This window comes from Pseudomonas alkylphenolica, from assembly GCF_016009175.1.
Classification (GTDB): domain Bacteria; phylum Pseudomonadota; class Gammaproteobacteria; order Pseudomonadales; family Pseudomonadaceae; genus Aquipseudomonas; species Aquipseudomonas alkylphenolica_B.
This window is the reverse complement of the sequence record NZ_JADUCM010000014.1, coordinates 1-115343: the sequence shown is the minus strand read 5'-3', so window position 1 is coordinate 115343 and position 115343 is coordinate 1. Positions and strand designations below refer to the sequence as shown.

Here is a 115343-nt window from a genome sequence, read left to right as displayed (position 1 = left end):
CTCGGGAGGGATGGGGATGGCCAGCGCCGCAGCGGGCGCTGACGCTGATTTTTCGGGTACCGTGCCCTGTACTCCGACCGCTGTGACGGGAGCGTTAGTTCTTTCAGGGGCCTCATTTTGCGCTGAGACCTCTGGATACCGGTTGCCGATAACAGGTTTGCCGGCAGCATCTTCGTGGCGAATCGCGCTTTTGCTTACGAATACGTGTGCTGACTGAATGTCAGAGGTGTCATACATTTGGATATCTGAGTGTGGAAAAACGTTTGAGATTATTTTTTTTAACTTGGCTCTCGTATTGAGGTCATTGTCTTTAACATGTCTCTTGTATTCAGAAAAGGGCGCGCTAATGATAACATCGCCTGGTATGTCTTTTATCAGCTCTTTTATTTCTTCAAGGGAGTCTTTCAACTGCTGCTTGTCTGACGCAACTGTTAGATGAATACCAGCAAGGCTGTTTTTATTTCTGATGGTGACGGTCAAACAACTACTTATATCCGGGTAACAAATATTGTCACTGCAGATACCAAGCTTATCTTCTCTCAGTACCAGATTTTCAGGAAGAGGTTCACGTTTACGTTCCTGGCAGATGTATTTGTTATTTGCATCAATGGGCTTACTAAATTTTTTATCACTGCCAAATGATTCTACTTTGTAAGGCGGTACCTCACCATAATGATATCCGTGAGGTTTTCCAATATAAAAAAATTCATGCTCTTTGTTGTTGAGCTGATCGATTGCGGAAATTAGTGTCAGTCTGTCTATTTTTCCTGTTTCCAGAAGTCGTCCGCCGTGCTGAAGAATAAGTTGGGGTGTTGAGATGAATTCATTTCTGTCAGCCTCGCTATCGGCATTAATTTTGAGTAAAACTTTTTCCTCTGACATGAATTTTTTGGCCTTGTCCTTCCGAGAACTAAAAGACAATACGGCACTCTGACTGCCATGACTGGCAGTATGCTTGAATAGTTTTGTCAGGTAATCGTCAAAACTTTCACTGGTGTTTTGCTCCGTGTTACGGGTTATGCCCATCATCATTACCGTCTGCGAATCCGATCGATGGGCTCTATACAGAAAACCGTCATTTATGGAGTAATCAATGGTTTTAATTTTTTCTTCTGAATCTAAAAGGTTGTCTTTTTTATTAAAAAGCTTTTTTATAATGCTCCCCTGGTGATGGTCGCTAATCTCCTTTGCCAGCGCCATATGATCTATTACATAGGGGTCGTTAAAGAAAGACGTTAGTGGAATGTATCCAGTTGACTCACTTTTAACTGATGGGCCACTGTTCACAGGGGGAGGCAGGCCTGACGTAGTATTGATTTTTGGCATAATTAATGCTGTTCAGTGAAGTGATTTTAAGGGGAAGTGATGAGCAATACTAAAGAGTAGTCACTGGCGGGTGCCGGCGATATGTGCGGTTTGACTTGTGTCGGAGCACTTTATTTTTCACGATTGGTGAATTGCTGCAACCATAAAACGCTCATTTTTGCTCATTCCCTTTATGATAAAGAGATTGTATGCGGCAGGCCTGTGAACAACTGCAAACAGTGGCATCCGCTGTCTCGCGAATGCTCACTTCCCTGATGCTGAAAAAGCTTGCCAGTTACCCCAAGCAAAACGGACTTGCCAACGCACTGTGGGAAATTGGCTGTATTGAGCGAACGCTGTTTCTGCTTGAGGGGTTCCGCGATCCGGCACTTCGTCGGCGAGTACAGGCGGGACTGAATAGAAAGGGAGGTCCGTAACGCGCTGGCGCGCGCGGTCTCGTCGGCTGAGATCAGCTCAAGCAGAAAGGCCAAAAAATAACCTTAACGTACAATATGACCCCCTACACGGGGGTCTGTTCAAAGCACGGCAGTGTGCGGTCGATCACTACCCAGGGCTGCGCCGCAGAGCACCACAGGTGCAGGTTCGGCGTGACGCTGGCAGGATTGGCCAGCGTACCGGCCTTGACTGCCAGAACGCCAGGCATCGTCGCGACTTCACTGTACAGCGCCGAGCCGCAGCCGGCGCAGAAGTAGCGCTTGACCGGCAGGCCACTGCCGCCAGCCTTGGTGTAGCAGCCGAGGCTTGTGCCCTCGACCACAAAGCCTTCGGCCGGTACCAGCAGGTTGACTGAAAAAGCGCTGCCGGACTGTTTCTGGCAGTCGCTGCAATGGCAGACCGCAACCGACAACGGGGCCAGTTGACTGGAATAGTGGATGGCGCCGCACAAGCAATTGCCGTTGATCGTGTTCATAAGGGTTCTCGTCAGATGGAGGGACTGATTGCAGTCGCATTGGCGGGTTGCCATTCGCAGGCCCGCTGGGCGGTGTGCTTGAAGCTGTGGCGCGCGCGCAGCAGCAGCGGGCCTGCCAGCAGGCAGGCGATCAGGGTGACGATCAGGATCGAATAGCCAATGGCGGCCGGGTCGACCAGCAGATAGTCGGTGATCATGCCCACCGCAAGTGGGCCGACACCCACACCGAGCAGGTTGAGCACACCGGTGAACAGGGCAATGAACTGCCCGCGCATCGGGGCTGGCGCAATCTCCACAACCAATGCCGGGCCGATGCCGAACAGGCAGACCCACAGTGCCGCAGTCAGGGCCAGGAAGGGCAGCGCCAGGGTGGCATTGGGTGCCAGCAGCAGTGGCGTGGCGCACAGCGGCAGGATCAGGCTGGCGACGATCGCTACGCGCAGGTTGCCATTGCTCACCCCGCGGCGACGCCAGTGTTCGCCCAGCCAGCTGGCACCAAGCACACCGAGCGGCGAGCTGACACACATGATCAAGCCCATGACCGTACCGGCCTTGGCGTAACTCCAGCCAAATTCGCGGACCAGGTAGCTGGGTACCCAGGCACCTCCGGCATACACGGCGGCGTTATAGCAACCCATGCCGACGATGATGGCGATGAAGGTACGGCGGTTTGCGCGCAGGAAGTGCAGCACTTCGCCCAGCGGTACCGCGGGTGGCGTTGAAACCTCGGTAGCTCGCCGTGCGCCACTGCGTCGCGGTTCCGGCACGCCGAGCATCAGTAACAGGATGAACAGCCCCGGCAGGCCGATCGACATCAGCGTGGTCTGCCACGGCGCCAGGGTACCGAGCAGCGGCAGCGTCAGCGGATGGGCACTGAAGTAGCCCAGCACCAGGCCGGTGGCAAGCAGGCCGGCGCCTACGCCAACCGGGCCGCCGGCGCCAAATACGCCCAGCGCGCGCCCGCGTTTTTGCGCCACGAACAGGTCGCTGATCAGCGATACCGCACCCGGAAGCAGAACAGCCTCGCCAACCGCTACTCCGACCCGTGCCAGCAGCAGGTGCCAGAACTCCGTGGCCAGGCCGCTGGCAGCCGTGGCCAGGCACCACAGGCCGATGCCGGTGGCGATGATCCGCCGGCGGTTGCCCCGGTCGATCAGGCGGGCGATCGGCAGGCCGGCCAGTGAATAGAAGGCCGCAAAGGTGAAGCCATGAAGCATGCCCATCCAGGTATCGTTGACGTGTAGCGATTGCTGGATCGGGCCAACCAGCAGGCTCAGCACCTGGCGGTCCATGATCGAGAAGACGTAGGCAAGCATCAGCACGCCAAGGGCATAGCGGGCGCGGCCACGGCCGGGCAGCACGCGTGCCGCCTCGGCCATGGCGGTGGCGTTCAGGGTTGTGGAACGGGTCATCGACAGTGTCCTCTTTTGGGCCTGTTCGTGTAATCGAGGCCGCGCGACGTGCAGCGCGCCGCGCAGTACTGCGTCAGCGTGCCGAGGCGATGGCGTCGGGTTGCTGCCAGAGGTTGTTGTCCTGCCAGATGTTCTCCTTGCGCCAATGCGCCGGCAAGTCGCAGCCGGTGTGCTGGATGACGCGGCCGATCAACAGCTTGAGTTGCTGTGCTTCGTCGAAATCCAGCGCTTCAAGGGCATTCATTTCGGCGGCTTTGGCGAAGGCCAGCCACTGGATCGCGAGTTGCCGGCCCTTGTCGGTGAACAGCACCCGGCCGTTGTCCAGTGTCAGCAAGCCTTTCTGCAACCACAACGCCAGTTGCTCTTCGGCGAGCGCCTTGCCGGTAAACTCGAACAACTTGAACAGTTCGTCGAGGGTACGGCCTTCGCTGAAACTCAAGATGGCCAGCAGCTCGAAATCCTGGTCTTGCATGCCCATGGCCTGCAGCTGCTGGCGAATCGGCAATTGCAGCTGGTAATAGGCGCGACCGAGCAGGAAACCCAGCCAGTTCTCACCATAAATGGCAGATGCCGGGCGCTGCGCAGCGGCAGGCAGCAGGCGTCGGTAGCCGCCGCTGTGAAATACCAGCGGCGCTTTGTCGAAGCGGTCGAACGCCAGCACTTCACCGACCAGGATGATGTGATCGCCGCCTTCGTACTGGTAGGTGGTCTTGCACTGGAAGCGCGCCGAACAGCCTTCCAGCAGCGGAACGTCGCTGGGGCCGCGCTGCAGCTCGAGGCCGGCGAATTTGTCAGCGCCGCTTTTGGCGAAGCGGTTGGACAGGGATTCCTGGTCGGTTGCCAGAATGTGCACGGCGAAGTGCTCACCTTCTGTAAAGGCATGGGCCGAGGAAGAGTCCTTGTTGATGCTCCACAGCACCATCGGCGGGTCAATGGAGACCGAGTTGAAGCTGTTGGCGGTCATGCCGTAGTCCTGGCCGTCCGCGCCGCGGGTGGTGACAATGGTCACGCCGGTGGTGAAGGCGCCCAGCGCCTGGCGAAACTGCTTGGGATCGAAAGGGGTGGTGTTCATCTAAAGGGACTCCAGTTACCGCCGGGCGTACCGGCGGCTGATTGTTATTGGGCAGGAGTGCAAGGGCTCAGCGCTTGAGCAGCGGCATGACCAGGCGACCGAAGCGCTCGGCTTCTTGGTGGTGCGGGTAGCCGGACAGGCAGAAACCGCTGCAGCCGGCGTCGACGAACGCCAGCAACTGGTCGGCGACCTGCTGCGGGTTGCCCACTACCGCAATGCCGGCACCAGGACGCACTTCGGTGATACCGGTCCACAGGTGCGGCGTCATCTTGCGGCCGACCGTGTTGGAGAGCTCCTTCATGCGTTGGTTGGCAACGGACTCGGCCATCATGGTTTTGACCTGTTCGGTCCAGGCCGGGTCGGCGCCGTTCACCAGCGTGTCTGCCGCTGCCCAGGCCTCTTCTTCGGTTTCCCGGCAGATGATCTGCAGGCGCATGGCGAATTCGATTTCCTCACCGCGGCCGTATTGCGCGGCGCGCTCACGCATGGCCTTGATCTGCTCGGCGATGCGTTCCGGGTAGTCGCCCCAGAACAGGTGCACAGAGGAGTGCTTGGCGGAAATCTCCGCGGCATGCTCCGAACCACCACCAAGGAAGAACGGCGGGTGGGGTTGCTGGTACGGCGCGGGGATGACTTTCGGGCCATGGGCCTGGTGGTACTTGCCTGCGTATTCCACGTCCTGCTCGGTCCACAGACGCTTCATCAGCTCGACTTCTTCTTCCAGCTGTTCGTAGCGAGCGTCTTTGGAAACGATCTGGCCTTCGGCGTAGGCGTCTTTTTCGCTGAGGCCGGCGATCAGATTGATGTAGATACGGCCTTTGGACAGCTGGTCAAAGGTGGCGAACATCTTGGCCTGGGCGACCGGATGGATAAACCCCGGCTTGACGGCAATCAGCGCCTTGAGCTTTTCGGTGCGGGCAATGAGGAACGAGGCGGTCACCCAGGCATCCCAGCAGAACGGGGTTACCGGCACCAGGACATAGTCGAAGCCGGCCTGTTCGGCAGCGACGGCGACCTGCTCGAAATGCTCCAGGGATTGCGGGATGCTTTTGCTCGGGTCGCTGAACGCCGTGGTGTCGCCAATCGTTGGAATGAACCAACCCATCTGCAGGGATTTTTTATTGTTCATGCTGGGGCTCTTTCACTGAGGGAAGGATGGAGCCACTACAACAAACCCTGTACTGTGAGAAAAATGAATAGTTGGAATTTCAGGTATGCACAATATGAATACAAGAACCCTCGACCTGAATTTGCTGGTGGTCTTTGCAACCCTGTGGGACACGCAGAACGTGACGCGTGCCGGCGAACGCCTGGCCCTGAGCCAGCCGGCGGTCAGCCATGCGCTGCGCCGGTTGCGCGAGCGCCTGGGCGACGAACTGTTCGTCAACGGACGCCATAGCCTGGTCCCCACCGCACGTGCGTCCGAACTGATCGGCCCGGTGCGTGAAGCGCTGGCCCGCCTGGATGAGGCGCTGCAGGGTACTACACCCTTTGTGCCGGCAACTGCGCAGCGCAAGTTCCGCATTGCCTCAGGCGACTTTGTCGAGTTCCTGATCCTGCCGGGGCTGATCCGGCACATCGCCCGCGAAGCCCCCGGGGTGATGATCGAAGTGGTGCCGCTGCCCGCGAACAACGCCTTGCCGGCGCTACTGGAGAGCGGCGAAATCAACCTGGTCATCAGCACGCCCACCGTGTTTGGCGCCGGCCTGAGCCAAGCGTCGATTACCACGGTTTCGCTGCTGACGCTGATCTGGCAACGCGAAGGCTTGCCCCCCGGTCGCTTTCCGCTCGACCTCTACCTGCAGCGGCCGCAGGTGATGATCGAAATGCATCAGCGTGAAGGCAACATCATCGATGAGACCTTGCAGGCTCAGGGGTTGGCACGGCGTATAGGCGTGCTGGTGCAAAACTTCATGGCGATGCCGGTGATCGCCGCGCAAACCGGCTACATCTGCAACCTCCCGGGCCCGATTGCCAAGGCATTCGCCGCCACTTTCGGCCTGAGCTGCCACGAGCCGCCGGTCGATTTCCCGGCCCCCGAACTGGTTGCCCACTGGCATTCGCGTTTCGACACCGATCCTGGCCTGAAATGGTTGCGCGAGCAGATCAAGGCGTGTGCTCAGGCCGAATAAACTTTCACGGTGCAGCGCAGTCACTTCAGATAGGCATCCGGTATTTACGGGCTCAGGAGGTGATGGATGGCCAGGGCAATCTGGAAAGGCGCGATCAGTTTTGGGCTGGTGCATATTCCCGTCTCCCTCAACACCGCCGTGCGCAGCGAACGGATCGACTTCGACTGGCTCGACAAGCGCAGCATGGAGCCGGTGGGCTACAAGCGCATCAACAAGGTCACCGGCAAGGACATTGGCCCGGACAATGTCGTCAAAGGCGTGGAGTACGAGAAAGGGCGCTATGTGGTGATCAGCGAGGAGGAGATCCGCAAGGCCCGGCCCGAGGCGACCCAGACCATCGACATATTCTCGTTCGTGGCGGCCAGCGAGATCCCCCTGCAGCAATTTGATATGCCGTACTACCTGAGCCCCGACCGACGTGGCGGCAAGGTCTATGCGCTGCTGCGCGAAACCCTGGAAAGCACCGGCAAGGTGGCGTTGGCCACGGTGGTGCTGCACACCCGCCAGCACCTCGCGTTGCTACGCCCGCTGGAGCAGGCGCTGGTGATGATCACCTTGCGCTGGCCGGATGAAGTGCGAGGCATTGAGTCGGTGGAGCTGGACAGCAGTGTGACCGACAGCAAGGTCGACAAGCGTGAACTGGACATGGCCAAGCGGCTGGTCGATGACATGAGCGGGCCGTGGGCGCCGGGTGAGTACCATGACGCGTTTCGCGACACCATTATGGATCTGGTCGAGGAGAAGGCCAGCAAAGGCAAGATCAGCGTGGTGGACAAAGCCGAACCGGCGGCAGAGAAGGGCGCCGACATTATCGACCTGACCGAACTGCTCAAGCGCAGCCTGAGGGGCGAAGGAAACAAGAAGGCCACTGCCGGGAAAAAGCCGGCCAAGGCGCCGCGCAAGGCATCTTGAGCGTTGCTGCAAAGCCCGGGCTCATTGCAGTTCCACCTGCTTGCGCATGCGGGCGGTGATCGACTGGCGTGTTTTTCCCATTGATGCCCACGGGTCGTCGACTTCGGCCAGGCGGGCTTGCAGATTGCCGATGTGCCACTGGTTAGCGCTCTTGAGCTCGGCAAGCTCCTCACGCCAGATCGGCACTGACACCGGTAGCCCTTCGCGGGCACGCAGGGAGTAAGCACAGGCGGTGGTGGCTCCCTGACTGTTGCGCAGGTAGTCGATAAAGATCCGCCCCACGCGATTCTTCGGCCCGGACACGGCACTCAGTCGATCGGGAAACAGTCGGGCGAGGTAGCCAACGATGGCGTGACTGAACGCCTTGACTTCGTCCCAGCCGGCGCGGCGGGTCAGCGGCACGACAAGGTGCATGCCTTTGCCACCGCTGGTCTTGAGAAACACCTTGAGGCCCAGCTCGTCGAGCAATGTCAGGGTTAGCTGAGTGGCCTCGAACATGGCCTTCCACGGCAACGCCGGGTCCGGGTCGAGGTCGAGCACGAAGCGGTCGGGCCTGTCGAAGGCCTTGCTGGTGGCGTTCCAGGTGTGCAGTTCGAGCATGTTCATCTGCACGGCGCCCAGCAATGTGTCCGGGTAGTTGATGACCATGGCCGCCTGTCCGGCCTGGGCTTTGTCGCAGGTAAGCACCTTGGGCAGGTGCAACTGGCCGGCATGCTTCTGGAAGAACAATTCACCTGCCAGGCCTTCCGGCGCGCGCACCAGCGCGACCGGGCGATCCTTGAGCTGTGGCAGGATCCACGGGGCCACTGCAGCGTAGTACTCGGCCACTTCGCGCTTGGTAACGCCGCTGGTGGCATCGATCACCCGCTGCGGATGGGTCAGGCTCATGTGCGGGGTGATTATAGTGGCGGGCATCGGACGCTCCAGGTCGATGGCGCGGACTGGCTTGTCGTCGCGCAGGCCATGAAATACCGCGTGGCGTACCACGCCGTCGCGGGTCATCTGGGCGTAGGCGACCTCCGCCAGCAGTTGCGGTTTGAGCCAGTGCACACCGCGGGCTTCGGCGCCGGTGGGTGGCTTGTGCAAGGCAGGCTTGGCGACCTCCAGCGGCTTGAGGCGGGCCAGGAGGCTATCCAGGGTTGCGACGCTGAACCCGGTGCCGACCTTGCCGGCATAACGCAGTTCGCCGCTGTCGCGGTCATGCAAGGCCAGGAGCAGTGCGCCAAAGCCGTTGCGGCTGCCTTTGGGGTCGGTGTAGCCGACGATCACGAACTCTTGGCGCTGCGTGCACTTGAGCTTGATCCAGTCAGTGCTGCGCCGGCCTTGATAGGTGCTGTCGGCGCGTTTGCCAATCAGGCCTTCCAGCCCCAGGCGGCAGGCACTGTCGAGCAGGGCGGCGACCGGCTGGTCAAAGTCTGCGGAAAACCTGAGCAGCTCCGAGCTGTTGCTGTCCAGCCGCTGGCGCAAGAGGTCGCGCCGCGCTTGCAGGGGCGTCTCACGCAGGTCCCGGCCATCCAGATAAGGTAGATCGAACAGGTAGTAGATGATGGGTTCATCGTCCTCGGTATCGAACGCGTTTTGCAAGGCCTGAAAGTCAGCCACACCATTGGCGTCGTTCACTACCACTTCGCCATCGAGCCACGCCGAAGCAAGGCCCCACTCGCGAAGCGCTGCTATCACGCGGGGCATTTTCGCACTCCAGTCGTGGCCGTTGCGGGTGAACAGGCGCACATCATTGCCGTCAATACGGGCCAGAATCCGGTAACCGTCGAATTTCACCTCGTAGCGCCAGTCACCGGCCGGGGGCGAATCGACCAGCGTCGCCAGCTGCGGTTGCAGCTTCGCTGGTATCTGTACCTTGCGTCCGGAGGTTGGACGTTTAGCTTCAGGGTGAGCCAGCGTCGCCTTGGCCTGGCGCGGCACCAGCGTGCGTTCGCTGAGCACGCTGTCGGGCAGGGCATCGACAATGCTGTAGTTGGCCTCGCTGCGCGCCGCGCCATCGTCGGACTTGACCAGCATCCATTGCTCTTTTTTGCCCGCCAACCGGGTGCGGAACAGGTGCCATTCACCGGTGAGCTTCTCGCCCTGCAGGCGGAAGCGCAGCTTGCCCTTGGCGTAACCTTCGCGTGGGTTGTCCTCGGGTATCCAGACGCCCCGGTCCCAGACGATGACATCGCCCGCGCCGTAGTGACCTTCGGGGATGTGCCCCTCGAAGTTGGCGTAGTCGAGCGGGTGGTCCTCCACGTGCACGGCCAGGCGCTTGACTGTCGGGTCCAGCGACGGGCCTTTGGGGATGGCCCAACTCTTCAGGGTGCCGTCCAGCTCCAGGCGAAAATCGTAGTGCAGGTGGCTGGCGTCGTGCTTCTGGATGCAGAACTGCAGGGCATGCGCCTTGCCGCGTCCGTGGCGGCCGCTGGGCTCGGGTGTGGCGTTGAAGTCGCGTTTGCGCTGGTATTCCTGCAGCGGTTTGGCCATGGCCGGCTCCGGGACGTTACACAGGTCTATAGCCTTGGGAGGGATGCGCAGGGAAATGAGTTCAAACTTTTGTTGGTAGGCGATGGTCGACCGGATGTGAGCCACATGAATAGGTGAGGAAACGACCATGAACGAACAACGCTGTGCCTGCCCCGAATGTTCATGCGTGGTGGATCAGAATGCCTTGATGCAGGGCGGCCAGGCCTATTGCTGCGAAGCCTGCGCGTCCGGGCACAAGAGCGGTGAACCGTGCCGGATGAGCGATTGCAACTGTGGCACGGCGATGCGGCCAAGCGAACATCACGTCGACAACGCACTGGAAGAGACCTTTCCGGCCAGTGACCCGATTTCGCCTTGAAACTGTAGGAGCGAGGCTTGCCCGCGAAGAACGAAGACGCGGTCGCTATAGGTACATCGCGGCGGCTGTTTCGCCGGCAAGCCTGGCTCCTACAGGTTCGGGCTAGGCGGTGTTGCTTCTCGGCCGATGAACCGATTTCGCCATGAGGTTGTAGGAGCGAGGCTTGCCCGCGAAGAACGAAGGCGCGGTCGCTATAGGTACATCGCGGCGCCTGTTTCGCCGGCAAGCCTGGCTCCTACAGATTTGGGCTAGGCGGTGTTGCTTCTCGGCCGATGAACCGATTTCGCCATGAGATTGTAGGAGCGAGGCTTGCCCGCGAAGAACGAAGACGCGGTCGCTATAGGTACATCGCGGCGGCTAGGCGGTGTTGCGCATCGCACGGGCGCGTTTTTCCAGCACCAGGTAAGTGACCAACGCGAGCACCAAGGGCATCAGGTAGTAAAGCGTGCGATACCCCAGCAGCGCCGCGATCAGGCTGCCCTGGCCGAGCTGGCCGTGGAGCAGGGCAAGGAACACTGCTTCAAGCACCCCCAGCCCGGCAGGAATGTGCGCGACTACACCCGCCACACAACTGATCAGCAACACACCGAGTATCGACGGGTAGAACAGGTCGCCCGGCAGCAGCCAGTAAATCAGCGCCGCCATCAAGGCCCAGTTGCTGGCGCCCAGCGCCACCTGGCAGAGTGCCAGGCGTAGCGAGGGCAGGGTGATTTCATGGTCGCGCACGTGCCAGGTGCGGCGTTTGGCAAAACCACAGGCCAATAGATACGCCAGGGCGATGACGAGCATCAGCACGCCGATCATCTGCAACCCGGTCGCGCCCACGGCCCAGCGCTCCGGCACCTTGACCAGGCGCAGGGCGAATACCGTACCGGCCAGCAGCAGGTAGCCCATCCAGTTGGTCAGCAAGCCCAGGGTCAGGATCCGGGTGATGGTTGCGGTATCCAGGCCCAGCCGGCCGTACAGCCGGTAGCGCAAGGCCACACCGCCGACCCAGGTGGTGAAATTCAGGTTGAAGGCATAACAGACGAACGCCACCGGCAGCACCTGGCGCGCCGGCAGGTGGTGGCCGGTGTAGGCCCGGGCCAGCAGGTCGTAGCTGGCAAACGTCAGGTAGCTGCACAGCGCCAGGCCCAGGCCGATGGCCAGGGTGCCTGGTGTGTAGGCGACCAGCGACTGGCGCACTTCGTTCCAGTCAAGGTTGCGCACCAGCATGTACAGCAGTGCCGGGATCAGTACGACGAACAGCAAGGTCAGCAAGCGCTTGGCCCAGGTGTGCCAGGGTTTGTGCGCCATCAGGGTTTGCCCTCGTGCAGATCGCCCTGCGTTTCGATGTCGGGCTGCAACGAGCACAGCCGCTGGCGGTGAGCCGGGAGCCAGCCGGCAATACGCGGAAAATGCCGTATGAGGTGGAAACACAAGAAGATCAGCGGTGCCCTCCACCAGTAGCCGCGAATCATGCGCTCCAGGGTCACGGCCTTGCATTGCTCGTTCGCGAGCGAATCAAGGTGCTCATAGAGTTGCTGATTGAAGGGGCGATCACGAATCAGCAGGTTGGCTTCCAGGTTGAACGACAGGCTCAACGGGTCGAGGTTGCTTGAACCCACCGTCGACCATTCATCGTCGACCAGGGCCACTTTGCCGTGCAGCGGCCGTTGGCAGTATTCGTGAATGCGCACGCCGTCGCGCAGCAGGTAGTTGTACAGCAAGCGGGACAACGCGCGCACCCAGCGCAAATCCGGCTGTCCCTGCAGAATCAGCGTGACGTCCACACCACGCCGCGCGGCATTGCGCAGCTCGCGCAACAGCCGGTAACCGGGAAAGAAATAGGCGTTGGCCACGACGATGCGCTGGCGCGCGGCACGAAACGCCTGCAGATAACGTACTTCGATGTCGGCATGGCGGCGGCCGTTGTCGCGCTCGACCAGTACCGCACTGGCCGCCCCGGCCGGTTCAGTGGCCGGGCGCACCTGGCTGGGCGGGTCGAGCACCGGCGCCATCAGCCGGCGGCTCACCGCATGCACCTGCGCGACTACCGGGCCTTCTACTTCCACCGCATAGTCCTGCTTGGCCATGGGACCGTAATCCCCCAGATGATCGGCGCTGTAGTTGATCCCGCCAATAAAGGCCAGTTGACCGTCGATCACCACGATCTTGCGGTGAAGGCGGCGGAACAGGTTGGTGCGCATGCCGGCCAGACGCGGTTGCGGGTCGAACGCGTGAAAGCGGATGCCGGCTTCGGTCATTGCCGCGATGTACGCGTCCGGCAAATCGGCCGTGCCATAGCCATCGGCGACCATTTCCACCCGCACGCCCCGGCGCGCGGCGTCGACAAGTACCTGCTGCAGCTGTCGACCGACCTTGTCGTCGTAGATGATGAAGGTCTCCAGGAGGATTTCCTCGCGCGCCTGGGCCATGGCCTCGAACACCCGGGGGTAGTATTGCTCGCCGTTGATCAGCAGCGCGACGCGGTTGCCGTCTACCCAAGGCCTGTTCACAGGTTGATCTCCGCAGCCAGTGGGACATGGTCGGACAGGTGCGACCAGGGATAACTGGACAGCACCTGGGCGTTAAGCGGCATCGCATTGCGCAGGTAGATGCGGTCCAGGCGCAGCAGTGGCAGGCGCGCCGGAAAGCTGCGCGCCGGCGTGCCGATGTGCTCACCGAAGGCTTCCACCAGGCGTTGACTGAGCACGGTGTCGGCCTTCAGGCGCCAATCGTTGAAATCGCCTGCGACGATAACGGGGACCTTGGCAGGCAGGCTGTCCAGCAGGTCGAGCAGCAAACGCACCTGGCGTTGCCGGTGCGCCTCGCGTAACCCCAGGTGCACGCAGACCGCATGCACCTGTTCATGCCCCGGGACGTCCAGGCGGCAATGCAGCAAACCACGTTGCTCGTTGCCATGGATCGAGACATCGAGGTTGCGGTGTTCAACGATGGGGAATTTGGACAACAGCGCGTTGCCGTGGTCGCCATGGGGATACACCGCATTACGCCCATAAGCGAATTGCGGCCACATGCTGTCGGCGAGGAATTCGTACTGCGGCGCCTGCGGCCAGGCTGCGTGGCGCCGGGCATGGCCCTGGTGGCTGCCATGCACCTCCTGCAGGAACACCAGGTCGGCCCCGGTGGCGCGCACCGCTTCACGCAGCTCCGGCAGGATGAAACGCCGGTTGAACAGGGTGAAGCCCTTGTGCACGTTGATTGTCAGCACGTTCAAACGCTGAACCGTGGTGGCCGGGCCGACACCGGGTTCGGTGACGCGTTCGCCGGTGCGGATCTCGCTCACGCTGCCTTCCTCATCACGGTTTCCTTGATCGCAGGGCAGGGCACCCTTATCGTGCGACCCTCGGGAAACCCCGTGCGTTCAGTGCGATTGACGAGCGGCCGGGTTATGAAATCACCCGGTTGCGTCCTTCACTTTTGGCTCGATAGAGGCATGCGTCTGCCTGCCTGAGTACAAATTCCGGGGTTGAAGCCTCCGTGCCCCTGCAGGCAACCCCGGCGGAAAGGGTCAGTTCCCCCACGATGGGCACCTCACTGGCCGCGACGGTTTCGCGAATACGCTCAGCGATGGCAATGGCCACCTCCTTGGATGTGCTGGGCAAGACCAGAACGAATTCTTCGCCACCGTAGCGACATGCCAGATCACCGGCTCTGGAGTTTCGCTTGAGAATTTCGCTGATGAACTGCAGGGCGCTGTCGCCAGCATCGTGCCCAAAGGAGTCGTTGACGCGCTTGAAGTGGTCTATATCCAGAAGCAGCAGCGAATAGGGTTGCTCGGCGTGTTCGAGCAACTCCAGCACGTCGGTCATTGCCCGACGATTGGCCAGGCCTGTCAGCGGATCACTTTGCGCTTCCTGGGCGAGCTGCCCAAGCTTTTGCTGCAACAGCTGCACGCCGGTGAGCATGGCCTGGCGAATCGATGACGCTTCGTGGTACCAGGCGTGAACCCGTTGCAGTTGGGTGATGGTGTCCGTCGTCGACAACTGCCGGGCAATGGCCGACAGTTGACGCAAAGGCCTCGCAATCAGCGCTGCAGCCGCGAATACCAGGCCAAAGCCGATGATGCCGGCGGGGATCATGCCCTGGAACACTTCTTTGAGCAGTTGCCCTAGCGTGGCCAGCGCGCGGTCGGCCGGTAGCTGTACCACTACCGCCCAGTTTGCCAGGGGAACCGGCGCGTAGCCCGTCAGCATTGAGTCGCCGGTATCAGTGTTTAGCTGCATTGAACCGCTGCTGCCTTGCAGGGCCACCGCCACCGCGGCATTCCCGTTTGCCTCCTGACCAATGCGCTTCTGGTCCGGGTGGTACAGCAGGCGCCGATCACCATCGGTCACCCAGGCCGATGTGCCCTCTTGATGGAAGTGGTTGCTGATAACGCTGTAGAGCGTGCTTTGCTTGAGCAAATAGACGGAGCCGGCAATTGCCCCCAGAAACTGCCCGGACGCGTTGAATATGGGCTGCGAAATGGCCACTACCTGATTACCGCCTACAGACACGTAGGCGCCGCTGATCAAGGGCCGCTGCTTGGCAAGAACGAACTGGAGCCCATCGGGGCGCACCGTGGAACCCACAATCTGCAGGGTATCGGGGTAGGCCTGAATGACCTTGCCTTTGTCATCGACAATCACGATCGAATTGAAATCCGCATCCTGGGCCTGCAAACGCATGGCCTCGGCGCGAATGACGGCAGGGTCGTCCCAATGGGCCGACAAGACCTCGGCGCTGAATTTCAGCCGACTTTGCGCAGCCAGCAGAAAGTCACCAATGCTGGACGCCACTTTCGCCGCATAAGCGCTGTTGGCGTCCAGCGTCGAGTGGATCAATGCGTCGCGCTGAATGCGATAGGCGACGATCAGGCCATTGGCGAGGGTGGCCAGTACAGACAGTATGACGACGAAGAAAATCAGCCCGCGCAAATTTATGGGCAACAGCCTGTGTCGCATCCTGGGCCCTCTTTTTCCGGGAACGCCAAAAGCGGCTTTCACCGCGTGCTGTGTGAGCATAGCTGGAGGGAGGGCGGCCGACGTGGTCGGTCGGCGCTATTCTGAATAAACAGTCCCCAGGGGCATTTATCATGCGCAGGATGATGTTATTGCTTGCAGCCAGTGTTGTTGCAGGTTGCCAGGCGCCTATGCCCGTCGCTAATCCACAGATGGCCTGGGTCGATTTGTCGATGCCGTTCCCCAATGACAGGCTGCTGTTGGCCGAGCGTCTGGACAAACAGCGCCTGCGCGACGGGCGGTTTTTCCAGGTCTCCCCGGGCAGCCATGAGCTGATGGTGCGGTTCGATTACGAAACAGGTGGCGGCGGTGGTGGCGGCAATGGCGAGATGGGCGGCCCGACGGAACGGGTCTGCTACCTGACCCTGCGCTATGACCATTTCCAGGCGGGCCAGCACTATGTGCTGGAGGCCCGGTCGATGGCCTTGACCCCCGAGGCCAGGCTGTACGACGCCAAGCGTGAGATCGTCGCAGAGCTCAGTGACTTCTATTGCCTGATGTGAGGCTATTGCCGCTCAAGAATGGACGATTGGCGGCCAGGTCACTCCCCAGTATCGGGACACTGCACCATTCAACCCCTGAACCGGATCTCGTTCTGGAAACGGCAAAGAGAGAATGCTCGACAATTGCTCTTGGCTGGGTGCCTGACAGCAGGTATCGGCATGCTGGCCGGGCGGATAGGCGCCGACAACGAGAAAGTCATCGCTGCACTGTGCATTGCAGTGCCCAGTACCGACGGGCAACAGCAACACGTCGCCCGCGCTGACCTCCAGCATCCGGCCCTTCGGGCCGCCCAGTATAAGGTGAGCAAAGCCGCTGACGACACCCAGCACTTCATGGCCTTGGGTGTGATAGTGGTGATAGTCGTACACGCCAGAGCGCCATTGCGGCGGCCAGCCATTGTTGCTGAAGGTTTCTTCGAAATTGACCGCCGGATCGCAACCGTTGGCAGTAATGGCTTTGATGTAAATGAGTACCGGCAGGCGAGGATTATTGGGCACCCACTCATTGTGTTCGAGCAGCAGGGTTTGCAAGGGAGCATCCACAGGCTGCGACCTGACCATGAAAAATCCTCCGCTTCAGGGCATTGTCATCTGATCGGAGCCGTAAGCTCGTTCAACGAAATCTAGCGAAGCCGGATAAAAACAACACCTTGTCAAACGATTGCGGCGCATGACGCGCCGACAAGCGGCTCATGCCATTTTTTCGTCCAGAGCAGCGCTGGTGTGCAGCAACTCGTTTACGACATGGCTCAGCGCATGCTCCTGAGTGAAACCTTGCGTCAGGGCGCGTTCGTAAACCGCCAACTGGAGATCAGCACTGGTGCCTCTGGTGAGGATGCGCAAGGCGTACTCCATCGCCTGCGCCGCGATCGCGAACCGGGCCTGCAGTTGCAGCAGCCACGCCTGAGCCGAGATCGGCGCCTGCGCCACCGGGTCGATGAAACAGCCGTCACGGCCGTCACGCATGGCACGCCAGAGATTTTCCTGGGTAATCCAGAGCGTCTCACAGGTTGGCCGGGCGCTTGATGCCGGTCTCTCCAGGCAGTGGTCAACCATTTGCCGGAATACGTCGGCGATACATAGGCTGTCTTCGAGGTGCGGGCAACCATCGGCAATACGCAATTCCACAGTGGGGTAGCGCCGCGAAGGGCGAATGAGCCACCAACAATCGGACTCCGGCCTGAGCGCCCCGGTGCGGTGCAGCAGATCCAGATAGCGCTGGTAGTCATTCCAGTCGAGCAAGGGCTCCGGAAGCCCCATACGCGGCCATTCGTTGCACAGCACACGACGATAGCTGCGATAACCGCTGGGTTGCCCTTCCCAGAAGGGCGACGAGGTACTGAGTACCAGCAACAGCGGTAACCAGGGCAGCAACTGGTTGATCAACGGGATCCGGTCATGGTCGGGGTCTATGCCCACATGGATGTGCAGGCCGCACACCAGGCTGCGCCGGGCTACGTGGCGGTGATCTTCGAAAAGCTGATGGTAGTGTTCGCCAGGGGCTGGCTGCTGTGCTCGCCAACCGCCAAAGGGATGGCTGCCGGCCGCGCAGATGCCCAGGCCATGTGGCGCCAGCCTGGATGCCAGCCGTTGACGGTGGCTGCGCAAGAAATCGCGCGCCTGGGGAATGGTGAAGAAGACCGGTGAAACCAGTTCGATCTGACTCTTGAACATTTCCTGGGAAAAATGCCGGCCGAACGTTTCGCGACACACGTTCAGGGCTGCAGCAGACGGCTCGGCGACTACCTGGAGGCTGTCCAGGTCCACCAACAGGAACTCTTCCTCGATACCGAATCCCGGCTTCATTCGCGGCAGGTCACGGTAAGTGCCACGGCGGCGATACGCTCGACGTCCCCATAGCCGGGTTCAAGTAACTGCTCGCCAAACACGTCAGGGTCAACTTCCTGATAGCACCATGCCCATTTGGGCAGTTCGAGCATGTCTTGGAGCGCGTTGTAGAAGCGGTCCTGGCCTTCGACTATGGCCACACCAGTGTAGAGCAACAGGGTGCCTCCTGGCGTCAGCCGGGGCAGGGATTCCCTTACGATCCGCAGCGACAACCCTTCACCCAGTTTGCCACCGCCGTGACGGTACGTGCGCTCGCTCGCATCGAGCATGTAGGGCGGATTGGCGACAATCAGGTCGAAAGTGCCGGTGACACCTCGCAGTACATCACTGTGTTCTAGCGAGACATTGGCCAGTTCCGCCAGGGAGAGGTTGATGGCGGTATACCGCAGGGCCAGATCGTTGATGTCAACGGCTGTCACTTGAGCGTTGCGGCGAGCGGCGGCAATGACAATGGCGCCGATACCGGTGCCGGCGCCTATCTCGATTGCGTGGTCGACCGGGGTGAGGTTGCGCTGCAAATGTGCCTGGATTACCTGCGCAAAGCGATAGCTGTCAGGCCCGAAGAACACGGCATCGGCCGCAGTAGTGGGATAGCCTGAATGGACAAACAGCCATTCGCCCAGCGTCGAAAAACGCACGGTGCTACGCAGGTCAGTGCCCTGGTGTTCAAGGATATCGGCCAGGCGCATCTGTGCCAGTTCATCGGGGGATAGCCTGTCGGGGGAAAAGGGCCGGTTCCAGCCGAACACATCGCGCAAGCTATGCGCCGAGGCCCGGGTACGCTCGAGGTTGCGCTGCTGGGTAGCGGGGGTTACGCAGGTAAAGGCATAGCCATCGGCCTTGAGGCGCCGCCCCAGTTGAAGCAGGGCCCTGTCGGCCTGAAGTTGCTGGTCGGTCAGTTGCATCAGAAGAGACCTCCACTCAAACCGGTTATCTGGCGATAGCGCCGGGTAGCCGCCAGACCGTGAGGCAATGCGTGTTGGGCGCCTTCCATGCAAGTAATGAGCTGCTCCAGCGGCACCGCCTGCCCAAGTGATTCATCAGCGTCTACGCCAGCAACGGCGTGTGCTGCTCTACGCGGTCGGTGCGCGGGTTGCCAGTCAGCCGCAATCCAGTCGTGCAGCAGCTGCTTTTCATACGGGCTGAACACACCGAACATCACGGCGGTCGGCCCGTCGACGAGTTGCCAGAAGCGACTGTCGGCGGGGGGCTGCCCGCGTCTGATCCAGCCCTTGCGCTGAAGCGCTGCGAAGAACGCTGCGATGCTGCCCGGCTCTGCCAGCCACTGGTTCACCGTGCGTCCCTCAAGACGGCAATAGTCCGAGTGCATCAGCCTGCCGAAGCTGCGCTTGCGCTCAAAGGCTTGCAGTAGCTGTTGTTCCAGGTCGAAACCGGCGGCGATGTCAGCCGCGCCCAGGCCCAGATCGTTGAGCCGATAGCCTCTGGCGATGCGTCGATAGAAGTCCCCTTGATCGGCGCGGGGCCACAGCTGGTGGAGTGCCTGGACGGCCTTGTGGGCATGCCCGGTGCTGGCGTTGTCGATGGTGATGTGAAGCCTGAAGTAATGCGGGTCGATGCCCAGTTCGTCCAGTTCGAACGCGGTCACCAGCAAATGCAGCGGCAGTTGCTCGTAGCCAAGGTTGTAGCCAATGACTTCGGGCAAGAAGGCGTCCATGTTGAAGCCCAGCGCCAGTTGCAACGAGCCCTGCAGGTAGCGCTCGTCGGCCAAGGGAAGGCTTTCGTGGCAGCCCAGGCTGGCGAGCAAGCGCTGGTAGATCAGCACATGGTTGCACGCCGCATTACCGTCGCCGAGTTCCTCCAGGTAGGTGCGGATAAGGCCATGGTAGCGGGGATCGCTCCAGTGGCGCAGTGCACCATAAAGCCACGCGCCATCAACCGCTTTGGTCGGGGCGACCTGCTGGAGGAAATAGAGGGCATGGGCGTGGTTGCTGAAATACTGCCGGGGTGCGCCTTCGCGGCGTTCTTCAAGGTAGCTGGCGTACTGCTGGGCAACGTTGGCGGCGCGTTGCGCGGTCCAGTGGGCGAGGGTGTGAGGATCGGCGGGAAGCTCATTCTCAAGCCTGTCGGCCTGACGCAATTGAACGTCGAGCCACGACGCACTGCCCGATGTATTGCCTTCAAACAGCGCCTCATAGCGCGTTTTCAGATTCCCCTCATGCACGCAAAGGGCTACGGCGGGTGGGCTCATCGGCTGTTCCTCCTGGTAATGAGGCAGCGAAGTGCCTGATATAAGCAGAGGAAACTGTGTGCACACTGAAGTTCAGTCCGATTGGCTCAATGGCAGCTCCGGGTGACTACTGCCTAGTTGTGGTATTCCCGTGGGGTTAGTGACTGCTCACCCGTGCTTAGTGCCGTGTAGAGCGCTTCCAGTGCCTTGGCGTCATGTTCCAGGTGGGCAACGATGTCGTTGACGCGTCGGGCCAGTCTGGGTGTCAACGCCAGGCGCCCCAGTTCCCGCAACAGCTCGGCGGCGGCTTCGTCGTTGAACGAGGCGCTACGGATGGTACACAGGATTTCAAAGTGGCTTGTCATGTGAAGTCCTCCAGGCGAATGCCCGAATCGGGCATTCGCCTCACCGGCATCAAAAGAGTTTGAGGAAGTTGATGTAGAGGCGCGGGGCCTTGCCGTTATCGTCATCCAGCTCTTCGGCCGACACCGGGCGGGTCAGCGGAAAGGCGATTTCCGGTGTCACGTAGGTGTCTTTGAACACCTGCAGGTGGGCGCCAAAACCGGCTGAGGACAGGCTTTGGGCAGTCTCCCAGCTGGGGTCTTCACTCCACACCTTGCCGACGTCCCAGAAGGCGTAGTACTGGGTCGGAACCGCGTGGATGCGGTTGTATTGCAGCTCGGTTTTCAGCGCAAAGCCGCGGTCACCGGTGATTTCCGAAGGGTCGTAGCCACGCCCGAACTCACTGCCGCCCACGCCGAACTGTTCTGGCGACAGCAGCGCCTGGCCAAAGGACGTTTGCGCAGTGGCGGCCAGGTACAGGTTCAATCCGTCCATCAGGCGGCTCAGGTCCTGCAAGCGCTGGGCATCGAGCTGCAGTTTGGTGAAGTCGGTTTCGCCGCCTGCGCGTGACGGGTTCTGCCGGCTTTCGTTGCTCGCACCCAGGATCGACAAGCCCTGGCTCAACTCGGCCTTGGCCAGGTTCCTGCCGCCATAGCTGTCAATGAAGTCGTAGCTTGCGCCCAGGCGCACGGCACGTATGCGGTCGTCGCTCGACGGTGAGTGGTGCGGGTCGTCGAAATACTCGGACTTGCCGTTGTAATAGGTAAAGGCTGCCGAAGTCTTGAAGGTTTCGTCGCGCTGACGTATCCACGGCCGGGTGATACGCACCGCCAGGGTGTCACCAGAGCTGTTGGCGTTGAGGAACGAGTAGGTATCGGCGTTGCCGTCGTTGTGCTGGGCAAGCAGGCTGAGGACATCGCCCTGGCTGCCCACGGGCAATTCATACTGGCCTTCGAAAAAGGTCATCTTGTTGCCTTCAACGGATCTGCCGGCACGAATGCCCAGGTGATCGCCGCGACCGCTGAGGTCGTTGATGCCGATACCGCCGTAGACCTGCCAGGGCCCGAAGTAGCGGCTGTCGCGGTTATCGAAGCCGATAAAGCCTTCGTATTTGCGCTGGGTGTTTGCGACGGCGAGGTCAGTCCCGGCTTCCAGTGGCGAGGCCTTGAGGGTGCCGCGACTGTCGTTACCCGAAACATCGTTCATCAGCAGCAGGTTGCGCTCCAGCGTGGCACTGGTCGGCGGGACTTCCTGACGGATGTTGTCGGCGTAGCGTTCCAGTGCCTGGTTGCCTGGGCCGCTGAAGGCAACCTGGTTGATCTTGCCTTCGAACACCTGAATGGTCAGGTTGCCGCCTTCGAGGCGCTGCTGCGGCACGAACGCCTTGGCCAGCAGGAAGCCCGCCTTGCGGTAGCGTTGGGTGATGGTGTCGATCACCGCATTGATCTCGGCAAGGTTGACACGGTTGCCTTCAAGGCGCGCCACCACCGGGTTGAAGGTACCGGCGGGGTAGCTGGTGACGCCGATCAAGGTCACCTTGTTGACCTTGAAGCGCGGCATGTCGGCTGGCAGCGCGGTCATTTCCCCGGGCATTTCCTCCTGTTGCGGGGTCACCGAGGTTGCTGGCAACTGCAGGGTTTCGGGCATTTGCGTTGCAGACGTGCGTGCGCCGCTACGGTCGGGCACTTCGACCCGGCCGGGGTTCAGTTGTCCCAGCGGCGCGGCCTGTACCTGTGCTGCCAGCAGCAGGCCGGAAAGCACGGCTACCGCCAGGCGGGTCAAGCGTGAGGGATGGGTGTTCATGATTATTTACCTCCCTGTTGGGGCGCCTGCAGGTCATGGGGAATGACGCTGCGATTCCAGTCCGGGACGATGAACTTGCCGTCTTTGAAGTGGCTGTTGGCGTAATCCAGCACGTCCTGGAGATCCGGGACGGTGCTGCTGGTGTCGCCATAGGCGCGTGGTTTGCAGATCAGTTGCACGGCATAGGTGCGGGCCACTGCCGGGGTAACCGAGTAGTTGGCGGATACCGCCGAAGGCGACTCCAGGGCGGTGCAACGGGTGTTGCCCGGCGATTGCGCGGTGACTGGCACGACCTGGCGTACCGCGTTGGGTACAGGCTCGACGGGGAGCGGGCCGACCGGCGCGGGCTCAACGGATACCGGAACAATCGGCGCCAGCGGGCCGGTGATGGTCAGGGTGCCGTCGTGGAAGGTCACGGTGTAGTTGGTCCCGGCCTGATAGGCCTGGCCCTGACCGATGCCATAGGCGCCTGCGTCTTCGCCGGGGGCGCGTAGCAGCGAGCCCTGGGCGACAGCCGCGGTGTCGCCGTTTTTCAGGCCGCTGACCTGGTAGGTCAGCTGCGGGTCGGCAGCACCGAGGACCTTGGTTTTACTGTCAGCGTGTACGTCAAGTGGCGCCGGGGTAACCTGCAGGTTGCCTTCCTTGAACACCATCGAGTAGTTGCCACTGCTCAATACGACATTGCCCTGGGTGATGGCGTAGCCGCCATCCCTGACGTTTTCTCCTGATTGTCGATCCAGCGCGCCCGCGACAACGGCCGATGCGCTGTCGCCGCGCTTGAGCCCTTGCACCGAATAGGTCAGCAGGGGGTCTAGGTCACCGTAGACCTTGGTCTGGTGATCGGCGGTTACCGTCAGCTCGGCGGGCGTGATCGCCAACTGACCGTCGTTGAAGGTCAGAATGTAGTTGCCACCTTTGCCGCCATTGAGGCCCAGATCGCCCTGCTTCACGCTGTAGCGGCCGACATTTTCACCACTGTCACGCTGCACGGCGCCGCCATTGAGGACGTCTGCGGCGCTGTCGCCATTGACCAGGCCGCTAACCCGGTAGGTGAGGCCCGGGTCGACTTCGCCATATACCTTGGAGTGGTCGCCGGCATCGATTTGCAGCGCGGCGGGGGTGATGGTGAACACACCGTCCTGAAAGTTGAGGATGTAGTTCTGGCTGGTGCTGGCCAGGTCGACGTTGCCGATGGCATAGCCACCCGCTTTTACCGTTTCACCGGCTTCGCGTTGCAGGCTGCCGTCATTGAGTACCGCCGCTTGCTGGTCGCCCCGTTTGAGCCCGGACACCTGATAGCTCAGTGCGGGATCGACTTGCCCATAGACCTTGGTTTTGTCGTCGGCACGCACCAGAAGGGTAGCGGGGGTGATGGTGAAGGTGCCCGCCTGATAGCTGAGGATGTAGTTCTGGCCCTTGCCCTGGTTGAGCCCGATCGAGCCTTGACCGATGTTGTAGCCACCGGCCACGACATCTTCACCCGCCTGACGCTGCAAGGCACCGCTGTTGAGTACCTCGCCGGCCTGGTCCTGGCCTTTGAGGCCACTGAGTTGATAGCCGAGCGAAGGGTCGAGGTCACCATAGACCTTGCCGGTGTTCTCGGCGGTCAGGGTGAGGGCAGCCGGGGTAATGGTCAGTGTGCCTTCGATGAACTGCAGGACGTAGTTGCTGCCCTGGTCGTTGTTCAGGCCGACGCTGCCTTGATTGATGCTGTAACCAGGCGTGCGGACATCTTCGCCCGCTTGGCGGGCAAGCGTGCCCTGCAGCAGGTTGGCGGCGTTGTGGCCGAGTTTTGCCCCCGACACGCCGTAGTCCAGCGCCGGATCGCTGTCACCATAGGTCTTGCTTTTGTCGTTGGCAGTGACAGTCAGTTGCGCCGGCGTGACCGTCAGGGTGGCAGGGTTGTTCTGCAGGGTGTAGCGCTGCTGGGCGAATGCGTCGCCACTCAAGCCACCCTTGATGGCGTATTCGCCAACATTGGATTGCGCGTCGGCTGCTGTGGAAGGCGAAGACTGGATAACGCCAGGCCTGCCGAGCCGGGCATCCACGTATTGGTCGATGCCGCGTACCTGGTCGGTGGTGGCACCGCTGTACTGGATGTTCTGGGTGAGGGCCGGGTTTTGCTCGCCATACTCACGGCTGACGTTTTCGGGCGTGGCAATGATGTGCGCCTGGTTGCCGGAGATCGTGACGTTGGTGTCAGTCTTGTCCTGGGTAGACAGAAACTGCATCCGCGCCGTTTCAAACAGGTTTTGCTGAGTGACCGGTTTGCCATCGGTGGTTTGCACCCAGGGTTTGTCGTCGGCCAGCCAGCCTATCCGGGCCAGCACCGCGTCGGTTTCACTCTGCAGCTTGAAGATCAGCTGCTGGGACGTGTCGGTAGAGGGTTTGTACTGGATCTCCTGCTGGTTGGCCGCACCCGGGATGTACTCGCTGTCAACGCCCCAGTAGTTTTCGAAGTACTGGTTCTTGACGCCGACAGCCAGTGTTCCGCCAACAGGGCTGAGGGAAAAGCCTACCGGTACATCGACGGTAATGCCGTTTCTGGTGACGATGGGCGCATTGACGTCAGCGGGGTTCGGTTTGAACTGCCAGAGTGCATTGTCAGTGTCGCGAAAACTGATGCCGTAAATCAGGTAGTCGGAGCTGTCCAGGTAGCGCAGGACATCGGCCTGGGGAATCTCGTTGCCGTTCTCGTCATGAAAGTTCAGCGCCTCGAATACCACGTAGTCGAAGGTCTGGCCGTTGCCAGGGCTCAGGGTTACCGTCCGGTCTGTTTCATTGTTGCCAATGACCACCTGCGTACCGACCTGGGTCAGGGCATAGGCTTTGACGCCGCTGAGGGTTTCGCCGGTCAGTGGCGCGCTAATGGTTTTGCTGGTGTCTGGCCCGTTGCCGCTGGCGTTGGTCTGGCTGAAGGTGAAGATGCCGTTGCTGGCCTTGCCCGCCAGCTCGCCGGCGAAGTTCAGCCCGCTGTCCATTCTCACGCTGGCGCCTTCAAGCGCCACCTTGCTGCCGATCAGCGCGGTGTTGGCCTGCTGGAAAATGGACGCGGTGTTGGCCGTCTTCAGCCAGGCGATGCCTGAGCCGACGTCGATGATCGCGCGCTGGCCGTAAGCGGCGTCACCCCTGCTGCCGGCGGGGGCGTTATCGATCAGGCGGATGTCACCGGTGGCGCTGATATAGAGGTTGCCGTCCTTGAGCAGGATCGGCGCCTTGATGTTGACCGCTCCATTGGCATGGCTCTTGTCGTTGCCATCGAAGGTGCTGACCAGGCCGGCATTGCCTGCGCCGATCAGGGCCAGGGTAGAGGAGCTGACACGACCGTCGTTGTTGACCGTCGCAAGGTTGGTGGCAATGATCGGCGCATTGACGTTGAGGGTTTCGGTGGCCTGGATCACCACGTTGCCTTGCGCCAGGCCGTTGACCACGGCACTGGCCGCCACCGAGCCGCTGCCCAGGTTATCGTCGCCGGTTGCATTGATGTTCACGGTTTGGGGGGCGAGTAGCCAGGTGCCGCTGGCCTTTTCGCCCCGGGTGTTGACGTTGGCGTCCGCGGTCACCGTCAGTTGCTTGCCCGACGTTTCCACCACGCCGCCGTGGGCCTTGCCGGTGGCGGAGGCGGAACCGGCGAAATGCGTCGAGCCATCGCTCCACACTACGACCTGTCCGCCGTCGGTTGTGCCGTCAGCCTTGAGCGCTGCTCCCTTGGCGACATGGGTGGATTTGGCTGCAGGCTCGGCACTCTTACCCTGAAAGCTGCCGCCAACCAGCACCTTGCCACCGGCACCCTGGGTGCCGGTGGCATCGATTCTGGCGTTGCCAGCCACATTGACGGCATCGCCCAGCACCTTGATCGAGCCACCGTTGCTGCCTTTGGCGCTGAGGTTGCCGGTGACGTTGGTGTGCGCGGCGCTGCCCAGCACAATGGTGCCGCCGTCATTGCTGACCGAGTCGGCACTGACGTTGCCGCCCAGGTTGATGACCGAATCCAGGTGTTTGGCGGCGCGCTGAGCGCTCATGCTCACCACACCACCCGCGGCGTCGATTTCGCCGCTGTTATGAACGCCGCCGCTGACATCGGCATTGACGCTGCCAGGCTCCCCCGGGTTGCCACTGACGGCGATGTTGAGCAGCCCGTCACCGTGGAAATCGAGGGTCGCCTGGGGACCGGTGGCCAGCTGTACAGTGCCTTTTCTGGCCTGGATGACACCGGCGTTGGACACCTGGGCGCCGAGCAGCGCAACCATGCCGTTGTCGTGAACGGTGATGCGGCCCTGGTTGGTGACCGAACCGGTCAATTGAATATCCAGCTTGCCGGTGGCTGCGAATTGCCTGGCCTGTTCTTCAGTCAGAAAACCGGCACTGGCGATCAGCGCACTGGAGGCGATGTGCGCATTGGGGCCGACCCACACGCCATTGGGGTTGACCAGGATCAGCTGGCCATTGGACGTCACCGCGCCATAGATTTTCGACGGGTCGCTGCCCATCACGCGGTTAAGGGTGACCGACTTGCCGTCCGGCTGGTTGAAGGTGATTTTGTGGTCGGGGCCTACGTTGAAACTCTGCCAGTTGATGGCAGTACGTGCGCCGGAGGTGTTGACCTCCATCTGCTTGCCTTGCTGCTTGATCGTGGCCTGGCCGCCGATTACCTGTCCGGCCTGGGGCAGGTCGGCCGCTGCGGCGCAGGACACCGGTGCAGTGATCCCGGCGGTGGCCAGCGCGACGGCCACACACAGTGCGGTAAGGCTACCGCAAGGGTGTCCCAGCCCCGGCTTCGGATGTGTCTTCATGGTGTTTCTCCTAGAGGTATCAACTAGGAGAAATGATTGATCCGCACCGTAAACCGGGTAAGCGTGGGTTCACGCAATGACGTGTAGTGCGTCCCTGATGCTAATGGGGGTGATGGGAGGTGGCGATGGGGACTTTCAACGTTAACCGCGCCTCGAAGCGTTGATCGTCATCAGTGGTAATGTCGACGTCACCTTGCAGCAGACCGCTGATCGTCGTTACCAGGGCGAGATAAATCACCGGATTGCTGCGGGGCACGCTCGCAGCAATCGAGGCACTTACCTGCAACGTCCAGTCGAGGTGCCCGGCGTCGAGCTCAATTGCGCTGGCGTGAATCGAAACCTGGTCTGCGCCTTGATGCTTTAGATGCAGCATCAACGCCTTGAGCAGGCTGGCATAAGGGGTGGCGTCGATCCAGCCCCAGGGGGCCGGGGAGGCCTTGAAGAATTCCCTGGGGGGCATTTCATAGTCAGTCAGGGCGTTGAGGGTTTTCTCGGTGAGCGCGTTCAGTTCTTGATTGAACGGGGTGTAGCGAACATTGCCTTGCTCCAGGTCGACCATCTCGCCGATCATCCGCACGCTTTCGCCGATGTGTTCCAGCAGTCCGAGCAAGGCGTGCTTGTCGTCACTGTCTGCATGACTGGCAACGATGCTTCTGGCTTTGTTGATATAACCCGTGACTTCCTGCCCGTGCTGAATCAGGTACGCACCACGGCGGCTGTAGATGGACGAGCGATAGGTCATCTGATCGCGAAGCACCTGAATCTGGCTATCTTCTTCGCCGATATCAATGGAGGAGCAGAGCATGCCGACAAGTTCGCCATCCGGGCCAAATACCGGACAGCCACCATGCTTGAGGACCCGGCGCTCTCCACGCAGGCTGACGACCACCACCATCATGTAGGGAATGCGGTTTTCCACCGCTGCATTGAACGTCTTGCGCGCGTACTCCAGATGTTCGGAGTCGATTACCCCGATGTCGCATTGCCGTGCATTGATCACCGACTCCAGGGTTAAACCGAGGTAGTCGAGAAACGCCTGATTGGCGGCCAATATCCGGCCGTCTGTTGCCCTGAGGCAAACGGGAAAGGGAATTTTGTCGAGCAGGGCGTTGAAGTCCAGCTCGGTTGCCGACGGCGAGGCATCGGTGGCGTCCGCTGCGCCAAGCTTCTTCTCCAGCAACCCCCGGTTGGCGGCAACCTGGAGCAGGTCGACCAGCGAATGTGTTCCGGTTTTCTCCAGCAGTCTGGACTTGTAGGTACTGACAGTGCGATCGCTGAGCGCCAGCTCCCCGGCGATCTGTTTTACCCGGTAGCCCTCTGCCAGGTAATGCAGCACGGTGATTTCCCGGGCTGTCAGCTGCTGCGCCGTGTCGGCCGACGCGCTGGTGCGTAAGGCCGTGGCTTGAAAATAGGTCTTGCCGCGCAGCACTTTGCTGACCGCATCGCTGAACGCGGTCGACGTGTCCGATTTATCAACGAACCCCGCGGCGCCAGCGGCAATGCAAAGGGGCTCGTAGACGTCGGCGGGCAGGGCGGTGAACACCAGCAGGCGGGTGGTGCCTTTGCGTGCGACGATGCGCTTGATCAGGTCCAGGCCACCGAGCCTGGGGACCTCCAGGTCCAGGACAATCAGGTCTGGCGCTGCACTGCGAATCAGATCCAGCCCCACCAGCCCGTTGTGTGCCACGCCCACAACCCGGTGCCCGGCCAGGGTCAGGGTCGACTCGATGCTCAGGGCATTGAGCGGGTGTGGATCGATGATGAGCACTGTTGCCATGTCCCTGGCTACCTCGGTCGTAGGGTGATGGCATTGATGATAGTCGTTCAGCCAGTGCTCATCTCACGGGCACAGAGGGCAGCGGCAACCAGGGGCAAGGCGAAACCCTACCGGTTGCGCTTGTGGTCCTGAGCGGCGGGGCGGTCATGCACGTGCATGGCCCAGCTGAGGTTTTCCCGCTCAAGCTCTACCAGTGCCTCAGCCAGGCGGGCGTCTGCCTCACGCCAGCCATACCCGGCGATGCCGACCCCGCGAACGGCGTTGCGGGCCATGCGCCAACCCTGCCGGACCTTTTTGCCGATTTCATCAAAGTACCTGTTCATCAACGTTCTCCTCGGCGTGACGATGTCGCCTTTGCGAGGAGCATCATCGCGCCAGGAAAGGCCGCGGCAGAATAGGGGAATCACGAAACCCTTGTAGTGGGTGCACTACAGGCTACATTTCCTTCGAGAGGGGGTTCACACAGGCTGCTCGACTTTCCGATGCACCCACTGAACCTCGCTGTGCAGCTCCAGAACCTGCCAATGGAAGCGCTCCAGCGTTGCGTTGTGGCCGATGCTGATCAGAATCGTCCGCGGCAGGGCTTGTTTGAGCAACTGATAGCAACGCGCTTCATTCGCCGTATCCAGCGCTGAACTGCTCTCGTCAAGGAACAGCACCGCCGGGCGAACCATCAGCGCGCGCACGAAGGCACACCGTTGCAGCTCACCGACGCTCAGGGTTTGCGTCCAGTCCCGCTCCTGATCCAGGTGTTCATGCAGGTGTTGCAGTCCCACTTGCTGCATGGCCAGGCGCAACGCAGCATCGTCTTCGCGACGGGCCGGCATGGGGTACCAGAGCGCTTCACGCAGGTTGCCCAGCGGCAGGTAAGGTTTTTGCGAGAGCACCAGTGCCCGCTCCCGGTCGTAAAACGCGGCGCCACACGCGTGAGGCCACAGCCCGGCGACGGCACGGATCAGTGTCGACTTGCCAACGCCCGACGGCGCACTGATCAACAGGCTGTCGCCGGGTTCAAGGGACAGGTTGAGGTCGTTGAGCAAGCGCCGGCCGTTGGGTAGCCAGATATCCAGGTGCTTGATATACAGGCCGTCGGGCTGCTGCCCCAATGTGACCCCGGAGGTGACTTCGACATTGTCCAGGCGCTCCTGAAAGCCAACCAGCCGGTCGATCACCGATTTCCATGCGGACAGCTCCGGGAACACCTCCACCAGGTAGGCGATCGCCGCATGCACTTCGCCGAACGCAGAACTGATCTGGGTCAGGCGGCCGAGGGGCAGGGTACCGGCGAAGAACTGAGGTGCCATGATGAACATCGGGATGACGGTGGCACTGCGCAGGTAGAAGGTCGAGTAGCCCATGATCAGCTTCTGCTTCTTCACCAGGGCCCAGAAGTTCTCCAGCGCCGCCTCCAGGCGTTGATTGAAACGGGCGTTCTCCCTGCTTTCGCCACGGTACTGGGCCACCGAGTCGGCATTCTCGCGCAAGCGCATCAGCGCAAAACGAAAATCGGCTTCGCGCCGTTGCTGCATGAAATTGAGCCCCGGCAAGGCGCGCCCCAGCCAGAAGGCGATACCCGTGCCCAACACTGCGTAGACGAGGGCAATCCACACCAGTAGCCCCGGCACGACCCAGGACTGGCCGGCAAAGGGCACGCTGACCAGGCTGGAGGCCTGCCAGAGGATATGCAGGAAGGAAAACAGCGACACCACCGAGGTCAACAGCCCGAGGCTCAGCTTCAATGACTTGACGATGAACAGGTCGATGTCTTCGGCGATCCGCTGGTCGGGGTTGTCGACGTCGGTTTCGGTTAGCTTGAGTTTCTGGTAGCGCTGGCTGTCCAGCCATTGGCCGAGCATGTTGTGGGTGGCCCAACGTCGCCAGCGCAGCGTCAGCTTTTGCTGGAAGTGAAACGCGCCGACGGTAAACACGGTAGTGGCGACCTGCAAGAGGATGAACTGCAGGCCGCCCAGCAGGAACCCCGGGTAGTCCTTGGTCTGCAGGGCGTTATAGAAATGCAGGTTCCAGAAGTTGGTGAGAATGTTCACCGCCACCAGGCACAGGGTCATCAGCACGGTGGCCAATAGAAGCAGCAGTGCGGGGTACTTTTGCTCGGAGACCCAGAAAGGCCGGGCGAGACGCCAGAAATTGCGGAGTGTTTGCATAGGGTCTGGGGCGCCCGGTCGCTGACGACATTGAGTTTGCGAAGGAGGGAGGCTAGGATCTGCCAATGCTAATCGTTTGCATTAATTTGGGAAAGTCGCGGGAGACCCGTCATCGAATTTCCACAATGGCTCAACCAGGCCTGGCCGCCGATACAGCGGGTGATCCGGCGTACGCCTGACGGGTCGCCTTCAATCGCCCTGGCGCACATTGCCGACCCCGAGGCGCTGCAACCGATACTGAAGCAGTTTGCCCTGCTGTACCCGGGCGTGAACCGTGCCGCGGTGGTGTCGCAGTGGTCGATGAATTACCTGAGCATCGCCTTGCCTGCCGCCATTGCGTGTGCCCTCACGCAGCATCGCGCCATTGATTTTCGCAGCGACGACGCCGTGCTGCTGCACGATGCCGGGCAACCCCTGGCACTGCAACTGCCCGCCCAACTGCCTGCCCTGGCGCCCGAAGCGCGTGCCGCCTACTGGTCGCGGTTGATCCACGAGCACCTGGCCCCGCTGTTCGCCACCCTGGCCAACGCCGGCGGCCTGGCCCCGAAAGTACTCTGGGGCAATCTGGTGGCCATTTGGGATGGCGCTTTCGTCAGAATGGATCCCGATTTGTCCCGGGAGGGCTTTGCCGAGGCGCACCAGTGGCTGGGGCAGGTCACGGTCAATGGCGGCCGCCTGAGGCTGCGTAGCCTGCAATGGGACGTCGAGTCACCAGCGCCAGAGATCTGCCCGCGTTTGGCACTGCGCCGGCATTGTTGCCTGCACTACCAGTTGCACACCCCCGTCAAAGATGAGCCGCCCGTGCTCTGTGAGACCTGCCCGAAACTGCATCGCCTGCCTGTAGCAGAGCAGGTGAGCTACCTGCGTTACATCTATCAGGACAGCTGAGTGTCGGCCTGGCTACAACCTCGATTCCCCTCTGCATCAAATACAAATGAGACGGCTTATCAATAGTGTTTGATTAAGCGTTACTTTGCATTAGACTCGCGCAGGCTGTAGGGAAGCAGCGTTCCGGACGTAAGAAAAATCACAACATTTCGGTCACAGGGGAGCGGGGCGTGAACTTCAAAAAGAATACTGTTGCATTGGCTGTGGGGTCGGCGATCTGCCTGACTCACACGGCGTGGGCCGCTGAGCAGGCGAATACTGTCGAGATTGCCCCGATCACTGTGACCGGTGAAAAAATCAACCGCCCCCTGGAGCAAACCCAGTCCAGTGTTGCGGTGGTAACCGAGCAGCAACTGCGTGAGAAGGCCGACCATGACCTGGTCGATGTGTTCGCCCGTACACCGGGTGTCTACAACCAGGCCGGCAACGAAAACTGGGGCATTCGCGGTGTACCGGTCTCCGGTTTCGATGACCAGGGCCCGGCCACGCTCAACGGTGCGGTCTCGGTGTTTGTCGACGGTGCCCAGCAGCCCAACCGGGCGCTGACGCTTAGCCCGATGCCCTTGTGGGATGCGGAGCAGGTCGAGGTGTTCCTTGGCCCGCAATCCACCACCCAGGGCCGCAACTCGCTGGCCGGTGCGGTGGTCATCCAGACCCGGAACCCGACCTTCGAACCGACCTTCTCGGCGCAAACCAACGTCGGCAACTACGGGGAGTACGGCGCGGCGGTGGCCGGGGGCGGCGCGATCGTCGACGACAAGATCGCCGGGCGCCTCGCCGTCGACTATCAGGAAGGTGACGGCTATATCGACAACATCGCCACCCACGATGACGCCAACCCGCGCCGCACCAGCAACGCCCGCGGCAAGCTGCTGGTGCTGCCCAACGACGACACCGAAGTGCTGTTGAGCTATGCCCACGGCGAACACCGTCAGGGCGACCGCTCGGTGATGCGTGAGAACGACAAGGTCCGTTACTACAAGATCTCGTCCAACACCAAGGCGTTCGACAACCTCAAGCAGGACACCGTCAGCGCCAAGATCGACTACCGCCTGGACGATAACTGGTCGCTGACCAGCCTGACCGCCAACACCAGCTCCGACTACAGCGCACGCCTGGACTTCGACCAGACGGCCGATGACAACCAGGTGATCCTGCGCAAGCAGGACGGCGACCTGTTCAGCCAGGAGTTGCGCCTGAACTACGCCTCGGACACGGTCAAGAGCTTCGTCGGTGCCTACTATGGCCACAACACCAACAACTTCCACGACCGGTTGTTGTTCGATGACGAGCTGTTCGGCACCGCCAAGGGCGATACGACCATTGAAAACCAGGCGGTGTTTGGCGAAATCAACTGGACCTTCGCGCCACGCTGGACACTGATTACCGGGCTGCGCTACGACCACGAAACAAACGATACCGATATCGACCAGGACGATTTCTCCAGCCCTGGTGACGTCAGCAAGTCGTTTGACGCGGTGTTGCCAAAGCTCGGAATCGACTACGAGCTGGCTGCAGGCCAGTACCTGGGGTTCATGGTGCAGAAAGGTTATCGCGGCGGTGGCGTCAACGTCCGGGCTGGCGGCGGTCACGAGTCGTACGATCCGGAATACACCACCAACTACGAGCTGTCGTACCGCGGGTCGTTCTTCGACAACACGCTGCGTACCCGTGCCAACCTGTACTACACCGACTGGAAGGACCAGCAGGTCAGCGTGCTCGACCCCAACACCGAGTTCGTCCACGTGTTCAACGCTGGTAGCAGCGACATCAAGGGCCTGGAAGTGGTCGTCGAAAAAGACCTCGGTGAACAGCTGACGCTGAACGCCGGTGCTGCCGTCACCGATGGCAAGTACAAGGACTTCGTTACCGGCGACGGCAGGGACATGAGCGGCGAGTCGTTCCTCTATGCGCCCAAGTACAAGATGTCGGTGGGCGCTACCTACCGCTGGAATGACCGTCTGACCGTCAACAGCGATGTCACCTACCAAGGCACCACCCCGTCGGAATACGAGTTCGACGCGGACGGGCAGGTTACCGATGAGCGCAAAAGCGACAATTACTGGCTGGTCAACTTCAACACGGAATACAAGGTCACCAAGAACGTCGCGGTGTCCGGTTTCGTGAAGAATGCCTTCGACAAGGAATACATCACTAACAATCGCGGCGGCGACGTCATTGATGTCGGTGCGCCGCGTACAGTCGGGCTGGTGTTGCGTTACGACATGTAAAGCGCTGGATGCGGGGAAGCCATTCCCCGCAACCGCTGGCGGGGTATCAACCCTGAACGGGTATCAGTCCTCATCATCCGGCACGACATCCGTCACCATGACGCGTGCATGCGCGCTGAGTTCGTCTTCCATGCGCAAGCCGAAGTAACGAGAGTCGTTGGCATCCCAAAAGGCCTCTACCTGCGCCATGGATGCATTGTTAAGCAGCACCTCGGCACTGTGTTCCAAGATGATTGAGTAACGTCTTTCGGTATTCATTGAAAAAGGGGCTCGCAACGGCTGAGTGAGGAGGCTGATGGGGAACCAGCAATGGCACCATTATGCCGCCTCTCCGGTTTTCGACCGCAACCACTCATCGAATCAGTGAAATTTGGCATGTCACTGGTCTGTCAGGCTTTTTTTCCATCCTTCAGCCGCTGCTCTGCAACGCTACAGACGCTTGAACACGCCCTAGAACAGCTTGGTCAGCAACCAGTACAGGCTGCCGGACAAGAGGATCGCGGCGGGGAGGGTCAACACCCAGGCCATCAGCAGGTTACACACCGTGCGCCACTGCAGGCCTGAGCCGTTCGCCGCCATGGTGCCGGCCACGCCCGAGGAGAGTACCTGGGTTGTGGAGACGGGCAGGCCATACAGGTCGGCGGCGCCGATGGTCAGCATGGCGACGGTTTCCGCCGAGGCCCCCTGGGCATAGGTCAGGTGGGTTTTGCCGATTTTTTCCCCTACGGTGACCACGATGCGCTTCCAGCCGACCATGGTACCCAGCCCCAATGCGATGGCCACGGCAACCTTGACCCACAAGGGAATGAAGTGCGTGGCATCGTCGATCTGCTTCTTGAACGCCTGCAGTTTGCTCGAGGTGTCGGCATCGAAGTTGACCACCTTGTCCTTGTCCATCAGGCGAATGGCTTCGGAGGTCAGGTACATGTCGTTGCGCACGTTGGCCATGGCCTCTGCCGGTACGCGCGCCAGTGAACCGTAGCCTTTGACCTGGGCACCGATCTGGCCGGTGAGGGCGGCAAGTGCAGGCACCAGCTCGGCGCTGGGCTGCTTGCTGCGCACGTATTCCGACAGAATCGCCCGAGGATCGGCCGGTGCCGGCTGGTTCGCGCCGCGCAGCAGTGCCTGCTGGGTAACCTCGGCAACGGCGGCGAACTGCGTGGCCTGGCCTTCGGGCATGGTGCGGTTGAGCGCATAGGCCATCGGCAGGGTACCGATCAGGATCAGCATGATCAGGCCCATGCCTTTTTGCCCATCGTTGGAGCCATGGGCAAACGACACACCGGTGCAGGTGATGATCAGCATCATGCGAATCCACCACGGTGGTGGCGTATCGCCTTTGGGTGCTTTGTACAGCGCGCGGTTTTTCACCAGCAGGCGCAACGCCAACAGCAGCAAGCCGGCGCACACGAAACCGACCAATGGCGACAGCAGCAACGAATAGCCGACCTTGGTCGCCTGGGCCCAATCAACGCCGCTGGTGCCATCGCGACCGTGCATCAGGGCATTGGCGACGCCCACACCGATGATCGAGCCAATCAAGGTATGCGAGGAGGAGGCCGGCAGGCCCAGCCACCAGGTCCCGAGGTTCCAGATGATGGCCGCGATCAGCAGGGCGAAGACCATGGCGAACCCTGCGGTGGAGCCCACCTGCAGGATCAGCTCCACCGGCAGCAAGGCGATGATGCCGAAGGCCACCGCGCCGCTGGAGAGCAGCACGCCGAGAAAGTTGAAGCACCCCGACCAGACCACGGCAAAGTGTGCCGGCAGGGAGTTGGTGTAGATCACCGTGGCGACGGCGTTGGCGGTGTCGTGAAAGCCGTTGACGAACTCGAAGCCGAGGGCAATCACCAGGGCCAGGCCCAGCAATAAGAACGGCGTCCAGGTCGTTACCACGGTGTTGGCGTCATCGACATCCTGCAGCAGGCTGTAGGCGCAGAACAGCAAGCCCAGCGCGAGGATGGCGAAAAACACGGTGGAGGCGAACTTGCCAGGCTTGTGGGTGAGGGCGGGGCGCTGCACGCCAGTGTCAACGGCAGGCTCTGCGGCCAGGGTGTTGGTGTCCATAGCGAGATTCCGATGTGGGGATATAACCGCCAACGGTCGACGGCATTGGGGGCGTCCAGTCCGGCTCAGTACACTTCAGGGACGATCAGCTCCGGCGGCGTGGGCGTGCGGGCGTAGTCCTTGTGACGCATGCGCGAAGGCAGCTCCACCCGCGGTTGCTCGACTTCCTCGTACGGCATCTGTTCAAGCAGGTGGTGGATACAGTTGAGGCGCGCCGCTTTTTTGTCGTCGGCCTGCACCACCCACCAGGGGGCTTCCTGGATGTGGGTGCGTTCGAGCATGACTTCCTTGGCTTTGGTGTAGGCCTCCCAACGGCGCCGCGACTCCAGGTCCATGGGGCTGAGCTTCCATTGTTTGAGCGGGTCGTGAATGCGGCTGAGAAACCGCAGGTGCTGCTCCTGGTCGGAGATCGAAAACCAGTACTTGATCAGCTGAATGCCGGAGCGCACCAGCATCCGTTCGAACTCCGGGACGGTACGAAAGAACTCTTCGTACTGATCATCGTTGCAAAAGCCCATCACCCGCTCGACACCGGCGCGGTTGTACCAGCTGCGGTCGAACAGGACGATCTCGCCCGCAGCCGGCAGATAAGGCACGTAGCGCTGGAAATACCACTGGGTACGTTCCCGGTCGTTCGGTGCAGGCAGCGCGGCGACCCGGCAAACGCGCGGATTGAGGCGCTGGGTGATGCGTTTGATTACACCGCCTTTGCCTGCGGCATCGCGGCCCTCGAACAGGATCACGACTTTGTGGCCGGTCTTGACCACCCAGCTCTGCAGCTTTACCAGTTCACCCTGCAAGCGGAACAGCTCGCGAAAGTAGCGGCGCCGGGCTTCTTTCTCCGGGGAGTCCGGGAGGTCATGATCGAACAGCTCATCCCAATGGCTGGCATCTTCGCTGAGTTCCAGCTCGAGCTCCTCGTCGCCGTGATCGATCAGCTCACGATGAATCCGCTGGACCAGCACGTCGTTGGTGAAGATCATTGGCGCGCCTCTGCAGGTGGTGTAAGGAAATGTTACGACTGTACTGTGGCAGCCCGGTGACAGCGGCTGAGCCCTGTTTGCGGGCGCCTGAGGGCGGGAGGGAGTGAGGGCTGCGGGCTAATGCCAGTCAGTTAAGCCTCAACGCTTGTAATTAGGGCTGCTCTGCAGCCCATCGCAGGCAACGTCTGCCCCACCCGTAGGAGCGAGGCTTGCCCGCGAAGAACGATGACGCGGTGTAGCAGCTCAATCGCAGCGCCTGGTTCGCCGGCAAGCCTGGCTCCTACAGGTGGCGCGCGCGCCCCCTTGGGCCTAACTGATCGGCATTGGGGCTGCGGGCTGTCATTGAAGTTTCATTTGCCGCGCGCAACATCGACTTACCCGTTGAATGCGAGCCCGTATGAGCCTTACCGGTTACCCCGCTCACCAGGAGCATGACCTCTACGGTCTGTTGTATGGTTTTGTCTTCCGCGCGGGTGAGCCCGGCCGGGAAATCGACTCGGCGCAAGCCCTGCGATGGATGGCAGCGCCTCGCGATCCGGATGAATTCCTCTGGCTGCACCTCAACCTTGCCCACGCCGCGTGCGAGCGCTGGATGAAATCCCATTTGGGATTGCCGCAATCATTTTTCGAAACCCTTCGCGAAGGCTCGCGTTCGACACGCATCGAGTACGTGGACAGCGCCCTGTTGGCGGTGGTCAACGATGTGGTGTTCAACTTCGGCATGATCTCGTCGGATGTCTCGACCCTGTGGGCGTGCGCCAGTAACCACCTGTTGGTCAGCGCCCGGCTGCAGCCCCTGCATTCGGTGGACAAACTGCGCTCTTCGGTGAAGCTGGGCGAACTGTTTCATTCACCCCTGGAGTTGCTGGTTCATCTGTTGCGCGACCAGGGCGACCTGCTGACGCAGATCGTGCGGGAAACCAGCATGAGCGTTGACCGCATCGAGGACCAGTTGCTGTCGCAGCGCCTGAGTGACAACCGCGCAGAGCTGAGTGCCATGCGCCGCGTGCTGGTGCGGCTGCAGCGGTTGCTGGCGCTGGAGCCGGGCTCGTTGCTGCGGTTGCTTAACCGGCCACCGGAATGGCTGCAGGAGCAGGACATGCGCCAGCTGCGTGCGGCCACCGAAGAGTTCTCGCTGATCATCAGCGACCTTGTGGCCTTGGGCGAGCGCATCAAGCTGCTGCAGGAAGAGGTCGCCGCCAAGCTCAACGAGCAGAGCAACCGCACGCTGTTCACCCTCACCGTGGTCACCGTCCTGGCATTGCCCATCAACATTATCGCGGGCTTCTTCGGCATGAACGTCGGCGGTATTCCCTTGGCCGATGACCCTCACGGTTTTTGGGTGCTGGTTGCTTTGGTAGCGACCTTTACCGTGCTGGTGGGGCGTTGGGCCTTTCGCAAGCGTGCCGAGTATTGACACCGCTTCAGCAGCGGCTACCTGTGGGTTGGACAACCTGACGTTCACGGCTATGGTAAGTGGATCCAATCGTCTTAAAAGTGAAACATATCGGTCATATCATTGACCTGATTTCTTCATCTTCTTTAGTCGGCCACAGCCGTTTTGGACTTCATGCCTTATGCGTCGTGTCGTATTCAATCAGAAGGGAGGCGTTGGCAAATCCAGCATCGCCTGCAACCTGGCCGCTGTCAGCGCTGCCGAAGGCTACCGCACTTTGTTGGTCGATCTTGACCCCCAGGCGAACTCGACTCACTACCTCACCGGTTTGACCGCAAGCGCGATTCCCTCGGGCATTGCCGATTTTTTCCGGCAGACCCTTTCAAGCGGGCCCATCAGCAAGAACAGCCGTGTTGCGATCACCGAAACCGCGTACGACAACCTTCACCTGGTCACCGCGTGTCCTGACCTCGCGGACTTGCAATCGAAGCTTGAGAGCAAATTCAAAGTCAACAAACTGCGAAAGCTGCTGGTGGAACTGTCCGCTGACTACGACCGCATCTATATCGATACGCCACCTTCGCTGAACTTCTACACGTTCAGCGCCTTGATTGCTGCCCAAAGCCTGCTGATTCCATTCGACTGCGACAGTTTTTCTTTACAGGCGCTGCGCCGGGTAATCGCCCAGGTGGATGAACTTCGCCAGGATCACAACGCGTCGTTGCAGGTAGAAGGCATCGTGGTCAATCAGTTCAGCCGCACCACCTTGCACCACGCGCTGATCGAATCGCTGCGTGAAGAAGGGTACCCCGTGCTGCCGGCCTACCTGAGCAGTTCCATCAAGATGCGCGAGTCTCATGAAGTCTCCGTACCGATTGTTTACCTGGCCCCACAACACAAGCTTTCGTTGGAGTTTGCAGACTTGCTGGATGTGCTCGAGCAAGGCGCTTTATCGACGCACTCGCTGAACCTGGATCGATACGGGACGCTGTATTCGCTGGCGCGCGCTCATAAAAAAAGCGCCGACAGTCTTGTCGGCGCTTTGCAAGGGCAACGCTTTACGAATTACGCCTGAACCACCGCAATCCTGGCGCTTTCGGCCGCTTCACGGAACTCGGCGATCTGGTCGAAGCTCAGGTAGCGGTAAACGTCGGCCGCCATGCTGTCGATGTTCTTCGCGTAGGCCATGTACTCTTCGCCGGTTGGCAGCTTGCCCAGGATCGAGGCAACGGCAGCCAGCTCGGCCGAGGCCAGGTACACGTTGGCACCATCGCCCAGACGGTTGGGGAAGTTGCGGGTCGAGGTCGACACCACCGTCGAGTTCGCCGCCACACGTGCCTGGTTACCCATGCACAGCGAGCAGCCTGGCATTTCCATGCGCGCGCCGGCCCGGCCGTAGATACCGTAGTAGCCTTCTTCGGTCAGCTGATGGGCATCCATCTTGGTCGGCGGCGCCAGCCACAGGCGGGTCGGCAGCGAGCCTTTGACCTTTTCCAGCAGCTTGCCGGCAGCGCGGAAGTGACCGATGTTGGTCATGCACGAACCGATGAACACCTCGTCGATCTTCTGACCCTGAACGGTCGACAGCAGCCGCGCGTCGTCCGGGTCGTTCGGCGCGCACAGTACAGGCTCTTTGATGTCGGCGAGGTCGATCTCGATGACCTCGGCGTATTCGGCATCCTTGTCGGCTTCCAGCAGCACCGGGTTGGCCAGCCAGGCTTCCATCGCTTGAGCGCGGCGCTCCAGGGTGCGCGGGTCGCCGTAGCCTTCACTGATCATCCAGCGCAGCAGGGTGATGTTCGAGCGCAGGTACTCGGCAATGGCCTTTTCCGGCAGCTTGATGGTGCAACCGGCAGCGGAGCGTTCGGCCGAGGCGTCCGACAGTTCGAACGCTTGCTCGACGGTCAGCTCGTCCAGGCCTTCGATTTCCAGGATGCGACCGGAGAAGGCGTTGATCTTGCCTTTCTTCTCGACGGTCAGCAGGCCCTGCTGGATCGCGTAATAAGGAATGGCATGAACCAGGTCGCGCAGGGTGATGCCCGGTTGCAGCTTGCCCTTGAAGCGCACCAGTACCGACTCCGGCATGTCCAGCGGCATGACGCCGGTGGCGGCGGCGAAGGCGATCAGGCCGGAACCGGCCGGGAACGAAATGCCGAGCGGGAAGCGCGTGTGCGAGTCACCACCGGTGCCGACGGTGTCCGGCAGCAGCATGCGGTTCAGCCAGCTGTGGATGATGCCGTCGCCCACCTTCAGGGACACGCCGCCGCGGGTGCGGATGAAGTCCGGCAGGGTGTGGTGGGTGGTCACATCCACAGGCTTTGGATAGGCCGCGGTGTGGCAGAACGACTGCATCACCAGGTCGGCAGAGAAGCCCAGGCACGCCAGGTCTTTCAGCTCGTCACGGGTCATCGGCCCGGTGGTGTCCTGGGAACCGACGGTGGTCATCTTCGGTTCGCAGTAGGTGCCAGGGCGTACGCCGGTGACACCGCAGGCTTTACCGACCATTTTCTGCGCCAGGCTGTAGCCCTTGCCGGTGTCGGCAGGCTGCTCCGGTTTCTTGAACAGGTCGGACGCTGGCAGGCCCAGTTCGGTACGGGCTTTTTCGGTCAGGCCACGGCCGACGATCAGCGGAATACGGCCGCCTGCGCGGACTTCGTCGAGCAGCACCGGGGTTTTCAGGCCGAAGGTGGCGATGACCTCGTCGCTGCCGTGCTTGCAGACTTTACCGGCGTGCGGGTACACATCGATCACGTCGCCCATGTTCAGGTTCGACACGTCGAACTCGATCGGCAGGGCGCCAGCGTCTTCCATGGTGTTGTAGAAGATCGGCGCGATCTTGTTGCCGAAGCAGAAGCCCCCGGCGCGCTTGTTCGGCACGTACGGAATATCGTCGCCGAAGAACCACAGCACCGAGTTGGTTGCGGATTTACGCGAGGAACCGGTACCGACCACGTCACCGACGTAGGCGACCGGGAAGCCTTTGGCTTTGACGGCTTCGATCTGCTTGAGCGGGCCGACGGCGCCTGGTTGCTCAGGCACGATGCCGTCACGGGCCATTTTCAGCATGGCCACGGCGTGCAGCGGGATGTCCGGGCGCGACCAGGCGTCCGGGGCAGGGGACAGGTCGTCGGTATTGGTTTCGCCCGGAACCTTGAACACGGTCAGGCTGTACTTCTCTTCGATCGCCGGGCGGGCGGTGAACCATTCGCCGGCAGCCCAGGATTCCAGCACGGCCTTGGCGTAGGCATTGCCGGCCTTGGCTTTTTCGGCAACGTCGTGGAACGCGTCGAACATCAGCAGGGTGTGCTTCAGTTGCTCGGCGGCAACGGCCGCCAGCTCGGCGTCATCCAGCAGTTCAACCAGGGTGGCGATGTTGTAGCCGCCCTGCATGGTGCCCAGCAGCTCTACCGCGCGCTTCTTGTCGATCAGCGGGGAAGTGGCTTCGCCCTTGGCGACAGCCGAGAGGAAACCGGCCTTGACGTAGGCGGCTTCGTCCACGCCTGGCGGCACGCGGTTGGTGATCAGCTCGACGAGGGTTGCTTCTTCGCCAGCAGGGGGATTCTTCAGCAGCTCGACCAGGCCTGCGGTTTGTTCGGCGTTGAGTGCGAGGGGCGGCAGGCCTTCTTCGGCGCGCGCTTGTAGGTGGCGGGCATAGGCTTCGAGCACGGGTGATCTCCTGCAGGGGCGTACGGTATGTAAAAAGCAGGGGCAGGTGCTTGGCACTTGAGAGTGACCACTGACAAGACCACCAAAAACCGCCTGCCCCTGCTGAAATCTGTTTTGTTGACACATTGGCAAGCAATGCGCGAAATCTAAAGGATAGAAAGCGACAATACAACAGGATTGTCGACACATTGCTGTGATCTATCCGTTTGCAGGGGGGCTGAAGGCTCTGTTTGGGGGCTGTCGATTGAACGGGGCTGTTTGGCGAAGTCGACTGTCGACAAATGGCGGAGAGTAGTGTGCATCGCCAAAGGAGTACAAATGTACTCCTTTGGAGTAGACTGAAGGGAGAGCAACGTATTGAGTTCTGCGGGTTTGCTGAGTGTTCCGAGCAAATGCTGGGGCAGGCAACCGTTGTTGAAACCGGGCATCAACTTGCCTAATACCCGACGTTTAAGCGTTAGTTGTAGACAGCGGTGAAGTCGCCGACAGCCATCGCCTCACCTGCCGTCACGGCGTCGTTAGTAGCAACGTACTTGTCAGCAAAGTAGGGCGTCAATTATACGTCATGGTAAAAGTGGCCGTGCCGTTCGCTCTGCCTGCCTTGATGCGAGGGCTGGTCTGATAGTACTGAGCATTAAATTCAACATCGAAATTGCCGTTAATTGAAGTTGTTCCTGCTTCGGTCTCAACACCAAAATTTACTGGCGCATCATTTCGCGTCAACTTTATTGCCACTCCGGTAGCACTGTTAGTGATTGGGTTAAGACTCATTACGCCAGGAACACCGGGGAGCTGAGTTGCGTCAATTTTATATTTGACCTTCGTGCCGGCGAAACAGCTCATAGGAATACTGAATTCGACGGGGTTTGTTACGGACCCCACGCCGGTGAATTCATCACGATCTGTGGTACCCATTGGTACATTAATCCTAGTAGAGCGGACGTCACACGCCGTGGTCCTGAAGTAATTACTACCAAGCTTCCCCCTCATAAATTCGGTACGCCCTAAGCTATTCAGAACGTGAAAGAGGATATCACTAGTAGGATTCAGCTGTCCTTCTGGCCGTTCATTGGATATTTTTACCAGAGTCAATTTGACTTTATCTATACTAACTTTGCCTATGGGGAGTGGTTGATCAATTGACATAAATCCGGTTACGGATCCTTCAGTAATCTCAACAATAACACCAACTCCCGGAACACTGGTTATGTAAGCATTAGGCACTGTGTCGGACTTGCCCAGACCAGCACCATAAAAAACTTCAAGACTATTACTGCCCGAGCAATTAAGTTTTAAAGATGGTGTCGATACCTCTACTTCGCCGAATATGTGCCCGATAGGCTGACCCGCTTCACTTAAAATTCTCCCTACCGTAAGCTCAGGAAATGACATGGCTCCGCCTGAACTACGATCAAAACTGCAATCGGCCCATGCTGAAGCTGAAAAAAGCAAAGCCGTAGATAAAGTCGCGAGACTCACAATAATTTTTTTCATTTAACTGATCTCCAATGCCTGCTTAACGGCAAGCAGCGTTGAATGTTGCTATCGATGGCACGGCGTCTTTCGCAGGTAAGGTAAAGTCCGCCTGGCATTGCTGGTTGTTCGCATTGCCCCAGCTGACATTCACTTTGCCTTGATCCGGCACGCCACTCAGGTAGACCTCGCCCTTGGCGCCGACGATGCCGTTGTTCTCCAGGGCACCGTCCTCCTGCACGAGGGTGGCAGTGGCACCAAAGGGGACGGGTTTACCCTGATAGGTAAGGCTCATCAGCACGCGGCTGCCGACGCGGGTTTTAAAGTCAGCCAGCACCACGGCGCCCTTGGTGGGGATGACCGTCTGGGTATTGACTTCCATGTCGACATCGTCTGGCAGCGTTTCGCTGTCCAGCGCTACGCGGTTTTTGCGATAGGTGGTGACGTAAGGCACCACGGCGTAACCACGCGAATCGGTGCGTACGCCGGTGCTGTTGTGCACCTTCGCATCCGCGGCACCCGGTGCACGGACCAAGGCAATGGTTTCGCCCTGGGCCTGGGAGAAGGTGACGCCATACGGGTGGGCCACGATTCCGCCCTTGACCCCGTAGTTAACCTGCTGCGAGTTGCTGTCGTAGTTGTAGCCAGCCTGGGCTTCGCCAAGCGCGCCCTTGTAGCTGGCGCTGGCACTGCCGCTGGTACCGCCACCCTGACTGGCATGGCGCTGTTGCACGTTGTAGCTCAGGTTGTCATCCGCCAACGCGGTGCCGGCCAGGCCCACGGTGTGGTTGGTGTTGCCTTGCTTGCTGGTATTGAGGTTGTAGCTGGCCCAGGCCCTTGGCAGCACTTTTTCCAGCGGTATCTGTACGCTAACCGACAGCTGTTGGTCCTTGCTGTTGCGACCTTCGTAGGCGGGGGCCTGGCTGTAGGTGTAGTCCACCCCGTAATGTATGCCGTTGTGGTTGACGTTGTAACCGGCGCTCACGCTGCGCTCGTAGCCCTTTTTGCCCCAGAAGTCCTGCTGATAGCCGTTGACATAGAAATTGCCTTTATCGCCCAGGGACTGGCTGACGTTGACCTGTGCCCTGCTGCGTTTGTTATAGGTACGGCGCCAGTCGTTGAAATTGTCAGGATCAATTTCATTGGCCTCTTGAAAGTCGAAGTAACCACTGGTGGAGTAACGGTAACTGCCCAGGGTAAAGCTGGTGCCGGTGGCTACGATATCCTTGGAGTACTGAGCGCGATAGGACTGACCTTTGTGTCTGGAACCATCACGCAACTCGGCTTTGGACTGGGTCACGTCAGCAGACACAGAGCCCCAATCGCCAAAGCCACGGCCGATACCCACGCTGCTGGCGGAATAGTTGCCCGATACCAGCAGGCCACCGTACAAGGTGGCGTCAACCGGCGTGCCATAGATCACCGAGCCCTGGGCAAAGCCGGGCGTGCTGGCGGTGCTGGCCGAGGAACGGTATTCACCGGCGGTCAGGCCGTATTTCAGGCGCCCTTCGCGCACCATCACGGGCACCGCAGAAAACGGCTGCACGGAGCGGCGCTCGGTACCGTCGGCCTCGGTGATGGTGATTTCCATGTCGCCACTGGACGCAGTGGGGTACAGGTCGGTAATCGCAAAGGCACCGGCCGGCACGTAGGTCTGATAGATGATGTAGCCGTTCTGCCGCACGGTGACCTGGGCGTTGCTCTGGGCAATACCGCGCACCACGGGTGCAAAGCCTTTCAGGCTATCGGGAAACATGTTGTCGTCCGACGTCAGTTGCGCCCCGCGAAATTGCACGCTGTTGAACACATCGCCAGGTGTCGAACTGTCACCCAGGGTCAACTGGCCCTTTAACGCGTGAATATCGCGCTGGGCGTAGCTGTTGACATTGTTCCAGACGCTGGTGTCGTTGCTCTGGCTGTAGGTGGAGTAGTTGCGCAGCCGCCAGGCACCCAGGTTCAAGCCGCTGCGCAGGTTCAGGTAATAGCTGCTGTCGGTGCCGGAACGGTTGTTGTGTGACGTAGTGGCGCCACTGAAGCTGTAGTTCAACAGCCCTGCAGTCAGCCCCTGGTCCCAGTTGCTGGGGTCTACATAGCCGCGGGCCTCTGCGTTCAGGGCCGCTTGCGGAATGCTGATGTCCAGGCGTTGCTTGCCGAAGGTGAACCGGGTGAAGGCGTCTGGAATGTAGTCCTGCAACTGGGTAATGGTTTGCGTCTCCGGCAACTGTTGAAGCGCCGGGAAGGCTTCGACCTTGACACCCATGTCTTTTAATTGCTGCGCGGTCAACTCGGGTTGTAGCGTACCGTCGACATCGACAAAGTTTACCTCGCGAGTATCGAGTTGGCTGTCGTTGAAATAAATATCAACCCGGTAGGTACCAGGAAGTTGCCCACTCGCGCTTGCGAAATGCCCAAGGTCGAGAGCCGGCTGGCCAGGCTCAGTCATTTCCAGCGCGTTTGGGTCAAAATAATCTTCCGCCACTGCCAGGGCAGGTTGCACACACATACCCAGCAAGATCTGGCTTGCTATTAATGTCGCCAGGCGAGTGGGGGTAAAGGCAGGGCTTCGACCACGCGCTTTAATCGATGGAACCGAATTCAAAGAGTAGTGTTTCATTTCAATAAACTCCACTTGATATTAATGCGCGCAAGCCAGCCCACCCCCCCTATGGCTGCGGGCAGTTATTCCAGCGGTTTGGTAGCTAATTTAAAAAACAGATACAACGACAGCGGCGAGCAGGTCAGAGCGGTGCACTGGCTTCTTCGGAAACACCGCCATAATCATTGATTGCTTTCCACTTGACGGCGCCAGACGCCCCGGCCGGAATGGTCCAAGACAATGAACTTTGTGGCGCGACCATGCCCGCGTCCTTGATCTTGTCTTTGCCCACGCTGAGATCACTGAAAGAAACGTGGTAAGGCGTTGGGTTATCAACTTTCAACGTGTTGCCGATACGACTGAACTTCAGAAGCTGATAAGCGTTACCGGCCTCGCCAGTCAAACCGGCCGGACGGTAAAACAGTTTGATGGTGGTTTTAAGCGAAAACTGCAGTTGATTGGCATCGGTTTTTTTCGACGCGGGAATCGACTTGATATTGAGCCAGAACACGGACTCTTTGTCTTCGCTAAGGTTACCGCCGGTACGGATGATCCGCAGTGAATTCTCCTGCTCCGGATTAAGCCGGAACAGCGGTGGCGTGACGATGAACGGCGCCTTCTGGGCAGCGCCGGTTGACCTGTCTTCGACCCACGACTGAATCAGGAAAGGCGCGTCTTTTTCCGAGTTTTTTACAGAGATGGAAGATTCTTTTTTCGAACCGTCAAACACCACGCGGGTGCCACCGACAACTACACCGGCCCACGAAGTCTGGGCGATACTCAACAGCAAACCGGAGATTAAAAAGGGCTTGAGCCAACGCATCAGTAATTTCTCCTTGAACTGCACCCTCTTGCCGGATTGTTTGTGCAAAAGGGTGCGGTTCGATCAAGCAGTTAGACGGGATATCAAATGGGTTGATAGCCGACTGTTAAGGCTTAGTTGTACTTGATGGTGAAGTCGGCGTTAGCGTTTGCGAGACCTGCAGCGACGGTGGCGCCAGTAGCCACGTACCGGGCAACAAAATTCAAGGGGTTATCGACAGTTTCTGCAAGGGGTTTGGCGGACGACGCACCAGTATTCAATGCAATTGGGGTAGTGCCGTCTTCTTCAAAGAAGCCGATTGCTACACCCGTTGCATGTTGACTCGAACCTGTCCCTTTGGTCAGCCCCAGCAAACTGCTGTCGTCGTCATCGGCTACGCCGCTAAAAGTGATACTGGCAGTAGTAATGGCGGCTGGGCAATCGTTTACCGTAATATTGACCGCCTGGGGTGCGGTTTTATGGCCGGGTGTACTGAAGGCATCAGGACTGAAGGTACCCATAGCCACAGCCACAGTTCCAGAGCCTGTGGCAACTTTGCAAGTTGTGGCGGAAATGGCACCAGTAAAATTAATGGTACCGTCAGCGGCGTTGGCCATGCTTGCAAAAGCGGAGCTAGCCAGAATTGCGGCGGCGATCAAACTCTTTTTCATAATGAATATCCTTCAAGTTAAGTCGATGTTTGCGTTTGGCTTGCCTTGCAATGCAAGTACTGGGCTCTGCACTTAAACGCCACATCTGATAGTTACGTACATTGGGGGTTGGAGTGCTTCTTGTCCTGCTAAGAAGTGCGCGAATTATGGATATCCAAGACAGAATGTTGCAGAGGGGAATTCTGCCTAGCCTGTAGGAAAACTCTTACTTGATGAGTGATGGCAGGAACAAAAGCGAGCGATTATGCAACTTAAGTGTTGCTGATAGAGGAGGGAAATTGCAGTCGGCAAGCGCACGCTGTGGCGCGCAGCCTCTTGTCGGTTGAGGGGGCGGCAATCGCGCTGGCCGCGCTGCTCAGGCCTGGCCTGGCAAGATTGCCGCCTTCAATGGTTGGCCGTTACCTGCAGTTGCCTGCCTTGCGATAACCCGCCGCCTGCGCTTCGGATTCGGAGGCGAACGACACCTGGTTTTTCGCAGACACCTGCGCATAGCCAGGGCAGCCATTGGCAAGGTGGTAGACGTGGCTTTTCTGGTTGCCGATGATCGCACCGCTGGCAGCGGTTGCACTGGCCAGGGTGGGTTTTGCAGCGGGTTGTGCGGCGCGCGCCGGTACAGCACTGACGATACCGTCACCCACCGGCGTGTACCCGGCTGTCCAGCGGCGTTGGCCGGTCACGAACGGGTTGGAGTGCCCCATGATGGCGGCGATACGACGATCGCGCTCTTTTTCCCAGGCGGTTACCGGGTGCTGCTTGTCCCACGCCATGAGCACCTGTTGCTGCTGACGGGACATGCTCAGCTTGTAGCGGTCGAACATATAGAAGGTCGTTCGAGCGACCAGGCCTTTCACCTCGTCACGCGGTTCGGCGGTTTTCTGCTCGAAGTCGATCTTTGTCGTGCACTGGCCGTATTGGCGGGCAACCCCGGCGTTCATGCCGTAGTTGAAGTTGCTGCGGTCACCGTTCACTTCGCCTACCGAGGGGTACAGGTTGAACAGGTTCGCTTCCATGGCACGGAACACCGGGTCTTCGTCCACGCAGTGTTCGCGCCCGCCGTTCTGCCAGCACTGGCGCTGGTGGCCGAATGTCCAGGCCGGCACGATGTGTTCCCACTCGGTTCGCTCGGCGCGGCTTTGCTGTTTGCGTGTTTCATAGCCACAGGAGCCCGGGTCGACGCGGCCACCGGATTTGCCTACCCAGGTCCACTTGCAGCCACAGTAAAGCTCGCCCATGGCGCTGTTGGCCTGGTCGAGGTAAACCTTCTGCTTGGCGATGACCTTGGCTTCTGAGAATGTCGCGGGCGGCGAGGCGAGGGCGGGCGTCGCGACGCACACCATCAGGGATAAAACAGACAGCAGCTTTTTCATGAATCAAATCATTGGCTTAAGGGTTACACAGTGTAACCCTTCGCGCTTGTGCGCCTATGCCTTTGATTGGGCTCGGTTTCCCTGGGGCGCCAGCTGGTGGGCATGTGAATAATCGGTTAGTGGGGGGTGAATATCCGTTTCACGCCAACGCCATCGAGCACGGCATCGATCAGCGCACGCGCCGCCTCGATCTGCAGGCCGGCACCGCACACCAGGGAGCGGTCATTGAGCGTGAGGTGATCAGCCGCATCGCTGACCGTCGCCTCGGCACATTGCAGCAGGTGGCAGGCATGCAGCAGCGCTTCTTCGGCGGGAATGCCGGCGCGGACAGTGAACATGCGAAGGGTGCCGAACGGGGTGTCGGCGGTGGTGGCTTTGGGAAGATCGAAGGTGGGTGGATCGGGGACGAGCTTTTTCATGGTTGACCTCAAGTTATGAAGCCGCCACGTCTCGCTGCTAAACGAAAAGGTGGCAGCTGTACGCGGGTTAGCAGACCGGTAACTCGAGGAACCCGGCGCACCCGAAGGCGCCCCACGTACAACCGCCATATAGCGTTGTGCCGTTGACATCGAGTATTGAGCCGGACTGCTAAATCCGATCGCTGGATTTTCCAGTGACGGCAGCAGCCTAGGGTCACAAAGGTCGCGGCACAACAGCTCAACGGCGCCGGAAGTATGATTCAGAACGGTCCGACAGAAAACGCCTACAGCATCTCGATTTTTCGCAAATGCCTGTGGGCGTAGCGCCTGTGTTGATGACCGTTCGCCGTTAGCGCAATGGTTGCTCGTCGACCTTCTGCGCGGCAGCTTTGCGGGCAACGCGCCTTGCTTTTACGGGCTTGGCGGCCTCGGCGCTGGCTGCCTGAAGCGCCACAGCCTGCATTTCCTCGTAAGAATCCTTCAGGCATTGCGCGAGAAAATCCGGGTCGGGCACCACGTTCGGTGAGCTGGTCAGCGAGATGAACATCTTCCCGCAGTAGCTGGTGGGGTTCCAGATCAGCGACAGGCCATCCACCAGCGGGCCAACGCCGCACCAGTACACAAGCTTTGCGCCGAGCATGTACAGCGGCACATTCGGCCCCGGCACGTTGGTGACCATGCAGTTGTGCAGCACCACCGGGCCTTTGCCGCCCATGCCCATCAGCGTCGCCAGGCGGCCGGCAAGCCCCAGGGTGGCCGGGGGTGCGAATTTTTGCAGGTTGGTCAGGTCGTTGGCACCCACTGCATTCTGGATCGCTTTCGATTGCGACGTCGCGGCCTGCAGCGCTTGCAGGCGTTCGAGCGGGTTTTCGATATCGGTGCGCAGCGGGAAGGTGAGCATCGATACGGTGTTGCCGGCGGCGACGGATTCAGTGCCCTGACGGGTGTTGACCGGTGCCAGGGTCACCAGCGACTTCTCCGGCAGTTCATCGTTTGCCATCAGGTAACGCCGCATCGCACCGCCGACCATGGCCAGCACCGCATCGTTGACGGTTGCCCCGGGCACCAGGTTTTTGATCTGTTTCACCACGGCCAGGTCGAGGGTGACCGAATCCCACACCCGACTGGACGTCACGTTGCTGTTGAAACGCGTGCGCGGTGCGCCGCCTTCGGCGCCAAGCACCGAGCGCGCGACTTTCTGCAGGCTGGCAATGGCCAGCTTGGGCAATACCCGGGCCAGCGGCAGTGCCATGCGCGCGGAGGCGGTGAGGTTGTCGGTGAGCATGCGGTTTACCGTGTCGAGCACGCCCCAACGCTGCGCCACCCGGGACGCTGCCGGGGCGTTGTCGACCACCGCCACGGGTTTGCCTTGCGCACCGGCCAGATCGTGCAGGGCCCAGGTCAGTTCGGCAGCCGCCGCGCCGTCCATGGCGGCGTGGTGCGACTTGGTCAGGATGGCAAAGCTGCCCTTGGGGATGCCTTCGATGTTGTCGAGCCCCTCGATCACGTACATCTCCCAGGGCGCCCGGGACAAGTCCACCGAGCGTGCATGAATACGTGACACCAGGATGCAGAACTGGCGCCAGTCACCCGGCTTGGGCAGGGCGAAATGGCGCACGTGGAAATCGATGTCGAACAGGTCGTCTTCCACCCAGTACGGATAGCCCAGGCCGAACGGCACCTGGATGATCTTGCGCTTGAACACGGGCGAGACGTCGAGGCGATCCGAAATATGCTGGACGATCTGCCGAAAGCCGAGCCGCTGCCCCTCAACCGTGGACTGATCGTAGATATAGATCATGGTGCAGTGCGACGCAGCATGGGGACGGTCGACCTTGAGGAACAGGGCATCTTGCCCACTGAGTTTGCTCATCGTTAACGCGCTCGCAAGGTGGTGGCGGAGTGGCGCAGATTCAGCGATCTGCCGTTGCCCCGTCCCCCTGCAAATGGGGGGGCATTTGCGGCCGACCGGGTCTTTAAGCTGGACGCTATCGGAGGGTCTTGTGCGCGCCGCCGGGGCGCACCTGCTGACTCCCGCCCGGGGAGGGAATCGTGCGTGTGGCGTAAACAACAGTGCGTGAATGAGGAAGGGCCAGGGGCTGTTCGCGGGCCCTGGTGGGAGTGCTTGTCCGAAAACTTCTGGCGGCAGGCCGACGGTACCGAACTGGATGCCAGGCACCGTTTGAAGGTACATGGCACGGCGGCCATCGAACGGGTAATGCGCACCTCGTTGTCGGCCACGGTGGCGGCAACTGCGCTGGCCACGCTGTCGAAGCCGGGTCTGCTGCAGCGTGAGTTCGACGCATTGCGCTTTTACGAACCGCTGGCCCGCGCGGCAGACGCCTCGCAGGTATTTTTGCCGCCGCCAAAGGACATTGTCATTTCAGAACAGGCGTTGCCTGGCAACGACATCCGGCGTGTGCAACTGCGTTTCGCCAGCCCGTTCAAACCACTCAATCCCTTCGCCCGCCCGCAGTTCGAGGCCATGCAGCGCAATGCCTTTGCCCATGCCCAGCACTGGTGCCATGGCGACCGGCCGCGACCGACGCTGATCGTCATCCACGGCTTCGCCGCCGACCCGCACTGGCTCAATGCGCATGCGTTGTCGCTGGCTGATTTCTATGAGCGGGGCTATGACATCCTGCTGTTTACCTACCCGCACCATGGTCGGCGCGCAGAGCGCAGCGACTGGTTCAGTGGCCAGGGGCTGTTCGGCAGCGGGCTGGTGGGCTTCAACGAGGCGCCGCTGCATGCGATCCACGACCTGCGGGTGTTTATCGACTACCTACAGGCGCGTGGTGTCGAGTCTATCGGCGTGACCGGCATTTCCCTCGGCGGCTACACCGCGGCACTGCTCGCTGCCGTGGACGATCGCCTGGCCTGGTGCATACCGATCGTGCCTGCGGTCAGCCCGGTCGATGTATTCCTTGAGTGGCAGCCCACCGGTGTTCTGCTCGCGCGCATGATGCGCAAACAGGGCCTTGGCGTGGCTGAAATGCGCGGGTTACTGGCCGTGCACAACCCGCTGACCTACGCCCCGCGCCGGGACGGTGAGCGCATGCTGATCATCGGCGGCGCCGGCGACCGGGTCACCATGCCCCGGCACCTGCGGCTGCTGCACCAGCATTGGCCGGGTAGTGCGTTGCACTGGTTTCCTGGCAATCACGTTGTGCATTTGGGGCGCGGGGAGTATCTGGCGTGTATGGGGGCGTTGATGGACCGGTATTGCGCAAACTAGGTTAGAGTGCGCATCCATTTCTGTACCTGCGTTATGTGAAAAATGAATCGCTCGCTGTTTGTTTCGCTGGATGGGCCCAAGGGGACCGGCAAAACCACACTGTTGGAGGCCGTTACGAAAGTACTGCGGGCAGACAACAAGAAGGTGATCCGCCTGTGCGAGCGAAAAAGCGATCCCTACCGGGCTGAAACCATGGCCCTCGTCAACCGGTTCGTCAGAAACCCCAGCCGGGAACTGGAGCTGGGGGTGTGTGAGCGCTTTGCCGATAGCCGCACCTGGATTTCCCGGCACGTACTGCCAAAGCAGCCGCCCGGCAGCATCATCCTGATCGATCGCTGGTACCCGTCGGAGGCCGCGTTTCGCAGGTTGGTGCCGTTTGCAGAGATTCTGCAACTGAACCTTGAAAGGAACGTGCAGGTGCCCGACCTGCATGTAGGGGTTGTCACCGACCCCGAGGTTTCATGGGCGAGGGCGGCTGCGCGAGCGCGTGGGCTGAGCAGTACGGTGATGCACACGCTGGAGGAGCATGTGGCCAGTACGCAGGCGTTCGAGCAAGCGAGTGCCGATCAGGGTTGGGTGTTGTGCCGCAATGAAGGCACGATTGAAGACGCGACCCTGCAGGTGGTTGCCGAGATCTACGGCGTGCTTTGACGTCTTGCAAGCCGCACTGCGGCGATCAGTGATGCCTTGATCGCCGAGGACACATGCCTGGGTGGCTTGAAAGCGCATTGCACTGTTCAGCCTTTGACCACGCCTACCCGCCACTGCGCTGGTGGCAGCAAGCCGTTGACCAGGTAGTTGCCGACGATGCGCGACTTGTACACCCGCGGGTTGTGATTGGCCAGTGTGCGAGCATTGCGCCACAGACGGTCGAGCGCCTTGTTGCTGGCGGTGGCGCTGGCGCCCAAGGCATCAAACAATGCAGTGGTCGCTGCAAGCGTCGCATCGACGACGGGGTTGACCGCCAGGCACACCTCCAGCTCCGCTTGGGCGACCTGTAGATCGTCATCGTTCAGGGGCTGCTCATGGCTTATCACGTACTGTGCCGTGCGCTCCAGGCGCTGCGCGGCCTGCTGGGCAATGGCCTGCGCAGCGTAAGCCTGGCTGGCGACTTCACCAATCACTTGCAGCAGTTGCACATCCTGGGCGGCGACATCGGCGTTGCCGGTAGAAAACGTCCGGGCCCGCTTGCTGAGTTCATCGGCGCCGCTCAGCGCCGCGCGCCGGGCGATGCCCGCGAGGGTGCTGAGGTGATAGAGCTGAAAGAAGGATTGCCCGTAGGCAAAGCGTTGGTCGGTGGGCCGCAGCTCATCTTCCACCCGCGCGTTATCGAAAATGCAGGTGCCGCTTGCGGTCAGCCGCTGGCCGAAACCATCCCAGTCATCCAGGATCTGTACGCCGGCGGTTTTAAGGTCGACCACGGTGGTGTACAGCGTGCCGTCTTCACCGGTACCGGTGATGTTGATCAGGTCGCTGTATAGCGCGCCCGTGGTGTAGAACTTTCTGCCGCTGATGCGCAACGCACCGTCATCGTCGCGATGGATGCGTGTTTCAAACTCGCCTCGGGTCTGATTGCCGACTTCGGTAATGCCTGGCGAGAGCAGGGCGCCCTGGCTGAGTTTATCCAGCCACTTCGCCTGCCAGGCTGGATGCTTCGAGGTGAGCACGTCTTCGCAAAAACCGAAATGCCCGCGCAGTGCCTGGGTAATGTTTGAGTCCGCTGCGGACAACTCCGTCAACAGGGTCAGCAGTTCAACCAGCGTCGCATCGTGGCCACCATACGCGGCAGGCAGGCGCCAACGCAGCAACCCCAGGGCGTTCAGTTGCTGGATGACGTCGGCAAGGTTGCTGCGTGAGCGGTCAGCCTCGGCGGCCTGTGCGGCGATTTGCGCAAAAAGCGGGCGAAACGGTGCGGCCAGTTGTTCATAACGGGCTGTCGGGGCTACACCCCAGATATTCAACTCAGGATTAGGCATGCAATCGACCTTGCTGGGCGTGCGCAGCGTAATGTGCTAGCGCCGTAATGATTGAGATAGACGTGTGGCCCAGTGGTCTGGTGATGTAACCCTAACTCAGGGTCGGAAAAATTTTTAATACGAAAAACAGCTATCGAACTGCTGTAATGTTCTATTGCTATTCCTTAAAAGTATTGTTGGCCGCGCTTTTATTGCGTTAGCTTTTAAACACGCCACACTTGGCGACCGATAACAATCTCCTCTCTCAACACCAGACTGCATGCCCACAGATGGTCGAGTTCGCCATTAACTCTGTGGGTACCGTTAATGATCATTCGTCGAAAAATCCTGACCCTGTTGGGCTTGGCCTCGCTGGCGCTACAGGGCGCCCCGGCACTGGCGGCTCAGCCACTGACGCTGACCGTGGGTGACCAGTTCTTTTCCAATCGCATTGTTCTGGAACTCTCCGGTGAGTTGAAGGACTTGCCCTATCGCATCGACTTCAAACGTTTCAATACGGGGTCGCCGGTGGCCTCGGCGGTGGCCAGTGGTGCACTGGATATTGGCGTGGTGGGCGATACACCGGTGATCAGCCTGGCGGCCAATGGCGCGCCGGTGAAGGTGGTGGCCAGTACGCAAACCAGCCTTGACGGCGTAGGCATTGTCGCGCGCTCGGGTATCCATTCGGTGGCTGGCCTCAAAGGCAAAACGGTCGCGATCTGGAACGGCTCGTGGAGCCAGCAACTGATGTACAAGGCCCTGGACGAGGCAGGGGTGGCGCGCGACAGCGTCAAGTTCAAATACCTGCTGCCCGCCGAGGCCAGCATGGCCTTGAGCCAGGGCGACATCGACGCCTTTGGCACCTGGGAGCCTTACGTGTCGCTGCAGGAGAAAGAGGGCAGCACGCTGATCCGTAATGCCAAGGGGCTGATGAGCGCACCGACGTATGTGGTCGCTTATGAGCCGGCCCTGGCGCAAAAAAGTGCCGCCATCAAAGACTTTGTCGAACGCCTGACCCGCGCACGGACCTGGAGCAACAGTCATATCGACGCGTATGCCGAGGCGTGGGCCAAGGCAAACCAGTCGTCCCCGGAAATCGCCAAAGTGTGGTTCAAGCGCGACGCGATCAAAGTGCTGCCGATCTCGCCGACGATTGTCAGTGAGGCCCAGGCCACGGCCGATTTTCTATACGACGCGCAGATGCTCAAGCAGCGTTACGACGTCGCGCCCTTGTTCGATCGCACACTTTAAGCGCCAAGGAGAAGCATCATGCCCAAGCAAATGGCATTGGCCGGATTCATGCTTTCCGGCCCCGTGGTACATAGCCACGCGGTGTGGCGGCACCCGCTGACCCACAGCCACTTTCTGGACCCCGATTACTACATCGAAGTGGCCAAGACGCTCGAAGCGGGCTGTTTTGATCTGCTGTTTTTCGCCGATCGCCTGGCGGTGGGTGATCAGGCCGGCGAATCGCGAGCACGTTCATTCGAGCTGGGCGCTCAGGATGCCGCGCGGCTGGACCCGCTGCCGATCCTTAGCCTGCTGGCCGGGCACACCAAGCGCATCGGCCTGGGGCTGACGCGCTCCACCACGTATTACCAGCCGCCCCATGTAGCGCGGGCGATTGCCTCGCTGGACCACATGTCCAAGGGCCGCAGTGCGTGGAACATCGTCACGTCCATGAACGACAGCGAAGCGCGCCTGTTCGGCCATGCGCAGCACTTGCCCCATGACCTGCGTTATGCGCGCGCCGACGAATTTGTCGAGCTGGTGCTCAAACTGTGGAACAGCTGGGAACCTGACGCGCTGGTGCTGGACAAGGTCAAGGGCATTCTCGCCGATCCGGCCAGGATCAATGCATTCAAGCACCGTGGTACGTACTTTGAATGTGAGGGGCCGCTGAACATCCCCCGAGTGCCTCAGGGGCAGCCGGTGCTGATTCAAGCCGGGGCTTCGGGCCGTGGCCGGCAGTTCGGCTCGCGTTGGGCGGAAGTGATTTTCAGCATCAACAGCCGGGTGGAGCGCATGCTCGAGTTCCGCCAGGATATCCACCAGCAAATGCGCACCTTTGGCCGCAGCCCGGATGAATGCAAGATCCTCACTGCCGTCATGCCCTTCATTGGCGGCACTGAAGCTGAAGCGATCAAAAAGCGCGATGAGCACAACGCCCTGGCCAACCCTGAGCTGGGGATCATCACCTTGTCGACCCAATCGAATTTCGACTTCACCCGGTTCCCGCTGGACACGCGCCTGCTTGATATTGCCAGGCACAGCGCCACGCCGGACGTGATAGCACAAAAGCTGCGCCTGGAGCGCGACATGACCCTGCGCGAATACGGCGCGATCATGGCTTCGAGTATCCGCGTGCCGCAGTTGGCGGGTACTGCAGAAAGCGTGGCACAGCAGTTGATCGACTGGCTGGAGCAGGGTGCTTGTGACGGTTATGTGGTGTCGCCAGCGTACCTGCCCGGCACGTTCACGGAGTTCACTGAATCGGTGGTGCCGATTTTGCAACGTCGCGGTTACTTACGCACGGCGTATGAACACTCAACGTTGCGCGGCCATCTGGGGTTGAAAGCATTTGCGGATTGATCGCGGCCGGTCACGCGCAATCATGCTCCAGCTGAACGTACTCCAGCATTTTCTGGCTGCCATCAAGGATGTCACTGCAGATGGCCTTGCGCGCTTGCGCGCCATCGCGTTGCTTCAGGGCGTCGAGCACATCCCAGTGGTGGTCAATCGCCATGCGCTCGTTAAAGCTGCCATACGCGCGGGCAATGAGCGGCCCGGTACGCATCCACAAGCCGTCCAGCAGGTTGGAGAGTACCGGCATGTCGGCGATTTCCGTCAACGCGAAGTGAAACTGGTGGTTGAAGGTCAAGGCGGAGGCCAGGTCATTGGCTTTGATCGCCGCAAGGTTGTTTTCAATGCAGGTTTCCAGCCGCAGCAGGTGCTGTGGGGTCACTAACGATGCGGCGGTCTCGGCTGCCAGGCCTTCGAGTTCGAGGCGGATGCTCCTGATCTCCAGGTACTGCTTGGAGGTCAGCACCGGGACGCGAATGTCTCTCGGTGTCTTGAGAACCAGCGCCTGCTCCTTCGCCAACTGCAGAATGGCGTCCCGCACCGGCGTAACACTCGTACCCAGTTGTTCGGCCAGATCACGTATGCGTAGCCGGTCGTTAGGGTGGAAGCGGCCGGTGATCAAGGCTTCCCGGAGCAAGCCGTAGATGCCGCTGCCAAGGTAGGAGTGTTTCAGGTTCTCAATGGGGTAATTCATCGCGTACTCGTATGCGGCACATGCCCGGCTGGAAAGGGGAGGCTACCGGCAGCGATTATCGAGTAACTCAAACATGTTGCCCACCGTTTACGTGGATTTCTGCGCCATTGACATACGAAGCGCCGTGCGAGCAGAGAAAGTGCACCAGTGCGGCGACTTCCTCGGGTTTGCCCAGGCGTTTCATCGGGATCGATCGCTCAACAATCAGTTCGGTGCCAGCAGACAGGATGGCGGTATCGATTTCCCCGGGCGCGATCGCGTTTACGCGAACGCCATGTGGCCCGAAGTCATGCGCCATCTCGCGCGTCAGGGCTGATAGCGCTGCTTTCGAGCAGGCGTAAGCGACACCTGCAAACGGGTGAACGCGAGAACCTGCGATGGAGGTGACGTTGATGACAGAGCCTTTTGCCGCCTTGAGCTCCTCGAAAAGCCCCTGAGCCAGCAGGGCTGTCGAGAAGATGTTGACGTTGAAAACGTTCAGCCAGGTCGCGTAGTCGGACTCCAGAACCCCCAGTCGCGCGCCATCCGCACCTTTGGGTGAAACGCCGGCGTTGTTGACCAGTGCATCCAGACGGCCACCGAGCTTCTCCCTGATTTCCGGCAGCCTGCGCTGTACGTCCTCGACGTTGCCGAGGTCGAGGTGAATGTGGTTGGCCAGCCCTTCGGCCCAGGGGCAGCCTTCGCCCAAATCCTGCCGCGAAGCGGTAAACACGCGCCAACCCGCAGCGCTGAAGTGTTTCACGGTAGCGTGGCCAATGCCCCGGCTCGCACCGGTGAGCAGCAAAGTACGTTGATCGGTCATGTCGGGATCCCTGTCATTGGTGAGGACAAGTGTAGATGAAAATATGATGCATCATATTTTTATTGTGTTTTAATGGCTTTCATCCCCACCGGGGAAGCGCCACGTTCGATCGATTGCTGCCACTACAAGAAAACTGCCATCCCTTTAAAGCTGCCCACCCCCTGTAGCTGACCTGGAGAGACGCATGAATAAGAAAATCGCAGCTGTACTTTTGCTTGGAACACTTGCAGGCCCGCTGAACGCCGCTGAAAAGCTGACCGTGGTGTCCTTTGGCGGGAACAATCGCCAGGCCCAGGAAAAAGCGTTCTACAAACCCTTCACCGCCGAGAGCGCCACGACCATTACGGCGGATGACTACAATGGCGAAATGGCCAAGATCAAGGTGATGGCCGACACCGGCAAAACCAGCTGGGATGTTGTCGAGGTCGAGTCCCCCGAGCTCATCCGTGGTTGCAGTGAAGGGTTGTTCGAGCCCCTGGACTGGAGCCGGATAGGCAAGAAGGAAGATTTCCTTCCTGCCGCCGTCAGTGACTGTGGCGTCGGCATTTTCATCTGGTCGACCGTGCTGACCTATGACCCCAAGAAGCTCGCTGACAGCCCGCAAGGCTGGGCAGACTTTTGGGACATGAAGAAATATCCCGGCAAGCGCGGCCTGCGTCGCGGCGCGAAATTCACCCTGGAGTTTGCGCTGCTGGCGGACGGGGTCAACAAGCAGGACGTCTACACGCTGCTGGGTACTGAAGCGGGTATTCAACGCGCGTTTAAAAAGCTCGACGAAATCAAACCCAACATCCAGTGGTGGGATTCCGGCGCACAGCCGCTGCAATGGCTGGTAGCCGGTGACGTGGTGATGACTTCGGCCTACAACGGTCGTGTCACCTCTGCCCAGGAGGAGGGCCAGTCATTTGCAATGCAATGGAATGGCAGCCTTTACGACCTCGACCACTGGGCGATCGTGAAAGGGTCACCAAAAAAGGAACTGGCAGAACGCTTCATCGCATTCGCCAGCGAGCCTGTGCAACAGAAGAATTTCGTCGAAGCCATCCCCTATGGGCCCAGCAACGCGAACGCAATGAGCCTGGTAGACAAACACGTTGGTGCAAAGCTCCCGACGGCACCCGAAAACCTGAAGAATGCCCGGGCTACCGACGCTGAATTCTGGATCGATCATGGTGAGGACCTGGAGGAGCGCTTCAACGCCTGGGTCAATAAGTGAGGCATGGCGCCCCTGAACAACGGGGCGCCATTAGCAAGCCGGATGAGGACATGAGCCATGCCCCTTGAAAATTTAGCGGTTGATGACAGCTTGCTGGAAGCTGCCCCAGCGCGGGTCACTGATGTGCAAGCGTGCGTTGTGCTCCAGCAGCATTTTGGTTTAAGCGCCAAGCTCGAAAAACTCGGCGGAGAACGCGACCTCAATTTCCGCGTGATCCTTGAAGACGGGTCATCTCGTTTGTTCAAGCTTTCGCATCCGCTGGAAAACCCCGAGGTGGTCGATTTCCACAACCAGGCGATGCGAAGGATCGAGCTTCGCGATCCCGAGCTAGCGGTTCAACGCGTGCATCCGTCGCTGGCCGGCCAGTACGCCACCCTGGTCGAGATTGATGGGCAGCACATGCTGGCCCGGCTTATGTCGTTTGCAGACGGTATGCCCCTTCACAGGGTAGGTCGCGCGACAACGGCGTTTCGCCAGGTAATCGGGCGGTCGATTGCCCGGCTTGACGTAGCGCTGGAAGGCTTTACTCATCCTGCCGCCGGGCATGCGCTGCTCTGGGACATGCAGCATGCTGCGCACCTTCGACCGCTGCTGGTTCATATCGAACCAGGGCAGGGGCGAAGCCTTGTCGAGCAAACGCTGGACCGCTACGAATCTGTCGTCCTGCCCCGGGTTCCGGGGCTTCGCAAGCAGGTCATTCACAACGACACAAACCCGCATAACATTATCGTGGAGGTCGCACGTCCTGATGTGTTGCGCAGCATCCTTGATTTCGGTGACATGGTGTACGCGCCTTTGGTTAACGAAGTAGCGGTTGCGGCTTCTTACCACCTTGGGCCGGTCGGCGAAGTGCTGGAGCCGGCACTGGATGTGATTGGCGCTTACCACCAGCACAATCCGCTGACGCCTGAAGAACTGGCGCTGCTGCCAGAGCTGCTGGCCACGCGGCTGGCGTTGGCGCTTTGCATCAACTCATGGCGCGCCGAGCTTCATCCTGAGAACCGTGAGTACATCCTTCGAAACGCCCAGCGCGCGTGGGCAAACCTGGATGCGATGTCGTCTCTGTCCCGATCTGAAATGGAAGATCGAATTTTTTCAGCGTGCCTGCGCGAGGTCAAAGCATGAGCATGGTCAACGGTTTCACCTCAGACGACGCCACCCGGCTTTCGCAAGCGGAACGGCGCTTGATCGAGCGCCGCGAGCGCCTGCTGGGCCCGGCCTACCGTCTTTTCTACGAACGACCGCTGCATACCGTTCGAGGGGAGGGCGTATGGCTTTTCGATGAGCAGGGCCGTCGTTATCTGGATGCCTACAACAACGTCGCATCCATCGGGCACTGTCATCCCCGTGTGGTGGAGGCAATGTATCGGCAGTCGAAGCAGCTGAACACGCACACCCGCTACCTGCAGGAAGGCATTCTCGACTATGCCGAACAGTTGCTGGACACTTTCCCTGCTGGCCTGGATCGGGTCATGTTCACCTGCACCGGCAGTGAAGCGAATGACCTTGCGCTGCGCATCGCCAAGCAATACACCGGCGGTACCGGCGTCATCATCACCCGGTTTGCCTACCACGGCGTAACGGGAGACATCGCCGAACTTTCGCCATCGCTCGGCCGTGGCATGGTGCTGCCGGCACATGTACGCACCGTCCGCGCCCCTGACGCTTACCGTCTGGGGGCAGACAACGTGGCGTCGACCTTCGCCGCCGACGTGCGTGCCGCAATCGACGATATGAAAGCACACGGCATCCGTCCCGCAGCCATTGTGCTGGATGGCATTTTCTCCAGCGACGGCGTGCTGCCCGGGCCGGCAGGCTTTCTCGCTGAGGGCGTTGCGTTGGCCCAGGCCGAAGGCCTGCTGTACATCGCCGATGAGGTGCAGTCAGGCTTTGCGCGTACCGGTCTGAACATGTGGGGTTTTACCCGGCACAACGTGCGCCCGGACATTGTCACGCTGGGTAAGCCCATGGGTAATGGCCAGCCCATCGCCGGCATCGTCGGGCGCGCCGAGGTCGTCGATAACTTCGGCAAGCACATGCGCTACTTCAATACCTTTGGCGGCAACCCGGTGTCGTGTGCAGCAGGCCGTGCAGTGCTGGACGTCATCCAGGAAGAACAGCTGCAGCAGCGGTCGCATGATATCGGCGGCTACCTGCTGGCCGGGCTGACAGCGCTTGCGCAGCGCCATGAATTGATCGGTGACGTGCGGGGGGCGGGCATGTTCCTCGGTGTCGAGCTTGTCACTGACCGGTCGACCAGGAACCCCGCGGCCGAGCAGGCGCGCAGGGTCGTCAATGCGATGCGTGAACAGGGGGTGCTGATCAGTGCCGCCGGCCCGCTTGAAAACGTACTGAAGATTCGGCCGCTACTGGCGTTTACGCAAGCGCACGCGCAGTTGCTTATCGAGGCGGTGGACGTTGCACTGCAAGGGGTAACTGAATGCTAGTCAGCCTTGAGCCTTGTTGCGCTGCGTGCGCTGGTACTGGGTCACTGCGATCTGCACGACGACTGCCACGAGGCACAGCAAGCCGACTCTCCAGCTGCCCTGCACACCGAAGTGCTCGGTTATTTTCCCCGCGATGATCACGCTAACGAAGATGGCGACAGGAAGGATCAGTTTGTTCATTGGTTTTCCGGCGGTGAACGACAAAGGCGATCAGCCTACAGGCTAATCGGTCGCTGGGGGAGGAGCACCAGGCGCTCCTCCCGCTGCGGGAGTCAATGGGTGAGGATTTTCGAAAGGAACTGCTGCGCACGATCAGACGCCGGGGTCTCGAAGAACGCATGTTTCTCACGGTCCTCGATGATTTCTCCCTGGTCCATGAAGATGACCCGGTTGGCGACCTTTTTGGCGAACCCCATTTCATGCGTCACGCACATCATCGTCATCCCTTCTTGTGCGAGTTCGACCATCACGTCCAGGACCTCGTTGATCATCTCGGGGTCGAGTGCAGAGGTGGGCTCGTCAAACAGCATGCAAATCGGGTCCATTGCCAAGGCCCGGGCGATGGCTACACGCTGTTGCTGACCGCCGGAAAGCTGCCCTGGATACTTGTGTGCGTGGGCCTTCAGGCCAACACGCTCCAGCAGTTTCATCCCTTTGTCCATGGCCTCTTCACGGCCACGGCCAAGTACCTTGATCTGGGCGATCGCCAGGTTTTCGGTCAGGCTCATGTGAGGGAAGAGTTCGAAATGCTGGAACACCATGCCGACCTGAGCGCGAAGTTTGGGAAGGTTGGTTTTTTTATCACCGACCGAAACGCCGCTGACGGTAATCGAACCCTGCTGGAACGGCTCAAGCGCATTGACACACTTGATGAGCGTGGACTTGCCGGACCCGGAAGGCCCACAGACCACAACGACCTCTCCCTTTTTCACTTCAGTAGAGCAGTTCTTCAGCACCTGGAATGGGCCATAGTGTTTGGAAACGTTATCGATTTTGATCACGGAGAGTCTCCTTAAGCGTGCGCTACGTTTTTGTTCAAACGCGCCTGGTAGCGCTTTACGACTTTTGACAGCGTGAAACAGATGGCAAAGTAGACGACTGCCGCGAAGGTGTAGAACTCCACCAGGCGACCATCGCGCTGGGCGACCTTCGAGGCAGCACCGAGGAAGTCCGTGGCAGAAATCACGTACAGCAGAGAGGTGTCCTGGAACAGGATGATGGTCTGTGTCAGGAGCACCGGAATCATTGCCCTGAATGCCTGCGGCAGCACCACATAGCGCATGTTCTGCGCGTAAGTGAACCCAAGCGCCTGGCCGGCGCCTTCCTGACCGCGCGGGACGGCCAGGATCCCGGCGCGAATCACCTCACAGAAATAGGCCGCTTCAAACAGCGTGAACGCGATGAATGCGGTGCGGGTAGTGCCGATCTGAACCGGGTGATCAGCGCCAATGAGCCAGGCAACGATTTCCGGGATGAGAAAGAAAATCCAGAAAATCGCCAGGATGAGTGGAATCGAACGCATCAAGTTCACGTAGCCGGCGGCAACAGTCGCCAACTTTTTATAACGGCTAAGGCGTGCCAGCGCCAACAACGTACCGAAGACAATGCCGCCTGCCATTGCGACCAAGGTAATTTGCAGCGAAAAGAGCAAGCCTTCGCCCAGGTACGGCAGCGCGCGCAGCAGGACGCTGTAATCAAGATCCATCATTTCAGCGCTCCTGTTTGATCAGGCCGGGGATAAAGCTCTTGCGCTCGATAAGCGCCATGAGCTGGTTCACGGTGAGAGCAACGATGATGTAGATGACCGTGGCGGCACCCAATGCCTCGTAGGTGCGGAAGGTGAACTCATTCATCTGCTGGGCCTGAGCGGTGAGCTCGATGACACCGATGGTCAACGCCACTGACGAGTTTTTGAAAATGGTCATGAACTCACTGGTGAGGGGCGGGATGATCCGTCGTGCAGCCATCGGCAGCAGTACATACCGATAGGTTTGACCGAGGGTCATGCCCACCGCCAAGCCGGCGTTGCGCTGCCCCTTGGCAAGCGAATTGATCCCCGCTCGCACTTGCTCGGCAATACGCGCCGAAGTGAACAGACCGAGCCCGATCAGCGCCGTAAAGAACGGCCCCCAAGGTGCATCGAAGGACTTGATCCAGTTGCCGATGGCGACAGGCAGTATTTCCGGAAGCACGAAATACCAGAGGAACAACTGCACCAGCAGCGGAATGTTGCGGAAAATCTCCACATAAGCGTTGCCCAGTATTACAAGCCATTTGACCGGCAACGTACGTGCGACACCGACCACTGTGCCAACGATCAAGGCCAGCACCCATGCAAGCAGTGCAAGTGCTACCGTCCACGCCAGGCCTGACAACAGCATGCCGGCATACGTGACGCCTGGATCAGGCGACGCTTCGAAAAAAATATTCAGATCAAGGGACATTACGAACTCCCACGCATGGGGCGTCCTGAACCCTGGACGATCCATGCATTACTCACTTGATTTAATAGGCTGGGCTGGCTGCCCAGCACGGGTATCCGGGTCAGCTCGACGCTTGGTCTGATGGCTGCTCGAACAGCTCTTTCAGCTTGGCCGGCATCGCGAAGTTGATCGTGATGTCCTGTGGCGGGATCGGGCTCAGGAACCACTTGCTGTAGAGCTCGGAAGCCTTCCCACTGCTCATGAGCCCGGCCAGCGTGTCGTCGACCAGCTGTTTGAACTGGGGGTCATCCTTGCGGAACATCAGGGCGTACGGGTCACCACCGAAGGTGTCGTCCAGCAACTTGAGCTGAGAAGGGTCACGCTCCTTGGCACGGAGACTGGACACCAGGATGTCATCTTCCATGAACGCTGCCGCACGACCGGTCTGGACCATCAGCAGCGACTCTGCATGGTCTTTGCCCGACTGAATGCGCAGGCCGAGTTTTCGCTCATCGTTAACCTTGCGAATCAACAGCGCCGTGTCTGTGCCCTGAGTCACAACAACCGACTGGCCCGCCAGATCATTGATGGTGTTGTAGGGGCTGCCGGATTTGCTGATGAGTCGCTTCGACACCCAGAAGGTCGAATAGGAAAACGCGACTTCCTTGTGGCGTTCCAGGTAGTTCGCAGTGGAACCACACTCCAGATCGACAGTGCCGTTCTTGACCAAAGCGATGCGGTTAGACGAGTTCACCGGCTGGTAGCGCACCTTCAGGTCGGCTTTGCCCACGGCAGCTTTGACCTGTTCGACCACCTGGGCACACAGGTCCATCGAGTAGCCTACGGGCTTCTGTTGATCGTCGTAGTACGAGAAGGGCATTGAGGACTCACGGTGGCCAACGGTAATCACACCAGATTGCTGGATCTTCTGGAGGGTACCGGTCAGCGGGTCGGCTGCTTGAACGTTGGTGATTGCTGCAGCGAAGGTAAGACCGAGGGCGATGTAGAGGCTCTTCATAAGACGTTCCCTTGTTGTTTTATGGGCGAATGTTCTTGGTTGAAGGCAGTAATTCTTTGCATTTGCAGGTTTTTTTATTTTATTTGGCCGGTCGATGCGAAGATTTGCATGCATCAGAATCATTTGCAATCTTTTGTTGCGCGGCGTGGGCGAGTAAAAACACCCAGCCATGGAAGCCAAATAAGAATAATTTATTGTTTTACAAGGATTTTTTCGTCTTGCTGAGGAAAAACCAGGAGGGGCTTACGATGAAAAATTCAGGGCAGACTGCATTGCAAATGCACCCGCCCTGCATGAAGCAAGGTGCATTGTGCGATCAAAGCGACGCGTTCAGCTCGGCGATCAGTGCTTCCCGGTACTTCAAGGCAGAGACCGAAGCCTCTCCCAATCGTCCCGCTACAGCACTGAGCATGCCTTGTGCCAGCAGCATGAATGCGCACATGCTGTTACTGAAGAACAGGCTTTGATTAGGTACGTAGAAGCTGTGCTGTGCCACTTTCGCCAAGGGCGAGCTGGCAGAGTCAGTCAGCGCAATGATGCGGATCCCATGCTTGGCTGCCACCTCGGCAGTGGCGATAACGCTCGGGGTATAGGGGAAGCAGCTGGCGACGACCAGTACATCGTCTTCTTCCAGTTGGGCGAGCGCATCGGCAACCCCCTGTCGGCTTGAGTCCAATGCGGCAACGTCCGGGCGGAGCATTCCCAATCCGTATGCCATGAACAATGCGAGTGAGTTGAACTGCCGCATCCCGTGGATGCGAACGCGCTTGGCGTTCGAGAGAAGCGCGACAGCGGCTTCAAAAATCTGCGGGTCGACTTGCTCGATCATGCTGGCAATGTTCGCACTTTCCTGACGGCCCAGCCGGGTTAGCTGGCTGATGGTGTCGCTGTTGTCAGCGCGCACCAACAACCGGGTCGCCTGGTCACTATAGAAGTGCCGCCCCTCGGTCAGCTCTCGACGAAAGACGTCCTGAAATTTGCTGAACCCACTGTAGCCCAGACGTTGCGCCAACCTGGAAAAGGTAGAAGCGTTTACCCCAAGCTGTTCGGACAGCTCACTTATCGAAGAAACAGCCGCCCGCTGAGGGGACTCGATCAGCGCAGTCAGCACCCGACGGGAACTGCTGCCAAGCGATACGTCAGTTTCTCGCTTTTCGATGGACTCAAGCAGTAGCTTCAAGCCGGCGACCGTGTCCGGTGCGGATTCAGTAGGAATGGCCATTGCAGCATCCATATCACGATGTTCGTGTTCTATTTAAGAGCGCGCAGCAGACTGCGCAGTCGATTGATTCCCTTATACTACCCAGCTATTTCCAAACCGCCACGCCAAACGTAATTTGCCCCTTCGGCATTACAGCGATGAGGCAAACGTCGCACCTCCCGCCAAGCGTGCAAGAAACGATTGCTTTTTTGCAGTTTCGTTTCGCGTTTATTGCAAATGCAACGTTTATTTGCAACTCCAACGTTCAACCATCTCTCCCGAAAAGCGCCATACACGCCCTGATTTCCTTGCCGTAACGGCTCAAAAGTCCTTTTTCATCCCGCGCTGTGGCCTCGACCATGTAGGCAAATAATCATTGCATTTATTTTTGATGCAATTATTCTTTGCAAAAAAAGCCTGCCAAGCAGCCCGGAGATACCATGAGCCACGTATTCCATCGCAGCCTTACCCAGCGCTATCCAACCGCAGTCAAGGGTGATGGCCCTTACCTCATCGACAGCCAAGGTCATCGCTACCTTGACGCTAGCGGTGGCGCCGCCGTTTCCTGCCTGGGTCATAGCGACCATGATGTCATCGAGGCCATTCGCGAGCAGGTGGGTAAAGTGGCCTATGCGCACACCTCGTTCTTCACCACCGAGCCCATGGAGGCGCTGGCCGACTTTCTGGTCAAGCGTGCGCCGGCGGGACTCGACTCGGTTTACTTCGTCTCCGGCGGTTCAGAGGCCGTAGAAGCGGCACTGAAACTGGCTCGCCAGTACTTTGTCGAGACGGGCCAGCCTCAACGCAAGCATGTGATTGCCCGCCGCCAGAGCTATCACGGCAACACCCTGGGCGCACTGGCAGCAGGTGGAAACGCGTGGCGTCGCCAGCAATTTCAGCCGTTGCTGATTGATGTCAGCCACGTCAGCCCTTGTTACGCCTATCGCGAACAGCGTCCAGGTGAAACGCCTGAGCAGTTCGCCATTCGCCTGGCTGAAGAGCTTGATGCGGAAATTCTGCGCCTGGGCGCTGAAAACGTAATGGCCTTTATTGCCGAGCCCGTGGTTGGCGCCACCTTGGGCGCCGTTCCGGCAGTAACGGGTTACTTCAAACGCATCCGTGAAGTCTGCGATCGCCACGGCGTCCTGCTCATTCTCGACGAAGTAATGTGCGGCATGGGCCGCACCGGGACGTTGTTCGCCGCAGAGCAGGAAGGCATCAGTGCCGACCTGATCACTGTCGCGAAGGGACTGGGTGCAGGTTACCAACCCATAGGCGCCACCTTGGTCAGTGAGCGAATCCGTAATGCGATTGCGCAGGGCTCCGGCTTCTTCCAGCACGGACACACCTACATTGGTCACGCGACAGCGTGCGCCGCAGCACTTGCCGTGCAAACCGTGATCGATAAAAAGCAGTTGTTGCCACGCGTAAGAGAGCAGGGCGACGGGCTTCGCAATCGTCTGCTCGATCGCTTTGCCAGCCATCCGAATGTCGGAGACATACGCGGCCGAGGCCTGTTCCAGGGGCTTGAACTGGTGGCAGATCGCGAGACCAAAACGCCCTTTGATCCAGCATTGAAGGTCAACGCCAAAATCAAGAAAGCGGCCATGGAGCACGGACTGATGTGCTACCCGATGGGCGGCACCGTAGATGGCCGCGTGGGCGACCACATCCTGTTGGCCCCACCCTTCATTCTGGAAGACCACCACCTGGATGAGTTGGTGCAGAAACTGGACGACGCCATCGGCACAGTGTTGCGATCTCTTTAAGGAGGCATGGCTATGAAAATCACTTCGCGTCTTACCGAACTCGCCCGGGAACAGATGAGTGCTCCTCAGCAGGACGTACTCAACGAGATACTCAGTGGCCCGCGCGGCAATCTCGATGGGCCTTTCCTGGCCTGGATTCACAGCCCTGAACTGGCAAATCATGCCCAGCGCCTGGGTGCATTTTGCCGATACGGAACGCAGCTGGAACTGCGTCTCACCGAGCTCGCGATTCTGTTCACGGCGACCTGGTGGCAGTCACAGGCGGAATGGCAGATTCATGAACCCATTGCGCGCAATGCTGGTGTATCCGATGAAATCATCGAGGCATTGAGAACCGGGAAAGAACCGCCGTTTATTCGCGAGGATGAACGTCTCGTCTACTGCATCGGTACATCGCTCTATACCATGCGCCGTGTGGATTCCGAGCTGTATGAGCAGGCGATCAAGGCCTTCGGCGAAGCTGCTACTGTCGAACTGATTGGCGTTTTCGGCTATTACGCCCTGGTCGCCATGACCCTGAATGTCTTCATGGTGCGCCGGGGGGCTGAGCTCCCGCTTCCTTTCGCTGAACCCTAAAGCGTTTTCCTCGGGGGGAGGGGGATGACTTTTTGATCTCTGCTCCCTTTTTCTTCAGCGTGGATAGCCCCCAGATAAATGTGCACATGAACCCACGGGGTTTCGCTTACATCGATACTGCCTGCTCAGGGTGTCCAATCCTTTTCAAGGTTCACTGCGCACGAGGCTCTACCACGCCTGGGCCAAACCAAAGCTCGTAATGCTCGGGGCGAATGTTTGTAGCATTCTTATATTGGCTGCTCAAGTCTTCCAGGGTCACTTCAGGCGCTTGAAGATACCTGTTGATCAGGTTGACCAATGCCACTCCATTAGAAGCGCATTCCTCGGGTTGGAAGCAGCGCAATACCGAACGCGGAGGGGAGCTGTCTGCCAGCGTGATCCTGGGAACAGCCAGATTGTAGTTGTTATCTAGACGGCTCGCCGTGAGCTTGAGTGCTAGCCTTTGGGCACTTTCTCGCTGTGCTTCATCAGAAATATGCAGGTAGACGCGAGGTGCCAAGTTTACTTCCAGCTTCTCTGCTTGAACGTTGAGTTCGGTGTTGACATCATTAAGTTTTTTTGAAAGGTCGGCGTTAGTTGCTTCGCTAGTTGAAGCGATCTGGATTTGGTTCTGCGCGTTGCGTATCAAATCGTAGCTCATCGTTCGCGTCGTGTTTACCACACTCTCGAGATTCTTAACTTCATTTTGTTTTGTAATTAGCAGAACCACCCATGAACTCAGTAAAAAGAGGCCAGACATTACAACGCCTAACCGCCCCAGCAATTTCTTCCTGCGCGCCCGATCACGGTCCTTGATGCTTGCCGCCAACAACGACTTCACACGCTCCCAGTCACCCCCGTAGCGTTCCGTCCATTGCTCATTGTATTGACGAATCCATCGATCCCGCTCGGTAGCCATAGCCGCCCCAAGCACGCTACCAGCATCCTGCTCGAAGCTGTCGGCCTGAACCAGCAGAGCACGCCAGATAAGCCCATTTCTGAACTCGCGGATCAGCCAGCCATTATGCGGGTCGTCGATTTTCTGCCAACAGCGAATCAGCGCTTCATGACTGATATCAATCAATGTGTTGTCTTCCAGAGGAGCTTGCCCATGAGGCGTAAGGAATGACACACCGTCTATGCGAAAGGTGTTTACCACCAGGTGGATGTCCTCGCGCTGTCCGCCAGTAACCGCTATGAGTTGTTTAATAGTTTGCGGCCGGCGAATCGCTTTAGACTCGGCATTAATATCGGTTAGCGCTCGAAAAAGTAACTCGACCAGCCGGCTGCCCAAGGGAAGGAGGGTTTGGGCCTTTTTCAGCACCTCATCGGCATGGTTTGACAGTAAACCAGCCAGTCCACTCGTGTGTTGGTACTGGTCCATCCCCAGTCGCCAGGTCGTGTCGGTCCCGGCCAAGGACTCGGCTTTAGCCACATGCTGTTCAAACAACAGCATTAACCCATGCTGAATCAAGGGTAACTGGTCTTGCCCGCCTCCAGCATCGACGATCAAGCGCTCGGCGAGGGCCTGGCTAACCTCGCCATCGAATAACCTGGCGGGTTCGCATATGGCCCTCAACAAATCGCTGTGATCCATACGCGGCAACAAATACTGCGTGACGTTCACCGCCTCTGCAAAACCTCGATAGTGAGCGCAGGCGCCGAGGAACTCTGAGCGCATTGTCAGAATTACATAAAGTCCCGGTGGAGGATCTTGCTGCAGGGCGATCAAAAACTGAGTGAGTAATTGAGCCTCTCCAGGGCCGTGAGTACGCGCGTGTTCGAACAGCTCTTCGAATTGATCGATCAGTATGCACACATGATCACCGCTGTCCTTACACATCAGCCGCGCGATTTCTGTCGGTGCGTCCGGACCGAAGTTAAGTACCCGACGAAGTGCTATCACTCGCTCATCGTCGCAACCGCGTCCGTCAATGTCCGCCAGGGCCTCAGCTATATTGAGCAGCGGCGTGCCTCTGGGCATCGCGGTACAGGTTCGCCACCGCAATCCTGCTCGCGCATTCTCCTGCTCCAGTCGGGGCAAGACTGCGGCTCTGACCAACGAGCTTTTGCCACAGCCGGAATCACCGTGGATGACCAGCAGTCGCTTGGTGACCAACTTTTTCACGATGGCGTCGGCCATTCGTTCGCGGCCAAAGAAGATCAACCACTCGTGTTTTTCGAATGGACGAAGGCCAGGGTAGGGGCGAGCCGGAAGATCGACATTGAAGACGGCTTGCAGGGTGTCAGACACCTTAGTATTCATCACGCGGCCCTACGTGAACGCTCTTGTTCAGCAGCCATTGCTGGACTTGCAGAGGCCAGCCCTCCTGGGTTCCATCAATCCAGTCAGCCTGCACGAAACGGGCGGTAGCCTTACGTTGCGAGGTACTGATCATGCCACCTGCAGTATTGAGTAAACCGCAAGGGAGCAGGCGGTTGGAGAGTGATCGTGCTGATTGCCGGTCATGCTTGCCGATCACCACAAGGTCGGCATCCAGGGCCTGCTCGTCAGCGGTGCCAATCAGCAAAAGCGCGTCGCAGGTACTCAGCGTCTGTACCCGCTGCTCACGCACCGCCTGCATATTCTGGGGGGTATCCTTTATCGCATCGGGACGCTGTGGCTCCACACGAAAGCCATTGTCTACCAAGGCCTGGCGGACTTCCTCCCAAATCAGAGTCTGGTCGGCGCGGCCATGCAAATAGATAGATTGACCATTAGGTTGATTCAACCGCTTTGCCTCTGCCTCAGCCAGGGCACGGGCGTCGAGCCGCACTTTCAGTGCACTGAGTTTCGGGAGCAAATGCGCCACAATGCCAAGCAACTCTTTGCGAAAAACCGGATTGGACGAATATGGCTCGTCCGCCCAGCCAAAAGGCCGATCTATTCCGTTGATCGGGCCATAAAACGTGAACCCCACCATGGGAATGCCGCGCGAATCTGCGAGCGGTACCGGCCAAGGACTAACAGTCGGTCCGATTTTTACTACAGCGATGCGTTCATTTGCCGAAAAACCGAGCTGTTCCTGCTGCTGGCACCACCAATGGCGTTCATCAGCACACCAATCTGATTCGAGGTAATCATCAGACATAAGCACAACTAACAATGCAGACTCGTTAATGTGTTGGCGTAATTGATCGGTCAACGGGGCCATTGGGTCGACTCCGTGACCAGGCCGGTGATTCATGTCGAGGAATATTCTTAGTTGTGTACGCAATTGCCTTTGGAACCGAAGCTCTCGCTCTAATGCCTGGACGAAAACAGCGGACCAAGGTTGTAAGAACCCCTTGCCCGTACCGTCATCGCCGCCGTGGCTGTAACTGACAAACAGGTCATGAGTAAAGGGAGAGCCAACGTACGCCATAGCATCACTCCCCTGGAAAGGGATCTGGAGCCGTGCGGGTATGGGAACGCTCGGAGAATCTCTATTCAATAAAGCACAGCTTCATGTAAGCGCAAGTTGCACCGAACCCACCCAACCGAAAGCAGTTATTACAACTAAACAGCCGATGGGTGTCTGCTAAAGCAAACAGCTCATATTCCAGTCGGGCAGAGGCGTTCGAACTTTTCAATATAATCGTTAGTGCTATTTGCGATAAGTAATTCGCACCACCCAGTGCGTGCGCTATCACGCCTGAACTGGCCAGTTTACATGAGACCCTGTTTTCTGAAATTTCAAGTGCATTGATCCGTTTCAAAGCGGTGTTAAAAAAATAAACTATACCTAATGAAAATTAGTTTGGGTAATCGCCAATTAGTTCCTTTTTGAGACCGTAAGCAATACGAATTCTTTCCATGGAGTGGTGCCGCGGATCAGTAGAAACAAGAGCGGGATTTTTTGTCGCGCGTTGGTGGGTGCTTTCGCCCCGACATGATGAGTCTGTGACCGCCCTGGAGGCAACAGCATGAAGCCGAAGGAAAAAGACACTAGTGCTTCACCCTTGGTCAGGTTGCCGCTGCAACAGCCCGCGGTCATGGAACTCGAACTCCCCCAAGCAATGCAGATGCCAAGTAGTCGTGGCGTTGGCGCAGCAAGCTCTCCGTTGCTGGACAATCTGAAGGTCAAGCGTACTTGGCGGCTGGCTCCGGTTAGCCGTAGCGGCGACGCCCCCCACTCAGAAGTGCTATCGGACTCCAGACAACTATTAGCATTGGAAGCGGCTGATGGCACGACCATTTTTATCCGCACTGATACCTTGGTTGATCAGTTACGTCGCAGCCGTCCGGAATTGGTCGATCAGGATGGTGTGATCGACTTTGCCGGTTTCACTGATTCTAAAGACACCAGTCGCGGCGCGTTGGGATGGATCTGGCGGCAGATAATCGAACTGGAGCTGGGTGAGGATGACATTACCCAGCAAGCGCAAAAAAAGATCGAAGCATTGTTGGGTGGCGAGGTCGAGGATTGGGCGGCGGCCTGGGCCGCCCATCAGGGTGCCAATGCCTTGATGGCCGCCATCGAGGGGCAACTGGCCGCGACTCCAGGTCTTTACTTTTGGGATGGTGGATTGCTGAACAGTGAGGGTTACTGCGCAGCGTCTGACGCCCGTCTGGCGGCAGCTGCCCAAGCGGGTCCGCTGCTGGTGTTTATCCATGGCACCGGCTCGCACACCCTGGGCAGTTTCGGTGACCTGCCGGGAAGTGGTGCCTGGAAAACGTTGAGAAATACATTTGGGCAGAGGATTTTCGGTTTCGAACACCGGACGTTCTCCGAAAGCCCCATCGATAATGCGTTGGCGCTTGTATCAGTGCTGCCGGTGGGTAGCCGGGTCAATCTGGTCACACACTCGCGGGGCGGGCTGGTCGGCGATTTGCTCTGCATGAACCCAATCGACGGGGGGCTGGATGAGTTAATCGAACATTACCGCAGCATGCCGCGGCCCGACGAAGTCGCGCGTGAACGGGATAACCCCGCACTGGCACAGGAGCGCAAGCAGGTTGCGTCAGGCGAACAAGCCAAACTGCGGCAGTTGCTCGTGCTTCTGAAGAACAAAAATATCCAGGTGGGCCGTTATGTGCGTGTAGCGGCCCCCGTGCAGGGCACTGCTTTGCTCTCCGAAAACATGGACGTATTTCTTTCTTGCCTGCTGACGCTGGTGCGTAAATTTGGTGCCTGGAGCATAGGCGCTGCGGTCGGAGCCGTCGCAACGCCGCTAACCGGCGTCAAGGCCAAAGCGTTGGCTGACCGCGGATTGAAATTCCTCAGTCGAGTCGTTTTGGAGATTGCTGACAAGCGACTTCAGCCGCAGGTTATCCCGGGGATCGAAGCAATGTTGCCGGAATCTCCCATGGGCATGCTGCTTGCGCGGGCCGGAATTTCACCGCAGGTCAGGCTGGCTGTGATAGCAGGTGATGTTGAAGGGGGACGGGATATCATCCAGCGCATTGGCGTGATGTTCGTTGATTGGGCTTTTTTTGATCGTGCCCGCAACGACCTGGTCGTCGATACCGACTCAATGTATGGCGGCATGCTCCCCCGCGGGGTGGATGCTCGGGCGATTTTCATCCAGAGCCCTCAGGTAAACCACTTTCGCTACTTCCGTGATGACGTTAAGTACCAAAGCCTACCGTTGCCCAGCGTACTGAGTGCGTGGTTACTCAACAGCACGGCACACACCGCTTCCCCCTGGAAGAACGATCCGCTTCTCCCGGAGGCAGCGTCAGTTGCAAGCAGTCGAGGGGAGGGGGAGGCAGTCGACAACACGATGCCAGTTCTGATTTTGCTGCCCGGCATCCTGGGCAGCCATCTGGCGGCCGACCGCAATCGTGTCTGGCTCGACCCGTTGGACCTGGCCAGAGGTCACCTATCCAAAATCGACATGGAGAGTAACCACACCGTTACCAAGGATGGCATTGTCGAGCTCGCCTACGGGAAATTAGCTAAATTCCTGCAAGCCAGTAACAAGGTCATACGCTTCGATTATGACTGGCGTCAACCCATCGAAGTACTCGGCAAAGCCCTGGTGGATGCCGTCAGAGGGGCTTTGGTTGCCCACCCGGATCAGCCGATCCGGTTACTGGCTCATAGCATGGGCGGACTGGTGGTGCGCTCCGCGTTCGCGGTCGACAAGAACCTTTGGCCAGACTTGATTGCTCGTCCAGGCGGGCGGCTGTTGATGCTCGGTACACCCAACCAGGGTGCGTATTCGTTTGTGGAGAATCTGCTTGGGCAGTCGGATACCGTACGCATGCTCGCCAGGGTGGACTTGAACAATAGTTTGCAGGAAGTGCTCGACATCGTAGCCGGATTTCCCGGCGCACTGCATCTGTTGCCTGCCCCCGGATTCGAGGATGCCGGGGGCATGTCTCCAGTCGATTTCTATCAAGACAAAACCTGGACCGCGCTGGCTCGAGTCAACAATGACCGTTGGTTCGGTCGCAATCTGGGGGGGCGGCCACGCCAGGCGGCGTTGGACGAAGCACGAGAGTTCTGGCGGGAAATGAGCAATACCCGATGGGTTGACCTGGACCACGATAGGGTCGCGTACGTGTTCGGTAAGGCCGACAACACCCCCTGTGGCCTACAGGTCCCGGAGAAGGGGGACCCCTTTGCCAACCTGATGATGTTAGGTACCCCTAACGGTGATGGTTCTGTGACCTGGAGGTCCGGGCGTTTGGGCAATCTGCCCGAGGAACGCTACTGGTTCATGCCCGTCGACCATGGGGGACTGACCAGTACCCGACGCTTTTTCGAGGAGATACAGGCGCTACTCAGTACCGGTGTACCCAATAAACTGGGTCGTTTGCCGATCAGCAGGAGCGAGGAGAAGAACGCACGTACGATCGCCTATCGAGCGGGACCACAAGGGTATCCTTCTGATGAAGAACTGATCAGTCGAGCAATGGGCTCGCGTATACACCTGGGGCGCAGGCATAAACGTAGAGTGCTTCAGGTAGCGGTCAAAGCGATGGACTTGAGCTTCCTGCAAGTGCCGGTGATGTGCGGGCATTACCGTGGCGACCCCATCTCGGGTGCCGAAGCAATCATCGATCAAACGCTGGTGAACGGAGCACTGAGTCAGCGTCAGTGGCTAGGGCTTCACTCCGGCGAACTGGGTAATGGCACTGTGGTGTTGATGCCGCGTACGACAGAAGAACACGAACGGCAGACCGGGCTTGGGGCGTTGGTGGTCGGCCTGGGAGAAATGGGCACACTGACCAACGATGGCGTCATCCAGGCGGTGCGTTCGGGCGTACTGCGCTATCTACTTCACGCGTCGGATTTTTATGGCAGTGAGGGTCGTAGTTCAGGCGTCGTTGAACGAGTCGAGGCGCTTCCCTTGCGCATCGCGAGCCTGTTGATAGGCACGAATTCAAGCGCGCAGCTAAGTGTGGCCGATTCGGTGAAAGCGATAGTGCAAGGCGTCATGCTTGCCAACCGTGCTTTCGCGGAAGGGGCGGCAGAACGGGGTGCAACACCAGCATTTATCTCCCGACTGGATCTGGTTGAAGTATTTCGCGACGCTGCCATTTCGGCAGCAACAGCCGTTTGCCAACTTGACGAAAACTTCATTTCAGACCCGGACACCAAACTGGAACTGGCTCAAGAACTTGAATACGGCCCAGGGGTAAGGCAGCGTTTGAGTGTGACATCGTTCAACGATTACTGGCCGCGCTTGTCGGTAGGTAGTATCGGCAACAGCGAAAGGCAAGAGCCCACTCAGGCACTCGATCCACAAGCGGCTCAAGGGGGGAAGAGGGCACGGGGGTTCCATTTCGCCTATATGGGCGAAAAGGCTCGAGTGGAAGCGGTGGTGGCCCAGCGTCAACCAGGATTGGTGGAAAAACTTATCGAGAGTGCCCTTAAGGGGCAAGGCAATATGGAATACCGTAAGGGTTCATTCTTCGGCAACAACCTGTTCCAGTTGTTGTTGCCATTGGAATTCAAATCCTCCATTCGGCGCTCGCGCAACCTGATCCTGATGGTCGATGAAAGCAGCGCCGACTTGCCCTGGGAGATGCTCGAGACAGACGGCGAACCCTTGGTGAATCGTACCCGGTTGATCCGCCAATTCATTACCGCAAAATTCCGTCGCGAGGTCATTCGTACAGACAGCATGAATGCCTGTGTGATTTCAAATCCTGCCACGAAGGGATATTACAGTCAGTTCGGAGGCCCAGACTGGAAAGAAAAAACCACACCGGACGGACAGCCCCTTAGCGATAGTTTACCCAGTCTTACCGGCGCGGCACAGGAAGGCGGCGCGGTCGCTCAAGTATTGGAAGGCGCTGGCTACCAGGTGACACGCGCACTGCCAGGTAGCATGGCAGGCGATGTATTGAGCGAGATTTTTGCCAGGCCGTATAGGGTGCTGGTGATTGCAGCCCACGGGATCTACAACAAACTCGCCACCGATGGCGTTTATCGTAGCGGTGTAGTGCTCTCCGACGGCCTGTTGTTGACCGCAGCGGAGATCGCACTGATGGAAACTGTCCCGGATCTGGTATTCCTCAGTTGTTGCCATCTGGGCAAAGTGCTATCCGACGGGGATCCCGATAATCGCCTGGCTGCCAGCCTGGCGAGGGAACTGATCGAAATGGGTGTGCGGTGCGTGGTGGCCGCAGGTTGGGAGGTTCGCGACGATGCAGCGAAAGCCTTCTGCGAGACCTTTTTCCTGCGTATGGCCATGCAAGGGGAAAGTTTCGGCGAAGCCATCTCCGATGCCCGAAAAACGGTACTGGAGAACTTTCCCGACTGTAATACCTGGGGCGCTTATCAGGCCTATGGCGATCCTTCATTTCGACTTAAATTACTGCCGCCTCCATTAAAGGACGATGACCCGCTTCGTGCTCCGGAGGAGTTGCTCGATTGGCTCGAACGCGTCCGCCTCGGCACATTGGGGTCTAGCCTCAATATCCGATCAGATTTTGCGATGGTTTTCAAACGTGTGAACCAGCGCTTGCACAGCTTGCCCCCGCATTGGATGAAAATGGCCGAAGTCCAATACGCTGTAGGCCTTCTCTACAGCGAATTCGGTCTTCCTGGGTACGATGAAGCCCGGCGGGCATTGTTGCAATCGATCTCGATCGACTCCGCAAGGGCAGTCGTTCCACTGTCGGCTATAGAACAATTGGTGAACATCGAAACCCGTCAGGCCCAGAGTCATTCTGAAAAAGCTCATGGGCTTCGAGCGACGGGCAGCGCGAATGACGCAGCTGAAGCCGACTTGTTGGCTGACGCCGCGCTGGTACTCATCAATGATGCCATCGCCCGAGTCGAAGCACTGATCCGCCTCACCCAACTACACCCCGATAACCCGGACAGTGGTGAGGCTGTCGCCCATTGCGAGCGCCAGGCCATTTTGGGCAGTGCCTACAAGCGCAAGGCCGTGATTTTGTTGATGGCCTCGGCCCCCTGGAAGCAGGTCAATGTCGCGCTGCGTCAAGCCCGCGATGCTTATGCCCTGGGCGACGGAGATCCTAGTCAGGCCGACTGGAACCCCTATATTCGTATCAACTGTCTGCAACTGGATGCCCTGTTAGGGAAAACCAACACCGACGAGAATGAAATCACCCTGTGCCAAACCACCGCCCGCGCGCGGTTTCAAAAAACGTTCGACTTTTTCGACGCCGTCATGTCTGCCGACGCCGCAGTGGCCGGCTGGTTACTCTCAGGCAGCCTTCCGGATGCAACAATCGTTGGGACGGATACAGCCGCAGCCCTCAGCCGAGTCTATTGGGATGCCCTGATGGGGCAACGAGCATCGGTGCGGCAGTTTGAATCGGTTATCAAACAGTTGATCTTGCTAGCAAATTTTCTGTTGTTGCGCCGTTTGAAAGGGGACTCGGTGAAGTCTGAAACACTCAGGGCGCTCGCTAAATTGCTTGAGGAAGGAGGGGAGTGAGACGGTTGAGCAGCAGAGCATCAATCAGAAGAGCCGCATACGCGGGTTCTAGTATGACGCCCCCCGGCAACACGTGGGGTCAAAAGCGCACTGGCCGGACACACTGTCTCGAGCATCTGGAAGGGGTTACGGCCTTCAATTACTGCGCCGCTGCCATTGTGCGATGTCACTGACCAGAGTCGACTGGCGCAGCACGGACGGCCAAGTCGTCCTGCTCACTCAGGATCTGAAAGCCAGTTATTGTTGTTTTTGAAGCCTCCTTTAGTGTTGTCACATAGAGAACAAATCTATCATCGTTAATTAATATATTGTGGCGTACGGTCAAGGATGGATTTCCAGCGTGCGTGTGATGGTAGATTTCTTCTTCACCACAATTTTTTTTTGTTTTTTCAGCTCCCCACAAGCGAGCCAATAACGGGTGATCATAATTTAACAGTGCGCTTTTTATTTCCTCGTCAAGCCCATAAAGATTTTCTAATTCAGATTTTCCTGATATTAACGCACTGACAAAGCTAATGGTTAAATTGAATGAGTGGTCGATTGTTTCGTCCTCTGAGCGATAAGCGATAGGTGTAAGCGTTTTTATGGCGCTTTCTATGAGTGATGCAGTAATGAAAACCTTGAGGCTTTTGCCGCTACTTACAACACCGCTATTCATCTGGAATATGTGGGGGCGCCCCTGCTTGTCAAGGGTGAACAGACTGGGGATAAAATGAGGACTAGGCAACCTGAGGAAGGGTGACAGCGTTTCTTTTAGCAACTCGTGGGAGGGATATTGGCTTGATGCGATCTCGGGGAGATTGGTGAAAAAAAAGCATCCCTCAAAATTTCTGGTTTTTTTGAGCCATTGAATTTCCCATAGTGTCCCTAAATGGGTAGATGGCACTATGAAAAAGCCGCTCGCATTTACGCTCAACTGTAGAAAAATATCCTCCCAACCTTCGTCTGGTGTTTTGTAGCGTCCGGCACCTATGGATTCACCAGGTTGCCCTAAAGCAATGAGTTGACCGAATGGTCGAATTCCTTTTTCAAAAATTATTTCCCATTCAGGGTTTAGCTCCAATAATGACTGCTGATTACCTGTGGGGATTTTTATTTCCATCAGCGGGATTTGGACGCCGATATGTTTGCCTTCCTGAGAGTACTCTTGTATGGCGTGACGGGATCCATGTGCATTGCTGATAAAATTTTTATCTACAGCATAAACTTGCCCAGTGACGCAAAAAGGGCGCAAGTATATATAGTATTTTGTTTTCGGTTTTTTATTTGCCTGGATAATCTCAATTAATTTTGAGGTCTCGCCATCACGCCGACTTTGCGTTGATGTGATTTCTATCACAGCTAGCTTTCGGGAGATTGCACCTGATACAAACAGGATTAGGCATACTAAAAAGGTGGTCCACCAGACGCCTACTTCAGCCTGAATGACCAACGTCAGCAATGTAGCGGTAAAGGGTATGATGAGTGGCCGTGAAACATGACTCAAAAATGGATCGGAAACAAGTATGGCCAATTGTATGATTCTATTAGGATCCTTAACCAATATTTTTTTATTTGTCTCTTGCTGGAAAAACATCCCCGCACGGAGTGTACCGCCGAAATTCAGGTTGAGAGCAACCATTAAACCCAAGAGGACGCTTATAGATAAGAATATTGCCAGAGATATATAGCCTGTTTTGCTCCATGCAGCGACGAACCCCACAAATATACTGAGCACCACCATTTTCTGAAGCCCAGACGGAGCCAAAAAAAATGGTTTTGTTATTCTCTCGACAACGTTCATCAATGGATGCTCCCACGTAAAAAAAAGAAGCTATCAATCCGCACCCTGGAAAGGGGTGGAAAAGTATCGAATCACCAGTTCTTTAAGGGTTTGCTGAGAGAGAAACACTATTTGTTTTGCTTGCGGCTCGCAGTATTCAAAGAACAGTTCAAGCACTAAGTTGGCTTCAACGCATGAAGCTAAAACATCAACCCTTGCGGAAATAAAAGGTACAAGGAGCCTTTCAACTATAAAGTCACAAAACTCTATTGCATAGAGAGATGGAATCTTTGCACTCGGATCTTTAAGACTCCGTTGCGTGAAAGCCAACTTGACGTATTCAAGGTAATTCGCAATCACAACCGGCAGGACACTGAGCAAGGTATCCAAATCTTCCGAGCTCGCGGGATGTGACTGCGACATGTGGTTTTCGAGAAGGCTTTGTACCCACAGGTGGTGACCGTCGAATATTTGTTTGAGCGTCAGGTAGAATAATTCAAGGGCTAATGCTGGCGACGCGTGATTGCCAATTGATGGGCCTGGCGCGCACAAACCTAATAGTACTGCGTATGGACGTGTCGCCTGTGAGTATTGTCTTTCACGGAATTTATTGACAAGTTCCCTGACATTCATAGCGGCGAGCCGGATACGTTCTGGCCGCGGCAACTTCTGTACTAATGAAAATGCACGGGGTGAGCGTCTATTACGTGCCCATTGTGCGAGCATGACGTGCTCGCACAGCGTCGCTATGGGTTCGACCCTGTCGCTGGTGTTAGTGGCAGGGGGATTAAGAAACGGATTCTTTACCAGACTCCAGATCCACGAATCTTCTCCTACTGAATGAAAATGATTTTGCGCCTCTTCATCACTTAGACAAAATGCTGCTTTTTCCATGATTATCTCGATCGCCACCATCATTTGCGATTTGAAATGACAGTTGTTGACCAGCGACAGTATGAGAAGCTGCTACCAAGCAAGTCGATAGATAACTTCGGAATCGGGTGGTCTTCGACCGTTATGTTCGTAAAGCAAAATGCCGAAGAAATAGATATGAAAAGGAAAGCAGTCAGCCGCCATGCTGTCAGAGCATACTAAATTCAGAAAATCCGGCTTGTTAATCTGCAGTTCAGAATAGCCGCCCCTCTCCCAAATCGTCAGGATGACGGAATCTTCGACTACACACTGGCTACTGACAAAGCTTTCAAGGACCCAATCGCACAGTGTGCTTATCGAGGCCAACTGTGTGACAAAGTAATGATCGAGTTGCGTCAGTTGGCGTTGAAGTTCTTTAGAGGCAGCCCGCCATCGGAGAACGGCAAGGTCCGGTGAAACTTCCTCTTTTTGCATACACCTGCGTCTTTCCATGATGTAGGCTGCAAGTTTTTTTACGCCATTTTTTGATTTTAAAAAGAACGATGGATGATGCTTGAGACGCTCAGGGATCTTAGTGAATCGCTCTTTCAGCACCAGGACCTTACGCAATGGAAGGGCACTCTCAGCACTCAATCCCTCACCATACTCGACACGGCACCATTCGGAGTCCCGGTAGGTATTCAACGCTAGCAAAATGATGAACCGCGACTTTTCCCATGCTGTCGTAATTTGCCGCTCCATAGGTACCGACGGAATGTAGTAGTAACGGACGTCGATCCATCCTTTCAAACCGAAGCCTTCAAGGCGCTGTAACAATCGGATCGCGACGTCACGATGCTCTTGGTTGTAGCTCAAGACAAAGTCAAATGGGATTTCATCCTGAATTGATTCCATCGTCACAGTAACTCCTTGTTGTTGAGTGCTTTGAGACGCTAAAAACAGCTTAGTCGAAGCGGCATACAACGAAAGAGCCTGTTTGGCTAGGCAGAGCGCCTGGAGCAGTGGTCGCGCTTATACGTCTAGCGTGGTCTAGACTAATAGTTTTAATCAAAAATGCAGCGTTTAAAGAACGCTCGACCATTCCCAACGAATGATGGATCTACTATGGATGAACGAAAACGCTACCGACCTAAGTCAGACCAACCGGTCGTAGCCGTGCAACTGAAGTTGGACACGGACGGATTCATGTATCGCAAGTGGGGTAGCGAGCAGCGTTGCAAGGCTAACGACTGGGTGGTGGACAATGCTGGCGAGGTGTATACGGTGGACGCCGAGTCCTTTGCCCGCACCTATACGGCTACGGGCGAAGGTACCTATGTGAAGACTGGCAAAGTGTGGGCCGAGCGTGCCGAATCGCCAGGTTACGTGAAAACGAAGGAAGGCCGTACCTGCTACGAAGCAGGCGACTGGCTCGTTTCCAACGAAGAAGATGGGTCTGATGCCTATTCTGTCAGTGCCAAGAAGTTCGAAGCGTCGTACGAACTGGACAAGTGACACAGGCGTCCGATACGCAATTTAACATAATATACATTATGCGTAGTGCTCTATAGATCCATCAGCCCCAAGACACAGCAGATTTCAACACTGAAACCCTCAGGCTGACCCTCCGCCCATTGCTGGACAGCCAGCCTGACGATTTCTCAATGTTACTGCGCAGCGTCCAGCGCTTCACTCACTGCATTCACAAACAACGCCTGCTCGTCATACAGCGAACTTGGCGTTTCTGCGTTCTTCCAGGTCGACCACTGAACCATCACCAGTTTCTCCGCCGGGTTGATCGCGATGGATTGACCGAAGATGCCTAACGCCCAGAATGTCTGGTCACTGGTTGGCGTCTTGATCGGATCGGCGTTGGCATCTGGCGCCGGTGCCGAGAACCACCATTGATAGCCATATTGGCCATTGGGTGCCGATGGCGTGACTGAGCCTTTGGCCGTCGTCCAGTGCGTCGAGCGTGCAATCCAGTCATTCGGCAGGAGTTTCTCACCGGATGGCAATTGTCCGCCGCTCATGACGAACTGACCAAAGCGACCCCAGTCACGCAACGAGGCATTGAAGCCATGGCCGCCCATGTCGACTTTGTCTTTGACCAGCGCGTGCCAGACGCCGTCCTGTTGCATGCCATAACGGCTCCACACGCGACTTTCCAGGTATTTGGCAATGGTCATGCCGGTGGCATTTTCCAATACTCGACCCACCAGCCAGGCGCCGCCGGTGTTGTAGGACCATACCTCACCAGGCTTGACGCCGGGTTTGCGCTTGACCGATTTGACCAGGTTGAGCACGCAATCATAAGGCGCCGGCTTGGCCTCGCACTGGGTCATGTGGGAGAAATCGGAGTCCGGTGACGCGTAGTTTTCATCCCAGACCACGCCTGAGGTGTGCTGCATCAGTTGATGCAGGGTCACATCTTCCCAGGCGGTGCCCTTGAGTTCGGGGATATACAGGGTGATCTTGTCATCTACCGACTTGATCTTGCCCTCTTTTATCGCCGCGCCGACCAGCACGCTGACCACCGATTTGGCGACTGAACGCGACGTCCACAGCGTGTTGGCTGTATTGCCTTTGCCGTAATACTCATAGGCGATCTTGCCGTCCTTGAGAATCAACAAGCCGGTTACGCTCTGGTTGGCCAGGTAGTCATCGAGCGTATGCCGGGTGCCGTTCATTGAATAGTGAATGGCTGGTAGCGGCTGGCTCGATGCGGGCAAGGGATAAGGTTTGGCGTCTTTTGTGCTGAAGACATCGCCTTCATACAACCGGTAGGTATTGCGAAAACCCACTACACGGGTGTCCTGGTCCCAGGTCAACATGGCATGCGGATCCGGGAGCGTTTTGTCGTAGGGTTGCGGGCACACCGTAAGGCCCGGCACGCCACATTTCACAACGGGTTGAGCTGCCAGGCTGGCACCTGCATGGGTAATTCCCAGCACGGCAACCGCCAGCGCACGAAGGGAAAAAGTTCGTAGGGAGTGCTTAGTTATTATTGTGGGCAACATCGGTATTCCTCGACATTTCAATGAACTTCAATACGTCGAAGTCGAAGATATCAACTTGCCGGAATTCGAAAAGCAACATAAAGTCTGGCTCGATATTAATAAAACTAACAGCTGTGAGCCCATGCCTACTGAACGGCTACCGCCGCTAAATGCCATTCGCGCCTTTGAAGCGGCCGCCCGCCTGGGCAGTTATGTTGCGGCCTCGCAGGCCCTGCATGTCACTCAGCCGGCAATTGGTCGGCATGTGAAGAACCTTGAAGACTGGCTCGGGGTTCAGTTGTTCAACCGCACGCCGCGTGGCGTAACGCTTACACTGCCGGGACTGCAGTACTACCAGTCGGTTTCGCAAGCCCTGCAACTCCTTGCCGACGCCGGCGCACGCGTGGCCCGGCGCAAGGAAGAACGCTGGCTGCGCATCCTTTGCGTACCGGCTTTTGCCTCACGTTGGTTGACGCCGCATATCGACCAACTGCGCAACCTGCGCCCGGACCTCAAGCTGGCCATCGAACCCAACGCGTCGTTCAAGGCCGTGGACGCCAGGCAAGCTGACCTGGGTATCGCCTTCGGGCTGCCGGGTGAGCACACCGGCGTGCACACACGAATGATCCGCCCCGAAGTGTTTCCGGTGTGCTCGCCGGCTTATCTGGCGTCGTTGCAGCGCACCACGTTGGCAGCCACGGATTTACCTGCCTGTGCGTTGATCCATGTCGATGACGGCACCTGGTGGAACAGCTGGTTTGCAGCAATAAACGTCGCGCGCCGGGTCAAAGCAGATGCTTCGCACATGAGCAACGACATTGCCTTGAACCTTGCCCGACACGGGCATGGCATCGCGCTGGCGACGGACGTATTGGTCAGGCATGAACTGGCCGCAGGTGTGCTGGTGCGCTGCAGCGAGGCGTCGGTGATGCTCGAAACCTACGAAGTGCTGACGCCCCAGCTGGCTGTTTCAGACGATGTAGCGTGGTTTATTGGCTGGTTGAATGCGACGCTGCGCGAGGAGTTTGCACAGGCTCCGGTTGATCCTTGATGAGTACGACGGTACTGTACTGCCCTGCTCTTTTAATAAGCATTTTATATAACTCAACTAAATGACTATTTAGTTGAGTTATATTTGCGCTTGCCATTCGGATGGCGTTAAAACCTTCCCTTCTTTCGCGCCAGCCATTAAGCGCTCCTACAACAAGGCCATCTCTTTAAGAGATGACTCTATCTGAAATTAGCACTACGAGTGTTGGCCAAAGCCTGCCTAAGATGAGCAATAACTCCCTAAAAATGCCGCAAATTTTACGCGGTGAACAATAACCGGAGACTGCTCGATGCCCCTTCCCCTCTCCCTGTGCGATGACCTGCGCCTGTTGCTTGGTGACCGCTTCTCCACCTCCGCCAGTGTGTGTGAGCACCATGGCAGCGATAGTTCCGCTCTCGATCCGATGCCACCGGATGCCGTTGCTTACGCCAACAGCCTCGACGATATCGTCAGCATCAGCGCCGCCTGCTACCGCCACGATGTGCCGATGATCGCCTATGGCAGCGGCACGTCCCTTGAGGGCTGGTTGCAGGCCGCTCACGGCGGCGTGAGCATTGATGTCTCGGGCATGAACCAGATTGTCGAAATTCGCGTCGATGACATGGATGCCACCGTACAACCGGGCGTAACCCGCAAACAGCTCAACGCCGCCTTGCATGGAACCGGGTTGTTCTTTCCCATAGACCCTGGCGCCGATGCTTCTTTGGGCGGGATGGCCTCTACCCGCGCCTCCGGCACCAACGCCGTGCGCTACGGCACCATGCGCGAAAACGTGCTGGGCACGACCGCCGTGCTGGCCGACGGGCGTGTGATCAACACCGGTGGCCGGGCACGCAAGTCTGCTGCAGGCTACGACCTGACCCATTTGCTGGTGGGCTCCGGCGGTACACTCGCGACCCTCGCCGAGCTGACCGTCAAGCTGCACCCGATCCCCGAGGCCATCTCGGCCGCCGTGTGCCGCTTCCCCAGTGTCGACCACGCTGTACGCGCGGTGATCCAGATCATCCAGCTGGGCGTGCCCATCGCCCGTATCGAGCTGCTCGACGCCTTGACCATGCGCGCCCTCAACGCCTACAGCAAAACACAGCTGCGAGAAGTGCCTTCGTTGCTGTTCGAACTGCATGGCTCCGAAACCGGTGTGCAGGAACAGCTTGAGACCGTCCGCATGGTCGCCGACGAACACCAGGGCCTGGATTTTGAATGGGCGGTACATCCGGAAGACCGCAGCCGCCTGTGGCAAGCCCGTCACGACGGGTACTTCGCCGCCCTGGCCCTGCGCCCCGGTTGCCGTGCCCTGACCACTGATGCTGTAGTGCCGATTTCGCGGCTGGCCGACTGCATTGAAGCCACGGCGGCAGACCTTGCGCAAAACGGCTTGCTGGCACCGATCTTCGGGCATGTCGGCGATGGCAATTTTCACGCGCTGATTCTCGTCGACCCTGATGACCACGCAGAGGTCGAGCGCGCCGAAGCGGCCGCACACCGGCTGGCCGAACGGGCGATCGCCATGGATGGCAGCTGCACCGGCGAGCATGGCATCGGTCTGACCAAGCAGCATTACATGACGGTTGAACACGGGGAAAACGCGGTGGACACCATGAAGGCGATCAAGGCCGCACTGGACCCCAAGCAATTGATGAATCCAGGGAAGATTTTTCCTCGCGGGAACACTGCAGGCTGACGCGGTACCATCACCGGCCCCTCACCTTCCCGTGCTACAGGAAGCCTCCATGGAAATCCGCCAGATCAGATACTTTGTCGCCGTGATTGATTGCGGCAGCCTGTCCCAGGCCGCGCGACAGGTGCATGTCGCGCAGTCGGCCTTGAGCAAACAGATGTCGGCGCTGGAGGACGAACTGGGGGTGCAGCTGTTTCATCGCAGCCACAATGGTGTAGTCGCCAGTGAGGCCGGCAAGGTGTTCTACGAATATGCCCAAGGCATGCTCAAACACCTGGCCGATGCGCGCGCGGCCGTCACCAGCAACCCGGACTCGGTCAGCGGCTCGATCATCGTAGCGTTGCCGCAAAGCGTCGCGACCATCCTCGCCATGCCGTTGATGCGGGCGGTGGCGGCGCGCTATCCGCGAGTAGCATTTCACCTCAATGAAGAGCTGACTGGCAACGTCATGGACCAACTGATTCATGGTCGCGTAGACCTTGCCCTGTTTACCAGCGACGACCTGCCCTCACAGGTGCTGTTCAGCGCCTTGATCGAAGAAGACTTCTACCTGATCCACCGGACCAATGCGCCGGATGCGCCACCTGCCGGTGACGTGGCGCTGGAGCAGGCGCTGGCAAGGCCGCTGGTGTTCCCGAGCCCGGCCCATGGCCACAGCACCCGCACCCTGGTTGAACGGGCGGTGGCTCAGCATGGCCTGAGCGTGGGACAGATCGCCATGGAGGTCAACTCCGTACACATCCTCAAAAGCGCGGTGGAGGCCGGTATCGGACACACCATCATGCCGTTGAACCTGGCCATACGCGAAATCTATGACGGCCGGCTGGTCGCTCACCGGATCGCCGCTGACGGGATGTCACGCACCCTGGGCATCTGCAGCTGCGCGTCGATGCCTGCCAGCCGCCTTAAAACGCTGATCAGCGAATTGATCCGCGAAGTTGTCCGGGACATGTGCACGTGCGGTGAATGGCCGGGAGGCCGCGCGCTCTGACCCGCTGTACTGCCATTTAAGCATCGCCCCTACAACAAGAAAGAGGCTCGAGATGACCACCCTGCCCCAACTCCCTGGCAGCCTGCCGGACGCTGACCTGCACGGCGCCTACCGAAAAACCGCGTGGCGGATCATGCCGCTGCTGATTGTCTGCTTCCTGGTGGCCTACCTTGACCGGGTGAACGTTGGCTTTGCCAAGCTGCAAATGCTCGATGACCTGAAGTTCAGCGAGGCAGTGTATGGGCTGGGTGCCGGTATGTTTTTTGTCGGCTACCTGATGTTCGAGATTCCCAGCAACATCGCGCTGCACAAGTTTGGTGCCCGCCGCTGGATCGCGCGGATCATGGTGACCTGGGGTTTGCTGTCGGCGGCGATGATGTTCATCGAAACGCCGATGACCTTCTACGTGTTGCGATTTTTGATCGGCATCGCCGAAGCCGGGTTCTTTCCCGGGATCATCTTCTACCTCACCACCTGGTTTCCCAGTCATCGTCGGGGCGTGATGATTTCTTTGTTCATCGCCGGCTTGCCGATTTCGAACATGCTCGGTTCGCTGATTTCCGGTTTTATCATGCAGCACTTCGATGGCGTGGCCGGTTATGCCGGCTGGCAGTGGCTGTTCGTGATCGAAGGCTTGCCCGCAGTGGCGTTGGGCGCTGCGGTGTTTTTCCTGCTGCGCGACCGCATTGCCGATGCTCATTGGCTAAGCTCCGAAGAAAAGCGCGGGATGCAGGCGGCGCTAGATCGCGAAGCCATGGCCAAGACTGGCCACTCGCTACGCGACGGTTTGTTGAACCCGAAAATCTGGTTGCTGGGGGCGGTGTATTTTTGCCTTGTGCTGGGGCAGTACGTCATCAGCTTCTGGATGCCAACCATCATCCGCAACAGCGGCGTCGTCGAGCCTTGGGTCATTGGTATGCTGACAGCAATCCCCTACTCGGTCGCCGTAATAAGCATGGTGCTGGTTGGCCGCAGCTCGGACCGGCTTCGCGAGTACCGCTGGCACCTCGCGATCTGCGCCTTCATGGGTGGTGCCGGGGTGGTGTTCGGTACATTGTTCGGCAACAGCCTGGTGCTGTCGATGATCGGCCTTACCATCGGAACAGCGGCGATGATCAGCAGCTTGCCGGTTTTCTGGGGGATGCCCACGGCAGTGGTTGGCGGTGCAGCGGCAGCAGCGGGCATTGCATTGATCAACTCGCTGGGCAATGTGGCCGGGTTCTTCAGCACGATTGCCGTGGGCTGGTTGACACAGCTCACCGGAAGCACCCAGGCGGCGATGTACTTCATGGCGGGTGCGCTGGTGGTCGGTGGGTTGCTGGGGTTGAGCGTGTCGCGTGCGCAACGTTCAAGCGACCCGGCATCTGACTGTTTGCCCCGCGATGCATAGCGTAATGAGGCCCATCCATGACCTACGCCGAAAACGCCGTTTTCATATGCAAAAATGCACGCTCCATGCGTTGTGACCATCTGTTAATTTCCCCTCCGGGTTCTACCACCGGATGGAGACGACCAGATGCTTGCTGCCTATAAAGGAACCACTTCCATCAGCTTGGTGCGTGAAGCACTGTATGGCGCAAGCCAGCGGGGCCTGGATATCTCCCTGCCGCTGCAGCAAGCACGCATCGATCCGGAGTTACTCTGTTCCGCCAATGCCCGCGTGTGTGCCAGCGCCTTCTCCAGGCTGTGGGTGGCGCTGTCGGATCTGCTCGACGACGAGTTCTTCGCCATCGACAGTCATCCCCTGCGCCGCGGCAGTTTTCGCCTGATGTGCCATGCCACCATCGGCTGTGAATCACTCGAGCAGGCTCTGCGCCGGATCCTGGCGTTCCTGCGCCTGGGGCTCGATGACCTGTACGGTGAACTGCAGGTGGAGGGAGACCTGGCGTCGATTGTCATCCACGACCATGGTGTGGAGCGCAGGCTGTTCAGTTATGGCACCTGGCTGATCCTGGTGCACGGGCTGCTGTGCTGGCTCGGCAATCGCAGAATACCCTTGCAGGTACTGAGTTTCCGTTCGCCACGGCCGGAGGACGACAGCGATTACCGCATGCGCTTTTGTGAGCACATCGAGTTTTCCGCCCCCGTGACCCGGGTGTGTTTTGACGCATGCTTTTTGAAGCTGAAGGTGGCCCAAACCCCGGAAAGCCTCGCCGCCTTCCTCAAAGACTCGCCTGCAAGCCTGTTGGTCAAATACCGTAACGATGCCAGTTTAAGTGCCCAGATCCGTCAACGTCTGCGCAACCACACGCCGGATCTCTGGCCGGCGCTGGATGAAGTAGCCAACCAGATGCGCATGTCCAGTTCGACCCTGCAGCGCCGCTTGCAGGCGGAGGGCATCAGTTACCAAGGCCTTAAAGACAACCTCAGGCGCGACATGGCCATCAACTTTCTTGGCCAGTCGGACCTGACCGTCTGTGAAGTCGCCGCCCAGGCGGGCTTTCAGGAAACCAGCGCCTTTCACCGGGCGTTCAAGAAATGGACCGGGGTAAGCCCAGGTGCCTATCGCCGCTCCAATCCGGTCGCGCAGCCCCCGGATCGACAGTTCCTGCTCTGATTCGATCGGCAGGCTGACCCCTGCCCCGCTCTCCCCGTTGCCCCCTGCCCACGCCAATGTGCCCAGATCGGTCACACACATCGACGCCCGCGGGCATGTGCCGCATCAACGATCAGCCCTAGGATTCGCAGCAGGTTGCGCTGTGGCCCTCACCTGTCCAGACCAGCTTACTGACATATCGACTGTGCACTTCACAAACAAAAACAACAGCGAAGGAGACACGCTATGCAATCGGTGAACGTCTACGCGTTAGCGGGCGATTCAAAGTTCAATGGCTTCCACGGGCGCATCCTCTTCTGGTGCGTGCTCATCCTGATCATCGACGGCTACGACCTGGCCGTAGTGGGCGCTGCGCTGCCAGCGATCATGCAGGACATGAATGTCGACCCCACCAGCGCCGGCATCATGGCGGGCTCGGCGCTGCTGGGCACCATGCTCGGCGCGATTTTCCTCGGTACGCTGGCTGACCGCATCGGTCGTCCACGGATGATTGCCATCTGCGTGGCGCTGTTCAGTATCTTCACCGCCGTGGCCGGCCTGACCGACGACCCGGTCAGCTTCAGTATCGCCCGCTTCATCGCTGGCCTGGGCATCGGTGGTGTACTGCCGGTATGTACTGCACAGATGGGCGAGTACTCGCCGCTGAAGTTGCGCACGCGCCTGATCACCCTGGTGTTCGCCGGTTACTCGGTGGGCGGCATTCTCGTCGCCCTGACCGCCAAGCAACTGATCGAAAGCTACGGCTGGCAATGGGTGTTCTACGTCGCCGGCCTGCCGGTACTGCTGATTCCGTTTATCCTCAGGAGCATGCCGCAATCCATTGGCTATCTGCTGCGGACCGGTCGCCAGGATGAGCTGCGCGAAATCGTGCGCAAGCTGGAGCCAGGCCGTGCCATTGACGACGCGGTGGTGGTAACCGGCAATGTCACTGTGCAGCCTGCTCAGGAAACACCGGTTCGCGACCTGTTCAAGCAAGGCCGTGGCTTCAGCACAGTGATGATCTGGACCGCATTCATGACCGGCCTGTTCATGGTCTACGCCCTCAACTCCTGGCTGACCAAGCTCATGGCCATGGCGGGTTTCAGCCTCGGCTCGGCGCTCAATTTCGTCATTGTATTCAACCTGGGCTCGATTGCCGGCGCGATGTTTGGCGGCTGGTTGAGTGACAAGCTGAACATCAAGCATGTGCTGGTGTGCTTCTACATCACCGGTGCCATCGCCCTCACCCTGCTGGGCTACACCCGTGATACCACGGCGCTGTTCGCGGTGGTGTTCCTGGTCGGTGCTTCGACCCTGGGCACGCAGTTGCTGGCCTATGCCTACGCCGGTGACTTCTACCCGTCCGAAATCCGCTCCACCGGCGTCGGCTTTGCTTCCGGCGTGGGCCGCATCGGCGCCATCGTGGCACCGGTACTGATCGGCTGGCTGGTGTCGTTGAGCCTGCCACTGCAGCAGAACTTCATGGCGATCAGCCTGGCAGGCCTTATCGGTGCCTTGGCGGTCACCCTGATCAACCAGTCGCGGGCGCAATCGACCCAGGAGAAAAAGGCCCTCGCGCTGTCGCGCTGAGCCTTTGCCACTCGCCAGCCTGCAGGAACGGACATGAACCGATTATCGCCACTGCCAGCCACCGCAACGCTTGTGAACCAGGCGGTTGACTGGGCCATCACCACGCGACGCAGTATCAGGGCATTTCTTCCCACACCGGTGGCGCAGGAGGACATCGAGGCCATCCTCGATGTCGCCCGCTTCAGCGCCACCGGCGTGAACATGCAGCCCTGGCACGTGCATGTACTCACCGGTGAGGCAAAGGCGCGCCTGTCGCGTGCCATCGCCCGGATCGACAGTGACCCCGAGGCTGCCGCACAGCACGACGACCCTTACGCCTACTACCCGCACAAGTGGAAAGCGCCCTACCTCGACCGCCGCCGGGCAGTGGGCTGGGCGCTCTACGGCCTGCTCGACATCGACAAGGGCGACAAACCGCGCATGCATGCCCAGCACGCGCGCAACTACCGCTTCTTCGACGCCCCGGTGGGCCTGCTGTTCACCATCGACCGCAGCCTGGGGCAAGGCAGCCTGCTCGATTACGGCATGTTCCTGCAAAGCGTGATGGTCGCCGCGCGTGGCCGCGGCCTGCACACCTGTCCGCAGGCCTCGTTCCTCAAGTACCACAGCCTGATCTCGGCACAACTGGGGATTGCCCCCGAGCAGATGCTGGTGTGTGGCATGAGCCTTGGCTACGCCGACCCTGCCTGTATCGAAAACACCTTGGTGACCGGTCGGGAGCCGGTCAGCGCGTTCGCAACCTTTCACCCCTGAACACAACAACAAAAATAATAGGTGCCTGTAATGTCGAAACACCCTGTGAAGCTGCTGCTCGCCACAGCCATCGCTGCCCAAGCCCCGGTGGTGATGGCGGACTTTGTAAAGGACTCGAAGGCAAGCCTTGAGCTGCGCAACTTCTATTACAACCGCGATTTTCGCAATGACGATGCGCGTCAGAACAAACGTGACGAATGGGGCCAGGGCTTCATCCTCAACCTGCAGTCGGGTTTCACTGAAGGTACGGTTGGCTTTGGTGTCGACGCCCTCGGCCTGCTCGGGGTCAAGCTTGACTCCAGCCCGGACCGTACCGGCTCAGGTTTGCTGGCCTACGATCGCGAGCGCAATGTCGAGGATGCCTACAGCAAGATGACCGTGACCGCCAAGGCGCGCGTGGGCAAGAGCGAATTGCGCATCGGCGGCATCAACCCGGTCATGCCGCTGCTCGCCAGCAACAACAGCCGCCTGTTGCCACAAGTGTTTCGCGGTGGCCTGCTGGTCTCCAACGACCTGGCGCCGCTGACCTTCTCGGCGTTGCGGATCAATGCGGTCAAGCAACGTAACTCCACCGATTTCGAATCACTCACCGCCACTGGCTATGCCCCGGTAGAAGCGGATCACTACAACTACCTGGCATTCGACTACAAAGTATTGCCGACGTTGAGCCTGAGCTACCACGTGGCCGAGCTTGAAGACCTGTACCGCACCAACTTTTTCGGCATCAAACTGAACCAGCCCTTGTCGACCGGCGCTGTTATCGCCGATGTACGTCTGTTCGATGCCAACGAAACCGGCGACAAGAGTCTGGGTGAAGTCGACAACCGCACCCTCACCAGTTACCTGGCCTACAGCCTCAAGGGTCATACCCTGGGCGGCGGCTACCAGAAGGCGTGGGGGGACACCCCGTTTGCGTTCGTCAACGGCACCGATACCTACATTTTCGCTGAATCGCTGGTGAGTACCTTCACCGCGGCCAACGAGCGCGTGTGGTTTGCCCGATACGACTTCGACTTCGCCGCCGTGGGCGTCCCCGGGCTGACCCTGGGGGTCAAATACGCCAAGGGTGAAGACGTCGACCCGACAATGGTCAACACTTCACAAGCCGCAGGGCTTCGCGCCAGCGGTGAGTCCGGCAAGGAATGGGAGCGCATGACCGACATCACCTACGTCGTTCAGGGCGGGCCGGTCAAAGGGCTTGCCGTGCAATGGCGCAACTCCACCAACCGTTCAACCTACGCCGACAGCGCCAACGAGAACCGCCTGATCCTGCGCTATACGTTCAACTACTGAATCAGCGCTGTGAGGTGCGGTAGGCGTGTGTGCCACGTTTACCCTCCTCTATCAGCGTGTTCGCCTCAGGCGTCCTCGTCTTCGACCTTGGCCGTGACCACATCGCCAATGGCATAGAAATGCCCGCCTGCAATGTAGTGCACGCTGCGCAGCGCAGGGTCCGCCTGTTCGAAATGCCAATGCCCGTCCTTGAATACCCGCGTATCGGCCCAGGCCGCGACCACTTCGCCAATGAACAGGTCGTAGGTGTCCTGATTATGCGGCTCCGGTATCAGCCGGCACAGCAACCAGGCCGCGCAACCGGCTACAAACGGTTGCTCGTGACCGGGCATGCGCATCAGCTCGACGCCTGCGCGTTGCAACTTGTCCGGGGTGTCGGCAAGGCTGCGGGTACCGACATCGTGGGTCAGCTGGACCTGAGCCGCCGTCGGTACCTGGATGACAAACAGCCCGCTTTGCTCGACAAGGCCGCGTGTCTGGGTGGCTTTGTCGAGTACGACGGTGAGTTTGGGCGGCAGGAAATCCAGGGCGCAGGCCCAGGCGGCGGCCATGACATTATCGACGCCGCCGTGGCAGGCCGATACCAGCACGGGCGGCCCGTGGTTGAGCAAGCGGTAAGCCTTGGGCAGATCAACCGGGGCGATAGAATCGTTCATGCAACACCTTGGTTCGGGTGAAAGATGAGCGATTGTAAGCGTTGTCGGCGACCGCCGCGCGTACGGTTTATGTGTGTGTGTAGGAGCGAGGCTTGCCCGCGAACAACGCTAACTCGGTGTAGCCGGTACACCGCAGCGTCTGTTTCGCCGGCAAGCCTGGCTCCTACAGCGCCTCGGCATCCAGCAGGAAACCGCCGCGCGCACGGTTTATCAGTGTTTGTAGGAGCGAGGCTTGCCCGCGAACAACGCTAACGCGCTGTAGCCGGTACACCGCAGCGTCTGTTTCGCCGGCAAGCCTGGCGTCTACAGTTCCTCGGCATCCAGCAGGAAGTAGCCGGTACACCGCAGCGTCTGTTTCGCCGGCAAGCCTGGCGTCTACAGTTCCTCGGCATCCAGCAGGAACAGGCTGTCGCTGCCGGCTTTGACCGTGGCGGTAAGCGACTGGACGCGTGGCAGCATCCGCGCAAAGTAGAAGCGCGCGGTGCCCAGTTTGCTGGCGTAGAAGCCTTTCTGTTCACCGTGCTCCAGTGCAACATCAGCCATCTGCGCCCACAGGTAGGCATACAGCGTATAGCCGAACACATGCAGGTACTCCACCGATGCCGCACCGATTTCGCGGGCATTGCCCTGGGAACGGTCGAGTACCCAGGCGGTCAGTTCATCCAGGTTGTTGACTGCCGCCAGCAGCGGCTCCTTGAACTCCGCACGTGATGGGTCAAGCGCATGCGCAAACGCCTTGATCTGCGCCGACAGCAAGGTGTAGGTGCGGCCACCGTCGGCCACCAGTTTGCGCCCCACCAGGTCCAGGGCCTGAATGCCGTTGGTGCCTTCGTAGATCTGGGTAATGCGGCAGTCACGAATCAACTGCTCCTGGCCCCATTCGCGAATGTAACCGTGGCCGCCAAACACTTGCTGGCCATGGACGGTGGTTTCCAGGCCCATGTCGGTCATGAACGCCTTGGCAATCGGCGTCAGCAATGCGACCTGCGCCTCGGCGTGGTTGCGCTCGGTGGAATCAGGGCTGTACTTGGCCAGGTCTAGCTGCAGGGCCACATAGGTGGAGAACGCCCGCCCGCCTTCGTTCAAGGCTTTCATGGTCAACAGCATGCGCCGCACATCGGGGTGGGCAATGATCGGGTCGGCCGCCTGAGCGGTCGCCACCGGGCCGGTGGGGGCGCGGCTCTGCAAGCGTTCACGGGCATACTCAATGGCGTTCTGGTAAGAACGCTCACCCAGCGCCAGCCCTTGAATGCCCACGCCAAGACGCTCGTAGTTCATCATGGTGAACATCGCGTTCAGGCCCTTGTTCAGGTCGCCGACCAGGTAGCCCGTAGCTCCATCGAAGTTCATCACGCAGGTAGCCGAGGCCTTTATACCCATCTTGTGTTCGATGGATCCGCAGCTGACGGCGTTGTCGTTGCCCAGCGAACCATCGGCGTTGACCAGCACCTTGGGCACCAGGAACAGCGAGATGCCTTTGGCACCTGCCGGTGCGTCCGGCAGTTTGGCCAGCACCAGGTGAATGATGTTTTCTGTCAGGTCCTGCTCGCCACCGGTGATGAAGATCTTCGTACCGGTGACACGGTAGCTGCCATCGGCCTGCGCTTCGGCGCGGGTGCGGATCAGCCCAAGGTCGGTACCGGCATGTGGCTCGGTCAGGCACATGGAACCGGTCCAGCGCCCCTCGTACATGGCCGGCAGGTAAGTGGCCTTGAGCGAATCGCTGGCATGGTTAAGCACTGACAATGCAGCGCCTGCGGTCAGCATCGAATACAACGCAAACGACAGGTTGCCGGCGTTGAGCATTTCTTCGACCTGCGCGCCGATCACCTTGGGCATGCCCATGCCGCCGAAGTCGCAATCGCCGCTTACCCCTACCCAGCCATCATCGGCGTAGGTGCGAAACGCCTGGGCAAAGCCGTCCGGGGTGATGACCTTGCCCTCTTCCCAACGGCAGCCCTGCTCATCGCCGCTGCGATTGAGCGGTGCGATGGTTTGCGCGATGACCTTGCCGGCCTGTTCGAGAATCGCCCTGGCGGTGTCGGCGTCGACCAGTTCGGCCAGCGCCGGCATGCGCGCCCACTGGGACGGGAGATCAAACACCTCGTTGAACAGGAACTCCATGTCACGCAGCGGCGGAAGGTAATCAGACATGATGCAAAGACTCGGCTTGTTGAGGGGAGTGTTGAGCACCCGCGTCGGTGACGGGGGTGGTCGCTGTGGCGGGCACCTTGCCGCGTACCTTGTGGTCGGGCAGCAGGAAGTGCGACAACGCCGGGATCAGGATCAATGCACCGAGCATGTTCCACAGGAACATGAAGGTCAGCAGGATGCCCATGTCGGCCTGGAACTTGATCGGGGACCAGGCCCAGCCGACAACGCCAGCCGCCAGGGTGATACCGACCAGGCCCACGACCCGTCCGGTGAACGCCACTGCGTTTTCATAGGCTTCGGAAAGCGGCATGCCTTTGCGTTGGTAGTGCAATTGCACGCTGAGCAGGTACAGCGCGTAGTCAACGCCGATGCCTACGCCCAGGGCGATTACCGGCAACGTGGCGACCTTCACACCGATGCCCATCATCACCATCAGTGCTTCACACAGCACCGAGGTGAGGATCAGCGGCAATACCGCCACCAGCGTGGCGCGCCAGCTGCGGAAGGTGATCAGGCAGAATAACGTCACCGCCAGGTACACAAGCAACAGCATGGTGCGGTTGGCATCACGGACGACGATATTGGTCGCGGCTTCGATACCGGCGCTGCCGGCGGCCAGCTGGAACTGCACTGCGTCGCTGTTGTTGGCCTGGGCAAAGCGTTCGACAATGGCAACCACCTGGTCGAGGGTGTCGGCCTTGTGGTCCTTGAGGTAGGCGATCACCGGCATCAGCGAGCAGTCGTTATTGAACAGCTCCGGCGCGTTCACCGAGGCCTGCTGTGCCGCGTAGTTGAGCACGTCCTGGTTGCGCTGGATGCTGTTGAGCTTGGGGTTGCCCTCGTAGGTACCGGCCGTGATCTGGCGTACCGCATTGGTCAGCGACAGTGTGGTTTGTACCCCGGGGTACTGCTGAAGCTCCCAGGCCAGACGGTCGGCAAGCACCAGCGTCTGGTAACGCAGGCAGCCTTCAGGCGCGGTCTTGATCATCACCGCAAAGGTGTCACTGGACAGCGCGTAATGACCGGTGATGTAGGCATTGTCGCGGTTGTAGCGCGAATCGGCGTGCAGCTCTGGCGCACCGCTGTCGAGATCACCAATTTTCAGCTGCATGCTCAGGGCAAAGCCCCCTGCCCCCAGGACACCGGCCACCAGCAACGCGGCGGTTGCCCATTTACGCGTGGTAAAGCGATCGAGCAGGTCCCAGAGTTTGCCAAAGCCGCGGTGTTCTGCAGCCCTCGAGTCGATGCGCAGGGCTCGCTCGGCGGCCTTGCGGCCCACGCCGACATACGACAGGGCCACCGGCATCAGCAACAGCGAAGTGAAGATCAGCACCGCAACGCCAATACTGGCGGCGATCGCCAGGTCCTTGATCACCGGGATGTCGATCAGCATCAGTACGGCAAAGCCCACCGCATCCGCCAACAGCGCGGTCACACCGGCGATGAACAAACGGCGGAAGGTATAGCGTGCCGCCACCTGACGATGGGTGCCGCGGCCGATGTCCTGCATGATGCCGTTCATTTTCTGCGCGGCATGCGACACGCCGATGGCAAAGATCAGAAACGGCACCAGAATCGAGTACGGGTCAATGGCATAGCCCAGCCAGGCGACGATCCCCAGTTGCCAGATCACCGCCGTCAGCGAACAGAACACCACCAGCAAGGTACTGCGTACGCAGCGGGTATAGAGGTAGATGATCACCAGCGTGGTCACCACTGCCAGGGCAAAGAACAGCATCACCTGGATCAGCCCGTCGATCAGGTCGCCCATCAGTTTGGCGAAGCCGATCACGTGAATCTTGTAGTGGCCCTGCGCTTCGTACTGGCTGCGCAGTTGTTCAAGCTTTTGCGAAAATGCGTGGTAGTCGATACCGCGGCCAGTGGCCGAGTTGTGGTCGAGCAACGGAACGATCAACATGCTCGACTTGAAGTCGCGGGCCACCAGGCTACCGACGATGTTGGCGCGCTCGATGTTCTGGCGCAGTTGCTCGATATCGGCAGTCGAACCCTGGTAGCTGTCAGGCATGACCGGGCCACCCTGAAAGCCTTCCTCGGTCACTTCGGTCCAGCGCACTGCCGGGCTCCAGAGTGATTTCATCCAGGCACGGTCTACGCCCTGGCTGAGGAACAGTTCATCGCTGATGTGACGCAGGGTTTGCAGGTAGGCGGGGTCGAAGATATCGCCCTGGGTGTTCTCTACCACTACCCGCAACGAGTTGCCCAGGCCGCGCAACGACTGGCGGTTCTCCAGGTAGTTCTGGATGTAGGGGTGGCTCTGGGGGATCATTTTTTCGAAGCTGGGCCGCAGCTCCAGACGCGTCACGGCCATAAAGCCCAGCACCAGGGTAGCCAGCAGCATCAGCACCATGAACGGCAGTCGATGGTTGAACACCAGGCGTTCCAGCCCGTTGCCTGAGCGCGCGTCGAATTCACCGAGGGTGCGAATCACCGGCAACGTGTCTTGTTGGATATTGGCCATCAGGGTTATCTCTTGTTATGTGGACGGCGGTTACTCAACGGCGAGCGTGCGTACGCCGCGCTCACCCACCAGCACCAGATCGGTTGCGGCATCAAACGCCGCGCCGGTGATCGGGGTACGGGTGATTTGACTCACCTGGACAAAACTGGCGCCGTCGTCGTGGCTGACCAGTACATGCCCGGCCTGGCTCATCAGCCAGAGCTTGCCGGCACTGTCGAGGTTGGCGGCGGTGATGCTGTTGGCAAGGCCGGTATCGACCATCTGCCAGTTTTCGCCGCCATCGGTGCTGCGCACCACATGACCGCGCAGGCCATAGGCCAGCAACACGCCTGGTTTGCCGACAGCGCCGAAAAAGGTGCCGGCGTACGGCGTGGTCAGGCGAGTGAAATGTTCGCCATCAGCGGCCAGCTTGAGCAGCAGCCCCTGTTCGCCGGTGATGTACAGCGCCCCGTCGATACTGGCCAGGCTGGTCAGGTGCAGGGCTTGCGGGTTGTCGGTGCGCTCCAGCCATGGGGTCCAGTGCTGGCCGCCATCACGGGTGTGCAGCAACAGGTTGAACACACCGACGGCAAAGCCGTTTTGCTCATCGGCGAACCACACATCCAGCAAGGGCTTGTCGGCGCCCTCTGCAACCAGGCGTTCACCTTCGCCCACCAGTTGCGCCAGGCGTTCGTCGTTGGGCGCTGCCTGGGCCTGGGCACGGTAATAGGCCAGCACCTGCTCGCCCAGTACGCGACCGTCCAGTTGTTTTTGCCAGGTTTTGCCGCCGTCCTGGCTATGAACTATCACCCCATCGTTACCCACTGCCCAACCTTGTTCGGCACTGGGGAAACTCACGGCATTGAGATCGGCACTGGCCGGCACACTGGCTTGTTGCCAATGACCGCCGTGGTCGTCGGAATACAGAATGTGGCCACGCGGGCCGACCGCCACCATGCGCGCACCGGCGCTGGTCACATCACGCAACGGGCTAACCGTCGTCAAGGCACTCGGCGCGGCCGGCAGATCCAGTACATCCGTGTAAGGCGCGGCCTGGGCCGTACCTTGAAGGGCTGCCCACGTCAGCATCAACGCGGTGCATCGTTTGACAAAATACATACCCGGTCCTCCGGATCGCCGCTGCACGCAGCAGGCTGCTCTACAAAGCGTCCGGCGTCGCAAGCGAGGCCGGACTTCATCTACGTTGCCGTCGACTCAGCGAATACCAGCACCCGCCAGCGACTCCGGCGACCACTGGGTTTTCGACAGCGGGTCGATGTAACGGATACCGCCGTAAGCGCCTACCACACCGTTGAGGTTGTAGGTGCCGCCAATCAGGTCGTAGATCATGAACGGCGTAGAGTCCGGGGTGCGTTTGTCATAGCTCTGGCTGAGGAAGGCGAACGAACCACGGTACAGCTGGCCACGGGCGTCATACTGGTCCGATGCCAGAGCGATCCAGCTGTCTTCGTCGAGGTAGAAGCGACGCTTGTGGTAGATGTGACGCGCGCCATCCTTGAGTTTGCCTTCCACCACCCAGACCCGGTGTTTTTCCCAGCGCACGAAGTCCGGTGCCAGGTGGTTCGGGGTGATCAGCTGTTTGATGTCGGTGTTGTAGGTCAGTTTGTAGGTGTTGTACGGCACAAACATTTCCTGCTTGCCGACCAGGGTCCAGTCGTAGCGGTCCAGCGCACCGTTGAAGACGAACACGTCATCGTAGGTGCCCGAGCCCGAAGTCCCTGGGTTAGGGGTGTCATAGGCCAGGTTAGGCGCGAGTTTCACCCGGCGCTGGCCGGGCAGGTATTGCCAGGCGCTGCGAGGTTGTACCAGCGGGTTGGCAGCATCACGCAGCATCATTGCCTCACCGGCGCGACGGGCCGGCGCGGTGTACACCAGTTTCATCTGGTAGTAAGTGTCTTTGGAGCCGATCGGCTTGTTCATGTCCTCGTAGATCGGGTAGCTGATGTTCGCCTGACCGGTGGTGGACAGGGTCGGCACACCGGCGGCGTCGACGTTCCAGGAGTCATATTTGGCCGCCATGCTCACGCCCTGATAGCGCAGGAGGAAGTTCCACATGGCCTCGGCACCGGTCTGCGGAATCGGGAACGGAATGCCCGGCAGCACGTTTTCAACAGCCGAGCCACCTTCCTGGCTGCGCGCACCGACGGCGTTCTTCACCGTGTTGTCGAGTACAGGCTGCGGCAGCGCCACAGTACGGTGGGTCGGGTAGACATCAACCTTGAAGGTCGGAAAGCGCTTGAGCAGCTCAAGGGTGGTGGCGGTCAGCTGGCCTTTGTACTGGTCGGCGTTCTTGGCGTCGATGACCATCAGCGGCTTTTCACCGGCAAACGGGTCGGGGCGCATGCTGTCGCCGCTTTTGAAACTGGCTGGCGGGGTAACCAGACCACCCTGGTAGGCAGGAATCGAGCCGTCGGCATTGGCCGCTTTTTCGGCGCCGATCTGGGTCAGGTTGTTGCCCAGGCGGGCAGCCTGGTCAGCGGATACGGCAGCGTGGGCGGCATTGAAGGCGGCCAGCGACAGGCACGTGGCCAACAGAGTACGCATGTAGTTCATGATGTTCTCCAGCGTGATGACTGAAAATGCAGTGACTTAAAGACTTGAATGCAGTGACTTAAAAAGTGGTTTTAAGGGTCAGATAAAGCGCACCACGGTCTTCGGTGGTGGCACCGCCACCAGAGAAGGAGGCGTAGCCGCCGCCGTAGCAGGTGTAGTCCTGCTCACCATCCAGGGCATTGGGAGCCGCGCCATCGGTCTGGCCGTTTTTGCACGACTGGGTTTTGCCGAAGCTGTCGACGTACTTGAGGTCGACGAAATACTGGTTGTAAACCGCAGCGCTGACGCCTACGGCATAGTTGCCGGTGTCTTCGGCGCCGCCGCCCTGCACAGGCGACACGCCGTCGATACCGACGTTGATCGACAACGGCATGCTCATGTCGACACCCGGCATGACCTGGTACCAGGTCGGCGTGAAGTTGACAGCGATGCCCCAGTTGTCACGGGTCGGCTTGTCGATGCCGCGGTAGCTGCTCTTGCCCTTGTACAAGGCCTCGTTATGGCTATCGAGCTTGAGCAGGTTGCTGTAGAACAGTTCGCCGAGCAGGGTTGCGCCGTCGAACAACGGTGTGTCACCAATGGTCATCAGGCCATTGAGGGTCCAGTGCAGGGTCTCGCCGGTGGCAGCCAGGCCGTCGCCATCCTTGGGTACGTCATAGATCACGCCGCTGGCTGGCGAGCGCGGCGGCAACAAGCCGAAACCGCCACCCAGGCCACTTTGCCCCGGTGCACTGACAATGGCCGGAATACTGGCCAGCGGCATGTTGTGGCGGATGTTCAGGTCGCTGCCGACACTGATACCGGCGACATCCTTGGACAGGCTAAGGCCGTAGACATCGATGTTGTCGGCGTAGGCAAACTGGTAGGTCGGGGTTTTCAGCGAGTTGTAAAGGTTGCCGACGGCACCGTTACGGTTGGCCGGTGGTGTACCGAACGGGCCGCTGGACACCGTCAGGCCACGGGCATCGAGCCAGGCTTGCGGGAGGATTTCCGAGGTTTTGCGGTAGTAGAAGCCCAGGGTGCCGCCGAGCCATTCTGGCGACCACTTGGCCATGACGCCCCAATCACCGGACTTGTCCGGGGTCAGGTCTTCGCCACGGCGAATGGTGGTCAGGGCGCCACGCACCGGAATCAATCCAGGGGTGCCGGTATGGCCGAGCAGGAAGCTTTGTGCGCCCTCACCTACCACGTCGGAGCTACCGTAGTAAGTACCGGCTTCTGGCAAGCGGGCGGCGTCCCAGTCGAAGAAGTATTGCGCGCCGAGGGTCAGTTCCGAGTTGACCAGGAACGAGGTGGACAGCTGGTTACGCGGCACGAACAGTTCTTTGGCTTCGGTGCCGGGCGATGCCGCCAGCTTGGCCAGGTCCAGACCCGACTGGCCGTAGCTCAGCGAGTGCACCGGGTTGAGCAGTGTTTCACCCCAGAACAGGTTGTGCTGGCCGAGTTTGCCGCTGAGTTCGGAACTGTCGCCGATTTCAGTACGGGCAAACACAAAGGCATCGAGCACTTCGCCTGACGGGCCGTTGTAGTAGCGCTGGGCGTAGTTGCTCAGGTGCGAGCTGCCCAGCGGCGTACCGGTACCTGGCAGGCCATTGAGGCTCGGGTTGATCCCGGAGGTGTCGCCATTGCCGTTGACGAACGGGTTGGAATTGGAGCCGGTGTTTTCGTACGCCTTGTCATACCAGCTGGCGGTACTGACGCGAAAACCCATGCTGCCCTGGTAGATCACGTCCAGCTCGGTGAGCAGGTCGACACGGTTGGTGATGTTGGTGCCCGCCTTGCGGAAGTTGTAGTCGCCGTCGTTGTTGTTCGGCGTACCCAGCATGCGTTTGTCGGCACTTTCGGTGCGCACGCCGTAGTTGTACTTCACGGTGTTATCGAAGCGAACGGACCAGTCCTCGCTTCCGGTATCGACTTCAAACGCCTGGGCGCCAGGCATTGCGAGCAAACCGAGGGCGCAAGCGAGCAGACGACGCTGTGCAACCACAGCGCTAGGAATGCGGTGTTTGGGCATTACGATGACTCCACGTATTGTTATTGTTGTTTTCGCCGCCCGTCGGGTGCGGGCGTTGGTCAAGCGTCCGTGCAGTGCTGCGGGGTTAGCAGTCCAGGGTCTGGATAAAGTTTTCGGCCTGGGGCCAAGGCCCGTACCCAGAAGCAGGGTTCAGGTGGCCGACAGCGCCCAGCTCGACCAGCTGGCTACCCCAGCCTCGTGCCATGGCGGTGACAGCCTCAAGGCTGGCCAGGTGGTCATTGCTGCTGGCCGCAACAATGCTCGGGAACGGCAGTGGTGTGATCGGCAACGGCGCCCAGCCATTGGCACGCAGCGTGTCAGGGCTTGGGTAGGCCGCCGGCCATTCGGCTTGCAGATCCGGTGGTGCCGCCAGCAACGCGCCTTTGATCGGCCGCTGATAGCGCGCCGCCCAGTGAGCTACCATCAGTACACCGGCGCTGTGCGCCACCAGTACTACCTCGCCATCGATCTGCTCGAGTGCGTGCTGGATCGCTTCGACCCGGGCGTTGCAATCAAGACCGTTGACTTGTAACGGCGCAACCGCGCGCACCTTGGCAAGGCGAGCCTCAAGCAGGGTCTGCCAGTGCTCGGCGACATGATCACGCAGGCCGGGGACGATCAGGACAGTAGCGGCGGTATGCAATTTTTCCACGTCAACACCTATGCTCTAGAAAGACCGCTCGCCGAGTAAGGCGAACGCTTCGAGAGTCACAGTAATCAGCGCTCCCCCTGGGTGCTTTACATTGAGCGTCAGTGACTTTTCATTTGATGACAAGCGTGTGTGCAGGCGCCCCAAGCCCCGGATTAGGCGGCTGCAAACAGCTTTTCATTTGGCGACACACAGGCTATAAATCCTTACCCGTCGCAGAAACGGGACGCCTAATGAGAACGCGTGGAAAACAATAAATGGCCGCCCTTGTCCGTGCTGCAAGCTTGACCAACTACCTTGAGGTGTCCCGGCACCTGGGTATCAACCCTCATGCACTGCTGGCCCAGGTGGGCCTCAGTGCGGCGCTGCTCGAAGACCCCAACCAACGCCTGTCGGCGACCACGGTGGTGACCTTGCTGGAAGAGTCCGCCCGGGTCAGCGGCTGCGAGACCTTTGGCCTGCGCATGGCCGAACTGCGCCAGCTATCCGACTTTGGCGAGATCAGCCTGCTGCTCAGCCATCAGCGCACTTTGCGCGATGCGTTGCGGGTGATCGTGCAGTACCGTCACTTGCTCAATGACGCCCTGGCCATTGATGTCGAAGAAGCGGGCAAGACCGTGATCATTCGCGAAGAAGTGGTCAGCGATCATTCCCGCAGCAGCCGTCAGGCCACGGAGCTTGCGATTGGCGTGATGCTGCGCTTTTGCGCCGCGTTGCTGGGCGCCCATTGGCACCCGATCAGCGCCAACTTCACCCACAGCGCCCCTGCCGACCTTGCCATTCATCGGCGCATTTTTGGTTGCAAGCTGGTATTCGGCAGTGAGTTCAACGGTATCGTCTGCCCGTCGGCTGACCTCGACACCGCCAACCCCCTGGCCAACGATGCCATGGCCCGGCTGGCGCAGCGCTACCTGGACAGCTTGCAGGCCAGCGGCAACCTGTCGCTGGAAAACGAAATGCGCAAGACCATCTACCTGTTGCTGCCGATGGGGCGCGCCACCATTGAACAGGTGGCCCAGACCCAGAGCATGAACGTACGCACCCTGCAGCGACGCCTTGAGGAATGCGGCGTGACCTTCAGCGACCTGATCAACAGCGTGCGCCGGGACCTGGTGATCCGTTACCTGGAAAACCCCAATTACACGCTGGGGCGCATTGCCGACATGCTGGGTTACTCGATGCCCAGCTCGTTCACCCGTTGGTTCATAGCCCAGTTCGGTATGCCGCCGGCGTTGTGGCGGAATCAGAATGGGGTGCAGGGGAAATAATCAACGCTGCACTCACGGCCTGCAGGAGCGTTCAGGCAAAAAAAAGCACGCCTGGGCGTGCTTTGAAAATGCCGGAAGCCGGCGCCTCACAACCCCCAATGCATCAGCGCCAGCACCAGCAACACGAGGAACACCGTCTCGCCCACCATCAAGGCAATGGGCTTGAAGCCGACCTTGGCCAGTTCCTTGAGCTGGGTCTTCATCCCCAGTGCACTGATCGCGACCACCAGGCACCAGCGCGACAGGTCGTTGATACCGCCCTGCACTATTGTCGGCACCCAGCCGGTGCTGTTCAGGCACGCCAGCAGCACAAAACCCACCGCAAACCATGGCAACAGCGGCGGCCGCTTGCCGCTGGTGTCGTCGCCTGAGCGCCGGGTAATCATCGCGGCGCAGACAATCACCGGCAGCAGCATCGCCACCCGCATCAGCTTGACCACCGTGGCAATGTCCCCGGTTTCGGTCGACATGCTGTACCCCGCCCCCACCACTTGCGCGACATCGTGAATGGTGGCGCCAAGGAATACTCCGGCCTGGGGCGGCGTCAGCTCAAGCCAGGTGGCAATCATCGGGTACAGGATCATCGCCAGGGTCGACAGCGCCGACACGCCGATTACGGTGAACAGCGTCGCGTGTTCTTTCTGTTTGTGCGGCGGTAGCGCCGCCGCCAGTGCCAGTGCTGCCGAAGCACCGCAAATTGCCGTGGCACCGCCCGTGAGCATGCCGAACAAGCGGTTGAAGCCCAGGGCCTTGGCCACCACCATCGACACACTGATGGTCACAGCGACGATGATCACCACCAGTGCCACCGGCTTCCAGCCAAGGCTGGCGATCTGTTCCAGGGTGATGCGCATGCCCAGCAACGCAACGCCGATGCGCAGCACCGTGCGGGCGGTGAATTCGATGCCGACCTTGCAGCGGCCGTCGACGGAGAGAAAATTCAGCGCCATGCCCAGCAACAAGGCAAACAGCATTACCGGCGCGCCGTAGTGCTCGCTGAGAAAGCTGGCCGCTGCGGCGGCAATCAGGCTGACCAGAAAACCTGGCGCCAGCTCGCGTACCCGGTTGTTGACGGCGGTAATCGCGACAGTGCTCATTGGCCAGCCTCCTCATAGACGATGTACAGCTGATCACCCTGCTGCTCGACCGGGTAGCTGTTCACCTTGAGCGCGGTGGAATTGAGCAGGTAACCGCTGGCCAGGTCGAAACGCAGGCCATGGGCGCAACACTGGATCACCCGCCCTTCCAGGCGCCCGCCACACAGCGAGGCACCTTGATGCGGGCAGCTGTCATCGATGGCGTAGAAGCTATCGGCGACATTGAACAGCGCCAGACTCTTGCCTTCGAACGCCAGCAGCGCACGGCCGCCGCGCTCGGGTACCTTGTGCGCGGGCACGGGGTAGCGAAGGCTCATGCCGGCACCGCCTCGTCCAGGGCTTCACGCATGGCTTCCAGCAGTACGGCGGGTGGCTGTGCGCCCGAGACCGCGCGACGCTGGTTGAGGACGAAGCAAGGCACACCGTCGGCAGCGTGGGCATTGCCGCCCATGAACGGGCTGGCATCGCCGCGCAGGCAATCGGCAATTTGCGTCGGGCTCAAACCGCAGTTGCGGGCGATGTGCAGCAAGGTGACCGGGTCACCGAGGTCCTTGCCTTGCTCAAAGTAGGCAGCGAACAGGCGTGCCAGCAAGGCTTCGACCACCTGCGTGTCACCCAGCGCAATGGCGCGCTGGAGCAAACGGTGGGCATCGCCGGTGTTGGGCATGCGCGTGATGCGCGAAAAGTCGATGTCGACCCCGGCCGCTTGCGCTGCGGCCCGCACCTGGGCCTGTCGAACGCGCACAGCTTCATCGCTGCCCAGGCGTTTGCGGTAGAACGCTTCGAAGGGTTGCCCGGTGACAGGCATGTCCGGCAGCAATTGCACGCCGCGCCAGCGCACGCTGACTTCAGCATCAGGCTGCTCGACACGCAGCTGCTCAAGGGCGACCTGCAGGTGACGCTGGCCGATCAGGCACCAAGGGCAGATAAAGTCGAAAAATACTTCGATGGACAACACGCGCTTCACGGTTTTACCTCCTGAATCGGCGCCACTTCAGGCGTCACTTCCTGCAGGTTTTGCAGGCGGGCCATGTCGTTGTGGTAGTGGCGCTTGGCAACAAAAAACACAGCGGCGGCAAAGATGCTGATCAATGGCACCAGCTGGAACGCGGCGTGCAAACCGATCACGTCGGAAACACGCCCGGTAATCAACGGCCCGGTGGCCAGCCCCAAGAGGTTGTTGGCCAGGGTCAGGGTGGCGAACGCGGTACCGTGCACCGAGTAATGCGTAAGGTTGGCGACCATCGCGCTGGACGGGCCATTGGTGCCCGCAGCGATCATCATGCCCAGGCAGATCAGCACCAGTTGCGCAGTGCCGGTTGGCAAGGCGAACGCCAGCGACAACAACAGGCAGCTGCCCAGGCAATAACCGATGGCCAGGCTGATCTTGCGGTCCGGGCGCTGGCGCCCCAGGCGGTCGCAGAGCATGCCGCAGAGGATGATGCCAATGCCGCTGCACAGCACGATGATAGCGGCGACCACGCCGGCACGGTCTGTACCCATGGCGTAATAGCGGTTCAGGTAGCTGGGCATCCAGACAATCACCGTACCGCCGACGAACAACTGCAGGCCGCTGCCGACGTAGGCGGCAATCACCGAGCGGCTGCTGTACAAGGTGTGCAATGGACGCGCGATTTTCTTCGCGGCGTCGTTCATGCGTTTCGGGGCGATTTTCGCTTCTTTGACCACCAACGGGTACAGCACCGCCAGCAACAAGCCAAACAAGGCCATGCCGGCAAAGGCCCAGCGCCAGCCCAGGTGCTGGGCCAATACACCACCCAGCGCCATGCCCAGCACCGAGCCGAACATGCCGCCAGCCATAAAGGCACCGGCCAGGGTCGCGCGCATGTCGCGGGGGAACACCGCCACCACCACAGCGATACCGACGCTGCCGTAGGCGGCTTCACCGACGCCGACCAGGAAACGGGCGACGAACATCTGTTCATAGTTTTCTGCCAGGGCGCAGCCCAGGGTGGCGAGGCTCCAGAGGATGGCCATCAGCACCAGGCTCTTGACCCGGCCAAAGCGGTCGGCGAGCAATGAAAGCGGGAACGTCAGCAAGCCGACCATCAGGGCAACAATGCCACTGAGCAGGCCAAGCTGGCTGTCACTCAGGGCCCATTCGCCCTTGAGCAGAGGAAAGACGGCGTTGAGCACTTGGCGCGACATGTAGTCGGAAATCAGCAGGCCAAAGGTCAAGGCGAAGACAAACCAGGCATAACGCCGTGGAATGCCACGAGAAGTATCGACACCATCATCTGTGGCGTTGGCAAGATAGGCGGCCATGCTGCCTCCTTAGTTGTCTGGCATAGATGTTTTTGTTATTCAAAAGCCTGACGTTCAGCGCTGTGTTCGGTGGCAGGTCGGCCCCCCGTCAAGGGCCGACCCGTTACCGGTCAGCTGCGCTGAGGTACACCCTTTTGACCTGGCAGGCGGTTAGGCGCCATTCCGTTGGCCTTGAGCGTTTCCTCGATGCTGCTGTATTGCTCGCCAATGCGGTAAATGGCACGGGCTTCTTTGCCGTTGGCGATCTCGCGGCCCAGTTCATGGGCAATACGTACGGTTTGCTGGATCTGTTGCACCGAGGAGAAACGCTTGCCTTGGTGGTCGATGATCGTGTCTTCGTTACCGCAACGTGCGTGCAGGCCCATGGCCATGGCCATGGCGTTGAATGGCAGCACGTTCTTGAGCAGCGACTCGGAGGTCAGGGTGCAGCCATCCGGGGCGCGGTGGATGAAGTTGAAGAAGTTGAATGGGTTCGGGCCGTCGAAGCCGCCACCGATACCGATCCAGGTCAGGTTCAGCGGGCCCATGTAGTCGCCGCGGCGCACGATGCGCTCGAGGGTTTCCAGGGCGTGCATGCCGGTCAGCTGGAAGTGCGGCTGAATGTTGCTGGCCTGCAGGCGGCGCAGGTGCTCGCGCACCCAGGCCGGGCCGGCCGGTACGGTCATTTCACTGTAGGCAGCCTGAATCGCCGGGTGGGACAGCGAGGTGCCCTCCAGGTATTCCGGGTACAGCAGCTCCATGATGTTCATCTGGGTGGTGTTGATCGCCACCGTCACCTGGTCAGGCTTTGGCGTCAGCTCGGCGAGCATGTGACGGGTATCGTCCGACAGCCATTTGGCCGCCTCGCCGTCGCTTTCCGGGGCAAACGAGATCGAGCCGCCGACCTGAATGATCATTTCCGGTACCGCTTCGCGCACACCGGCAATCAATTCGTTGAATTTCGACAGGCGTTTGGAGCCTTTGCCATCCAGTTCACGTACGTGCAGGTGCAGCACCGTGGCGCCTGCTTCGTAGCAGTCAACGGCCTTTTGAACCTGCTCGTCCATGGTCAGCGGGATGTCTTCAGGGAAGTCCTCAGGCATCCACTCCGGGCCATACGGGGCCACGGTGATGACCACCTTTTCCATGTTTTCCGGGTGCAGCGAATCGTCGAAGAATTGCATGTTTCCGTCCTCGGTCTTGTTATTGTCGTATTCGGTGAACGCGCCAGTCGGCGACTGGCCTGCGCTTAAAACGTACGGTCACCCTTGATCCCGGCGCGCTCCATCTTGCGGTGGCAGGCGGGGTAGTCCATGACCGCGTAGTGCTGGGTACTGCGGTTGTCCCAGATCGCGATGCTGTTGGGCTTCCAGCGCCAGCGCACCTGGTACTCGGGCAGATAGGCCTGGCTGATCAGGTAGCGCAGCAGATCGCCGGCACCGGGGTTGGCGTCCTGGCCGAAACGTATCCGCTGCGGCGTGTGGTAATTGGTGAAATGGGTGGTAAAGGCGTTGACGAACAGCACCTGCTCACCGGTTTCCGGGTGGGTACGCACCACCGGGTGCTCGGCATCCGGGAACTGGGCCTTGAGCGCCAGGCGTTTCTCGATCGGCATCGCGGCGCCAAAACTGGCCTCGATGCTGTGACGGGCGCGCAGGCCTTCGATTTTTGCCTTCACGTCGTCCGGCAGGTTCTGGTAGGCCAGCACCATGTTCGCCCACATGGTGTCGCCGCCCACCGGCGGGCATTCCACGCAGCGCAGCACGCAGCCCATGGGCGGTGCTTCGCGCCAGGTAGCGTCAGTGTGCCAGGCGTTTTCATAACGGTCGGCCGGCTGGTCCGGACGCTTGTAGATCTGCACCAGGCCCGGATGCTCCGGGTCGCTACCGGCGACCGGGTGATCTTCCAGGTCGCCAAAGCGGCGCGCGAACGCTACGTGTTCGGCACGGGTGATGTTCTGGTCACGCAAAAACAGTACCCGGTGCTTGAGCAGCTGCGCACGCAGCTGCTCGAACAGGTCGTCGTCGTGCACTGCATCGGCCAGGTTGACCCCGGACACTTCGGCGCCGATGGCGCACGTCAATTGTTCGATGTGCATGCTGAGGCCCTCTTCAGATGACGAAGATCGACGAACCGGTGGTTTTGCGCGCTTCCAGGTCACGGTGGGCCTGGACGGCGTCCTGCAGGGCGTAGTGCTGATTGATCTCGATCTTGATCCGGCCGCTGCTGACGTGATCGAACAACTCGCCGGCAAGGTCGGCTTTCTCGACCGGGTCGGCAATGTAGTCGGCCAGCGCCGGACGGGTCATGAACAAAGAACCTTTCATGGCCAGGATCTGTGGATCGAACGGCGGGATGGTGCCCGAAGCGGTACCGACACACACCAGCAGGCCGCGGCGCTTGAGCGAGTCGAGCGACGACATGAAAGTGGTTTTGCCGACGCTGTCGAACACCACGTTGGCGCCAACGCCATCGGTGAGTTCGCGCACGCGCTTGGCCACATCTTCGTGGCTGTAGTTGATGGTGTGGGTGCAGCCGTGAGCCTTGGCGACTTCGGCCTTGGCATCGGTGGACACGGTACCGATGACATTGACGCCCAGCAGCTTGGCCCACTGCGACACGATCAGGCCTACGCCACCGGCAGCGGCGTGCAGCAACAGAGTATCGCCCGGTTTGAAGTCGTACAGGCGGCGCATCAGGTAGGCTGACGTCAGGCCGCGCATGGTCATTGCCGCAGCGGTTTCAAAGGCGATGGTTTCCGGCAGCTTGATCAGCGCAGCGGCGCCGATCAGGCGCTCGGTGCAATAAGCGCCCAGGGTATTGAGAAACCCGGTGTAGGTGACGCGGTCGCCCACGGCGACGTTGGTGACACCCTCACCCACTGCCTGGACCACACCGGCCGCTTCCACGCCCATGCCATTGGGCATCGGGATCGGGTAGGTGCCGTTACGAAAATAGGTGTCAGCGTAGTTCAGGCCAACCGCAACCTGGCGCAGGCGGACCTGGCCCGGGCCGGGCTCACCGACTTCGGCGTCCTCGTAGCGCAGGACTTCAGGGCCACCCGGTTCGTAGAAGCGTACGACTTTAGACATGCTTGTCACTCCGTTCTTGTTCTTGATGCACTGCGTCAGTACAGGTTGGCTGGACAATAAGCCCTACGCTTTCAAGGTGCTTCTCATCCCGCGACAAGCCTTTTTCATTTCGTGACAACCCCTCTGCGCTGGCTGCTGCACGGGCTTTTCTACGCCTCAAGTGCATGGCTGTAGCAACGAGCAATGCGATGTCCTCGCCCAGAAACAACAAAACCGGCACAAGGCCGGTTTTGTTTTATGCGCAACGCAGGATGTCTACATCTCCACCTGCGTACCCAGCTCGATCACGCGGTTGAGCGGCAATTTGAAGTACTTGAGGTTGCTGTTGGCGTTCTTCAGCAAAAAGGCAAACAACCCTTCGCGCCAGCGCGCCATCCCGATGCGCTTGGTCGGGATGACCGTCTCGCGGCTCAAGAAGAACGTCGTGACCATGGGGCTGAAGTCCAGGCCCGGTACGTGACACAGCTGCAATGCGGCCGGTACATCGGGTTCCTCGATAAAGCCGAAGTTGAGGTTCACCCGGTAAAAGCCGTCGCCGAAGTCCTGCACCTCGAAACGCTCAGCCACCGGCACCCGTGGGCGATCCTGCGACACCACCGTGAGCAACACCACCCGCTCGTGCAGTACCTGGTTATGCAGCAGATTGTGCAGCAAGGCGTGAGGCACTGCGTCGGAACGGGCCGTAAGAAACACAGCCGTACCCTGCACGCGGTGCGGTGGCTGGGCGGCAATACTGCTGATGAACAACGGCAACGGCAGCGCAGACTCGTCAAGGCGCTCAACGATGATCTTGCGGCCCCGCTTCCAGGTGGTCATCAGGATGAACAGTGCGGTACCGGCGATCACCGGGAACGCCCCGCCCTGGAAGATCTTCGGCGCGTTGGCGGCAAAGTACAGGCAGTCGACCAGCAGGAAACACACCAGCAACGGTATCGCCAGCCAGCGCGGTGCTTTCCACAACAGCAGCACCACCGCCGCCGACAGCAGCGTGGTAATGAGCATGGTACCGGTCACCGCCACGCCATAGGCGGCAGCCAGGGCGCTGGAGGACTCGAAGCCGATCACCAGCAGCACCACACCTACCATCAGCGCCCAGTTCACTGTGCCGATGTAGATCTGCCCTTGCTCCTGACTTGAGGTGTGCTGGATGAACATGCGCGGCACATACCCCAGCTGGATCGCCTGGCGCGTCAGCGAAAACGCGCCGGAAATCACCGCCTGGGAGGCGATGATGGTCGCCAGGGTGGCCAGCCCGACCATGGGCAGCAAAGCCCAGCCCGGTGCCAGCAGGTAGAACGGGTTACGCACCGCCTCAGGGTTGCCGAGGATCAGCGCGCCCTGGCCGAAATAGTTGAGCACAAGCCCCGGTAACACCAGAAGGATCCAGGCCCGGGCAATCGGCTTGCGCCCAAAGTGGCCCATGTCGGCATACAGCGCCTCGGCACCGGTCAGTGCCAGCACCACGGCGCCGAGAATGGCCACGCCGATACCCGGATGCACCACGAAAAATTGCACGGCCCTGGCCGGGTTGAGCGCCAGCAGCACTTCCGGGCGCTGGACGATGCCATACACACCCAGCGCGCCAAGTACGCTGAACCACAGGACCATGACCGGTCCGAAAAGGATGCCGATGCGCGCCGTGCCGTGCTTTTGAATCAGGAACAGCGCGACCAGCACCACCAGTGAAATCGGCACGACCCAGTGTTCGATGCCATCGAAAGCCAGTTGCAGGCCTTCAACCGCCGAAAGCACGGAGATTGCCGGGGTAATCATGCTGTCGCCGTAGAACAGTGCGGCGCCAAACAAGCCCAGTAGCACCAGTATTCGACTCAACCGCGGGTACGGCGCCGCCGCACGGCGGGCAAGGGCTGTCAGAGCCATGATGCCGCCTTCGCCCTGGTTGTCGGCGCGCAGCACGAACAGCACGTACTTGAGCGTCACCACCCAGATCAGCGACCAGAACACCAGCGACAGGATACCCAGTACGCCGTCATGGTTGGCTTGTACGCCGTAATGGCCGGCGAACACTTCCTTGAGGGTATACAGCGGGCTGGTGCCGATATCGCCGTAAACCACGCCGACGGCAGCAATCAGCAGGCTTATTGAGGAAGTTTTTACGGGGGGATGGGCGCTTGCAGAGGATACGGCTTGGCTCACGGTGGGACGTCTCGGCTACAGAATGCGGCGCAAGTATCCCTGACCGCGTGACGGCCCTTCGTAAAAAGTGCGTAAAATTTTTTGCGCCTGATCGCCAGCAAGCCGGCTCCTACAACCGCCTCCTGTAGG

General features: G+C 59.5%; 88 protein-coding genes and 2 pseudogenes (1 of these 90 running past the window's edge). 29 read left to right on the top strand and 61 right to left on the bottom strand.

Features of this window, described 5'->3' with window-relative positions; translation table 11 throughout:
• Positions 1-1200: the 5' portion of a hypothetical protein gene (locus I5S59_RS14365; protein ID WP_197877211.1), read on the bottom strand. The gene continues 1398 nt to the left of window position 1, outside the view; only the first 1200 of its 2598 coding nucleotides appear in the window; it begins with the start codon at positions 1198-1200; the stop codon falls past the left edge of the window.
• A gap of 371 nt (positions 1201-1571) precedes the next feature.
• Here I5S59_RS14365 and I5S59_RS14360 point away from each other — a divergent pair.
• Positions 1572-1761: pseudogene (locus I5S59_RS14360) on the top strand (Tn3 family transposase); the annotation flags it as partial.
• 64 nt (positions 1762-1825) lie between these two features.
• On the opposite strand, the gene I5S59_RS14355 reads toward I5S59_RS14360, so the two are convergent.
• The 4 genes from I5S59_RS14355 to I5S59_RS14340 all read right to left on the bottom strand — a co-directional run bounded on the left by I5S59_RS14355 (position 1826) and on the right by I5S59_RS14340 (position 5849).
• A complete protein-coding gene (locus tag I5S59_RS14355) occupies positions 1826-2236 on the bottom strand; it encodes a GFA family protein (RefSeq protein WP_197877210.1) in 411 nt (136 codons plus the stop codon).
• 11 nt (positions 2237-2247) lie between these two features.
• Positions 2248-3648, bottom strand: coding sequence for an MFS transporter (locus I5S59_RS14350; RefSeq protein ID WP_197877209.1), 1401 nt, complete (start codon positions 3646-3648; stop codon positions 2248-2250).
• A gap of 73 nt (positions 3649-3721) precedes the next feature.
• On the bottom strand, positions 3722-4720 hold the full coding sequence (locus I5S59_RS26455; RefSeq protein ID WP_232239758.1) for a flavin reductase family protein: 999 nt from the start codon (positions 4718-4720) through the stop codon (positions 3722-3724).
• A 67-nt stretch (positions 4721-4787) separates the two neighbouring features.
• A complete protein-coding gene (locus I5S59_RS14340) occupies positions 4788-5849 on the bottom strand; it encodes an LLM class flavin-dependent oxidoreductase (RefSeq protein ID WP_197877208.1) in 1062 nt (353 codons plus the stop codon).
• A 94-nt stretch (positions 5850-5943) separates the two neighbouring features.
• On the opposite strand from I5S59_RS14340, the gene I5S59_RS14335 reads away from it, so the two are divergent.
• Together I5S59_RS14335 and I5S59_RS14330 are read left to right on the top strand one after the other, a co-directional pair.
• Entirely contained in the window at positions 5944-6852 is a 909-nt protein-coding gene (locus tag I5S59_RS14335; protein ID WP_197877207.1) for a LysR family transcriptional regulator, read from the top strand.
• A gap of 66 nt (positions 6853-6918) precedes the next feature.
• Positions 6919-7764 (top strand): Ku protein, encoded by an 846-nt coding sequence (locus I5S59_RS14330; protein ID WP_197877206.1) that lies wholly within the window; start codon positions 6919-6921, stop codon positions 7762-7764.
• 21 nt (positions 7765-7785) lie between these two features.
• Here the strand turns inward: I5S59_RS14330 and ligD are convergent, their stop codons facing one another.
• Positions 7786-10239, bottom strand: coding sequence for a DNA ligase D (gene ligD / locus I5S59_RS14325; protein WP_197877205.1), 2454 nt, complete (start codon positions 10237-10239; stop codon positions 7786-7788).
• A gap of 127 nt (positions 10240-10366) precedes the next feature.
• Between ligD and I5S59_RS14320 the strand changes: the two genes are divergently transcribed.
• Complete coding sequence (locus I5S59_RS14320; RefSeq protein WP_197877204.1) at positions 10367-10597, top strand: metallothionein; 231 nt, start codon at positions 10367-10369, stop codon at positions 10595-10597.
• A 357-nt stretch (positions 10598-10954) separates the two neighbouring features.
• On the opposite strand, the gene I5S59_RS14315 is transcribed toward I5S59_RS14320, so the two are convergent.
• The 4 genes from I5S59_RS14315 to I5S59_RS14300 form a co-directional block, all read right to left on the bottom strand.
• Positions 10955-11893 (bottom strand): lysylphosphatidylglycerol synthase domain-containing protein, encoded by a 939-nt coding sequence (locus I5S59_RS14315; protein WP_197877203.1) that lies wholly within the window; start codon positions 11891-11893, stop codon positions 10955-10957.
• On the bottom strand, positions 11893-13095 hold the full coding sequence (gene clsB / locus I5S59_RS14310; RefSeq protein WP_197877202.1) for a cardiolipin synthase ClsB: 1203 nt from the start codon (positions 13093-13095) through the stop codon (positions 11893-11895). Before clsB ends, I5S59_RS14315 begins: the two co-directional genes overlap by 1 nt.
• Positions 13092-13877, bottom strand: a complete 786-nt coding sequence (locus I5S59_RS14305) for an endonuclease/exonuclease/phosphatase family protein (RefSeq protein WP_197877225.1) — start codon at positions 13875-13877, stop codon at positions 13092-13094. Before I5S59_RS14305 ends, clsB begins: the two co-directional genes overlap by 4 nt.
• Positions 13878-13989: 112 nt before the next feature.
• Entirely contained in the window at positions 13990-15546 is a 1557-nt protein-coding gene (locus I5S59_RS14300; protein ID WP_197877201.1) for a sensor domain-containing diguanylate cyclase, read from the bottom strand.
• A 131-nt stretch (positions 15547-15677) separates the two neighbouring features.
• On the opposite strand from I5S59_RS14300, the gene I5S59_RS26450 reads away from it, so the two are divergent.
• Positions 15678-16106, top strand: a complete 429-nt coding sequence (locus I5S59_RS26450; protein ID WP_232239757.1) for a hypothetical protein — start codon at positions 15678-15680, stop codon at positions 16104-16106.
• Between the two features lie 12 nt (positions 16107-16118).
• Here I5S59_RS26450 and I5S59_RS14285 read toward each other — a convergent pair whose 3' ends face one another.
• The 10 genes from I5S59_RS14285 to I5S59_RS14240 all read right to left on the bottom strand — a co-directional run bounded on the left by I5S59_RS14285 (position 16119) and on the right by I5S59_RS14240 (position 31019).
• The gene (locus I5S59_RS14285) at positions 16119-16667 is read right to left on the bottom strand and encodes a cupin (protein WP_197877198.1); all 549 of its coding nucleotides are present in this window, start codon (positions 16665-16667) and stop codon (positions 16119-16121) included.
• A gap of 129 nt (positions 16668-16796) precedes the next feature.
• Positions 16797-17912: a carboxylate-amine ligase gene (locus I5S59_RS14280; RefSeq protein ID WP_197877197.1), complete on the bottom strand. Its 1116-nt coding sequence runs from the start codon at positions 17910-17912 to the stop codon at positions 16797-16799.
• The gene (locus I5S59_RS14275) at positions 17909-18859 is read right to left on the bottom strand and encodes a methyltransferase (protein ID WP_197877196.1); all 951 of its coding nucleotides are present in this window, start codon (positions 18857-18859) and stop codon (positions 17909-17911) included. The genes I5S59_RS14280 and I5S59_RS14275 overlap by 4 nt, the downstream gene beginning before the upstream one ends.
• Positions 18859-20163, bottom strand: coding sequence for an iron-containing redox enzyme family protein (locus I5S59_RS14270; RefSeq protein WP_197877195.1), 1305 nt, complete (start codon positions 20161-20163; stop codon positions 18859-18861). The genes I5S59_RS14275 and I5S59_RS14270 overlap by 1 nt, the downstream gene beginning before the upstream one ends.
• Before the next feature lie 113 nt (positions 20164-20276).
• Positions 20277-20507, bottom strand: coding sequence for a hypothetical protein (locus I5S59_RS14265; protein ID WP_197877194.1), 231 nt, complete (start codon positions 20505-20507; stop codon positions 20277-20279).
• Positions 20508-20556: 49 nt separating this feature from the next.
• Positions 20557-22287 carry a ShlB/FhaC/HecB family hemolysin secretion/activation protein gene (locus tag I5S59_RS14260; RefSeq protein WP_197877193.1) on the bottom strand — a complete coding sequence of 577 codons (1731 nt, stop codon included), beginning with the start codon at positions 22285-22287 and terminating at the stop codon, positions 20557-20559.
• 2 nt (positions 22288-22289) lie between these two features.
• Complete coding sequence (locus tag I5S59_RS14255; protein WP_197877192.1) at positions 22290-27080, bottom strand: MBG domain-containing protein; 4791 nt, start codon at positions 27078-27080, stop codon at positions 22290-22292.
• Between the two features lie 100 nt (positions 27081-27180).
• Positions 27181-28857: a LuxR C-terminal-related transcriptional regulator gene (locus tag I5S59_RS14250; RefSeq protein ID WP_197877191.1), complete on the bottom strand. Its 1677-nt coding sequence runs from the start codon at positions 28855-28857 to the stop codon at positions 27181-27183.
• Positions 28858-28964: 107 nt separating this feature from the next.
• Complete coding sequence (locus I5S59_RS14245; RefSeq protein WP_197877190.1) at positions 28965-29180, bottom strand: hypothetical protein; 216 nt, start codon at positions 29178-29180, stop codon at positions 28965-28967.
• 135 nt (positions 29181-29315) lie between these two features.
• Entirely contained in the window at positions 29316-31019 is a 1704-nt protein-coding gene (locus I5S59_RS14240; RefSeq protein WP_197877189.1) for an ABC transporter ATP-binding protein/permease, read from the bottom strand.
• A 198-nt stretch (positions 31020-31217) separates the two neighbouring features.
• On the opposite strand from I5S59_RS14240, the gene fhuF reads away from it, so the two are divergent.
• Positions 31218-31907 (top strand): siderophore-iron reductase FhuF, encoded by a 690-nt coding sequence (fhuF, locus tag I5S59_RS14235; RefSeq protein ID WP_232239766.1) that lies wholly within the window; start codon positions 31218-31220, stop codon positions 31905-31907.
• A 170-nt stretch (positions 31908-32077) separates the two neighbouring features.
• Positions 32078-34138 carry a TonB-dependent receptor gene (locus tag I5S59_RS14230; protein WP_197877188.1) on the top strand — a complete coding sequence of 687 codons (2061 nt, stop codon included), beginning with the start codon at positions 32078-32080 and terminating at the stop codon, positions 34136-34138.
• A 63-nt stretch (positions 34139-34201) separates the two neighbouring features.
• On the opposite strand, the gene I5S59_RS14225 is transcribed toward I5S59_RS14230, so the two are convergent.
• The 3 genes from I5S59_RS14225 to ppk2 all read right to left on the bottom strand — a co-directional run bounded on the left by I5S59_RS14225 (position 34202) and on the right by ppk2 (position 37188).
• Positions 34202-34396, bottom strand: coding sequence for a hypothetical protein (locus I5S59_RS14225; protein ID WP_197877187.1), 195 nt, complete (start codon positions 34394-34396; stop codon positions 34202-34204).
• Between the two features lie 192 nt (positions 34397-34588).
• On the bottom strand, positions 34589-36205 hold the full coding sequence (locus I5S59_RS14220) for an inorganic phosphate transporter (RefSeq protein WP_197877186.1): 1617 nt from the start codon (positions 36203-36205) through the stop codon (positions 34589-34591).
• Between the two features lie 65 nt (positions 36206-36270).
• Positions 36271-37188: a polyphosphate kinase 2 gene (gene ppk2 / locus I5S59_RS14215; RefSeq protein WP_197877185.1), complete on the bottom strand. Its 918-nt coding sequence runs from the start codon at positions 37186-37188 to the stop codon at positions 36271-36273.
• A 397-nt stretch (positions 37189-37585) separates the two neighbouring features.
• Here ppk2 and I5S59_RS14210 point away from each other — a divergent pair, with 397 nt between their 5' ends.
• Both I5S59_RS14210 and I5S59_RS14205 read left to right on the top strand, forming a co-directional pair.
• Positions 37586-38605 carry a transporter gene (locus tag I5S59_RS14210; protein ID WP_197877184.1) on the top strand — a complete coding sequence of 340 codons (1020 nt, stop codon included), beginning with the start codon at positions 37586-37588 and terminating at the stop codon, positions 38603-38605.
• A 160-nt stretch (positions 38606-38765) separates the two neighbouring features.
• Positions 38766-39533, top strand: a pseudogene (locus tag I5S59_RS14205) (ParA family protein); the annotation flags it as partial.
• 116 nt (positions 39534-39649) lie between these two features.
• Here I5S59_RS14205 and acnB read toward each other — a convergent pair.
• The 8 genes from acnB to I5S59_RS14165 all read right to left on the bottom strand — a co-directional run bounded on the left by acnB (position 39650) and on the right by I5S59_RS14165 (position 51451).
• Positions 39650-42250 carry a bifunctional aconitate hydratase 2/2-methylisocitrate dehydratase gene (gene acnB / locus I5S59_RS14200; protein WP_197877182.1) on the bottom strand — a complete coding sequence of 867 codons (2601 nt, stop codon included), beginning with the start codon at positions 42248-42250 and terminating at the stop codon, positions 39650-39652.
• Positions 42251-42802: 552 nt separating this feature from the next.
• Positions 42803-43744 (bottom strand): fimbrial protein, encoded by a 942-nt coding sequence (locus I5S59_RS14195; RefSeq protein ID WP_197877181.1) that lies wholly within the window; start codon positions 43742-43744, stop codon positions 42803-42805.
• 22 nt (positions 43745-43766) lie between these two features.
• A complete protein-coding gene (locus I5S59_RS14190; RefSeq protein ID WP_197877180.1) occupies positions 43767-46226 on the bottom strand; it encodes a fimbria/pilus outer membrane usher protein in 2460 nt (819 codons plus the stop codon).
• Positions 46227-46461: 235 nt separating this feature from the next.
• Positions 46462-47142: a molecular chaperone gene (locus I5S59_RS14185; RefSeq protein WP_197877179.1), complete on the bottom strand. Its 681-nt coding sequence runs from the start codon at positions 47140-47142 to the stop codon at positions 46462-46464.
• A gap of 113 nt (positions 47143-47255) precedes the next feature.
• Entirely contained in the window at positions 47256-47792 is a 537-nt protein-coding gene (locus I5S59_RS14180; protein WP_197877178.1) for a fimbrial protein, read from the bottom strand.
• 398 nt (positions 47793-48190) lie between these two features.
• Positions 48191-49159: an endonuclease gene (locus I5S59_RS14175; protein ID WP_197877177.1), complete on the bottom strand. Its 969-nt coding sequence runs from the start codon at positions 49157-49159 to the stop codon at positions 48191-48193.
• Between the two features lie 116 nt (positions 49160-49275).
• The gene (locus I5S59_RS14170; RefSeq protein WP_197877176.1) at positions 49276-49578 is read right to left on the bottom strand and encodes a DUF6124 family protein; all 303 of its coding nucleotides are present in this window, start codon (positions 49576-49578) and stop codon (positions 49276-49278) included.
• A gap of 349 nt (positions 49579-49927) precedes the next feature.
• Positions 49928-51451: a wax ester/triacylglycerol synthase family O-acyltransferase gene (locus I5S59_RS14165; protein WP_197877175.1), complete on the bottom strand. Its 1524-nt coding sequence runs from the start codon at positions 51449-51451 to the stop codon at positions 49928-49930.
• A 252-nt stretch (positions 51452-51703) separates the two neighbouring features.
• On the opposite strand from I5S59_RS14165, the gene I5S59_RS14160 reads away from it, so the two are divergent.
• Positions 51704-52816, top strand: coding sequence for an alpha/beta hydrolase family protein (locus I5S59_RS14160; protein WP_232239755.1), 1113 nt, complete (start codon positions 51704-51706; stop codon positions 52814-52816).
• A gap of 42 nt (positions 52817-52858) precedes the next feature.
• Positions 52859-53467 carry a dTMP kinase gene (locus I5S59_RS14155; RefSeq protein ID WP_197877174.1) on the top strand — a complete coding sequence of 203 codons (609 nt, stop codon included), beginning with the start codon at positions 52859-52861 and terminating at the stop codon, positions 53465-53467.
• Between the two features lie 86 nt (positions 53468-53553).
• Here the strand turns inward: I5S59_RS14155 and I5S59_RS14150 are convergent, their stop codons facing one another.
• A complete protein-coding gene (locus tag I5S59_RS14150) occupies positions 53554-54792 on the bottom strand; it encodes an acyl-CoA dehydrogenase family protein (RefSeq protein ID WP_197877173.1) in 1239 nt (412 codons plus the stop codon).
• A gap of 306 nt (positions 54793-55098) precedes the next feature.
• Between I5S59_RS14150 and I5S59_RS14145 the strand changes: the two genes are divergently transcribed.
• Together I5S59_RS14145 and I5S59_RS14140 are read left to right on the top strand one after the other, a co-directional pair.
• A complete protein-coding gene (locus tag I5S59_RS14145) occupies positions 55099-56022 on the top strand; it encodes an ABC transporter substrate-binding protein (RefSeq protein WP_197877172.1) in 924 nt (307 codons plus the stop codon).
• An 18-nt stretch (positions 56023-56040) separates the two neighbouring features.
• The gene (locus I5S59_RS14140; protein ID WP_197877171.1) at positions 56041-57363 is read left to right on the top strand and encodes an LLM class flavin-dependent oxidoreductase; all 1323 of its coding nucleotides are present in this window, start codon (positions 56041-56043) and stop codon (positions 57361-57363) included.
• Positions 57364-57373: 10 nt separating this feature from the next.
• On the opposite strand, the gene I5S59_RS14135 is transcribed toward I5S59_RS14140, so the two are convergent.
• A complete protein-coding gene (locus tag I5S59_RS14135; protein ID WP_197877170.1) occupies positions 57374-58048 on the bottom strand; it encodes a GntR family transcriptional regulator in 675 nt (224 codons plus the stop codon).
• Between the two features lie 67 nt (positions 58049-58115).
• Positions 58116-58850 (bottom strand): SDR family NAD(P)-dependent oxidoreductase, encoded by a 735-nt coding sequence (locus I5S59_RS14130; protein ID WP_197877169.1) that lies wholly within the window; start codon positions 58848-58850, stop codon positions 58116-58118.
• A 184-nt stretch (positions 58851-59034) separates the two neighbouring features.
• On the opposite strand from I5S59_RS14130, the gene I5S59_RS14125 reads away from it, so the two are divergent.
• Genes I5S59_RS14125 through I5S59_RS14115 form a run of 3 tightly spaced genes read left to right on the top strand, consistent with a single transcriptional unit; the run spans position 59035 to position 62513 of the window.
• Positions 59035-60066: an ABC transporter substrate-binding protein gene (locus I5S59_RS14125; RefSeq protein ID WP_197877168.1), complete on the top strand. Its 1032-nt coding sequence runs from the start codon at positions 59035-59037 to the stop codon at positions 60064-60066.
• Between the two features lie 57 nt (positions 60067-60123).
• Positions 60124-61191, top strand: coding sequence for a phosphotransferase (locus I5S59_RS14120; RefSeq protein ID WP_197877167.1), 1068 nt, complete (start codon positions 60124-60126; stop codon positions 61189-61191).
• Entirely contained in the window at positions 61188-62513 is a 1326-nt protein-coding gene (locus I5S59_RS14115) for an aspartate aminotransferase family protein (protein WP_197877166.1), read from the top strand. The genes I5S59_RS14120 and I5S59_RS14115 overlap by 4 nt, the downstream gene beginning before the upstream one ends.
• On the opposite strand, the gene I5S59_RS14110 is transcribed toward I5S59_RS14115, so the two are convergent.
• The 6 genes from I5S59_RS14110 to I5S59_RS14085 all read right to left on the bottom strand — a co-directional run bounded on the left by I5S59_RS14110 (position 62514) and on the right by I5S59_RS14085 (position 67176).
• On the bottom strand, positions 62514-62693 hold the full coding sequence (locus I5S59_RS14110) for a hypothetical protein (protein ID WP_197877165.1): 180 nt from the start codon (positions 62691-62693) through the stop codon (positions 62514-62516).
• A gap of 92 nt (positions 62694-62785) precedes the next feature.
• Positions 62786-63514, bottom strand: coding sequence for an amino acid ABC transporter ATP-binding protein (locus I5S59_RS14105; protein WP_197877164.1), 729 nt, complete (start codon positions 63512-63514; stop codon positions 62786-62788).
• An 11-nt stretch (positions 63515-63525) separates the two neighbouring features.
• On the bottom strand, positions 63526-64218 hold the full coding sequence (locus tag I5S59_RS14100; protein ID WP_197877222.1) for an amino acid ABC transporter permease: 693 nt from the start codon (positions 64216-64218) through the stop codon (positions 63526-63528).
• Between the two features lie 4 nt (positions 64219-64222).
• Positions 64223-65002, bottom strand: a complete 780-nt coding sequence (locus I5S59_RS14095; RefSeq protein WP_232239754.1) for an amino acid ABC transporter permease — start codon at positions 65000-65002, stop codon at positions 64223-64225.
• Between the two features lie 55 nt (positions 65003-65057).
• Positions 65058-65954: a transporter substrate-binding domain-containing protein gene (locus I5S59_RS14090; protein WP_197877163.1), complete on the bottom strand. Its 897-nt coding sequence runs from the start codon at positions 65952-65954 to the stop codon at positions 65058-65060.
• Positions 65955-66270: 316 nt separating this feature from the next.
• Complete coding sequence (locus tag I5S59_RS14085; RefSeq protein WP_197877162.1) at positions 66271-67176, bottom strand: MurR/RpiR family transcriptional regulator; 906 nt, start codon at positions 67174-67176, stop codon at positions 66271-66273.
• A 419-nt stretch (positions 67177-67595) separates the two neighbouring features.
• Here I5S59_RS14085 and I5S59_RS14080 point away from each other — a divergent pair, with 419 nt between their 5' ends.
• Both I5S59_RS14080 and I5S59_RS14075 read left to right on the top strand, forming a co-directional pair.
• Positions 67596-68924, top strand: coding sequence for an aspartate aminotransferase family protein (locus I5S59_RS14080; protein ID WP_197877161.1), 1329 nt, complete (start codon positions 67596-67598; stop codon positions 68922-68924).
• Between the two features lie 12 nt (positions 68925-68936).
• A complete protein-coding gene (locus tag I5S59_RS14075) occupies positions 68937-69500 on the top strand; it encodes a carboxymuconolactone decarboxylase family protein (RefSeq protein WP_197877160.1) in 564 nt (187 codons plus the stop codon).
• A 151-nt stretch (positions 69501-69651) separates the two neighbouring features.
• On the opposite strand, the gene I5S59_RS14070 is transcribed toward I5S59_RS14075, so the two are convergent.
• Positions 69652-71733 carry an ATP-binding protein gene (locus tag I5S59_RS14070; protein ID WP_197877159.1) on the bottom strand — a complete coding sequence of 694 codons (2082 nt, stop codon included), beginning with the start codon at positions 71731-71733 and terminating at the stop codon, positions 69652-69654.
• A 1-nt stretch (position 71734) separates the two neighbouring features.
• On the bottom strand, positions 71735-72634 hold the full coding sequence (locus tag I5S59_RS14065; protein WP_232239753.1) for a toll/interleukin-1 receptor domain-containing protein: 900 nt from the start codon (positions 72632-72634) through the stop codon (positions 71735-71737).
• A 751-nt stretch (positions 72635-73385) separates the two neighbouring features.
• On the opposite strand from I5S59_RS14065, the gene I5S59_RS14060 reads away from it, so the two are divergent.
• Entirely contained in the window at positions 73386-79325 is a 5940-nt protein-coding gene (locus I5S59_RS14060; RefSeq protein ID WP_197877157.1) for a CHAT domain-containing protein, read from the top strand.
• A gap of 166 nt (positions 79326-79491) precedes the next feature.
• Here the strand turns inward: I5S59_RS14060 and I5S59_RS14055 are convergent, their stop codons facing one another.
• The 3 genes from I5S59_RS14055 to I5S59_RS14045 form a co-directional block, all read right to left on the bottom strand.
• The gene (locus I5S59_RS14055) at positions 79492-81108 is read right to left on the bottom strand and encodes a hypothetical protein (RefSeq protein ID WP_197877156.1); all 1617 of its coding nucleotides are present in this window, start codon (positions 81106-81108) and stop codon (positions 79492-79494) included.
• 33 nt (positions 81109-81141) lie between these two features.
• Complete coding sequence (locus I5S59_RS14050) at positions 81142-81981, bottom strand: hypothetical protein (protein ID WP_197877155.1); 840 nt, start codon at positions 81979-81981, stop codon at positions 81142-81144.
• 72 nt (positions 81982-82053) lie between these two features.
• A complete protein-coding gene (locus I5S59_RS14045; RefSeq protein WP_232239762.1) occupies positions 82054-82854 on the bottom strand; it encodes a toll/interleukin-1 receptor domain-containing protein in 801 nt (266 codons plus the stop codon).
• Positions 82855-83064: 210 nt separating this feature from the next.
• Between I5S59_RS14045 and I5S59_RS14040 the strand changes: the two genes are divergently transcribed.
• Positions 83065-83454, top strand: coding sequence for a hypothetical protein (locus tag I5S59_RS14040; RefSeq protein WP_197877153.1), 390 nt, complete (start codon positions 83065-83067; stop codon positions 83452-83454).
• Between the two features lie 152 nt (positions 83455-83606).
• Here I5S59_RS14040 and I5S59_RS14035 read toward each other — a convergent pair whose 3' ends face one another.
• On the bottom strand, positions 83607-84773 hold the full coding sequence (locus I5S59_RS14035; protein ID WP_232239752.1) for a serine hydrolase domain-containing protein: 1167 nt from the start codon (positions 84771-84773) through the stop codon (positions 83607-83609).
• A gap of 307 nt (positions 84774-85080) precedes the next feature.
• Here I5S59_RS14035 and I5S59_RS14030 point away from each other — a divergent pair, with 307 nt between their 5' ends.
• The 8 genes from I5S59_RS14030 to I5S59_RS13995 all read left to right on the top strand — a co-directional run bounded on the left by I5S59_RS14030 (position 85081) and on the right by I5S59_RS13995 (position 94830).
• Positions 85081-85989 carry a LysR substrate-binding domain-containing protein gene (locus tag I5S59_RS14030; protein ID WP_197877151.1) on the top strand — a complete coding sequence of 303 codons (909 nt, stop codon included), beginning with the start codon at positions 85081-85083 and terminating at the stop codon, positions 85987-85989.
• A 289-nt stretch (positions 85990-86278) separates the two neighbouring features.
• Positions 86279-87670: an FAD-binding oxidoreductase gene (locus tag I5S59_RS14025; RefSeq protein WP_197877150.1), complete on the top strand. Its 1392-nt coding sequence runs from the start codon at positions 86279-86281 to the stop codon at positions 87668-87670.
• Between the two features lie 49 nt (positions 87671-87719).
• A complete protein-coding gene (locus tag I5S59_RS14020) occupies positions 87720-88658 on the top strand; it encodes a LysR family transcriptional regulator (RefSeq protein ID WP_197877149.1) in 939 nt (312 codons plus the stop codon).
• A 52-nt stretch (positions 88659-88710) separates the two neighbouring features.
• Positions 88711-90048, top strand: a complete 1338-nt coding sequence (locus I5S59_RS14015; protein ID WP_197877148.1) for an MFS transporter — start codon at positions 88711-88713, stop codon at positions 90046-90048.
• Positions 90049-90174: 126 nt separating this feature from the next.
• Positions 90175-91215: an AraC family transcriptional regulator gene (locus I5S59_RS14010; protein ID WP_197877147.1), complete on the top strand. Its 1041-nt coding sequence runs from the start codon at positions 90175-90177 to the stop codon at positions 91213-91215.
• Positions 91216-91440: 225 nt separating this feature from the next.
• Positions 91441-92784, top strand: a complete 1344-nt coding sequence (locus tag I5S59_RS14005) for an MFS transporter (protein ID WP_197877146.1) — start codon at positions 91441-91443, stop codon at positions 92782-92784.
• A 33-nt stretch (positions 92785-92817) separates the two neighbouring features.
• Positions 92818-93537 (top strand): nitroreductase, encoded by a 720-nt coding sequence (locus tag I5S59_RS14000; protein ID WP_197877145.1) that lies wholly within the window; start codon positions 92818-92820, stop codon positions 93535-93537.
• A 30-nt stretch (positions 93538-93567) separates the two neighbouring features.
• Positions 93568-94830 carry an OprD family porin gene (locus tag I5S59_RS13995; protein ID WP_197877144.1) on the top strand — a complete coding sequence of 421 codons (1263 nt, stop codon included), beginning with the start codon at positions 93568-93570 and terminating at the stop codon, positions 94828-94830.
• A 65-nt stretch (positions 94831-94895) separates the two neighbouring features.
• On the opposite strand, the gene I5S59_RS13990 is transcribed toward I5S59_RS13995, so the two are convergent.
• From I5S59_RS13990 to I5S59_RS13960, 7 genes are all read right to left on the bottom strand, one after another.
• Positions 94896-95486 (bottom strand): flavin reductase family protein, encoded by a 591-nt coding sequence (locus I5S59_RS13990; RefSeq protein ID WP_197877143.1) that lies wholly within the window; start codon positions 95484-95486, stop codon positions 94896-94898.
• Positions 95487-95861: 375 nt separating this feature from the next.
• Entirely contained in the window at positions 95862-97640 is a 1779-nt protein-coding gene (locus I5S59_RS13985; RefSeq protein ID WP_197877142.1) for an acyl-CoA dehydrogenase C-terminal domain-containing protein, read from the bottom strand.
• Positions 97633-100119, bottom strand: coding sequence for an efflux RND transporter permease subunit (locus tag I5S59_RS13980; RefSeq protein WP_197877141.1), 2487 nt, complete (start codon positions 100117-100119; stop codon positions 97633-97635). Before I5S59_RS13980 ends, I5S59_RS13985 begins: the two co-directional genes overlap by 8 nt.
• A gap of 30 nt (positions 100120-100149) precedes the next feature.
• Complete coding sequence (locus I5S59_RS13975; protein WP_197877140.1) at positions 100150-101217, bottom strand: WD40/YVTN/BNR-like repeat-containing protein; 1068 nt, start codon at positions 101215-101217, stop codon at positions 100150-100152.
• 96 nt (positions 101218-101313) lie between these two features.
• Positions 101314-102672: a DUF1329 domain-containing protein gene (locus I5S59_RS13970; RefSeq protein WP_197877139.1), complete on the bottom strand. Its 1359-nt coding sequence runs from the start codon at positions 102670-102672 to the stop codon at positions 101314-101316.
• Between the two features lie 58 nt (positions 102673-102730).
• Positions 102731-104686 (bottom strand): DUF1302 domain-containing protein, encoded by a 1956-nt coding sequence (locus tag I5S59_RS13965; RefSeq protein WP_197877138.1) that lies wholly within the window; start codon positions 104684-104686, stop codon positions 102731-102733.
• Positions 104687-104771: 85 nt separating this feature from the next.
• Positions 104772-105338 (bottom strand): RBBP9/YdeN family alpha/beta hydrolase, encoded by a 567-nt coding sequence (locus I5S59_RS13960; RefSeq protein ID WP_197877137.1) that lies wholly within the window; start codon positions 105336-105338, stop codon positions 104772-104774.
• A 254-nt stretch (positions 105339-105592) separates the two neighbouring features.
• On the opposite strand from I5S59_RS13960, the gene I5S59_RS13955 reads away from it, so the two are divergent.
• A complete protein-coding gene (locus I5S59_RS13955; protein ID WP_197877136.1) occupies positions 105593-106603 on the top strand; it encodes an AraC family transcriptional regulator in 1011 nt (336 codons plus the stop codon).
• Positions 106604-106689: 86 nt separating this feature from the next.
• Here the strand turns inward: I5S59_RS13955 and I5S59_RS13950 are convergent, their stop codons facing one another.
• The 8 genes from I5S59_RS13950 to I5S59_RS13915 all read right to left on the bottom strand — a co-directional run bounded on the left by I5S59_RS13950 (position 106690) and on the right by I5S59_RS13915 (position 115214).
• Positions 106690-107700 (bottom strand): YeiH family protein, encoded by a 1011-nt coding sequence (locus tag I5S59_RS13950; protein WP_197877135.1) that lies wholly within the window; start codon positions 107698-107700, stop codon positions 106690-106692.
• Positions 107697-108017, bottom strand: a complete 321-nt coding sequence (locus tag I5S59_RS13945; RefSeq protein ID WP_197877134.1) for a Rieske (2Fe-2S) protein — start codon at positions 108015-108017, stop codon at positions 107697-107699. The genes I5S59_RS13950 and I5S59_RS13945 overlap by 4 nt, the downstream gene beginning before the upstream one ends.
• Entirely contained in the window at positions 108014-108667 is a 654-nt protein-coding gene (locus I5S59_RS13940; RefSeq protein ID WP_197877133.1) for a DsbA family oxidoreductase, read from the bottom strand. The genes I5S59_RS13945 and I5S59_RS13940 overlap by 4 nt, the downstream gene beginning before the upstream one ends.
• Complete coding sequence (locus tag I5S59_RS13935) at positions 108664-109986, bottom strand: MFS transporter (protein ID WP_197877132.1); 1323 nt, start codon at positions 109984-109986, stop codon at positions 108664-108666. Before I5S59_RS13935 ends, I5S59_RS13940 begins: the two co-directional genes overlap by 4 nt.
• Before the next feature lie 110 nt (positions 109987-110096).
• Positions 110097-111149 (bottom strand): 3-keto-5-aminohexanoate cleavage protein, encoded by a 1053-nt coding sequence (locus tag I5S59_RS13930; RefSeq protein ID WP_197877131.1) that lies wholly within the window; start codon positions 111147-111149, stop codon positions 110097-110099.
• A gap of 65 nt (positions 111150-111214) precedes the next feature.
• Positions 111215-112063 carry a TauD/TfdA dioxygenase family protein gene (locus tag I5S59_RS13925; RefSeq protein ID WP_197877130.1) on the bottom strand — a complete coding sequence of 283 codons (849 nt, stop codon included), beginning with the start codon at positions 112061-112063 and terminating at the stop codon, positions 111215-111217.
• 13 nt (positions 112064-112076) lie between these two features.
• Complete coding sequence (locus I5S59_RS13920; protein WP_197877129.1) at positions 112077-113057, bottom strand: quinone oxidoreductase family protein; 981 nt, start codon at positions 113055-113057, stop codon at positions 112077-112079.
• A 255-nt stretch (positions 113058-113312) separates the two neighbouring features.
• Positions 113313-115214: a potassium transporter Kup gene (locus tag I5S59_RS13915; RefSeq protein WP_197877128.1), complete on the bottom strand. Its 1902-nt coding sequence runs from the start codon at positions 115212-115214 to the stop codon at positions 113313-113315.
• Positions 115215-115343 lie beyond the last annotated feature (129 nt).

What these genes read in the sequence shown, in the direction of transcription:
- ligD (WP_197877205.1), bottom strand. Translation starts at nt 10,239, where the DNA reads ATGGCCAAACCGCTGCAGGAATACCAGCGCAAACGCGACTTCAACGCC.
- I5S59_RS14025 (WP_197877150.1), top strand. Translation starts at nt 86,279, where the DNA reads ATGCCCCTTCCCCTCTCCCTGTGCGATGACCTGCGCCTGTTGCTTGGT.
- I5S59_RS14270 (WP_197877195.1), bottom strand. Translation starts at nt 20,163, where the DNA reads ATGAGCCCACCCGCCGTAGCCCTTTGCGTGCATGAGGGGAATCTGAAA.
- I5S59_RS13995 (WP_197877144.1), top strand. Translation starts at nt 93,568, where the DNA reads ATGTCGAAACACCCTGTGAAGCTGCTGCTCGCCACAGCCATCGCTGCC.
- I5S59_RS14180 (WP_197877178.1), bottom strand. Translation starts at nt 47,792, where the DNA reads ATGAAAAAGAGTTTGATCGCCGCCGCAATTCTGGCTAGCTCCGCTTTT.
- I5S59_RS14100 (WP_197877222.1), bottom strand. Translation starts at nt 64,218, where the DNA reads ATGGATCTTGATTACAGCGTCCTGCTGCGCGCGCTGCCGTACCTGGGC.
- I5S59_RS14030 (WP_197877151.1), top strand. Translation starts at nt 85,081, where the DNA reads ATGCCTACTGAACGGCTACCGCCGCTAAATGCCATTCGCGCCTTTGAA.
- I5S59_RS13955 (WP_197877136.1), top strand. Translation starts at nt 105,593, where the DNA reads ATGGCCGCCCTTGTCCGTGCTGCAAGCTTGACCAACTACCTTGAGGTG.
- I5S59_RS26455 (WP_232239758.1), bottom strand. Translation starts at nt 4,720, where the DNA reads ATGAACACCACCCCTTTCGATCCCAAGCAGTTTCGCCAGGCGCTGGGC.
- I5S59_RS14165 (WP_197877175.1), bottom strand. Translation starts at nt 51,451, where the DNA reads ATGAGCAAACTCAGTGGGCAAGATGCCCTGTTCCTCAAGGTCGACCGT.
- I5S59_RS14080 (WP_197877161.1), top strand. Translation starts at nt 67,596, where the DNA reads ATGAGCCACGTATTCCATCGCAGCCTTACCCAGCGCTATCCAACCGCA.
- I5S59_RS14225 (WP_197877187.1), bottom strand. Translation starts at nt 34,396, where the DNA reads ATGAATACCGAAAGACGTTACTCAATCATCTTGGAACACAGTGCCGAG.
- I5S59_RS13925 (WP_197877130.1), bottom strand. Translation starts at nt 112,063, where the DNA reads ATGCACATCGAACAATTGACGTGCGCCATCGGCGCCGAAGTGTCCGGG.
- I5S59_RS14085 (WP_197877162.1), bottom strand. Translation starts at nt 67,176, where the DNA reads ATGGCCATTCCTACTGAATCCGCACCGGACACGGTCGCCGGCTTGAAG.
- I5S59_RS14260 (WP_197877193.1), bottom strand. Translation starts at nt 22,287, where the DNA reads ATGAACACCCATCCCTCACGCTTGACCCGCCTGGCGGTAGCCGTGCTT.
- I5S59_RS14130 (WP_197877169.1), bottom strand. Translation starts at nt 58,850, where the DNA reads ATGACCGATCAACGTACTTTGCTGCTCACCGGTGCGAGCCGGGGCATT.
- I5S59_RS13965 (WP_197877138.1), bottom strand. Translation starts at nt 104,686, where the DNA reads ATGCCCAAACACCGCATTCCTAGCGCTGTGGTTGCACAGCGTCGTCTG.
- I5S59_RS14005 (WP_197877146.1), top strand. Translation starts at nt 91,441, where the DNA reads ATGCAATCGGTGAACGTCTACGCGTTAGCGGGCGATTCAAAGTTCAAT.
- I5S59_RS14000 (WP_197877145.1), top strand. Translation starts at nt 92,818, where the DNA reads ATGAACCGATTATCGCCACTGCCAGCCACCGCAACGCTTGTGAACCAG.
- I5S59_RS14010 (WP_197877147.1), top strand. Translation starts at nt 90,175, where the DNA reads ATGCTTGCTGCCTATAAAGGAACCACTTCCATCAGCTTGGTGCGTGAA.
- I5S59_RS14040 (WP_197877153.1), top strand. Translation starts at nt 83,065, where the DNA reads ATGGATGAACGAAAACGCTACCGACCTAAGTCAGACCAACCGGTCGTA.
- I5S59_RS14125 (WP_197877168.1), top strand. Translation starts at nt 59,035, where the DNA reads ATGAATAAGAAAATCGCAGCTGTACTTTTGCTTGGAACACTTGCAGGC.
- I5S59_RS14060 (WP_197877157.1), top strand. Translation starts at nt 73,386, where the DNA reads ATGAAGCCGAAGGAAAAAGACACTAGTGCTTCACCCTTGGTCAGGTTG.
- I5S59_RS14075 (WP_197877160.1), top strand. Translation starts at nt 68,937, where the DNA reads ATGAAAATCACTTCGCGTCTTACCGAACTCGCCCGGGAACAGATGAGT.
- ppk2 (WP_197877185.1), bottom strand. Translation starts at nt 37,188, where the DNA reads ATGATCTTCACCAACGACGTGCTGGTCCAGCGGATTCATCGTGAGCTG.
- I5S59_RS14300 (WP_197877201.1), bottom strand. Translation starts at nt 15,546, where the DNA reads ATGCGACACAGGCTGTTGCCCATAAATTTGCGCGGGCTGATTTTCTTC.
- I5S59_RS14220 (WP_197877186.1), bottom strand. Translation starts at nt 36,205, where the DNA reads ATGGACACCAACACCCTGGCCGCAGAGCCTGCCGTTGACACTGGCGTG.
- I5S59_RS14350 (WP_197877209.1), bottom strand. Translation starts at nt 3,648, where the DNA reads ATGACCCGTTCCACAACCCTGAACGCCACCGCCATGGCCGAGGCGGCA.
- I5S59_RS14050 (WP_197877155.1), bottom strand. Translation starts at nt 81,981, where the DNA reads ATGGAAAAAGCAGCATTTTGTCTAAGTGATGAAGAGGCGCAAAATCAT.
- I5S59_RS14250 (WP_197877191.1), bottom strand. Translation starts at nt 28,857, where the DNA reads ATGGCAACAGTGCTCATCATCGATCCACACCCGCTCAATGCCCTGAGC.
- I5S59_RS13920 (WP_197877129.1), bottom strand. Translation starts at nt 113,057, where the DNA reads ATGTCTAAAGTCGTACGCTTCTACGAACCGGGTGGCCCTGAAGTCCTG.
- I5S59_RS14115 (WP_197877166.1), top strand. Translation starts at nt 61,188, where the DNA reads ATGAGCATGGTCAACGGTTTCACCTCAGACGACGCCACCCGGCTTTCG.
- I5S59_RS14150 (WP_197877173.1), bottom strand. Translation starts at nt 54,792, where the DNA reads ATGCCTAATCCTGAGTTGAATATCTGGGGTGTAGCCCCGACAGCCCGT.
- I5S59_RS14135 (WP_197877170.1), bottom strand. Translation starts at nt 58,048, where the DNA reads ATGAATTACCCCATTGAGAACCTGAAACACTCCTACCTTGGCAGCGGC.
- I5S59_RS14315 (WP_197877203.1), bottom strand. Translation starts at nt 11,893, where the DNA reads ATGGCGCACAAACCCTGGCACACCTGGGCCAAGCGCTTGCTGACCTTG.
- I5S59_RS14170 (WP_197877176.1), bottom strand. Translation starts at nt 49,578, where the DNA reads ATGAAAAAGCTCGTCCCCGATCCACCCACCTTCGATCTTCCCAAAGCC.
- I5S59_RS14190 (WP_197877180.1), bottom strand. Translation starts at nt 46,226, where the DNA reads ATGTGTGTGCAACCTGCCCTGGCAGTGGCGGAAGATTATTTTGACCCA.
- I5S59_RS14210 (WP_197877184.1), top strand. Translation starts at nt 37,586, where the DNA reads ATGAGCCTTACCGGTTACCCCGCTCACCAGGAGCATGACCTCTACGGT.
- I5S59_RS14015 (WP_197877148.1), top strand. Translation starts at nt 88,711, where the DNA reads ATGACCACCCTGCCCCAACTCCCTGGCAGCCTGCCGGACGCTGACCTG.
- I5S59_RS14145 (WP_197877172.1), top strand. Translation starts at nt 55,099, where the DNA reads ATGATCATTCGTCGAAAAATCCTGACCCTGTTGGGCTTGGCCTCGCTG.
- I5S59_RS14320 (WP_197877204.1), top strand. Translation starts at nt 10,367, where the DNA reads ATGAACGAACAACGCTGTGCCTGCCCCGAATGTTCATGCGTGGTGGAT.
- I5S59_RS14120 (WP_197877167.1), top strand. Translation starts at nt 60,124, where the DNA reads ATGCCCCTTGAAAATTTAGCGGTTGATGACAGCTTGCTGGAAGCTGCC.
- I5S59_RS13975 (WP_197877140.1), bottom strand. Translation starts at nt 101,217, where the DNA reads ATGTATTTTGTCAAACGATGCACCGCGTTGATGCTGACGTGGGCAGCC.
- I5S59_RS14240 (WP_197877189.1), bottom strand. Translation starts at nt 31,019, where the DNA reads ATGCAAACACTCCGCAATTTCTGGCGTCTCGCCCGGCCTTTCTGGGTC.
- I5S59_RS14340 (WP_197877208.1), bottom strand. Translation starts at nt 5,849, where the DNA reads ATGAACAATAAAAAATCCCTGCAGATGGGTTGGTTCATTCCAACGATT.
- I5S59_RS14110 (WP_197877165.1), bottom strand. Translation starts at nt 62,693, where the DNA reads ATGAACAAACTGATCCTTCCTGTCGCCATCTTCGTTAGCGTGATCATC.
- I5S59_RS14090 (WP_197877163.1), bottom strand. Translation starts at nt 65,954, where the DNA reads ATGAAGAGCCTCTACATCGCCCTCGGTCTTACCTTCGCTGCAGCAATC.
- I5S59_RS13950 (WP_197877135.1), bottom strand. Translation starts at nt 107,700, where the DNA reads ATGAGCACTGTCGCGATTACCGCCGTCAACAACCGGGTACGCGAGCTG.
- I5S59_RS14195 (WP_197877181.1), bottom strand. Translation starts at nt 43,744, where the DNA reads ATGAAAAAAATTATTGTGAGTCTCGCGACTTTATCTACGGCTTTGCTT.
- I5S59_RS14045 (WP_232239762.1), bottom strand. Translation starts at nt 82,854, where the DNA reads ATGGAATCAATTCAGGATGAAATCCCATTTGACTTTGTCTTGAGCTAC.
- I5S59_RS14155 (WP_197877174.1), top strand. Translation starts at nt 52,859, where the DNA reads ATGAATCGCTCGCTGTTTGTTTCGCTGGATGGGCCCAAGGGGACCGGC.
- I5S59_RS14335 (WP_197877207.1), top strand. Translation starts at nt 5,944, where the DNA reads ATGAATACAAGAACCCTCGACCTGAATTTGCTGGTGGTCTTTGCAACC.
- I5S59_RS14285 (WP_197877198.1), bottom strand. Translation starts at nt 16,667, where the DNA reads ATGGTCAGGTCGCAGCCTGTGGATGCTCCCTTGCAAACCCTGCTGCTC.
- I5S59_RS13980 (WP_197877141.1), bottom strand. Translation starts at nt 100,119, where the DNA reads ATGGCCAATATCCAACAAGACACGTTGCCGGTGATTCGCACCCTCGGT.
- I5S59_RS13990 (WP_197877143.1), bottom strand. Translation starts at nt 95,486, where the DNA reads ATGAACGATTCTATCGCCCCGGTTGATCTGCCCAAGGCTTACCGCTTG.
- I5S59_RS14265 (WP_197877194.1), bottom strand. Translation starts at nt 20,507, where the DNA reads ATGACAAGCCACTTTGAAATCCTGTGTACCATCCGTAGCGCCTCGTTC.
- I5S59_RS14280 (WP_197877197.1), bottom strand. Translation starts at nt 17,912, where the DNA reads ATGAAGCCGGGATTCGGTATCGAGGAAGAGTTCCTGTTGGTGGACCTG.
- I5S59_RS14175 (WP_197877177.1), bottom strand. Translation starts at nt 49,159, where the DNA reads ATGAAAAAGCTGCTGTCTGTTTTATCCCTGATGGTGTGCGTCGCGACG.
- I5S59_RS14255 (WP_197877192.1), bottom strand. Translation starts at nt 27,080, where the DNA reads ATGAAGACACATCCGAAGCCGGGGCTGGGACACCCTTGCGGTAGCCTT.
- I5S59_RS13970 (WP_197877139.1), bottom strand. Translation starts at nt 102,672, where the DNA reads ATGAACTACATGCGTACTCTGTTGGCCACGTGCCTGTCGCTGGCCGCC.
- I5S59_RS14330 (WP_197877206.1), top strand. Translation starts at nt 6,919, where the DNA reads ATGGCCAGGGCAATCTGGAAAGGCGCGATCAGTTTTGGGCTGGTGCAT.
- I5S59_RS13930 (WP_197877131.1), bottom strand. Translation starts at nt 111,149, where the DNA reads ATGCAATTCTTCGACGATTCGCTGCACCCGGAAAACATGGAAAAGGTG.
- I5S59_RS13935 (WP_197877132.1), bottom strand. Translation starts at nt 109,986, where the DNA reads ATGGCCGCCTATCTTGCCAACGCCACAGATGATGGTGTCGATACTTCT.
- I5S59_RS13945 (WP_197877134.1), bottom strand. Translation starts at nt 108,017, where the DNA reads ATGAGCCTTCGCTACCCCGTGCCCGCGCACAAGGTACCCGAGCGCGGC.
- I5S59_RS26450 (WP_232239757.1), top strand. Translation starts at nt 15,678, where the DNA reads ATGCGCAGGATGATGTTATTGCTTGCAGCCAGTGTTGTTGCAGGTTGC.
- I5S59_RS14355 (WP_197877210.1), bottom strand. Translation starts at nt 2,236, where the DNA reads ATGAACACGATCAACGGCAATTGCTTGTGCGGCGCCATCCACTATTCC.
- I5S59_RS14020 (WP_197877149.1), top strand. Translation starts at nt 87,720, where the DNA reads ATGGAAATCCGCCAGATCAGATACTTTGTCGCCGTGATTGATTGCGGC.
- I5S59_RS14185 (WP_197877179.1), bottom strand. Translation starts at nt 47,142, where the DNA reads ATGCGTTGGCTCAAGCCCTTTTTAATCTCCGGTTTGCTGTTGAGTATC.
- I5S59_RS14035 (WP_232239752.1), bottom strand. Translation starts at nt 84,773, where the DNA reads ATGTTGACCTGGGACCAGGACACCCGTGTAGTGGGTTTTCGCAATACC.
- I5S59_RS14095 (WP_232239754.1), bottom strand. Translation starts at nt 65,002, where the DNA reads ATGGATCGTCCAGGGTTCAGGACGCCCCATGCGTGGGAGTTCGTAATG.
- I5S59_RS13985 (WP_197877142.1), bottom strand. Translation starts at nt 97,640, where the DNA reads ATGTCTGATTACCTTCCGCCGCTGCGTGACATGGAGTTCCTGTTCAAC.
- I5S59_RS14055 (WP_197877156.1), bottom strand. Translation starts at nt 81,108, where the DNA reads ATGAACGTTGTCGAGAGAATAACAAAACCATTTTTTTTGGCTCCGTCT.
- I5S59_RS14245 (WP_197877190.1), bottom strand. Translation starts at nt 29,180, where the DNA reads ATGAACAGGTACTTTGATGAAATCGGCAAAAAGGTCCGGCAGGGTTGG.
- I5S59_RS14065 (WP_232239753.1), bottom strand. Translation starts at nt 72,634, where the DNA reads ATGGCCCCGTTGACCGATCAATTACGCCAACACATTAACGAGTCTGCA.
- I5S59_RS14275 (WP_197877196.1), bottom strand. Translation starts at nt 18,859, where the DNA reads ATGCAACTGACCGACCAGCAACTTCAGGCCGACAGGGCCCTGCTTCAA.
- I5S59_RS14140 (WP_197877171.1), top strand. Translation starts at nt 56,041, where the DNA reads ATGCCCAAGCAAATGGCATTGGCCGGATTCATGCTTTCCGGCCCCGTG.